The organism is Acinetobacter legionensis (assembly GCF_048552295.1).
Classification (GTDB): Bacteria; Pseudomonadota; Gammaproteobacteria; order Pseudomonadales; family Moraxellaceae; genus Acinetobacter.
The window spans coordinates 1-115,343 of the sequence record NZ_JBIMCW010000013.1 but is presented as its reverse complement, the minus strand read 5'-3'; the positions used below and the strand labels follow the sequence as shown (position 1 = coordinate 115,343).

General features: G+C 37.2%; 131 protein-coding genes, 2 pseudogenes and 1 riboswitch (1 of these 134 running past the window's edge). Of the genes and pseudogenes, 80 read left to right on the top strand and 53 right to left on the bottom strand.

Annotated features, from left to right (window positions below; genetic code table 11):
- The 8 genes from ACG916_RS12225 to ACG916_RS12190 all read left to right on the top strand — a co-directional run.
- A protein-coding gene (locus ACG916_RS12225) for a LysR family transcriptional regulator (RefSeq protein WP_336954055.1) crosses the window boundary here: on the top strand, positions 1–281 show its end. Its footprint begins 634 nt before the window's first position; 281 of the gene's 915 nt are visible here — the last part of the coding sequence; its start codon lies off the left edge, out of view; its stop codon occupies positions 279–281.
- A gap of 514 nt (positions 282–795) precedes the next feature.
- Positions 796–897, top strand: a riboswitch (guanidine-I (ykkC/yxkD leader).
- Positions 898–927: 30 nt separating this feature from the next.
- Positions 928–1,683, top strand: coding sequence for an urea amidolyase associated protein UAAP1 (locus ACG916_RS12220; protein ID WP_336954054.1), 756 nt, complete (start codon positions 928–930; stop codon positions 1,681–1,683).
- An 11-nt stretch (positions 1,684–1,694) separates the two neighbouring features.
- Entirely contained in the window at positions 1,695–2,363 is a 669-nt protein-coding gene (locus ACG916_RS12215) for an urea amidolyase associated protein UAAP2 (RefSeq protein ID WP_419312842.1), read from the top strand.
- A 2-nt stretch (positions 2,364–2,365) separates the two neighbouring features.
- On the top strand, positions 2,366–5,971 hold the full coding sequence (gene uca / locus ACG916_RS12210) for an urea carboxylase (protein ID WP_419330348.1): 3,606 nt from the start codon (positions 2,366–2,368) through the stop codon (positions 5,969–5,971).
- A gap of 320 nt (positions 5,972–6,291) precedes the next feature.
- On the top strand, positions 6,292–6,417 hold the full coding sequence (locus ACG916_RS12205; RefSeq protein ID WP_419327828.1) for a hypothetical protein: 126 nt from the start codon (positions 6,292–6,294) through the stop codon (positions 6,415–6,417).
- A gap of 4 nt (positions 6,418–6,421) precedes the next feature.
- Positions 6,422–6,856, top strand: a complete 435-nt coding sequence (locus ACG916_RS12200) for a CopG family ribbon-helix-helix protein (protein WP_336954051.1) — start codon at positions 6,422–6,424, stop codon at positions 6,854–6,856.
- A gap of 12 nt (positions 6,857–6,868) precedes the next feature.
- Positions 6,869–8,680 (top strand): allophanate hydrolase, encoded by a 1,812-nt coding sequence (atzF, locus tag ACG916_RS12195; RefSeq protein ID WP_419327829.1) that lies wholly within the window; start codon positions 6,869–6,871, stop codon positions 8,678–8,680.
- Complete coding sequence (locus tag ACG916_RS12190) at positions 8,677–9,699, top strand: ABC transporter substrate-binding protein (RefSeq protein ID WP_419327830.1); 1,023 nt, start codon at positions 8,677–8,679, stop codon at positions 9,697–9,699. The genes atzF and ACG916_RS12190 overlap by 4 nt, the downstream gene beginning before the upstream one ends.
- 610 nt (positions 9,700–10,309) lie before the next feature.
- Here ACG916_RS12190 and ACG916_RS12185 read toward each other — a convergent pair.
- The 6 genes from ACG916_RS12185 to ACG916_RS12160 form a co-directional block, all read right to left on the bottom strand.
- Positions 10,310–10,642 carry a DMT family transporter gene (locus ACG916_RS12185; protein WP_336954048.1) on the bottom strand — a complete coding sequence of 111 codons (333 nt, stop codon included), beginning with the start codon at positions 10,640–10,642 and terminating at the stop codon, positions 10,310–10,312.
- 16 nt (positions 10,643–10,658) lie between these two features.
- On the bottom strand, positions 10,659–11,546 hold the full coding sequence (locus ACG916_RS12180; protein WP_419327831.1) for a hypothetical protein: 888 nt from the start codon (positions 11,544–11,546) through the stop codon (positions 10,659–10,661).
- On the bottom strand, positions 11,543–12,547 hold the full coding sequence (locus tag ACG916_RS12175; protein ID WP_419327832.1) for an isopenicillin N synthase family dioxygenase: 1,005 nt from the start codon (positions 12,545–12,547) through the stop codon (positions 11,543–11,545). Before ACG916_RS12175 ends, ACG916_RS12180 begins: the two co-directional genes overlap by 4 nt.
- Before the next feature lie 78 nt (positions 12,548–12,625).
- On the bottom strand, positions 12,626–13,507 hold the full coding sequence (locus ACG916_RS12170) for an ABC transporter ATP-binding protein (RefSeq protein ID WP_419327833.1): 882 nt from the start codon (positions 13,505–13,507) through the stop codon (positions 12,626–12,628).
- Positions 13,507–14,451: an ABC transporter permease gene (locus ACG916_RS12165; RefSeq protein ID WP_336954044.1), complete on the bottom strand. Its 945-nt coding sequence runs from the start codon at positions 14,449–14,451 to the stop codon at positions 13,507–13,509. The genes ACG916_RS12170 and ACG916_RS12165 overlap by 1 nt, the downstream gene beginning before the upstream one ends.
- 444 nt (positions 14,452–14,895) lie before the next feature.
- On the bottom strand, positions 14,896–15,129 hold the full coding sequence (locus tag ACG916_RS12160) for a hypothetical protein (protein ID WP_004724652.1): 234 nt from the start codon (positions 15,127–15,129) through the stop codon (positions 14,896–14,898).
- A gap of 277 nt (positions 15,130–15,406) precedes the next feature.
- Here ACG916_RS12160 and ACG916_RS12155 point away from each other — a divergent pair, with 277 nt between their 5' ends.
- From ACG916_RS12155 to ACG916_RS12110, 10 genes and pseudogenes are all read left to right on the top strand, one after another.
- Positions 15,407–16,018, top strand: coding sequence for a LexA family protein (locus tag ACG916_RS12155; protein ID WP_336954043.1), 612 nt, complete (start codon positions 15,407–15,409; stop codon positions 16,016–16,018).
- A gap of 348 nt (positions 16,019–16,366) precedes the next feature.
- Entirely contained in the window at positions 16,367–17,167 is an 801-nt protein-coding gene (rutD, locus tag ACG916_RS12150) for a pyrimidine utilization protein D (protein ID WP_336954042.1), read from the top strand.
- Positions 17,164–17,750 (top strand): annotated as a pseudogene (locus ACG916_RS12145) (malonic semialdehyde reductase). The gene rutD and the pseudogene ACG916_RS12145 overlap by 4 nt, the downstream one beginning before the upstream one ends.
- A gap of 371 nt (positions 17,751–18,121) precedes the next feature.
- Positions 18,122–19,237 (top strand): pyrimidine utilization protein A, encoded by a 1,116-nt coding sequence (gene rutA, locus ACG916_RS12140; RefSeq protein WP_419327834.1) that lies wholly within the window; start codon positions 18,122–18,124, stop codon positions 19,235–19,237.
- 20 nt (positions 19,238–19,257) lie between these two features.
- On the top strand, positions 19,258–20,019 hold the full coding sequence (gene rutB, locus ACG916_RS12135) for a pyrimidine utilization protein B (RefSeq protein ID WP_419327956.1): 762 nt from the start codon (positions 19,258–19,260) through the stop codon (positions 20,017–20,019).
- A gap of 82 nt (positions 20,020–20,101) precedes the next feature.
- Positions 20,102–20,485, top strand: coding sequence for a pyrimidine utilization protein C (gene rutC / locus ACG916_RS12130; RefSeq protein ID WP_336954038.1), 384 nt, complete (start codon positions 20,102–20,104; stop codon positions 20,483–20,485).
- Positions 20,486–20,576: 91 nt separating this feature from the next.
- The gene (gene rutF / locus ACG916_RS12125) at positions 20,577–21,146 is read left to right on the top strand and encodes an NADH-dependent FMN reductase RutF (RefSeq protein WP_419327835.1); all 570 of its coding nucleotides are present in this window, start codon (positions 20,577–20,579) and stop codon (positions 21,144–21,146) included.
- Positions 21,147–21,170: 24 nt separating this feature from the next.
- Positions 21,171–22,529, top strand: coding sequence for a pyrimidine utilization transport protein G (gene rutG / locus ACG916_RS12120; RefSeq protein ID WP_336954035.1), 1,359 nt, complete (start codon positions 21,171–21,173; stop codon positions 22,527–22,529).
- A gap of 471 nt (positions 22,530–23,000) precedes the next feature.
- Positions 23,001–23,240 carry a hypothetical protein gene (locus tag ACG916_RS12115; RefSeq protein WP_336954034.1) on the top strand — a complete coding sequence of 80 codons (240 nt, stop codon included), beginning with the start codon at positions 23,001–23,003 and terminating at the stop codon, positions 23,238–23,240.
- Between the two features lie 340 nt (positions 23,241–23,580).
- A complete protein-coding gene (locus ACG916_RS12110; RefSeq protein WP_336954033.1) occupies positions 23,581–24,333 on the top strand; it encodes a class II aldolase/adducin family protein in 753 nt (250 codons plus the stop codon).
- An 80-nt stretch (positions 24,334–24,413) separates the two neighbouring features.
- On the opposite strand, the gene ACG916_RS12105 is transcribed toward ACG916_RS12110, so the two are convergent.
- Both ACG916_RS12105 and ACG916_RS12100 read right to left on the bottom strand, forming a co-directional pair.
- Positions 24,414–25,103 (bottom strand): pirin family protein, encoded by a 690-nt coding sequence (locus ACG916_RS12105; RefSeq protein ID WP_336954032.1) that lies wholly within the window; start codon positions 25,101–25,103, stop codon positions 24,414–24,416.
- A 172-nt stretch (positions 25,104–25,275) separates the two neighbouring features.
- The gene (locus ACG916_RS12100) at positions 25,276–26,505 is read right to left on the bottom strand and encodes a L,D-transpeptidase family protein (RefSeq protein ID WP_336954031.1); all 1,230 of its coding nucleotides are present in this window, start codon (positions 26,503–26,505) and stop codon (positions 25,276–25,278) included.
- Between the two features lie 609 nt (positions 26,506–27,114).
- Here ACG916_RS12100 and hemE point away from each other — a divergent pair.
- From hemE to ACG916_RS12080, 4 genes are all read left to right on the top strand, one after another.
- Complete coding sequence (gene hemE / locus ACG916_RS12095) at positions 27,115–28,188, top strand: uroporphyrinogen decarboxylase (RefSeq protein ID WP_336954030.1); 1,074 nt, start codon at positions 27,115–27,117, stop codon at positions 28,186–28,188.
- A gap of 21 nt (positions 28,189–28,209) precedes the next feature.
- Entirely contained in the window at positions 28,210–29,016 is an 807-nt protein-coding gene (locus ACG916_RS12090) for a DUF817 domain-containing protein (RefSeq protein WP_419327836.1), read from the top strand.
- A 143-nt stretch (positions 29,017–29,159) separates the two neighbouring features.
- Positions 29,160–29,630, top strand: coding sequence for a DUF3015 family protein (locus ACG916_RS12085; protein WP_336954027.1), 471 nt, complete (start codon positions 29,160–29,162; stop codon positions 29,628–29,630).
- Positions 29,631–29,797: 167 nt separating this feature from the next.
- Positions 29,798–31,714: an Lnb N-terminal periplasmic domain-containing protein gene (locus ACG916_RS12080; protein WP_419327837.1), complete on the top strand. Its 1,917-nt coding sequence runs from the start codon at positions 29,798–29,800 to the stop codon at positions 31,712–31,714.
- A gap of 74 nt (positions 31,715–31,788) precedes the next feature.
- Here the strand turns inward: ACG916_RS12080 and ACG916_RS12075 are convergent, their stop codons facing one another.
- Positions 31,789–32,265 (bottom strand): response regulator transcription factor family protein, encoded by a 477-nt coding sequence (locus ACG916_RS12075; RefSeq protein ID WP_419327838.1) that lies wholly within the window; start codon positions 32,263–32,265, stop codon positions 31,789–31,791.
- 88 nt (positions 32,266–32,353) lie between these two features.
- A complete protein-coding gene (locus tag ACG916_RS12070) occupies positions 32,354–32,623 on the bottom strand; it encodes a hypothetical protein (protein WP_336954023.1) in 270 nt (89 codons plus the stop codon).
- Between the two features lie 304 nt (positions 32,624–32,927).
- On the opposite strand from ACG916_RS12070, the gene eat reads away from it, so the two are divergent.
- The 4 genes from eat (at position 32,928) to ACG916_RS12050 (ending at position 37,917) form a co-directional block, all read left to right on the top strand.
- Positions 32,928–34,358, top strand: coding sequence for an ethanolamine permease (gene eat, locus ACG916_RS12065; protein ID WP_336954022.1), 1,431 nt, complete (start codon positions 32,928–32,930; stop codon positions 34,356–34,358).
- 2 nt (positions 34,359–34,360) lie between these two features.
- Positions 34,361–35,743: an ethanolamine ammonia-lyase subunit EutB gene (locus tag ACG916_RS12060; RefSeq protein WP_419327840.1), complete on the top strand. Its 1,383-nt coding sequence runs from the start codon at positions 34,361–34,363 to the stop codon at positions 35,741–35,743.
- 15 nt (positions 35,744–35,758) lie between these two features.
- Positions 35,759–36,574, top strand: coding sequence for an ethanolamine ammonia-lyase subunit EutC (eutC, locus tag ACG916_RS12055; RefSeq protein WP_336954019.1), 816 nt, complete (start codon positions 35,759–35,761; stop codon positions 36,572–36,574).
- Between the two features lie 473 nt (positions 36,575–37,047).
- Positions 37,048–37,917 (top strand): metal-dependent hydrolase, encoded by an 870-nt coding sequence (locus tag ACG916_RS12050; RefSeq protein WP_419327841.1) that lies wholly within the window; start codon positions 37,048–37,050, stop codon positions 37,915–37,917.
- A gap of 174 nt (positions 37,918–38,091) precedes the next feature.
- Here the strand turns inward: ACG916_RS12050 and ACG916_RS12045 are convergent, their stop codons facing one another.
- The 15 genes from ACG916_RS12045 to ACG916_RS11975 form a co-directional block, all read right to left on the bottom strand.
- Positions 38,092–38,838 carry a hypothetical protein gene (locus tag ACG916_RS12045; RefSeq protein ID WP_336954017.1) on the bottom strand — a complete coding sequence of 249 codons (747 nt, stop codon included), beginning with the start codon at positions 38,836–38,838 and terminating at the stop codon, positions 38,092–38,094.
- Between the two features lie 158 nt (positions 38,839–38,996).
- Positions 38,997–39,356 carry a cupin domain-containing protein gene (locus ACG916_RS12040; protein WP_336954016.1) on the bottom strand — a complete coding sequence of 120 codons (360 nt, stop codon included), beginning with the start codon at positions 39,354–39,356 and terminating at the stop codon, positions 38,997–38,999.
- 76 nt (positions 39,357–39,432) lie between these two features.
- On the bottom strand, positions 39,433–39,981 hold the full coding sequence (gene folE, locus ACG916_RS12035; RefSeq protein ID WP_171064926.1) for a GTP cyclohydrolase I FolE: 549 nt from the start codon (positions 39,979–39,981) through the stop codon (positions 39,433–39,435).
- Positions 39,982–40,107: 126 nt separating this feature from the next.
- Positions 40,108–40,809, bottom strand: coding sequence for a Smr/MutS family protein (locus tag ACG916_RS12030; protein ID WP_419327842.1), 702 nt, complete (start codon positions 40,807–40,809; stop codon positions 40,108–40,110).
- Between the two features lie 192 nt (positions 40,810–41,001).
- Positions 41,002–41,808: an indole-3-glycerol phosphate synthase TrpC gene (gene trpC, locus ACG916_RS12025; protein ID WP_336954013.1), complete on the bottom strand. Its 807-nt coding sequence runs from the start codon at positions 41,806–41,808 to the stop codon at positions 41,002–41,004.
- A gap of 18 nt (positions 41,809–41,826) precedes the next feature.
- Positions 41,827–42,873 carry an anthranilate phosphoribosyltransferase gene (trpD, locus tag ACG916_RS12020; protein ID WP_336954012.1) on the bottom strand — a complete coding sequence of 349 codons (1,047 nt, stop codon included), beginning with the start codon at positions 42,871–42,873 and terminating at the stop codon, positions 41,827–41,829.
- An 18-nt stretch (positions 42,874–42,891) separates the two neighbouring features.
- On the bottom strand, positions 42,892–43,476 hold the full coding sequence (locus ACG916_RS12015; protein WP_004724599.1) for an anthranilate synthase component II: 585 nt from the start codon (positions 43,474–43,476) through the stop codon (positions 42,892–42,894).
- Positions 43,477–43,589: 113 nt separating this feature from the next.
- A complete protein-coding gene (locus tag ACG916_RS12010) occupies positions 43,590–43,856 on the bottom strand; it encodes a hypothetical protein (RefSeq protein WP_419305833.1) in 267 nt (88 codons plus the stop codon).
- Between the two features lie 9 nt (positions 43,857–43,865).
- Complete coding sequence (locus ACG916_RS12005) at positions 43,866–44,129, bottom strand: hypothetical protein (protein ID WP_419305835.1); 264 nt, start codon at positions 44,127–44,129, stop codon at positions 43,866–43,868.
- 57 nt (positions 44,130–44,186) lie between these two features.
- Complete coding sequence (locus ACG916_RS12000; RefSeq protein WP_105712914.1) at positions 44,187–44,456, bottom strand: hypothetical protein; 270 nt, start codon at positions 44,454–44,456, stop codon at positions 44,187–44,189.
- Positions 44,453–45,541, bottom strand: a complete 1,089-nt coding sequence (locus ACG916_RS11995) for a hypothetical protein (protein ID WP_419305837.1) — start codon at positions 45,539–45,541, stop codon at positions 44,453–44,455. Before ACG916_RS11995 ends, ACG916_RS12000 begins: the two co-directional genes overlap by 4 nt.
- The gene (locus ACG916_RS11990; protein WP_314341410.1) at positions 45,541–46,227 is read right to left on the bottom strand and encodes a 3'-5' exonuclease; all 687 of its coding nucleotides are present in this window, start codon (positions 46,225–46,227) and stop codon (positions 45,541–45,543) included. Before ACG916_RS11990 ends, ACG916_RS11995 begins: the two co-directional genes overlap by 1 nt.
- Positions 46,224–47,342, bottom strand: a complete 1,119-nt coding sequence (locus tag ACG916_RS11985) for an ATP-binding protein (protein WP_419327843.1) — start codon at positions 47,340–47,342, stop codon at positions 46,224–46,226. Before ACG916_RS11985 ends, ACG916_RS11990 begins: the two co-directional genes overlap by 4 nt.
- Before the next feature lie 12 nt (positions 47,343–47,354).
- Positions 47,355–47,663, bottom strand: coding sequence for a hypothetical protein (locus tag ACG916_RS11980; RefSeq protein WP_004820819.1), 309 nt, complete (start codon positions 47,661–47,663; stop codon positions 47,355–47,357).
- Positions 47,663–48,130: a hypothetical protein gene (locus tag ACG916_RS11975; RefSeq protein WP_419327844.1), complete on the bottom strand. Its 468-nt coding sequence runs from the start codon at positions 48,128–48,130 to the stop codon at positions 47,663–47,665. Before ACG916_RS11975 ends, ACG916_RS11980 begins: the two co-directional genes overlap by 1 nt.
- A 197-nt stretch (positions 48,131–48,327) precedes the next feature.
- Here ACG916_RS11975 and ACG916_RS11970 point away from each other — a divergent pair, with 197 nt between their 5' ends.
- Positions 48,328–48,528, top strand: coding sequence for a hypothetical protein (locus ACG916_RS11970; RefSeq protein WP_419327845.1), 201 nt, complete (start codon positions 48,328–48,330; stop codon positions 48,526–48,528).
- Positions 48,529–48,539: 11 nt separating this feature from the next.
- Here ACG916_RS11970 and ACG916_RS11965 read toward each other — a convergent pair whose 3' ends face one another.
- From ACG916_RS11965 to ACG916_RS11955, 3 genes are all read right to left on the bottom strand, one after another.
- Positions 48,540–48,812, bottom strand: coding sequence for a hypothetical protein (locus tag ACG916_RS11965; RefSeq protein WP_419327846.1), 273 nt, complete (start codon positions 48,810–48,812; stop codon positions 48,540–48,542).
- Between the two features lie 163 nt (positions 48,813–48,975).
- Positions 48,976–49,278, bottom strand: a complete 303-nt coding sequence (locus ACG916_RS11960) for a hypothetical protein (protein ID WP_419327847.1) — start codon at positions 49,276–49,278, stop codon at positions 48,976–48,978.
- Positions 49,279–49,326: 48 nt separating this feature from the next.
- Complete coding sequence (locus tag ACG916_RS11955) at positions 49,327–50,085, bottom strand: LexA family transcriptional regulator (RefSeq protein ID WP_348961002.1); 759 nt, start codon at positions 50,083–50,085, stop codon at positions 49,327–49,329.
- Positions 50,086–50,201: 116 nt separating this feature from the next.
- Between ACG916_RS11955 and ACG916_RS11950 the strand changes: the two genes are divergently transcribed.
- The 45 genes from ACG916_RS11950 (at position 50,202) to ACG916_RS11730 (ending at position 84,993) form a co-directional block, all read left to right on the top strand.
- Entirely contained in the window at positions 50,202–50,390 is a 189-nt protein-coding gene (locus ACG916_RS11950; protein ID WP_234623921.1) for a Cro/CI family transcriptional regulator, read from the top strand.
- A 69-nt stretch (positions 50,391–50,459) separates the two neighbouring features.
- Positions 50,460–50,957 (top strand): phage regulatory CII family protein, encoded by a 498-nt coding sequence (locus tag ACG916_RS11945; protein ID WP_004720015.1) that lies wholly within the window; start codon positions 50,460–50,462, stop codon positions 50,955–50,957.
- A gap of 46 nt (positions 50,958–51,003) precedes the next feature.
- Positions 51,004–51,162: a hypothetical protein gene (locus tag ACG916_RS11940; protein WP_419327848.1), complete on the top strand. Its 159-nt coding sequence runs from the start codon at positions 51,004–51,006 to the stop codon at positions 51,160–51,162.
- Positions 51,159–51,590: an HNH endonuclease gene (locus ACG916_RS11935; protein WP_419327849.1), complete on the top strand. Its 432-nt coding sequence runs from the start codon at positions 51,159–51,161 to the stop codon at positions 51,588–51,590. Before ACG916_RS11940 ends, ACG916_RS11935 begins: the two co-directional genes overlap by 4 nt.
- Complete coding sequence (locus ACG916_RS11930) at positions 51,587–52,402, top strand: hypothetical protein (protein WP_419327850.1); 816 nt, start codon at positions 51,587–51,589, stop codon at positions 52,400–52,402. The genes ACG916_RS11935 and ACG916_RS11930 overlap by 4 nt, the downstream gene beginning before the upstream one ends.
- Positions 52,402–53,715: a replicative DNA helicase gene (locus tag ACG916_RS11925; protein WP_419327851.1), complete on the top strand. Its 1,314-nt coding sequence runs from the start codon at positions 52,402–52,404 to the stop codon at positions 53,713–53,715. The genes ACG916_RS11930 and ACG916_RS11925 overlap by 1 nt, the downstream gene beginning before the upstream one ends.
- A gap of 23 nt (positions 53,716–53,738) precedes the next feature.
- The gene (locus ACG916_RS11920; RefSeq protein WP_419330345.1) at positions 53,739–54,503 is read left to right on the top strand and encodes a DNA-methyltransferase; all 765 of its coding nucleotides are present in this window, start codon (positions 53,739–53,741) and stop codon (positions 54,501–54,503) included.
- The gene (locus ACG916_RS11915) at positions 54,500–55,174 is read left to right on the top strand and encodes a hypothetical protein (protein WP_419327852.1); all 675 of its coding nucleotides are present in this window, start codon (positions 54,500–54,502) and stop codon (positions 55,172–55,174) included. The genes ACG916_RS11920 and ACG916_RS11915 overlap by 4 nt, the downstream gene beginning before the upstream one ends.
- Entirely contained in the window at positions 55,171–55,743 is a 573-nt protein-coding gene (locus ACG916_RS11910; protein ID WP_419327853.1) for a hypothetical protein, read from the top strand. Before ACG916_RS11915 ends, ACG916_RS11910 begins: the two co-directional genes overlap by 4 nt.
- The gene (locus tag ACG916_RS11905; RefSeq protein ID WP_314339333.1) at positions 55,736–56,131 is read left to right on the top strand and encodes a hypothetical protein; all 396 of its coding nucleotides are present in this window, start codon (positions 55,736–55,738) and stop codon (positions 56,129–56,131) included. The genes ACG916_RS11910 and ACG916_RS11905 overlap by 8 nt, the downstream gene beginning before the upstream one ends.
- Before the next feature lie 87 nt (positions 56,132–56,218).
- Positions 56,219–56,656: a hypothetical protein gene (locus ACG916_RS11900; RefSeq protein WP_419327854.1), complete on the top strand. Its 438-nt coding sequence runs from the start codon at positions 56,219–56,221 to the stop codon at positions 56,654–56,656.
- 9 nt (positions 56,657–56,665) lie between these two features.
- Positions 56,666–57,217, top strand: coding sequence for a hypothetical protein (locus ACG916_RS11895; protein ID WP_419327855.1), 552 nt, complete (start codon positions 56,666–56,668; stop codon positions 57,215–57,217).
- Between the two features lie 1,078 nt (positions 57,218–58,295).
- The gene (locus ACG916_RS11890) at positions 58,296–58,682 is read left to right on the top strand and encodes a beta-sandwich lipoprotein (RefSeq protein ID WP_314339326.1); all 387 of its coding nucleotides are present in this window, start codon (positions 58,296–58,298) and stop codon (positions 58,680–58,682) included.
- Positions 58,683–58,685: 3 nt separating this feature from the next.
- Positions 58,686–58,856, top strand: a complete 171-nt coding sequence (locus tag ACG916_RS11885; RefSeq protein WP_419312747.1) for a hypothetical protein — start codon at positions 58,686–58,688, stop codon at positions 58,854–58,856.
- Between the two features lie 55 nt (positions 58,857–58,911).
- Positions 58,912–59,136, top strand: coding sequence for a hypothetical protein (locus tag ACG916_RS11880; RefSeq protein ID WP_004725001.1), 225 nt, complete (start codon positions 58,912–58,914; stop codon positions 59,134–59,136).
- 42 nt (positions 59,137–59,178) lie between these two features.
- The gene (locus ACG916_RS11875) at positions 59,179–59,568 is read left to right on the top strand and encodes a PDDEXK family nuclease (protein ID WP_244015459.1); all 390 of its coding nucleotides are present in this window, start codon (positions 59,179–59,181) and stop codon (positions 59,566–59,568) included.
- 159 nt (positions 59,569–59,727) lie between these two features.
- A complete protein-coding gene (locus ACG916_RS11870; protein WP_314341470.1) occupies positions 59,728–60,369 on the top strand; it encodes a putative metallopeptidase in 642 nt (213 codons plus the stop codon).
- A gap of 58 nt (positions 60,370–60,427) precedes the next feature.
- Positions 60,428–60,895 (top strand): DUF2280 domain-containing protein, encoded by a 468-nt coding sequence (locus ACG916_RS11865; RefSeq protein ID WP_314341471.1) that lies wholly within the window; start codon positions 60,428–60,430, stop codon positions 60,893–60,895.
- Positions 60,896–62,434: a phage terminase large subunit gene (gene terL / locus ACG916_RS11860; RefSeq protein ID WP_419327856.1), complete on the top strand. Its 1,539-nt coding sequence runs from the start codon at positions 60,896–60,898 to the stop codon at positions 62,432–62,434.
- Position 62,435: 1 nt separating this feature from the next.
- Positions 62,436–63,935: a phage portal protein family protein gene (locus ACG916_RS11855; RefSeq protein WP_419327857.1), complete on the top strand. Its 1,500-nt coding sequence runs from the start codon at positions 62,436–62,438 to the stop codon at positions 63,933–63,935.
- 2 nt (positions 63,936–63,937) lie between these two features.
- Entirely contained in the window at positions 63,938–65,197 is a 1,260-nt protein-coding gene (locus ACG916_RS11850) for a phage head morphogenesis protein (RefSeq protein WP_419327858.1), read from the top strand.
- Between the two features lie 54 nt (positions 65,198–65,251).
- Positions 65,252–66,211 (top strand): hypothetical protein, encoded by a 960-nt coding sequence (locus ACG916_RS11845; protein ID WP_244015465.1) that lies wholly within the window; start codon positions 65,252–65,254, stop codon positions 66,209–66,211.
- 3 nt (positions 66,212–66,214) lie between these two features.
- Positions 66,215–66,592 (top strand): hypothetical protein, encoded by a 378-nt coding sequence (locus ACG916_RS11840; RefSeq protein ID WP_314340980.1) that lies wholly within the window; start codon positions 66,215–66,217, stop codon positions 66,590–66,592.
- Between the two features lie 12 nt (positions 66,593–66,604).
- Entirely contained in the window at positions 66,605–67,681 is a 1,077-nt protein-coding gene (locus ACG916_RS11835; RefSeq protein ID WP_419327859.1) for a major capsid protein, read from the top strand.
- 10 nt (positions 67,682–67,691) lie between these two features.
- Entirely contained in the window at positions 67,692–68,009 is a 318-nt protein-coding gene (locus ACG916_RS11830) for a hypothetical protein (RefSeq protein WP_314340984.1), read from the top strand.
- Positions 68,010–68,017: 8 nt separating this feature from the next.
- Entirely contained in the window at positions 68,018–68,470 is a 453-nt protein-coding gene (locus tag ACG916_RS11825; RefSeq protein WP_314340986.1) for a gp436 family protein, read from the top strand.
- 7 nt (positions 68,471–68,477) lie between these two features.
- Entirely contained in the window at positions 68,478–68,978 is a 501-nt protein-coding gene (locus ACG916_RS11820) for a phage virion morphogenesis protein (RefSeq protein ID WP_314340988.1), read from the top strand.
- Positions 68,965–69,420, top strand: a complete 456-nt coding sequence (locus tag ACG916_RS11815; protein ID WP_314340990.1) for a phage tail terminator protein — start codon at positions 68,965–68,967, stop codon at positions 69,418–69,420. Before ACG916_RS11820 ends, ACG916_RS11815 begins: the two co-directional genes overlap by 14 nt.
- Positions 69,421–69,422: 2 nt before the next feature.
- Positions 69,423–69,590: a hypothetical protein gene (locus tag ACG916_RS11810; RefSeq protein WP_314341005.1), complete on the top strand. Its 168-nt coding sequence runs from the start codon at positions 69,423–69,425 to the stop codon at positions 69,588–69,590.
- Positions 69,583–70,317: a phage tail tube protein gene (locus ACG916_RS11805; RefSeq protein ID WP_314340992.1), complete on the top strand. Its 735-nt coding sequence runs from the start codon at positions 69,583–69,585 to the stop codon at positions 70,315–70,317. The genes ACG916_RS11810 and ACG916_RS11805 overlap by 8 nt, the downstream gene beginning before the upstream one ends.
- 63 nt (positions 70,318–70,380) lie before the next feature.
- Positions 70,381–70,935, top strand: a complete 555-nt coding sequence (locus ACG916_RS11800) for a hypothetical protein (protein WP_419327860.1) — start codon at positions 70,381–70,383, stop codon at positions 70,933–70,935.
- A gap of 60 nt (positions 70,936–70,995) precedes the next feature.
- Positions 70,996–71,280 carry a hypothetical protein gene (locus tag ACG916_RS11795; RefSeq protein WP_419327861.1) on the top strand — a complete coding sequence of 95 codons (285 nt, stop codon included), beginning with the start codon at positions 70,996–70,998 and terminating at the stop codon, positions 71,278–71,280.
- 2 nt (positions 71,281–71,282) lie between these two features.
- The gene (locus ACG916_RS11790) at positions 71,283–71,861 is read left to right on the top strand and encodes a hypothetical protein (protein WP_419327862.1); all 579 of its coding nucleotides are present in this window, start codon (positions 71,283–71,285) and stop codon (positions 71,859–71,861) included.
- Positions 71,862–72,132: 271 nt separating this feature from the next.
- Entirely contained in the window at positions 72,133–72,681 is a 549-nt protein-coding gene (locus tag ACG916_RS11785; RefSeq protein WP_419327863.1) for an antA/AntB antirepressor family protein, read from the top strand.
- Between the two features lie 70 nt (positions 72,682–72,751).
- Positions 72,752–75,865 carry a tape measure protein gene (locus ACG916_RS11780; protein ID WP_419327864.1) on the top strand — a complete coding sequence of 1,038 codons (3,114 nt, stop codon included), beginning with the start codon at positions 72,752–72,754 and terminating at the stop codon, positions 75,863–75,865.
- Positions 75,866–75,868: 3 nt separating this feature from the next.
- A complete protein-coding gene (locus tag ACG916_RS11775) occupies positions 75,869–76,282 on the top strand; it encodes a hypothetical protein (RefSeq protein WP_419327865.1) in 414 nt (137 codons plus the stop codon).
- Complete coding sequence (locus ACG916_RS11770) at positions 76,272–78,230, top strand: hypothetical protein (protein WP_419327866.1); 1,959 nt, start codon at positions 76,272–76,274, stop codon at positions 78,228–78,230. The genes ACG916_RS11775 and ACG916_RS11770 overlap by 11 nt, the downstream gene beginning before the upstream one ends.
- 2 nt (positions 78,231–78,232) lie before the next feature.
- Positions 78,233–79,849 carry a hypothetical protein gene (locus tag ACG916_RS11765; RefSeq protein ID WP_419327867.1) on the top strand — a complete coding sequence of 539 codons (1,617 nt, stop codon included), beginning with the start codon at positions 78,233–78,235 and terminating at the stop codon, positions 79,847–79,849.
- Positions 79,850–79,899: 50 nt separating this feature from the next.
- On the top strand, positions 79,900–81,138 hold the full coding sequence (locus ACG916_RS11760; protein ID WP_419327868.1) for a hypothetical protein: 1,239 nt from the start codon (positions 79,900–79,902) through the stop codon (positions 81,136–81,138).
- The gene (locus ACG916_RS11755) at positions 81,138–81,398 is read left to right on the top strand and encodes a hypothetical protein (RefSeq protein ID WP_419327869.1); all 261 of its coding nucleotides are present in this window, start codon (positions 81,138–81,140) and stop codon (positions 81,396–81,398) included. Before ACG916_RS11760 ends, ACG916_RS11755 begins: the two co-directional genes overlap by 1 nt.
- Complete coding sequence (locus tag ACG916_RS11750; RefSeq protein ID WP_419327870.1) at positions 81,395–81,796, top strand: hypothetical protein; 402 nt, start codon at positions 81,395–81,397, stop codon at positions 81,794–81,796. Before ACG916_RS11755 ends, ACG916_RS11750 begins: the two co-directional genes overlap by 4 nt.
- A gap of 12 nt (positions 81,797–81,808) precedes the next feature.
- Positions 81,809–83,824, top strand: coding sequence for a hypothetical protein (locus tag ACG916_RS11745; RefSeq protein WP_419327871.1), 2,016 nt, complete (start codon positions 81,809–81,811; stop codon positions 83,822–83,824).
- Complete coding sequence (locus ACG916_RS11740) at positions 83,817–84,047, top strand: hypothetical protein (protein WP_419327872.1); 231 nt, start codon at positions 83,817–83,819, stop codon at positions 84,045–84,047. The genes ACG916_RS11745 and ACG916_RS11740 overlap by 8 nt, the downstream gene beginning before the upstream one ends.
- Positions 84,048–84,109: 62 nt before the next feature.
- Positions 84,110–84,481, top strand: a complete 372-nt coding sequence (locus ACG916_RS11735; protein WP_004820924.1) for a hypothetical protein — start codon at positions 84,110–84,112, stop codon at positions 84,479–84,481.
- A complete protein-coding gene (locus ACG916_RS11730; RefSeq protein WP_419306813.1) occupies positions 84,478–84,993 on the top strand; it encodes a glycoside hydrolase family 108 protein in 516 nt (171 codons plus the stop codon). Before ACG916_RS11735 ends, ACG916_RS11730 begins: the two co-directional genes overlap by 4 nt.
- Before the next feature lie 133 nt (positions 84,994–85,126).
- Here the strand turns inward: ACG916_RS11730 and ACG916_RS11725 are convergent, their stop codons facing one another.
- From ACG916_RS11725 to ACG916_RS11680, 10 genes are all read right to left on the bottom strand, one after another.
- The gene (locus ACG916_RS11725; RefSeq protein ID WP_419306812.1) at positions 85,127–85,711 is read right to left on the bottom strand and encodes a cold shock domain-containing protein; all 585 of its coding nucleotides are present in this window, start codon (positions 85,709–85,711) and stop codon (positions 85,127–85,129) included.
- Positions 85,712–86,034: 323 nt separating this feature from the next.
- Positions 86,035–86,499 (bottom strand): hypothetical protein, encoded by a 465-nt coding sequence (locus tag ACG916_RS11720; RefSeq protein ID WP_419306811.1) that lies wholly within the window; start codon positions 86,497–86,499, stop codon positions 86,035–86,037.
- Positions 86,500–86,770: 271 nt separating this feature from the next.
- Positions 86,771–87,379, bottom strand: coding sequence for a hypothetical protein (locus ACG916_RS11715; protein ID WP_419306810.1), 609 nt, complete (start codon positions 87,377–87,379; stop codon positions 86,771–86,773).
- A 77-nt stretch (positions 87,380–87,456) separates the two neighbouring features.
- On the bottom strand, positions 87,457–88,752 hold the full coding sequence (locus ACG916_RS11710) for a Y-family DNA polymerase (protein WP_419306809.1): 1,296 nt from the start codon (positions 88,750–88,752) through the stop codon (positions 87,457–87,459).
- On the bottom strand, positions 88,749–89,366 hold the full coding sequence (locus ACG916_RS11705; protein WP_419327874.1) for a LexA family protein: 618 nt from the start codon (positions 89,364–89,366) through the stop codon (positions 88,749–88,751). Before ACG916_RS11705 ends, ACG916_RS11710 begins: the two co-directional genes overlap by 4 nt.
- 93 nt (positions 89,367–89,459) lie before the next feature.
- Positions 89,460–90,104 (bottom strand): SOS response-associated peptidase, encoded by a 645-nt coding sequence (locus ACG916_RS11700; protein ID WP_419327875.1) that lies wholly within the window; start codon positions 90,102–90,104, stop codon positions 89,460–89,462.
- Positions 90,105–90,140: 36 nt separating this feature from the next.
- On the bottom strand, positions 90,141–91,289 hold the full coding sequence (locus tag ACG916_RS11695; RefSeq protein ID WP_419327876.1) for a HEPN-associated N-terminal domain-containing protein: 1,149 nt from the start codon (positions 91,287–91,289) through the stop codon (positions 90,141–90,143).
- A 1-nt stretch (position 91,290) separates the two neighbouring features.
- On the bottom strand, positions 91,291–92,499 hold the full coding sequence (locus tag ACG916_RS11690; RefSeq protein WP_419327877.1) for a tyrosine-type recombinase/integrase: 1,209 nt from the start codon (positions 92,497–92,499) through the stop codon (positions 91,291–91,293).
- Positions 92,500–93,226: 727 nt separating this feature from the next.
- Positions 93,227–94,132 carry a DMT family transporter gene (locus ACG916_RS11685; RefSeq protein WP_336954011.1) on the bottom strand — a complete coding sequence of 302 codons (906 nt, stop codon included), beginning with the start codon at positions 94,130–94,132 and terminating at the stop codon, positions 93,227–93,229.
- Positions 94,129–94,707: a TetR/AcrR family transcriptional regulator gene (locus ACG916_RS11680; RefSeq protein ID WP_419327878.1), complete on the bottom strand. Its 579-nt coding sequence runs from the start codon at positions 94,705–94,707 to the stop codon at positions 94,129–94,131. The genes ACG916_RS11685 and ACG916_RS11680 overlap by 4 nt, the downstream gene beginning before the upstream one ends.
- Before the next feature lie 395 nt (positions 94,708–95,102).
- Here ACG916_RS11680 and ACG916_RS11675 point away from each other — a divergent pair, with 395 nt between their 5' ends.
- Positions 95,103–95,585 (top strand): hemerythrin domain-containing protein, encoded by a 483-nt coding sequence (locus ACG916_RS11675; protein ID WP_336954008.1) that lies wholly within the window; start codon positions 95,103–95,105, stop codon positions 95,583–95,585.
- 313 nt (positions 95,586–95,898) lie between these two features.
- On the opposite strand, the gene ACG916_RS11670 is transcribed toward ACG916_RS11675, so the two are convergent.
- Positions 95,899–96,282 (bottom strand): Imm41 family immunity protein, encoded by a 384-nt coding sequence (locus ACG916_RS11670; RefSeq protein WP_336954007.1) that lies wholly within the window; start codon positions 96,280–96,282, stop codon positions 95,899–95,901.
- Between the two features lie 169 nt (positions 96,283–96,451).
- Here ACG916_RS11670 and ACG916_RS11665 point away from each other — a divergent pair.
- The 4 genes and pseudogenes from ACG916_RS11665 to glnA all read left to right on the top strand — a co-directional run.
- Positions 96,452–96,587 (top strand): annotated as a pseudogene (locus tag ACG916_RS11665) (IS3 family transposase); the annotation flags it as partial.
- A 1,746-nt stretch (positions 96,588–98,333) separates the two neighbouring features.
- Positions 98,334–99,275, top strand: a complete 942-nt coding sequence (locus ACG916_RS11660; RefSeq protein WP_419327879.1) for a hypothetical protein — start codon at positions 98,334–98,336, stop codon at positions 99,273–99,275.
- A gap of 135 nt (positions 99,276–99,410) precedes the next feature.
- Entirely contained in the window at positions 99,411–99,944 is a 534-nt protein-coding gene (locus ACG916_RS11655) for a GTP-binding protein (protein ID WP_336954005.1), read from the top strand.
- A 433-nt stretch (positions 99,945–100,377) separates the two neighbouring features.
- Complete coding sequence (gene glnA / locus ACG916_RS11650) at positions 100,378–101,793, top strand: type I glutamate--ammonia ligase (protein WP_336954004.1); 1,416 nt, start codon at positions 100,378–100,380, stop codon at positions 101,791–101,793.
- A gap of 342 nt (positions 101,794–102,135) precedes the next feature.
- Here glnA and ACG916_RS11645 read toward each other — a convergent pair whose 3' ends face one another.
- The 5 genes from ACG916_RS11645 to ACG916_RS11625 form a co-directional block, all read right to left on the bottom strand.
- Positions 102,136–102,543 (bottom strand): DUF3106 domain-containing protein, encoded by a 408-nt coding sequence (locus ACG916_RS11645; protein WP_336954003.1) that lies wholly within the window; start codon positions 102,541–102,543, stop codon positions 102,136–102,138.
- Entirely contained in the window at positions 102,533–102,859 is a 327-nt protein-coding gene (locus ACG916_RS11640) for a hypothetical protein (protein ID WP_336954001.1), read from the bottom strand. Before ACG916_RS11640 ends, ACG916_RS11645 begins: the two co-directional genes overlap by 11 nt.
- Complete coding sequence (locus ACG916_RS11635; RefSeq protein ID WP_336954070.1) at positions 102,852–103,466, bottom strand: RNA polymerase sigma factor; 615 nt, start codon at positions 103,464–103,466, stop codon at positions 102,852–102,854. Before ACG916_RS11635 ends, ACG916_RS11640 begins: the two co-directional genes overlap by 8 nt.
- Positions 103,467–103,621: 155 nt before the next feature.
- On the bottom strand, positions 103,622–104,398 hold the full coding sequence (locus tag ACG916_RS11630; RefSeq protein ID WP_336954000.1) for a TrmH family RNA methyltransferase: 777 nt from the start codon (positions 104,396–104,398) through the stop codon (positions 103,622–103,624).
- Positions 104,399–104,513: 115 nt separating this feature from the next.
- The gene (locus tag ACG916_RS11625; protein ID WP_004724544.1) at positions 104,514–105,488 is read right to left on the bottom strand and encodes a class 1 fructose-bisphosphatase; all 975 of its coding nucleotides are present in this window, start codon (positions 105,486–105,488) and stop codon (positions 104,514–104,516) included.
- 175 nt (positions 105,489–105,663) lie between these two features.
- Here ACG916_RS11625 and ACG916_RS11620 point away from each other — a divergent pair, with 175 nt between their 5' ends.
- From ACG916_RS11620 to ACG916_RS11610, 3 genes are all read left to right on the top strand, one after another.
- A complete protein-coding gene (locus ACG916_RS11620) occupies positions 105,664–105,849 on the top strand; it encodes an NF038105 family protein (protein WP_004724542.1) in 186 nt (61 codons plus the stop codon).
- A 75-nt stretch (positions 105,850–105,924) separates the two neighbouring features.
- Positions 105,925–106,134 (top strand): SMI1/KNR4 family protein, encoded by a 210-nt coding sequence (locus ACG916_RS11615; RefSeq protein ID WP_419327880.1) that lies wholly within the window; start codon positions 105,925–105,927, stop codon positions 106,132–106,134.
- A gap of 30 nt (positions 106,135–106,164) precedes the next feature.
- Positions 106,165–106,530, top strand: a complete 366-nt coding sequence (locus tag ACG916_RS11610; protein ID WP_419327881.1) for a hypothetical protein — start codon at positions 106,165–106,167, stop codon at positions 106,528–106,530.
- A 163-nt stretch (positions 106,531–106,693) separates the two neighbouring features.
- Here the strand turns inward: ACG916_RS11610 and pal are convergent, their stop codons facing one another.
- The 9 genes from pal to ACG916_RS11565 form a co-directional block, all read right to left on the bottom strand.
- Complete coding sequence (gene pal, locus ACG916_RS11605; protein ID WP_004822680.1) at positions 106,694–107,263, bottom strand: peptidoglycan-associated lipoprotein Pal; 570 nt, start codon at positions 107,261–107,263, stop codon at positions 106,694–106,696.
- A gap of 51 nt (positions 107,264–107,314) precedes the next feature.
- Entirely contained in the window at positions 107,315–108,598 is a 1,284-nt protein-coding gene (gene tolB, locus ACG916_RS11600; RefSeq protein ID WP_419330343.1) for a Tol-Pal system beta propeller repeat protein TolB, read from the bottom strand.
- Positions 108,599–108,874: 276 nt separating this feature from the next.
- On the bottom strand, positions 108,875–109,141 hold the full coding sequence (locus tag ACG916_RS11595) for a hypothetical protein (RefSeq protein ID WP_419327882.1): 267 nt from the start codon (positions 109,139–109,141) through the stop codon (positions 108,875–108,877).
- A gap of 32 nt (positions 109,142–109,173) precedes the next feature.
- The gene (locus ACG916_RS11590; RefSeq protein WP_419327883.1) at positions 109,174–109,320 is read right to left on the bottom strand and encodes a hypothetical protein; all 147 of its coding nucleotides are present in this window, start codon (positions 109,318–109,320) and stop codon (positions 109,174–109,176) included.
- A gap of 68 nt (positions 109,321–109,388) precedes the next feature.
- Complete coding sequence (gene tolA, locus ACG916_RS11585; protein WP_419327884.1) at positions 109,389–110,825, bottom strand: cell envelope integrity protein TolA; 1,437 nt, start codon at positions 110,823–110,825, stop codon at positions 109,389–109,391.
- 3 nt (positions 110,826–110,828) lie between these two features.
- Positions 110,829–111,278, bottom strand: a complete 450-nt coding sequence (gene tolR, locus ACG916_RS11580; protein ID WP_419327885.1) for a protein TolR — start codon at positions 111,276–111,278, stop codon at positions 110,829–110,831.
- On the bottom strand, positions 111,278–111,976 hold the full coding sequence (gene tolQ, locus ACG916_RS11575; protein WP_336953995.1) for a protein TolQ: 699 nt from the start codon (positions 111,974–111,976) through the stop codon (positions 111,278–111,280). The genes tolR and tolQ overlap by 1 nt, the downstream gene beginning before the upstream one ends.
- 24 nt (positions 111,977–112,000) lie before the next feature.
- On the bottom strand, positions 112,001–112,408 hold the full coding sequence (gene ybgC, locus ACG916_RS11570) for a tol-pal system-associated acyl-CoA thioesterase (protein ID WP_004724526.1): 408 nt from the start codon (positions 112,406–112,408) through the stop codon (positions 112,001–112,003).
- Positions 112,409–113,261: 853 nt separating this feature from the next.
- Complete coding sequence (locus ACG916_RS11565; RefSeq protein ID WP_419330341.1) at positions 113,262–114,671, bottom strand: short-chain fatty acid transporter; 1,410 nt, start codon at positions 114,669–114,671, stop codon at positions 113,262–113,264.
- Positions 114,672–115,343: the final 672 nt, after the last annotated feature.

Sequence of the window (115,343 nt, the reverse complement as noted above, 5' to 3'; positions counted from 1 at the left end):
CCAATATTCAGCCAAAACATATTCGAACTACAGATTTAACTCAAATGTTGATTCAACTTGTGGCAAGTGGTCATGGTATCGCAGCACTGCCTGATTGGGTGGTCAATGAATATGAGCAAAAGGGCTGGGTGGTTTCTCGCCGTTTAGATTGTGTCGCGCCTGAAGGTTTACGTAGAACTTTATATGCAGGTTATCGTGTAGAAGAAAAAGAAAAAGATTATTTTGATGGTTTTCTTAAACAATTGGATAAATTCTCGAAAAAAAGAGCAACCTATTATTAAAATATATTATTAATTAATGAGCCATCGTATAGCACAATGCTTGCTGAATACGATGAATCATTTTAACACGCGCTTACTCAGGCTGGTTTTGGCCTGAATGAGCGTGTTTTTTATCGGATGTTTTTCCTATAGCCAGTTTGTCTATCGTGTGTTTTCGCTATATCCCTGAATTATCTTCTTAAGTAGAACATGAGCAAAAAGAAAGCATGGCTTTGTTTGCAGCGTAAGGTTTGCCATGCCCTAAGTCAACCTATCGACGAACCTAAATATTTTTGCGCCGTGTTGTTTCTATGACACGTTTTTTTAAAAAGGATTTTATTAGAGATGGCTTTCAATTAGAGACCGTTTTAATTTAGAACGGGTTTTTATTTAGCACATCGCCATTTTTTAGATCATTAATAACTCATTTTTGCTTTCTATGCCCTGAAATGCACTCTTATTGCACAAATTTGGTATTACTAAAGCCTAAAATCGTAATACCAAATTGGCACATCCTTTGCATCAAATAAAATTATAAAAAGTGATCTAGGGTTCCGATACTTGTCTAAAAGAGTATGTCTGGACCGAGAGTTCGCGGTTCGAAAGAACTACACGGAGGGATAAAAGCCCGGGAGGAAGTCAATAAACTATCCGAACAGGAGTGGCTATGCATACGACAAATTATCATGATCAACAGGTCATTTGGTCTGAAAAATTACCCGGTGGACATCACTGGTCAGGTCGCATTCCCAAAGGAAGCGTACTTCAATTTAAAGCTTTATCTGCCGATGCCAATGTCTCTTTATTTTGTGTGAATGCCCATGATCGACTTGAGCGTTTTAATATGCCAGATAGTTTAAAAGGGCAACATACTGCTTTTTTAACTCAAGGTCATGTGTTGTATTCCGATTTGGGACGGGTTATGGCCTCAATTATGTATGATGATCATGGCTGGAATGACGCTTTGTGTGGTCCAAGTCGTCCAGAACAAATCCAAGCTACTTTTGGAATAAAGACATTCCAAGATGCCCGAAATCAAATGATTCAAAATGGTTTAGATGGTTTGCTGGTTGAAATGAGTAAATATTCACTTGGGCAAATTGATCTCAGCGCAACAGTGAATTTATTTTCAAAAGTGACCCCAGATGATGTGGGTGCTTTGTCTTATATCCGCTCAGACAATACTGGGCAATTCATTGAGCTACGTTTTGAAATGGATTGCTTTGTATTCTTATCGGCTGCACCGCATGGCTTAGATCATTCAGCGCAATATTCCCCTGCTGATATAGAAATGAGACTCTTTACTGCATTGCCCTTAACGGAAAACGATATTTGTCGAGACTCATGTCCGCAAAATCAACGTGCATTTGACAATAACCAGCGTTATTACGCGCTGAGTTCATCTAATAACACACGCATTTAAGGACAATCATCATGAGCATTTTAACGTCAATCGAAAAACCTATTTTAGATCAAGCCTTGTTAAATGAAGTTTGTCCTGCGGGTGAAGCATGGATGGGCGAAGTAAAAAAAGGCCAATATTTCCGTATTGTTGATTTAGAAGGCAATCAAGCCGTCGATACCTTATTTATGTCAGCAGAAAACCCAGCAGAACGTTATAGCGCAACAGATACTTTGGCCATTAATCAGCATGTTTACCTTGAAAAAGGGACAACCTTATACAGTAATTTAGGCCGCCCAATTGCAGTGATTGTCGATGATAACTGCGGTCGTCATGACACCTTAGGCGGTGCTTGTTCATGTGAAAGTAATACGGTTCGCTATGCACATGACACCTATCCGATGCACAGTTGCCGTAATAATTTTATGTATGCATTAGCCAAACATCCCATTGCACAAAAACATCAGTTAAACGTTCGGCACATCGGCCCCAATATTAATTTCTTTATGAATGTGCCTGTCAGCTCGGACGGACATTTAACCTTTGCTGATGGTATCTCTGCCGCTGGTAAATATGTAGAAATTCAAGCTGAGATGGATTTAATCGTACTGATTTCAAATTGCCCACAATTAAATAATCCGTGTAATGGCTATAACCCAACGAAAATTCAATTGCTGATACATAATGGTATGGGAGCATAATTATGTTTAAAAAAGTTCTCATTGCCAATCGTGGTGCAATTGCATGTCGCGTGATTCGTACGCTAAAAAAACTTGGGATTGGTTCAGTTGCGGTTTATTCAGAAGCTGATCAAGATTCTTTACATGTGACTTTAGCCGACGAAGCATTTTGCATTGGTGCTGCACCAGCACAACAAAGTTATCTAAACATTGCAAAAATTCTTGAAATTGCCAAGCAAACAGGTGCTGAAGCAATCCATCCAGGTTATGGATTTTTATCTGAAAATGCGGAGTTTTGTGATCTCTGTGAAAATCAGGGTATTGCTTTTATTGGACCAACCTCTAGTCAAATGCTGGATTTTGGTCTAAAACATACTGCCCGTGAGCTGGCGATTAAAAGCCAAGTGCCGTTGTTGCCGGGGAGTTCTTTGCTTTCTGGTGAGCAAGAAGCAGTCACGGAAGCTGCACGTATTGGCTATCCTGTGATGTTAAAAAGTACTGCGGGTGGTGGTGGTATTGGTATGCGTTTAGTTTGGAACGAATCTGAACTCAAAGACGCTTATCAAACCGTTTCGTATTTGGCTCAAGCCAACTTTAAAGATGCAGGGTTATATTTAGAAAAATTTGTGCAGCATGCTCGACATATTGAAGTACAAATTTTTGGTGATGGAAAAGGGCAGGTGTTGGCTTTAGGGGAACGCGATTGTTCTGTACAACGTCGTAATCAAAAAGTCATAGAAGAAACACCCGCACCGCATATAACCGATGAGCAACGTGACTATATTCAAACTGTCGCAATTCAACTTATGCAATCTGTGAATTATCGTTCAGCAGGTACAGTTGAGTTTGTGATGGATACTGAAACTGAGCAATTCTATTTCTTGGAGGTGAATACCCGTCTGCAAGTTGAGCATGGTGTGACAGAACAAGTCTATGCCGTGGATCTGGTTGAATGGATGGTGACTTTGGCCAGTGGAGATTGGACAGCACCCATTGAAAAATTAGTGTCAAAAGGACATTCAATTCAAGTTCGTTTATATGCGGAAGATCCGATTAAACAATTTCAACCCAGCGCAGGCTTACTCACCTATGTGCAATTTGATCAAAATGCACGGGTCGAAACATGGGTCGAAACCGGTTCAAATGTGTCTTCATTTTATGATCCCATGCTTGCCAAAATCATCGTGACAGCATCTGATCGAGGTTCAGCAATTCAAGCCATGCAATCAAGTCTGGCAGATACACAGATTGCAGGCATCGAAACAAATTTGGAATATCTACAAAATATTATTGCGGGTGAGGTATTTAATTCAGGGATACAAACCACACGCTTCTTAAATACATTTGTATGGAAAACCCAAAAAATTGAGGTTTTACAATCGGGCATTCAAACCGCAATTCAGGATATTACAGGTCGTTTAGGTTACTGGGATGTAGGTGTTCCACCATCAGGAGCGATTGATCCTTTGAGTTTAAATGTCGCCAACCAACTTTTAGGTAATCCTTATAATACTTCTGGATTGGAATGTACGCTGCAAGGCCCGAGTTTAAAGTTTCATTGTGATAGTCAAATTGTGATTACCGGCGGCGATATGCCATCTAAGCTGGATGGCGTACTGGTTCCAATGTGGCAAACCGTGAATGTTAAAAAAGGTCAGGTGTTAAAGTGTGGAACAATGAGTACGGGATGTCGAAGCTATATTGGGATCAAAGGTGGCTTTCATGTTCCTGAATATTTAGGATCAAAAGCAACCTTTACTCTGGGGCAGTTTGGTGGGCATGCAGGGCGTAATTTATTAATTGGAGATATGCTTGCGATTACTGAATATTCATCTGATCAAAGCAAAAGTTTAGCCACAGATCAAATCCCTAAATTTGAGCGTCATTGGGAAATTGCGGTGATGTATGGTCCGCATGGCGCACCAGATTTCTTTACCAAAAACGATATAGATAACTTCTTTAGTAACCAGTTTGAGATTCACTATAATTCCAGTCGTACAGGCATTCGCTTGATTGGCCCAAAACCAGAGTGGGCACGTGAAGATGGCGGTGAAGCAGGTCTACATCCTTCAAATATTCATGACAATGCTTACGCAATTGGTGCGATTGATTTTACAGGCGACATGCCGATCATCTTAGGGCCTGATGGTCCAAGCTTAGGTGGCTTTGTTTGTCCAGCTGTGGTGATTCATTCAGAACTTTGGAAAATTGGTCAGCTTAAAGCAGGGGATAAAGTTAAATTTATTCCTGTGAGTTATGCCCAAGCAAAAGCCTTGGATCAAACATATCATCAAAGTATTATCGCTTCTGACACAGATGCGGTGAATTTTAATCCTGTATTCTACGCAGAAAATGACACATTAGAAAATGCTGTTTTAGCCACACGCGTAGGACAAGCACATTTACCCAGTGTGACTTACCGACCTGCGGGAAATAGCTATGTATTAGTTGAATATGGTGATCTGGTTTTAGACTTAAATCTACGTTTCCGTATTCATGCTTTAATGCAATGGGTAAAAGACCAGAATATCCACGGAATTATTGATCTCACACCTGGGATTCGTTCATTACAGATTCATTTTGATTCAATTCAAATTGATCAACTTGAGCTCTTGGAAAAACTTCAACACGCGGAAGCGGAACTGCTAGATATACACAATATGCAAGTCCCTTCAAGGACGGTGTATTTACCACTGGCATGGGAAGATTCACAAACCCAATTGGCGACTGAGCGCTATACGCAAATCGTCCGTCCTGATGCACCGTGGTGCCCTGATAATATCGAGTTTATTCGTCGTATCAATGGCCTAGCATCCAAGCAAGCGGTAAAAGATGTGGTTTATAGTGCCAATTATCTGGTCATGGGATTGGGTGATGTGTATTTAGGCGCACCCGTTGCCACACCACTTGATCCGCGTCAGCGTTTGGTCACAACAAAATATAACCCTGCACGGACTTGGACACCGGAAAATGCTGTTGGTATCGGTGGGGCATATATGTGTGTTTATGGTATGGAAGGTCCCGGGGGCTATCAATTTGTGGGCCGTACTACACAAATGTGGAGCCGTTATCGTAAAAATGCCAATTTTGAAGCTGGCAAGCCGTGGTTATTACGCTTCTTTGATCAGGTTAAATTCTATGAGGTTTCAGAAGCAGAATTGCTACAGATGCGCGAAGATTTTAAAGCAGGGCGGTTGCAACTACGTATTGAAGACGGGGTGCTTAATCTAAAAGAATACAATGATTTCCTTGCTGCAAATCAGGACAGTATTCATGCTTTTAAACAGAGGCAACAAGCCAATTTTGAAGCAGAGCGCCTTCGTTGGCATGCTGCAGGTTTACAAGAGTATGTCTCTGAAAGTTTAGATACTGTAGAGGATGGTGAAGCAGTCAGTATCCCAGAAGGTGGTTGTGCTGTTGAATCACATATGCCAGGTTCAATTTGGAAAATTGAATGTGCTTCTGGAGATATTGTTGAAGAAGGTGCAACCCTTGCAGTGATTGAAGCGATGAAAATTGAAATTCCGATTGTTGCACCTGAACGGATGAAGGTGGAAGCCATCTCCATTGAAAAAGGTCAGACCGTCAAGACCGGACAGGTATTGTTTACTTTGGCACCTGTAGCCTGATAAAAGTCAGCAAAGGAGCATCAATGATGATGCTCCTTTTTTTGTAAGTATGGTTTGTTTTATTTTATAAGCAGAACTCTATGGATTGTAATAATTTACAAATACTTAGCCAACTAAAATAAAATTAGTAAAAACTTTGGATTTTAAGCGCATATAACCCTACGCGCTATGCTTGTGCATTTACACTGTTTTTGCCCACAAATCGTCCATAAATACACGTTAAAACCAGCAAAAACTTGGTTAAAAACTGGCACATTTTCTGCATTGTTATATTGGTAATACAAAAACCTAATTTGGTAATACTGAGATGGAGTTGTGCTATGAATCAGGTCAAAACAACAGTCAAAAAAACACATTCGATTAAAAGATTTTTTGTTAATTTATTCACTGTACGAGCAGGTGTGTATATCAAACAAAACACTCCTGTAAATAAGATAAAAGGATAACTGTGTGGCTAAACAAAAGTTGGCTCGGATCAGCATTACTGTACCAGAAGCAACGTTGAATGCACTCGATCAGAAAATTGTCGATCAGCACTATGAAAGTCGATCTCAAGCCATTGTCGACATGATCAATAAACATCTGATTGCGGAACAGGCACAGGCCAATGAGGTTATGGTGGGTACTCTGACCCTACTTTATGATGCAGGACAAATGCCACTTCGAAACCAACTGATTGATTTGCAACAAAAGTTTTTAACTCAAGTGATTAGCTCACTGCATATCCAGCTAGATCAACAAAAAATATTACAAGTCATGCTGATGCAGGGCGCAAGTTCTGAGCTTCGACATATTAGCCAACAATTTACAGCACTCAAGGGTGTGATCAAAGGGCATCTAGAGCTGATGGATGCTGTAATGCCACCAATTCTGCAAAATGATTAAATCGGGAGTAGGGTGATGCAAGACTTATGGACAATTCAAGACTGGCGAGAGGCGTATACCAGCCAGAAAATCAAGATTGAGGGGTTAATCGATTATGTTAAAACCATTCACAATGATGATCATGCTTGGATTGAAATCGCATCTGAAACGCAAATTCAAGCCCAAATTGAAGCCTTAAAACTACAAGATAGAGATGATTTACCTTTATACGGTGTGCCATTTGCCGTCAAAGATAATATCGATGTCGCAGGGTTCCATACCACCGCTGCTTGTAAAGACGTTGAATATTTAGCAACCAATGATGCTGTGGTGATTGCCAAGTTAAAAAAAGCTGGTGCTGTGGTGATTGGAAAAACTAACCTTGATCAGTTTGCAACGGGATTGGTCGGGGTACGTTCACCTTATGGCGCGGTCAAAAATAGTTTTAATCCAGAATATATCAGCGGTGGTTCCAGCTCTGGTTCATCCGTTGCAGTTGCAAATGGTATGGTGCCCTTTAGCTTAGGGACCGATACAGCAGGTTCGGGTCGTGTGCCAGCAGGGCATAACAATATTGTTGGTCTTAAACCGACCAAAGGCTGGTTTTCAACCACAGGCTTGATGCCTGCTTGTAGAACGATTGATGTCATTTCTATCTTTGCATTGAGCAGTGACGATGCTTGGACGGTTGCCAGTGTTATGCAAGGCTATGATGAAAAAGATGAATATTCACGTATTCATCCAGCAAATGTTCCCTCTCAGTTTTCTAAAGGCAAAATTGCCATACCTGCACAGCTTGAGTTTTATGGTGACACAGAAACTGAAAAAGCTTTTGCGACCGCAGTAGAACGAGTCAAATTACTTGGTTATAAAGTTGAAAGTATTGATTTCACAGATTTTAATGAACTTGCCAAAGCCCTCTATAACGAGGCTTGGGTAGCGGAACGGACTGTTGCTGTGGAAAAAGTTGTAACACGTGACCAAGCGCATCCGGTCATTGCTGAAATCATAGCTCAAGCAGATAAATTTACAGCCACGGATGCACTTCAAGCTGAATATAAACGTGCTGTGCTGGCACGAAAAATTAATCTGGCTTTACAAGCCTATGATGCATTAATGGTACCGACTTCACCCACGATTTATCGTATTGTCGATGTTGAAGTAGATCCAATCGTAAAGAACTCACATATGGGAGCTTATACCAACTTTGTCAATTTTGCCGATTTAGCAGCCATAGCATTACCCAATACAATTCGCTCAGATGGGTTGCCGAGCGGAGTAACATTTATTGCACCTGCTTGGCATGATCAAGCTTTGGCAAATTTTGCTCAAAAATGGCAAACACTAACAGCCCTTACATTAGGCAAATCTCAGCAGCACTATCAAAAAATGCTTGAGATTGCTTCAAAAAATTCAGTCAAGTTGGCGGTTGTGGGAGCGCATTTAACAGCGATGCCACTTAATTTTCAGCTCACTACACGCCAAGGGACTTTATTAAAGAAAACCTATACCGCTAAAAATTACAAATTATTTGCTTTAAAAAATACCAGTCCACCAAAACCTGGTCTGCAATGTGATGCAACAGGAACGTCTATTGAAGTTGAAGTTTGGGAAATTCCATTGGCAAACTTTGGCGCAATCGTTGCTGAGGTTCCAGCACCGTTGGGAATCGGCAATTTACAACTTGAAGATGGCAGTTGGGTAAAAGGTTTTATTTGCGAAGCTTATGCAATTAAAGACGCTATAGATATCAGCCATTTAGGTGGTTGGCGTGCATATATACAGTCGCTGAATCAAACCAATACACAATTTAAAAGCGAGAAAATCGGGGGAGTTTCTGTATGATCTATAAATCTTTTTTATCCGTATCATTATTATCAGCAATGCTGTTATCTGGTTGTGACAACACGGCAAAAATTCCTCAAGCAAAAGAGGGTGCGCAAGCTTCAGCAGATGCTAAACCTATTACCATTGGCTATAGTGATTGGCCCGGATTTGTGGCATGGCAAGTTGCAATTGAAAAAGGTTGGCTAAAAGAAGCAGGTCTCAATGTTGATTTTAAATGGTTTGATTATTCAGCATCACTCTCAGCATTTTCTGCCAATCAATTAGATGCAGTATTTGTTACCAATGGTGATAACTTGGTGACGGCCTCGGGTGGTACTCAAGGCATGATGATCATGGCGACTGACTACTCTGCGGGCAATGATGTGATTATTGCCAAAGAGGGGATCAATCATATTGAAGATTTAAAAGGTAAATCTGTCGGCGTTGAAAAAGGTCTAGTCGATCATTTGCTTCTAGCAACGGCAATGTCAGATCAAAAGATTCCCATCAATGAAATAAAATTGGTTAATTCAGCTACCAATCAATTACCACAAGTATTCTCGAGCCCAGATGTTTCAGCTATTGCGGTATGGCAACCTGTTGCCAGTCAAGCATTGAAAACTGTTGCAGGGTCAAAAATCATTTATACCTCCAAGGATAAACCGGGGTTAATTTATGACACCTTAACTGTGAATATGAGTCATTTAACTGCCCATAAAGATGAATGGAAAAAGATCCTTCAAGTGTGGGACAAGACAGTGAAATATATTAATGATCCTGCAACACATGCAGATGCTGTAAAAATTATGGCAATCCGTTCAGGGGTAGATCCAAAACAATACGAAACGATGGTGAATGGCACCCATTTACTTGATCTAGACGCCAATCAAAAAGTCTTTAGTAAAGGCAATGGTTTTGATTCGATCTATGGCTCGTCCTATCACGTCAATAAATTTAACGTGGAAAATGGCATCTATAAAACTGAACAAAATGTCGATGGTCTGATTTATCCGACATTGTTGCAAGAGTTGAAATAGCGGTTTTAAAAGAATTAGATCGTTGGAAAAAATAGCCTAAGCATGTCTTGGGCTATTTTATTTTAGGTGCAAAAGCTTTATATAGAGCCTAGACGCAATTTTTGAACAGATTTGAATGCAGGAAAACTAACCAAATCAGTGAAATTTTTATAGTGGTAGATCTGTTTTAAAGATTAACAAATTAAATTTAAATTGATTACAAAGGCGTCACTTTAATCACATTAAAAGAGGATTTTCTATTCACTAGAGCTCTTGCCAAAATAAACTTAGAGATGATATTTAAATGTGGTTAAGCTTTATGAATCATGAAAATTTTACTATTACATAAAAATTAAGTGTATGAGGATCAAATTTGCAATGCCGCGCTTTACATTTAAAGTTTAAATCGCTTTGTGTAGGCGATGTATCACTTTTCATAGGGGATTCTAAACCCCGCGTTGCAATCAAAGCAGTACTTTGTTTTTGCTCATGTTGAGTGAGGGGCACGTTCTGTATCCCCACCCAATAAGGCGACATCCATGTCGCATCACGATAGAAACACCATCTATGTTTCATCAAAATTTAAAAGTTTACACGTATCGAGTGCTTATTTTTGACTAACACAAGAAGTCTATGATATTTCAGTGCTCGTTGAAAAAAGATGAATAATTAAAATCCCAATAATCATAAAAGCCAAACCGATGATTGCAGCTAAATCTAAGTGTTGTTTATAGTAAAAGAAGCCGACCAAGGACACCAAAATAATGCCTGCGCCAGACCAAAGCGCATAAGTAATACCGACAGGAATCGTTTTCATGGTCAGTGATAAAAAATAAATGGCAACCGCATATCCAATCACGGTAATAATCGATGCAAATAACTGGCTAAAACCATCTGAAGCCTTCATTGCAGAAGTCGCGATGACTTCTGCAACAATGGCAATCATTAAATATAAAAAAGACATTGATTGAGAATATCCCTTATAACGCTATTTTTGCATGATGAAAAAGATGATTTTCTTCATGATCAAACCAATTTTGACTTTCAGTTGAAGTGCCCGTAAGCGTTGTAAAGCAAAAATCTTTTTGAAATACATCAAGTGTAAAAAATAAACGACAATGTTCACCATTGATCAGTTGCTGTTGGACAAGTGTGTTGTGATCGAGTTGTTGGAAATTTTCAAGATCAATCATAGTTCCAACTTTGTTGCTGATGGTGCTAAGATCGATGATCTGCTTATCAAAACTGATCGAAACCTCATAGTCCTGAATTGCTTCTAGACTAATCTGTTGTTGAGAAATAGCATCTTTTAAAGCATTAGTGGAGTGAAAAGCCTGTTGTATATCTGGATGTCGAGACTTGGCAAAGGCAATAAAATGATCACAAAGGATGAAGCCACCATCTGCAGGATAACTGATACTTAAATCGATATTTTCAACTTTAAATAAACGTAGGCCAAGATATAGCCCACGGGTAGCTTGTTGCCGCCAATCTTCAACATAAGCATGGCTTGGTGAAAACTCTAATATTGCATTGCCAATTGAATACAATTTTGCTGGTTCGGGCCATTGCACATGATTTTGATAATTACTGCTGACATTCCATGAAAGTAATTGATTTTGAGCATCCCAAATTGTATCGCCAACCCAGCCCTGTCGTTCTAAAACGGGCGTTGAAAGGGGGTCTTTTAAGCGTAAATCAATGGTAAAGGTTTTAGATTGAAACCAATAGACCAGCGTATTTTCATCCGTTAAACCATTGGAAAAAGTAATACTCTTACGGCGAAAAGCACCCAATAAATACCGAGGTAATACGCAGGCTGAATCATCACTCGGTTTAAGTTGTGCACAGAGTTCTAATAAGTTCATAGTGACTCCTCGTTTTGACTTAAACCAAATGAATAAAGCGGGCGGGGATTTTCAAGTTGAATTTCACCCCGGGCTACTTTTTCTTTTAGATACTGGAAAGTTTGTGCGGTTTGATTAAAAAGGTGCTCACCGCCTTTTAAAGGGGAATATTTTGCAGGCTGATCTTTAAGCAAAGGTTGAATCAGATAGTCATAATCACAAGAGAAGAAGAAGGGAAATGAAAAACGTTCTTCGGAAACTTTTTTAACACGATGTTTGGTTGCCAAATATCGCCCATTAGACAGAATTTCCATCATATCGCCAATATTCATAACCAATGTATTTTCAAGCAGTGGAATATCGATCCATTGCCCTGTTTTATCGAGGACTTGTAATCCAGGTGCTGTGGGTAAGAGCAAAGTAAAACACTCATAATCGGTATGTGCACCAATACCATCTTTATCCTGAATTTCAGGATGATAAGGATAATGAATAAGGCGAAGTTGACTGGGTGCTTTGGAATTATATGCATCAAAATAATGCTCATCTAAGCCAAGTGCTAGCGCAAAACTTTGGAAAATTGTGTGCCCAATATTTTTAATATGTTGATAATAATCTGAAACATGCTGTTTAAAAATGGGGTCATCTGGCCACTGGGTTGGACCAATCAAAGGGCGGCGATCTGCGGGGCTTTGATGATCATAATTGACATCATAGGCCTCTTTAAGATCATAACTCGTTTCTACAAAACGTTCTTCACCGATCGGTACATAACCACTGTGATTTTCAGATAAGCCAATATAATTCCTCATCTTAATTGCAGTATCTTGGGCGAAGTATTGCTGTGCGGTTTGATAAAGATTGTTGAATAACGCAGGTTTAAATTGTTCTCCCTTTAGATATAAGAAACCCACATCTTTACATGCCTGATCTAAAGCGTGTGCCACGACTAGACGATCTTCGAGGTCAGGACTGGATAATAGGGAAATGTCCACAATTGGTAAAACATATGTGTTTGACATGAATATCACCAAGGTTGGCCGTCCAACAATGAACTAAGCGATTTGGGTCGTCCCAAAGGCTATAAGAAATCTGTTTGTTTATTTATCCGTGCTGACTTGGGTCATCCTCGGTATTTTGGGTAAGTCTTGAAGTGATGGATCAAGCTCATCTTCCTGAGCGTGTACCAACTGATCAACACGTGCCCTTAATTGTTGAAAAGCAGGAGTTGCCATGAGAGCTAATGAACGTGGGCGAGGTAAATCCACTTCAATAATTTCTTTAATTTCACCGGGATTGGCTTTTAGCGCAATAATACGATCAGCCAATAAAATGGCTTCATCCATATCATGGGTAACAAAAATAATGGTGATATCAATGTTTTGCCATAAATCCATTAAATGTTTTTGCATCTTTTGACGGGTATGAGGGTCGAGCGCGCCGAAAGGTTCATCCATCAGTAAAATTTTAGGTTCATTGACTAAAGCTCGAGCAATCGCAACACGCTGTTTCATTCCACCAGAAAGTTGATGTGGATATTGATTTTCATATTTGTCCAAGCCAATAATATTGATCCATTCTCGTGCATGGGCTTCCGCAGTCATTTGACTGGCACCTTTCATCCGTGGTCCGAACATGACATTTTCTTTAACCGTTTTCCATGGAAACAGGGTATACCCTTGGAACACCATGCCCCGTTCAGGGCTAGGTCCTGTGATGCGTTGGCCATCGACTAAGATTTCACCACTATGATAAGGATCTAAACCTGCAATTACGCGACTTAACGTTGATTTACCACAACCTGATGGGCCAATCACACAAATAAATTCACGCTTATGGATTTTAAGATCCAGTTGATTTAAAACAGTTCGTTCGTTTTTACCATGTTTAAATACTTGGCTCAGTTGTTTGGCTTCTAAGATGACAGGGCGTGCATAAATTTTTTGAAAATATTCATGTGAATTAAAAGTTGAGTCATTCATTATTTGGCCCCTGCTTTCCATGCGAACATACGCTCGCCTAATTTCATTAATAACACATCACAAACCAGTCCAATCACCCCGATAATCAAAATCGCAGCATAGACATTGTCAAAGTTTTGATAGCGTGCTTGTTGGGTAATAAACCATGTAATACCAGAAGTAGTACCAATTAATTCAGAGACAATTAAATAGGTCCAAGCCCAACCTAGTAGCACGCGTAAATCACGATAAATATCTGGAAAAGCAGCAGGAATAACCACATTGAATAGGCTTTTGAGCTTATTGGTTCCTAGGGTATAGCCGGCTTCAATTAAGCCTTTATCGACCATACGTGTTGTATTGGCAATTATTAGAATTTGTTGAAAAAGCGTACCAATCACAATAATTGCAATTTTAGGTGCATCATTGATTCCCAAAATGGCAACAGCAAGCGCGCCAAAAGCAGGGGCTGGTAAGTAACGGAAAAATTCAACAAAAGGTTCTGTGAGCAGTGATATTTTTTGTGAGAAACCACAGAGAATACCCAATGGAATACCAAAAATTGAAGAAATTAAAAAAGCTGAAAATACGATTTTAATACTGTGCCATAAGCTTTGATGAAACCATGGGGTATCTGGTTGTTCTGGCGGTGTGGTAAATGCAGTGACCAAGGCCTTAGCCACTTCATGTGGTGCAGGTAAGTAAATGGGATTGACTAAAATACCTTGTGGTGGTGCAGAATCATGAGCAACCGCATTTTGTGCCTCACTATAGAACACACTTTTTTCGATACGGCTACCGACTTGTAAATATGAGACACTGCCTGAATCTGTGATTTGGACTTGAGGATGCCAAATAAAAGGTAAATAACTGACAGCGCACCAGAGCAATATAGGGATCAGAAAAGAACACAAGCTCAGTAATAGCTTATTCTTTTGACCAATTTCCTTTACAACATAACCCATATTTACCGTCCTCATTTTAGCTTGAGTATTACGATTGTTGAAAAACGTAATATTTGTTAAGCAAAATAAGTGCCATGAATAAATATAATAAGGCGAGGCTAATTCGAATTTATCATTAACGCTCGAGTCGTCGGTGATAAATGATCTGCAGGAGCTCATCGCGCTAAAGCATGCTGAAAATACCCAAACAGGAAGAGAACTACAAGGAAATAAAAAATATGAAAGGAATAAAAGTAAAGTAATCATGCAAGATTAGGTGCTGATTTAATAAAATTCTGAATGCTTAGCTCTGCCATTCAAACCTATTGATCTGATGATTAATTGAAATTAAATCGTCGTTGTATCGAGGGGAATACAACGACATTTTAATTATTAAATACATATCAAATCATAAACTTCAGTTGAATATTTAAGCATATTCAATTTTATCAGGTGAGCATCTGTTTAAAGGGGAAGAGGTTCTAAACCTTTTACAATATCACTAAATTCAGAGCCATTTAGCCAAAATGATTTCTTTAAAAATAATGTAGTCATTATACTTTCAGCGATATCACTATTGGTATTTTCACAAAATAAACCATATTGGCTGCCTAACACATTATTGTCTTCAATCAAACGAATATAGTAAGCATGTTGTTCGTCTGCATAACCAAGAATTGCATCACGTTGAGTCGCCATTTTTATGTCTCCACATAGAAAATCAATCAATTAAGTGCTTAAGTGAGATCAGAGAACTTATTCAAAAGTATCAATAAATTAACAAGATATCTGTATTCTAAATTATTGATTTATGATAAGTATATTGATTATCTTTGTCGTCCTTGTTCAAATAGATGTATCAAAACTGATCGATAGAGTTATTGTTATTCAAAAAAAACTTGCCGTCAACTTGAATTTGTAACTTTTTCAAGCTATATTGATTTTACAGGCTTTTATGAAGCATATAGGATAAATAATGTCTAAGAAAGTAGAATTTGAACATGGAGGTGCTAGAGCAAATGCTGGGCGTAAGGCACAGTTTAGTGAGCCAACCAAAGTCATCCGTGTACCAGAGTCACAAGTCGATTTTATCAAAAACTGGTTACTGAAAAATTTCAAAAATGGTCAGCTCAGTGATTTAACAGCGAGCATGAAGATCCAGACCATACAGCCTAAGAATGATAAGGTCTATCAGATTCCACTTGCGACTGAAAGGGTCGCTGCTGGTGTACCATTTTCAGTTCAAGATAGTATAGAACAATCTTTAGATATGAATGAATATTTAATCAGAAATGAGAGTTCTACATTTATTGTTAAAGCAAATTCGCTTTCAATGCAAGATGTGGGGATTGATATCGAAGACCCTTTGATTGTAGATCGTAGCATTTCTGCAAAATCTGGTGATATTGTCATCGCCCGTATTGATAATGATTTTACGGTGAAACGCTTGATGATTGATAAACAGTTTGATCCACCGAAAGTCTGGTTAAAAGCTGAGAATCCAGAGTTTAAAAATATTTATATTGAAGAAGGGCAAGAATTCGAAATATGGGGAGTTGTGACTTATAACTTAAAGCGAATGCGTTGATTGATAGAGAAGATATTTGAGGATAACGCTTTAAGTCTGTCGTGTTTTTAAGCAACATTTTTGTTGCTTTTTTTATGATCAATTTAAGAATACTAAGGACACATCAAAATTTGAGCGTGTAGTTTTCTAGTTGTGAAATCAGATTATTTTGAATATAAACTCGCTTTATTACAAAAGCTCATTGTGTGTTTTATCAATAATAGACCTATAGCTACTGAGCAAGTAGCCAATAACATAACAATCCTCATATTCACATTCGCCATCAAAAACCCTTCAAAACTAAATATAAATATTATTCGGCATATTTTTTGCTGTCATCAAAGTGATTAATTTATCAAATGGTCAAAAATGAGCTATCAAATTTTCCCGTGTGTAGCGCAACCAGATGCTGAAACTGTAGTTCTATCTTCTGGTTTAGGTGGGCATGCATCTTTTTGGCAACCACAAATTAAAACTTTAACTCAATATTTTCAGGTGCTTGTTTATGACCAAGAAGGTTGTCATGCAGACTCTGAAGCATTACCCACAGCATATTCAATAAAGAATATGGCAAAGCAAGTATTAGACATACTTCAACAACAACAAATCAAACAATGCCATTTTATTGGGCATGCCTTAGGTGCGGTAATTGGAGCTGAATTGGCTGTTTTGATCTACAACACCGAAATTTCACTGTCGAGTCTAACCTTTATTAATGCCTGGGATGCTCTTGATCCACATACAGATAAATGTTTCAAAACCCGTATTGCCTTGTTAGAAAATGCTGGTGCTGAAGCTTATATACGTGCACAAGCTCTATTTCTATATCCACCTGCTTATATTTCAAAGCATATTCAACAAATTCAAGAGATCGAAAGCAAGGGATTTAAAGATTTCCCACCGATTAATAACGTGTTGCTACGCTTAAATGCATTGATGAATTTTAAAATTTTACCGCAACATATCGCTGCTTTGGCGAACACTGATGTGTATTACATTGCCAACAAAGATGATTTTTTAGTGCCTTATCAAAAGAGTATAGACCTTAAAGCAATATTGGGGCATGGCGAATTAACACTATTGGAAACCGGTGCGCATGCTTCATCTGTAACAGAAAGTAATACAGTCAATCAGATTTTAATTCAAAATTTAGTAGAAGAAACCCTATGAACCAGAGCCTCAACATAGATTTAAACCAATTGTTTCCAGATGCCAGAACGCACAATACTTGGTTGGATAAGGCAGTCAGCACTGAATAGATTCAGCAAATTTATGATTTAGTGAGAATGGGACTTACCTCTGCCAATTGTTGCCCTGCTCGATTTATATTTTTAATGACATCTGAGTCGAAAGAACAACTAAAGCCTGCGCTATCCTCGGGAAATATAGAGAAAACCATGACAGCGCCTTTGACAGTGTTGGTAGCAACGGATCAGAAATTTTATAATCAATTTGCTAAACTTTTTCCGCATACAGACGCTAAATCTTGGTTTACCTCAAATCCCAAACTTGCCAATGAAACAGCTTTAAGAAATAGCTCGATGCAAGCGCGTATTTAATTATGGCATGTCGAAGTTTAGGTTTGGACACAGAGCCAATGTCTGGATTTGATGATATGCAAGTGAATGAGACTTTCTTTAAAGAAACTGATTATTCGATTAATATGATTGTCAACATAGGATATGGGGATCATACAAAAATATATACAAGATTACCAAGATTAGATTTTGATGATGCTTGTAAAATATTATAAAGATTTATTTTAATAACTATTTTATTAGATTACTAATTTTATTGAACCAGTGTTGTATTTCGTCAGAATTTTATCTTATTGAACCACATACCATATGCGGTTTTTTATTTATAGTGTCGGTTAATTTTAAAATTATAAATGATCTAAAATGACGCATTTATGCACTATTTTAGTTTATTTTTCATGACTTAAAAATTCATATATTTTACCAAAAGGTAAAATAAAAAATAAACATAAAAAAATTAATAATAAAAACAACTAATTAAATTTAGTGGCATGTTGTATGCATTATTTATAATTACAAGGTGGTTTTGGTTTTTAGTTTTATATTAAATATTTTTAGAATATTTTTTGTACAGTGAGGTTTAGCTATGAAAATTGGTGTATTTTGTCCGATTGGAAATAATGGCTGGTTGCTTTCAGAAAATGCACCGCAATATAAGCCAACATTTGAATTGAATAAACAGATTGTACAACGTGCAGAACATTATGGTTTTGATTTTGCATTGTCGATGATTAAACTGCGTGGTTTTGGGGGTAAAACTGAATTCTGGGATTATAACTTAGAAAGCTTTACATTAATGGCGGGTTTAGCGGCAGTGACCAGTAAAATAAAAATTTTTGCTACGGCAGCGACTTTGGTGATGCCACCAGCCATTGTGGCACGTATGACATCAACGATTGACTCGATTTCAAATGGACGTTTTGGGCTAAATGTTGTGACTGGATGGCAACCACCAGAATATACCCAAATGGGGTTGTGGCCAGGGGATGATTATTTCTCTAAACGTTATGATTACTTATCTGAATATGTCGAAATTTTACGTGAGCTTTGGGCAACGGGAACATCTGATTTCAAAGGTGATTTCTTCCAAATGGATGATTGCCAAGTAAAGCCAATACCACAATCCGACATGAAAATTATTTGTGCTGGTCAATCTGATGCGGGCTTAGCATTCTCTGCAAAATATGCAGATTATAATTTTGTTTTTGGAAAAGGTTTCAATACACCAACGGCCTATGCTGAAATCAACGAACGTCTAAAAGTACATACTGATCAGACAGGAAGAGATGTTCAAACCTATATTTTGTTTATGGTGATTGCAGCTGAAACAGATCAAGAAGCAATGGCGAAATGGGAGAACTATAACCAAGGCGCAGACCTAGCAGCAATTAACTGGTTAATGAATCAAGGCGGTAAAGATCAAACATCAGGTACAGATACCAATATTCGTCAAATGGCATCTAGTGTTTCACCCGTCAATATTAATATGGGCACAATCGTCGGTTCTTATGAAAATGTTGCCATGATGCTGGATGAAATTTCTACCATTAAAGGCACTGAAGGAATTCTTTTAACATTTGATGATTTTATCCAAGGGGTTGAGGATTTTGGACAGCGCGTCCAACCGTTGATGGCTTGTCGTGAGGAGGTTGTTGCAAGTTATCAACAGCTAGCTCAACCCGTTTTGGAGAAAAGCGCATGAGTATAGTTGAAAACTCGAAAATGATAGAAAATCTGGTTTGTACAGATTTCACGACTCATGCAGGAACAGGCAAAATTTTAAAAGCGGAGCCAGAATCGATTCAGCTCGCACCTGAACAAACGGCGCTTATCGTCATTGATATGCAAAATGCCTATACCTCAATTGGTGGCTATTTGGATTTGGCTGGTTTTGATGTTTCCACTACTCAACCTGTGGTTGCTAATATTAAAAAAAGCATTGATGCAGCACATATAGCCGGTATCCAAGTGATCTATTTTCAAAATGGATGGGATGAACAATATGTAGAAGCCGGTGGCATAGGTTCTCCTAACTTTCATAAATCCAATGCTTTAAAAACCATGCGTAAAAATCCTGATTTACAAGGCAAATTATTGGCAAAAGGTGGTTGGGATTTTGCATTAATTGATGAACTAAAGCCTCAACCTCAAGACATTGTGATCGAGAAATCACGCTATAGCGGTTTTTTTAATACAGCATTGGACAGTAGTTTACGTACTCGTGGCATCCGAAATTTAGTTTTCGTTGGGATTGCCACCAATGTTTGTGTGGAATCAACCCTTAGAGATGGTTTTTTCTTGGAATATTTTGGTATAGCGCTAAAAGATGCATGTTATCAAGCTGGCCCTCAATCAGCACAAGAGGCAGCCTTATATAATATTAAAACCTTTTTTGGATGGGTATCTGATACGGAATCATTTGTACAGACATTCAAAACCCAACAAGAGCAGCCAAATTCAGTCACTTTTAGTAAATCAGCTTAATGCTTTTAACCAGATCAAGTGTCTTTTCTAGAGTTTAAGTCTATGGCGAAGATGCTTTAAGGAAAAAATAAAGGAATTTAAAATGTCCAAACAAGTTGTGATCCCAGTAGGTACAGCTAAACCCCTTGCACCTTATGTGCCTGCAACCAAAGCAGACAATATTGTCTATGTTTCTGGGACTTTAGCATTTGATGAAAATAATGAGGTGGTCTGTGTCGGTGATGCCGCAGGCCAAACCCGACATATTTTAGAAACCATTAAAAACGTCATCGAAACTGCAGGTGGCACGATGGATGATGTGACGTTTAACTCAATATTCGTCAAACATTGGGCAGATTATGCCGCAATAAATGTGGTCTATGCTGAATATTTTCCCAATGACAAACCCGCTCGTTATTGTGTACAGGTCGGACTGGTTAAACCTGAAGCCCTTGTTGAAATTGCATCAATAGCACATGTGGGATAATGCATGTCTAAATTTGTCTATGTGTTTTAGTCATTTTTTTAAAAATGAATTTTAACCTCGATGAACATTTGCGCATTGGGGTGGGAGAGTTATGATGCAAATGGTCAAACAGGAAAGTACAGTTAGTGGTGAAATTATTGAATTTACCAATCCTTGTGAAACTAAAGTCCATTTAGAAATTGATCAAGCTATCTTTAGACAAGGTATGTCTAATTTGGGTGCAGCAGTCAATGTGATCACTACTAAAGGTGATGCAGGACAGGCAGGTTTTACCGCATCTGCAGTGTGTAGTGTAACGGATTCACCTCCAACCTTATTGGTATGCCTTAATCGCGCCGCATCGGTATATCGCGTTTTTTCTGAAAATAAAGTTTTGTGTGTCAATACATTAGGTTCAAATCAAGCCGCATTGTCTAATTTATTTGGTGGCAAAACACCCATGCAACACAGATTTGCACAAGGTGAATGGAGTGAACTCGTGACAGGTTCTCCGGTGTTAGATAACGCCCTAATTTCATTTGATTGTGAAGTGGTATCAAGTCAGGTGGTCGGTAGTCATGATGTATTGTTTTGTCGGGTCAAAGCAATTCGTCACAACCCAAGTTTAAATGCGCTTCTATATTTCAAACGCAGTTATTGTGAACCTCAAAATGTATGTTGATCTCTAAATATGGGGAATTAGAAAATGGCGACAAAAGAACCATGGTTTACATCATTTAAACCATACACAGGTAATTTAGATCAAAACCCTGTGCAAATTGATGAATATTTACCTGTTGGAAAAAGTATCGTTTTGGGCTTGCAACATGCATTTGCAATGTTTGGTGCAACGGTTCTCGCACCTTTGCTGATGGGCTTTGATCCCAATTTGACTATATTTATCACGGGTATCGGCACGATTTTATTTTTCCTGATGACGGGTGGAAGAATGCCGAGTTACCTCGGATCTAGTTTTGCATTTATTGGCGCTGTCGCTGCTGCAACGGGCTATGCAGGTGTGGGGTCAAATCCAAATATTGCCTTGGCTTTAGGGGGGACCATCGCTTGTGGTTTGGTGTATGCAGGAATTGGTTTAATTGTCATGAAGACGGGAACTGGTTGGATTGAAAAGTTGATGCCACCGATTGTTACGGGTGCAATCGTGATGATTATTGGTCTAAACTTAGCACCTGTCACCATTAAAAGTGTTTCTGCAAACCCATTTGATACTTGGATGGCAATTCTGACAATCCTTTGTATCAGTGCGATTGCTGTATTTACCCGAGGCATGATGCGTCGCTTATTGCTCTTACTGGGGTTGGTGTGTGCATATGTTCTATATTTTATCCTTGCCAATTTAATGGGCTTTGGCAAAGCGATCGATTTTGCAGTCATTAGCAATGCGGCGTGGTTTGGTCTCCCGCATTTTGTTGCACCCTCGTTTAATGCAAACGCCATGTTGTTAATTGCGCCAGTAGCAATAATTCTGGTCGCTGAAAACTTAGGTCACTTTAAAGCTGTATCTGCAATGACGGGTCGTGATTTATCACCTTATATGGGTCGTGCATTTTTTGCAGATGGGGTATGTACCAGCTTGTCGGCTTCTGTTGGGGGAACAGGTATGACCACATATGCTGAAAATATTGGGGTTATGGCCGTCACTAAAATTTATTCAACCACAGTTTTCGTAATCGCTGGGATCTTTGCAATTTTGTTGGGCTTATCACCTAAATTCGGTGCTGTGATTAGTACTATTCCTATTGCTCTTTTAGGTGGTGCCTCAATTGTGGTGTTTGGTTTAATCACAGTGGCTGGTGCAAAGATTTGGATTGATAATAAAATTGATTTCACTAAAAACAGTAGCTTAATTATTGCTGCGGTCAGCTTGATCATGGGCGCAGGTAATTTTAGTGTACATATTGGTTCATTTGATCTTGGTGGAATTGGTACAGCAACTTTGGCTGCAATTTTATTGAATCTAGTTTTAAATCGTAGAGAAAAACAGCCCGATGAGATCAAGCTAGAATCAAGTGATGCTGCAAAGTCCTTATCGCAGTCCTCTTAAGCTAAAGGCGCAGATTGAGATTTTAAGTGATTGAACAGTAGATTTTATAGTGAACGGTGTGGCATTTAGTAGGTTAGGGACAATGAGATGATATACGGCATGTCCTTGAGCAAAGTTTGTACCTGAGTGAAAGTATGGAATCAAGATTTTGCAAAGATTAATCACATGCACAAAAATTTGCGACGCTTGCAGTGAGTTTGTAAAAAGCGTTACAGCATAGGTGATTTTTCCTTGTTTGACTATAAGCAAGAGAATTGAATATAGGGTATGAATTCAAGCTTTAGTATTGCAATTTTAAAGCGATTATCGGGGAAATTCGTATCCATATTGGTGGCTGAAATTTTTACAGATATTTGGTTTTTTAGGGTGCTGCCCTGTGCGACAAATTTTGTCGCACAGGGCATTTCTCTATCTAGTATTTAATTCTCCAATAAATATAATAGAACCTGTAAGCACGATGAGATTTAAAATATGAAAGACTGGATTAAGATACGCGAAATTTTAAAAAATATTCAAAATCGGCAAAATAAAAAACAGACTATTTACTTAGTCGGTATGGTTGATTTAAATGAATTGGATATTTCATGGTTGATTGATGAAGACTACATTGAAATTGATGATGCTATTTCTTACTTAGATAATAGAGATATTGTTTTTATTAAGAATTTAACTTTTAAAGGAAAGAAATTACTTTATCAGTTAAGTATTTAAATCTACTTTTTATAATAGATAATGAGGGTGTTTTATAATAATAATGAAGAATTAAAATAAATAATAATTTAATTTTTATTTTAATAAAAATAAACAAAAAATAAAAACTTATTATAATAATTTAATAAATATAAATAATAATATGATAATTAATAATTAATAATTAATAATTAATAATTTAAATCCAAATCAATATTCAATTATTGGTTTGGATTTTTTATATTATGCAACCCAAAAAATAATTTTTTAGTCTTCATTCACGAATTAAGACTTGTTTATTTGCTGAACTCTCGCTAAAACTATGGATGTTTTATACATAGGCAATAAAAAGGATTTTATGATGAAACGCCCAAAGTATATTGATAAGACTGAATGGGAAGCGCGTTGCCAGTTGGCAGCACTCTATCGTTTAATTGCACATTATAGAATGACTGATTTGATAGATACCCATATCAGTTTACGTGTCCCGCATGAGCCTGATCATTTTCTGATTAACCGCTATGGTGTAACATTTGATCAGATGAAAGCTTCAGATTTGGTGAAAATTGATCATGAAGGGAATATTGTGGCAGATTATGATCAAGGCAAAATGGTCAATGTTGCAGGCTTCGTCATTCATTCTGCCTTACATCATGCTAAAGATGATATTCACTGTGTCATTCATACCCATACGGCGGATGGCATAGCTGTTTCTGCACAAGAAAAAGGTTTATTGCCTTTGTCACAACATGCGCTGAAATTTTATAACAATATTGCTTATCATGAATATGAGGGTATCGCTTTTTCTACAGCTGAAAGAGAACGTTTGGTTCAGGATTTGGGAAATTATCGTTGCATGATTTTACGCAATCATGGTTTGTTAGCCACTGGAAACAGTATTGCAAGAGCATTTCATGAAATTTATTTTTTAGAGCGAGCTTGTCAGGTTCAGATTAAAGCCATGAGCAGCTCAAAACTTCATTATCCGAGTAAGCAAATATGCGAATATACGGTGAAGCAATTTGAAAGTGATGCTGCTGAACCGATTGTTCAGGCTGCTTGGAATGCTGCTTTATCATTGATTAAAGATCAGAAAAAAGATTTTTGTGCTTAAACACGGCTTCTAACTTGTTCAATAAGCTCGACATAAAAAACCTCCATCTATACATGCGGAGGTTTTTTATTGCATATGAATTAGCTGTTTAAATCAAACCAAATAAATTGGCTATCTTCATGTGCAGTGAGTGTCGAATCTTCGTCAAATAAATAACCATCACCTGCTTTAACGACTTGACCCGCAATATCAATCTCACCATCGATTACATGTACATAGTTAAATTTTTGGGTTGCTTTAACTTCAAGGGTATGACCTTTTTCCAGATATGCCGCTTTAATTTCAGCATCTTGACGAATATGCATTGGCGCATTGTTATTTGGGCCAACAATCAATTGCCATTCATTGGGTGATTTTTTAGGATCACGTTCAATTTGTTGATAATTCGGTTCGGCATCTTGAACATTTGGAATTACCCAAATTTGTAGCATATGAACTGCTTCATCACCTTGGTTGATTTCACTGTGTTGTACACCTGTACCCGCACTCATCAATTGCCATTCACCCGCATGGATATGACGTTCATTTCCCATGCTGTCTTTGTGTGAGATAGTACCTTTAAGCACACAAGTCAAAATTTCCATGTTGTCATGTGGGTGAGTACCAAAACCTTTATGTGCTGCAATGGTATCGTCATTGATTACACGTAAAGAACCAACACCCATATATTTAGGGTCATACCAACTACCAAAAGAGAAACTATGTTTGGTATCTAACCACCCCATTTTTACATGACCACGGTTTTCACTGTGATGTAAAAAAGTATTCATCTCAAATCTCCAATTCTTTATTTTTTAACATGAATGAATTTTAATATTTAAGTAATTGGGATGAAATAGCAAATAAGCAACATATTGTTTTATTTTTGGAACGATAAATTTTTATCTTTGCAATAAAAAACCAGTGTATGCACACTGGTTTTTTATTTTATCAAGTATAAGATTATTCTAAGAATTTAACCGTTACACCTGATTTAACTTTTTTACCTAAGTCATTGGCATCCCAGTTGGTCAAACGAATACAACCATGTGAAGCTGTTTTCGAAATTGCAGATGGATTTGGTGTACCATGAATACCAAATGATTTTTTGCTCAATCCAATCCAGATATTCCCTACAGGAGCATTTGGACCAGGTGGTAATGATAATGGTTTTAAGTTTTTACCTTGTACAAAGTTACTAGGTGAATAGCTATACCATGGGTTTCGTGCAACTCCAGTAACTTTATAAGTTCCTTTTGGAGATGGTGTATCAGAACTACCAATTGTTGCAGGGAAAGAGCCAACCATTTGGTTTTGTGCATTAAACAAATATAATTGCTTCGCACCTTTGTGCGCGACAATCAAATGAATATTTTCAGGTAATTCATTGCGAATATTCGTCACAACGATTTTTTCACCAACTTTATTAAATGTCGCTTTAGGATTCAGTTTCTTTAAAAACTCTTCGTCCATGTGAAATTTTTCACCTAGCATTTCTGTTACACGAGTGTAATACAGGCCTGGCATTTTTGCTTGTAATGCATAATCATGAGGAATCGATTTTGCATAAGGACCTTTTAGGTCTTCAGCTGTTATCGTATATTCCACAAAAGCAGGCTTATTGCCTTGTTGAGAAACTAAAGCATCCCAAGTTTCTTGAGTCAATTCACCAGTAGGTTTAATACCATTCATTTGTTGGAATGAAGCGATTGCTTTAAGCGTATTCATACCGCTTGAACCATCAATGGCACCAGGTGAAGCATGGGCATTATTTAACATGACATGGGCACGGGCATAGACAGGGAATTGACCCTTACCAATATTTTCGTACCATTGTGCATTGTTTATTCCATCTAAAGTCCATGACGCTTTAGGTGCATTAGGATTGCTTGCCGTTTTTGCAGTCGTGGTCTGTGGTGAAGATGGAGAGATAGCGGTACCTGAGTTTTTATCCTCAGTTTTTTCTAAATTTTGTAGCGTATTTGCAGCTTTGTCTAAGTCTTGTTGCTCTTGCTGACTTATCTGTGTTTCTACACTTGAAGCAGAATCATCAATAGCAAGTGGATCAATAGGATCTTCAACAGGAGCAGCAACTTTTTTAGGCGTTAGAGGTTGCTCAGCTGTAGATGCAGCAAAAGCTGTACCTGTTAATAAACAGCTTAAACTCAAAGCAAGAATTGAGCGAACGAACATGTAGATCAACCTTAAGAATTATTCATAATTTATAACTAAAAATCTGTGTAAGTATTGCAGAAATTATAAGGTGTTGCAGTATTTGTTTTGTGTTAATCATTTTTTTCTATAGACATTTTCCTAGTCTGCAAGTTTTGTTTTATTTTCGTATACCCGTGGGAATTTAAATCTAAGTAATCAAATCGGGTCAGTTGACAATTCGTCTACGTTTGCGACTACGTGTATTTTTTAGGCGATACTAGGAGCGGAGTATGAAATTTAGTCATTCTAAGTGATGAGGAACATTGTTTCGCAAGGTAACGACGTAGCGTCAAAAAACACGCTAGCCCTCTGCTGCGCCTTGCGCTGCAAACAAAGCAGTGCTTTGTTCTTGCTTAGGGTAGTGGCTAAATTTATCTCAGCCTTCGTTATGAAACTCGAAAATAGTCTCGCTATTCTCTTCATGCTTTACGACGTATACGTCTCATGCTCAATTTTAATCTACAACGCAAGCCATTTATGAAATATCAACAGACCCTAAACTTTGTTGAGAAAAATTTTCTAGAAATGGTTATGGAGCAAACCTTTTTGCTATGATGGGGCGAATTTAATTTTTGATTGGGAAAGTAAATGACGACCTTAAAAAATGATCGTTTTCTACGTGCCTTATTGCGTGAACCTGTAGATACGACTCCAGTTTGGATGATGCGTCAGGCTGGGCGTTATTTACCAGAATATCGTGAAACACGTGCGAAAGCAGGTGATTTTCTTTCTCTTTGTAAAAATACAGAATTTGCTTGTGAAGTGACTTTACAACCTTTGCGCCGTTATGAGCTTGATGCTGCAATTCTATTTTCAGACATTTTGACTGTTCCCGATGCTTTAGGTTTAGGACTTTATTTTGAAACTGGAGAAGGTCCTAAATTCCATAAAACAGTTCGTACAGAACAAGATGTGGCTAATTTACCGAAATTCAATGCCAAATCTGATCTGGCTTATGTAATGAACGCTGTTTCAACCATTCGTTCAGCTTTGGCTGGTCAAGTGCCTTTGATTGGTTTTTCAGGTAGTCCATGGACCTTGGCAACATACATGGTGGAAGGCGGTTCAAGCAAAGACTTCCGTTTTACGAAACACATGATGTATGCACAACCTGAAGTTTTACATGCTTTATTAGATCGTTTAGCCGATGCTGTAATTGACTATTTAAATGCCCAAATTGAGGCGGGTGCTCAAGCCGTACAAATTTTCGATAGTTGGGGTGGCGCATTGGCGCACCGTGAATATCTAGAATTTTCGCTCAAATATATGCAGAAAATTGTTGCTGGGTTAAAACGAGAGCATGAAGGACGTAAAGTGCCTGTGATCTTATTTACCAAAGGTGGTGGTCAATGGTTAGAGCCAATGATTGCAACTGGTGCAGATGGATTTGGCTTAGATTGGACTACGCCAATAAACGTGGCTCGTCAAACAGTTAATGGACGTGCAGCATTACAAGGGAACTTAGATCCAGCAACCTTGTATGGTTCAGCTGATTCTATTGAAAAAGCAACCAAAGCTATGCTTGATGATGCTTATGCTAATGGAGAGAAAACAGGTTATATTGCCAACTTAGGTCATGGAATTACGCAGTGGGTTGATCCTGAAAAACCCAAAGCATTTATTGATACTGTACACCAATACAGTGCCAAATATTTAGGTTAACTTATTGTTGTAAATGTATTTATGATCTATTTTAAATCATTATTTGAATTTCTACTTAAGGCAGCATCGGCTGCCTTATTTGGTATTTTATTGTTGATTGCATTTATTACTACGGCGAATATGGGCAGCCATGAATTTTATGGTTTATTCCGTTATGACTATTTATTATTATATGCGCTGATCATTCAAGCCTGTTTATTGTTTTTAAAACTTGAATCTTGGGCAGAAGCCAAAGTCATTGCTTTATTTCATATTATGGCTATGGGTATGGAAATTTTTTTAACCCACCCACAGATTGCTTCTTGGCAATATCCACAACCTGCCGTTTTTAAACTTTTGACTGTGCCTTTATTTGCAGGATTCATGTATTCTGCAGTTGGCAGTTTTTTTGCCCGTTCTTTACGTTTGTATCAGGTTTCTTTTTTAAATTTGCCCAATTTTGCCAATATGTTGTGTCTAGCAGTTTTGTCTTATCTCAATTTTATGAGCAAATTTTTTATTCCAGATTTTCGAAATGCACTATTTATTTGGAGTGTGGTAATTTTTTGGAAAACAAAAGTTCGTTTTAAGTTACAGCAACATGAATTTCAGCTTCCGATGTTACCAGTACTGGTCGTTTTGGCATTTTTAATTTGGGTTGCTGAAAATATTAGCACTTTTAATAAAATTTGGTTGTACCCAAGTCAAGTAGATGCATGGCATATGGTGGGATGGGGGAAGCTAGGCTCTTGGTATTTACTCTTACTTTTAAGTCTAGTTTTGGTCCTTAAAATTCTTGGAGTACGTAATAAAGAAGGTGAATGGTCACTAAAAAAGTACAATAAATAATTTCGTAATTGTCACATTTAGATTTGCATATCTGAATTTATGTGATAAATCTAAATAGGTGTAATCAAACTTACACATAATGGAAAATAACAATTTACATATGTTGAATTAAAACAATGCATATGAAAATTCTGGAGAATTATATGTTAAAAAAAATCGCTTTAGCTGCTGTATTGGCTGCGGGTTCAAGTGTTGCTATGGCTGATCCAGATGTGGGTTGTGGTGTCGGCTCGCAAGTTTGGGCTGGTCAGTCTGGAAAAGTACCTAAGATTTTAGCGGCAACCACTAATGGTCTTTTCACTAACCAATTATTAGGTATTACATTTGGTACTTTAGGATGTAATGGTAATGGCAAAGTAACTGCTCAAGTCGTGACATTTACCAATGAAAACTCAGAATCTCTTGCACGTGATATGGCTGTAGGACAAGGTGAAAGCCTAAATGTACTTGCTTCATTATTAAATGTTAAAGATGCAGATAAAGCACGTTTCAATGCTGTGGCGAAGTCAAACTTTGCCAGTATCTATTCAGCAGAAAATCAAAATTCTCTACAAGTATTAGCATCACTTCAGCAAGTGATGGCAAAAGACGAAGTGTTAAAAGCATACGTTTAATGCGCCAAAACCCTGCCTTGTTGCAGGGTTTTTTTATTTAAATTTTATCGAATACCCATTATTGAGAAATGAATTTTGCATGAGTAAATCTTAAGTTAACTCCTGTATTGAACCGACATTTTTTAATTGCACAGTTTTATAATATATCTATATAAATTGATGATTGAATGAAATATTTAGTATTTAGCTTAAGCTTACTCAGTTCATTTTTTACAACTCATTTGCATGCAGAATCATCTTTAGAGAAATCGCATGTATTAGAAAATGCATTAAAACTGGCACAACAAAAACGACTAGCCAGCAATATCACATGGAAACGTTTACTTTATGCAGAAGATGCCTCTGTCAAAAATGTAAATCAAAGTGAAGTTAGTTATTCGGGTTATTTTTTTGCTCAAGATGGCCGTCAGAATATTCAAAATGAAATGAATGCGGATATCACTGCACTGTTTCAACTCGCCGATGTCAATCAATCTATTCGTTGTAAATTTCCTGCGCGTAGCCAATGGCTGATGCAACAATTGAATATTTCACAACAACAATTACCAGTTGTATCTTGTCCTGAATTTGATCAATGGTATGCACAGATCAAACCTTATCAAGTGACGTTGATTTATGCGACTGATTTTATGGGTAATCCAAGCTCAATGTTTGGGCATACTTTGCTACGTCTTGATCCTAAAGATCAAAAGCAGCTCAATTTAGTCTCTTATGCAGTGAATTACGCAGCCACAGTAAACAGTGATGATAATTGGTCTTATGCATGGAAAGGGGTGGTTGGCAAATATCCTGGTGAATACTCTTTAATGCCTTATTATCGCAAAGTGAAAGAGTATGGTGATTTTGAAAGCCGTGATCTTTGGGAGTATGAACTGAATTTAGATCCTGAAGAGACTGCATTTTTGGTAAAACACATTTGGGAAATGCAAAAAGTCAGTTTTCCTTATTATTTTGTCAGTGATAATTGTGCCTATCGTTTATTGGGATTGATTGATTTAGTCCGCCCAAGCTCGAATTTACGCAAGCAATTTACGTATGCAGCGATCCCGATTGAAACCATTAAAGCCGTAGAGCAACAGGGATTAGTACGAGAAGCGGTATATCGTCCAGCGTTAGAAACACAATTAAATTCGCAGGCCAAACAACATGGTCATGCTTTGGCAAAAAAAGCCCATGCAATTACGGTGTTAGAACCGCAGCAGATGCAAGAGGCTTTAATTAATTACGATGATCAAGATCGCGCAAAAATATTAGAAATGGCCTATGACGATTTATATTTACAATTTGTTGCTCGTCAGGTCGATGCAAGTTTTACCCAACCGCGCTTTAGACAACTCTTAGGCTTACGTAGTCAAATTCCTATAGAGAAACAACGTTTAGCACCTGTACGTCCGAAAGTTGATCCAGTCAATGGACATGATTCGCGTAAGTGGTCCATGGAAGCGGGTGAGGTTCAAGGTGAAAAATATGTACAAATTGGTCATCGTCAGGCCTATCACGAACTAAAAGATCCGCAGGGCGGCTTCCGTACAGGCACACAATTGATGTTTCTAGATGGTGCCGCGCAATGGCGTGATGATCGACTGAAATTGGAACATCTTGATTTATTAACGGTAAACTCTTATAACCCCATCACCCCATTTAAAATGCCAATCACCTGGGGTTTTACTTTGGGCTGGCAGCAGGAAGCCATTCAAAATGGACAATTCAGCGATCAGCAACAACATGGGGTGGTCAGTGCAAAAGCCCAATCTGGTTATACTCTTGCAGATGATGATCGTAAGCATCTTTGTTATGCAGAGCTGCAAACACAGCTTCAAGCAGGTACTTCATTGGATAAAGGCTGGCGTGTTGGTCTAGGACCAACACTGGGCTGTCAAAATGTATGGTCAGATCGTTTAAACAGTATTGTTCAAGTTGAATTACCTTATTGGCAAGATTCAAGTAAGTGGAATTTACGGATCCAGAGCACACTGCAATATTCACTCAATCGTCAAAATTCATTAAACGTCAATTGGGAATACCAACAACAAAACCAACTCGATTGGCAAAAAATTGGTTTAGGCTTTGTACATTATTTTTAAAGAGGGATCTGACAAATCGGATTTTGAGAATGACATACTGCGATAAGTATTAATCAATCGCAAGCCAAGGTTCTTTATATAAGTAGATTATTGATTCTCAAACTTAGAATTTGTTGCCAATTGTTTAGTAAAGGACTTTTGGTTTTAATGAATGAACCACCTTGATACAATTGTTTCACTGTATCAAGATAATCCGCATCGACAGCTTCTTCCAACTCTTTAAAATCTGCGTGAATTTCTGCCTGTATCTGATAGGTCCTTGCACAAATTAATTCGCCCACCTTATTTTTTAAATATGAAATCTCAGATTTAAGTGTATTTAAGCTGATTTGTTCATCACTATAGAGATAAATATGTAGTAGCTTTAGGGTCAAGCCCATAGGATTCAGAATCAAAATACATATGATTTCAAACTGCCGAGGTGTTAAAAGAATTGATTGATCATTGATTATTATTTTCTGTGGTACTGAAAATGCATGGATGGTTAAATGATTGAAGGGTTGTGCATATAATTTTTGTGCAATGATCTCAGCGCATTGTGTAACGGCCAATTGTCCAAAAATATTTGCTTGATTTAAGCTGTGAAATAAAACTACTTCACCACATGCTTCCCCTGATGTTAAATCAAGAATAGGTGCACTATAAATATACTGATCTGGCTTTGTTTTTAAATCTTGATCTTGCTGGAATCCTGCGAATTGATCTGTATTGGCTGAACACCAGAGTTGATTTTTTTTGCATATCCTTGATCTGTACCACGACAGATGCTAGGTGGGCCGTGTTGAGTAAATCCTGCTGACATTGAATCAGTGCGGATTGTAAAGCTTGTTGGAAAATTGAGTTTGGTTGAGTGGAGTTTAATTTTTCTTTTTTGATTCTTGTTTTTTTAGCATGTGGTTTTGAATGCATCACATAATCCATTTATGCATATATACTAAATAATATCTTAAATTAAACAAACAAATAACAAAGTAAAAAAATATATTAATTTCATTACTTTTCTTTTAATTATTCATTTTTCATAAATTTTTCGATTTCCTATTATAAGCTATTCAACTTTTCTCCTACCTTTGTTTGATAGATTTATCTAAAAGCAGTTTTATACGACTAAGAAGGCGTTATGTTCATAGGATTGAACAAAAAATATTGACGTCATCCAAGGAAAGGCACTTTTTTTGCTTATACAAAAAAAGGCAAATTTAAAGGTACGATGATGGACGCTCGAAATGAACAATCAACTATCGTAAAAACAGAAGATTCCAAAGAATATTTTGCTCAACGAGAATTAAAAAAGGGCGCAGTTGGCTGGCTACTATTGGTCGGTTTAGGGGTTGCCTATGTGATTTCAGGTGACTTTGCTGGATGGAACTTTGGTATTGCACAAGGTGGTTGGGGCGGTATGTTTGTCGCTGTCATTTTTGCTGCGATTATGTATCTATGTTTATGCCTTTCAATGTCAGAAATGTCGACTATGCTTCCTACAGCAGGCGGTGGATACAGTTTTGCGCGTATGGCTTTTGGACCATTTGGAGGCTATTTAACAGGAACAGCGATTCTGATCGAATACGCCATCGCTCCGGCAGCAATCGCGACCTTTATTGGTGCATATTGCGAATCATTATTTGGAGTGGGCGGATGGCTAATTTATTTAATCTGTTATTTGGTCTTTATGGGAATTCACTTAAAAGGTGCAGGTGAAGCACTTAAAATCATGTTTGTGATCACAGCTATTGCTGTTGTTGCAGTTGTGGTTTTCCTTGTCGCGATGGTTCCTCACTTTAACAGCGCCAATTTATTTGATATTGCACCAGATTTAGCTAAAGCAGGCGCGAGTAGTTTTTTACCACAAGGTTATATAGGAATCTGGGCAGCAGTTCCGTACGCAATTTGGTTCTTCCTTGCAGTGGAAGGCGTTCCTTTGGCCGCGGAAGAGGCAAAAGATCCAGCACAATCTTTACCACGCGGTTTGATGGGTGCAATGTTGATTTTGGCTGCTTTCGCCATTTTAATTTTAATACTGAGTGCGGGTGCCGCAGGTGCAAGTGTACTCAAAGATTCAGGTGCCCCTTTGGTGGATGCCTTGGTTAAAGTATATGGGCATGGCATGTTAGCAAACTTTGTAAATTTTGTTGGTTTGGCAGGCTTAATCGCAAGTTTCTTCTCGATTATCTATGCATATTCGCGTCAAATTTTTGCCCTCTCTCGTGCGGGTTATTTGCCAACATCATTGTCGCTGACCAACAAAAATAAATCGCCGTATTTAGCCGTGATTATTCCAGGGATTATTGGCTTCATATTATCATTGACTAAACAGGGTGACTTACTGATTTTGATTGCGGTATTTGGTGCGACGATTTCTTATGTTTTAATGATGATGGCACATATCAAATTACGTATTTCACAGCCTGATGTATATCGTCCATATCGAACACCAGGTGGTATTTTTACCTCAAGTATTGCGTTGATCTTATCAATTGTCGCGGTGGTTGCAGGTTTTCTTGTCGATCCTAAAGTCTGGTTTATTGCTTTGGGTATTTATGTGGTCTTCATTGTTTATTTTCTTGTTTATAGTCGTCATCATCTGATTTCAGGTACACCTGAAGCAGAATTTGCCAGCATTAAGGCAGCAGAACAGGAATTATAATTATGAGTTATCGTTATAGCGTTGCTCAGCAACAATATATTTTCCAAGATTTAAAAACCCTAATGGCAAAGGCAACGCCATTACGTTCTGGAGATGAATTGGCTGGTGTTGCTGCCAGTAATGCAACAGAACGTGTGGCAGCGCAGATGGCCTTGGCAGAAGTCCCTTTAAAAAATTTTTTAAATGAAACGGTTATTGACTATGACAAAGATGATATTACGCGTTTAATTATTGATGAACATTGTGATGATTTATTTGCACCGATTTCACACTTTACTGTGGGTGATTTTCGAAATTGGTTGCTGAGTGAAGATGCAACTTCCGAAAAATTGACCAATTTAGCTAAGGGTTTAACCCCTGAAATGGTTGCTGCTGTGAGTAAAATTATGCGTAATCAAGATTTAATTCTGGTTGCGAGTAAATGCGAAGTGGTCACCCAATTTCGTAATACAATTGGTTTAAAAGGTCATTTATCTACTCGTTTGCAACCGAATCATCCAACGGATGATATATTGGGTATTTCAGCCAGCTTATTGGATGGTCTGATGTATGGCAATGGTGATGCTGTCATTGGGATTAATCCTGCCACAGACAATCTCCATAATTTGTCAGAGTTGTTAAAGTTACTTGACCATATTATTCAAGAATATGAAATTCCGACGCAATCTTGCGTGTTAACCCATATCAGTTCAGGGATTCAACTTGCAGAACGTAATATTCCAATTGATTTGATGTTCCAATCTATTGCGGGTACGCAACTGGCTAATGAAGGTTTTGGAGTTACTTTAGATTTACTTCAGGAAGGTTATGAGGCCACTTTAGCACTCAATCGAGGCACAATTGGTCAAAATGTGATGTACTTTGAGACTGGACAAGGCAGTGCTTTATCCAGTAACGCACATCATGGTGTTGACCAGCAAACTATCGAAGCGCGAGCCTATGCAGTCGCACGTAAATACAATCCATTATTGGTTAATACTGTGGTCGGGTTTATTGGACCAGAGTATTTGTATGATGGTAAGCAGATTATTCGTGCTGGATTAGAAGATCACTTCTGTGGCAAATTACTGGGTGTACCTATGGGTTGTGATATTTGTTATACCAACCATGCTGATGCAGATCAAAATGACATGGACGTACTACTCACCTTGTTTGGCGCTGCGGGAATTAACTTTATCATGGGAATTCCAGGTTCGGATGATGTGATGTTGAATTATCAAACCACATCTTTTCATGATGCATTATATTTACGTCAGTTAATGGGATTAAAACCTGCCCCTGAGTTTTCGGCTTGGTTAGATCAGCAAGGAATTTTGCACCAAGAACAACGGCAAATTCATTGGCCTAGTAGCATGCCAAAAAACTTTGCTAAATTATTATCATAAAAAGGAGAGTAAATCATGAAGCTCTCAAAACTTGAAACTTTTCCAAATGGTTTTCACGAAGATCCTTGGCATAAGTTAAAACAATATACTGATGCCCGAATTGCGATGGGAAGAGTAGGATGTAGCATTCCAACCCAAGAATTGCTTAAGTTTCAACTCTCTCACGCACAGGCCAAAGATGCTGTTTTTCACCAATTAGATACTGAAAACATGCAAGCTCGGCTTAGAGATTTAAAATTTGAAAGTCTCATTGTGGAAAGTAAAGCAACTGACAAAGAAGTATATTTAAAACGTCCCGATTTGGGACGTGAGTTATCGGAACAGGCTCAAACTCAGCTCAAGACTTATGTGCAGCAGCACCCACAGCAATGTGATGTATGTATCGTGGTTGGTGATGGCTTATCTGCGCGAGCAATAGAGGAGAATGCGATTGCTTATATCAATTCTTTACGTGAACATATTGATACTGAGGGTTGGAAACTTGCCCCTATTGTGATTGCGACAGGTAGCCGTGTGGCATTAGGTGATGAAGTGGCACAAAGTTTTAATGCGCCGTTGCTAATTATGTTAATTGGTGAACGGCCTGGTTTAAGTTCACCTGATAGTATGGGTATCTATTATACGTGGAAAGCGAGAAAAGGTTGTTTGGATTCCAGCCGAAACTGTATTTCCAATGTAAGACCTGCGGGGCTGAGTATTCAAATTGCCACACAGCGTTTAATGGCATTGATGCGTAATTCATTCAAATTACAACTTTCGGGTGTAGATTTAAAAGATGACCATGTGGTTCCATTACAAAGCGATGAGCATCTAAAAAAATTATTATTTTAATTGTTAAATTCTTTATACCTTCAGGAAAGCAATGTTTTAGTTTTATAAGGCATGGCTTTCTTAATGCACAAATTTATTCAAGAGTGAGCTTCTTGGACATGGCCAAATTTAGAAAAATAAACTGAATAATGGCAAGCATCTCACTTAAATGTTGCATAACTAATCCACGTTATAACTCAGTATTTTTATTAAATATGCTTGATGTGGCATTTTAGCAAAGTCTATTTTTGAACAGAAAAAGGCATTTGGACGATCAACTTTTTACACAATTTAGATCATGCTGTTGATGGTATCGCAAGCATATATCGACATACTTCGAGAGACTTATTCGATCGAAATATCAGAAAAAAAGAGATGCAATGACATGTAAATGAGTCGAAATGACCTATGGAATTATACCCAGTTAAGTAAAATTCTAATAAGCGCACCAGCTAAATTAAAAAAATGATAATCAGCCAGAGGCAGGATCAACCATGGGCATTTTAAAAAAATTTATTAAATCGAGTGTATATCATGAGCCATTACCTATTCGCCGTGATGTCAGATTTAACTTACCTGCGGAGCGAATCGCAGATTGGCATACCGCCGCAGGTCCAATTTTTACCGCATTGCTAAATACGTTTTCTATCGTCTTGCCGATTGGAGAGCGTTTCTTTATTGATGCGGTAAGGGCACATCGTGATTTAGTCCAAGACCCTGAATTACAAAAAGCAGTGACTGCATTTATTGGTCAAGAAGCGATGCATGGACGTGAGCATGAAGAATATAACCAAGCCTTATTTGCACGCTCACCGATTGCACCAAAATTTGAAGCATTGGTTTTAGAGATTTTTGGTCTGCTTAAACAGCATTTACCTGCATATTTTTGGCTCAGTGGAACAATTGCATTAGAACATTTTACCGCTTTATTGGCAGATTCTGTATTACGCACACCTGAGTTATTTGAAGGCGCTGAAGAACATTATGCCAATATTTGGCGTTGGCATGCTTTTGAAGAAACCGAACATAAAGCTGTAGCTTTTGATGTATGGAATACTGCAATGGGGCATGGTTCTTATGCCTATGCTGTTCGTAGTTTTGGATTGGTGGTCGCAACGATTGTGTTCTGGGGCTTAGTGATTCCTGTATTTTTAACCATTGTTAAAGGAGAAGGGAAGTTAAGCGATTTATCCAGCTGGAAAAAGACCTATCATTATACCTTTGGCGGTATAGGCGTATTAAGAAAGCAATTGGGAAATTATATCGATTATTTCCGTCCAAACTTCCATCCGTGGGACCATGAGAATCGTCAATACATGCAACAAATGGAGCAATTGATTTATCAATTGGCTGAAAAAAAATAATCAAATATCATATTTAAAGGATTGGCTGTGTGTTTGTGATATATCGCACAGCAAATGATTTTGAACAGCTTATCGAGCAGTTCATTTCATTATGGTGATTTGCTCGATAAGCTTTAAATCTGTATGAATTAAAAAAACTTGAGAAAAATGATTCAGCTCAATCATTGATACAAACTATTTAAATAATTTGCCTGCTTGAGAAAGGATCTTTTTGCCTTTTTGAGTGACTTCTAATGTGACATCTGGTGTTTCACTTGTACCTAAAACATTACGATAAACTACATATTGATATGTACCACTGTTAAAAATGTAGTGATGATCGCCGCCTGAACCATCCATTTCAACACGACCTTGATTTAAAATCAGATCAGGTTTTGTCGCTTGCGACTGTTTTGTTCCCCAAGATGCATAACGGTATTTACCATTGGGCATGGCATCTATACGCACTTGAAATTTGGCTGTTTTAAACTGTAATTCAGGTGTTTTAAAATTTTTAAGTGATGAATGTAATTGATTTTTTTGTTGTGAAATCAGCTGTGCTTTATATTTTTGTTCAGCATCACTACTGTAGTTAATGGCTTTAATTTTATGACCATCTAACCATAGTGTGCCACCATTGAGCATCACACCACGCCAACCCATACTTTCCCATTGTGATGGTTTTGAGTTGGCGATCTCTTGAATAAGTTGAGTATCAAACACTTGGTTAAAGCGTTGTTTCATCTGAGTTGCATTGGCAATACTTGGGATGGGTTCTTCACGATGTAAGGGATAGGTAATGTTATTTGAAATCGCGGTGATATTTTTATTTTTAAATAATTTAATGACACTTTGCACATCTTTTAATTCGTTGGCATTTAGATTGTCGGCAAAGGCGCTAGTGGCAGTTAACGCTGAAATAAAGATCAGTAAATTTTTCATTTAAAATATGGCATAAGGCTAAGATAATTTAAATCATATAGTTTTAAGTGGACAATAAGCGAATGTTTTACAAATATAAGTTATAGGAAAGCAAAAAATATAAAAAAGCTTATATTTGAACGCACTGATCATCAAAAAAAGTCACCAGTTTTACTGACTCAAACTTCAACCACAACAAAATATTTTTTAACTACCTCAATAACTTCAAATGTACCGATAAATGAAGGCGGGATAATTCCTGCTTCACCAGCTTTAATTTCTACAAATGATGAGGTGTTTTTATCGTGCAAACGAACAATACCTTCAATTAGCTGAAAAAATTCCTGTTTATTGTCTGCAAATTGAATATCCCATGCACCAACCTCGCATTGCCAAATACCACAATTCATATTGGGATGTTCATACAAACTTTGCGTGAGTCGTTTGGGATTTCCTTTAACCAACCGTTCTGCACGAGGATAGTCGATACTGGTTTCACTGTGAGTTAAACCATGACCTGCCAACCAAATTAAAGACATTGTAAAACCCTATCGTAAAATAAAGCCTCAATAAAATGAGGCTTTGATATTTATATTGCTTACTGAATGATCCGTCTTAGTGTGCTTCAGGCACGGCAGATAAAAATTCACGACGTGCTTCTTTATCTGTTTTAAAATCACCAACAAATGACACAGTACGTGTGGTCGATTCTTGTTTACTGACACCACGCATCATCATACACATGTGCGCTGAATCAATGACCACAGCAACACCACGTGCTTGGGTAACTTCAGCCACGGCATCTGCGATTTGTTTGGTCAACTGTTCTTGAATTTGTAAACGGCGAGCAAACATTTCTGTGATACGGGCAAATTTAGACAGTCCTAAAACATTGCCAGAAGGGAGATAGGCAATATGTACACGACCATGAAAAGGCAATAAATGATGCTCACATAAAGAATAAAATTCAATATTCTTTACCAAGACCATTTCATCATTATCAGAAGGGAAGACCGCATTATTGGTCACTTCTTCTAGCGTTTTGCTATAGCCAGACGTCAAGTACGAAAAAGCTTTAGCCGCACGCATAGGCGTATCTTTCAGACCAGGACGGTCTAAGTCCTCGCCAACGGCAGTTAAAATATTCGCGTAGGATTGCTGCATAGACATAAAACGTGTTCACTTATACGGTTTGAACAAGGACGGCATTGTATCAGAAAAATGAATAATATTTTCTAATTACAAGATAAACCGACACTTATGAGAGTTTTGATCATTTAAAACGAATGATCATGGATTTCCATTTAATTTTGGATTTCTTTCAGCACGTTTCAGTAAAACTAAAACTGCGCCTGTGCCACCTTGTTTTTCAGGAGCACTTACAAAAGCTAAAACATCACGATGTTGACGAAGCCAGCCGTTCACATAAGTTTTGAGTATGGCTTCTGGGCCTTTGCCATGGACAATTTTAATGACATTTTGGTTTTCATCTTTTGCCATTTGTATGATTTGCAATACAGCAGAGCGCGCTTCTTCAACAGTACAACCATGTAAATCAACAGCTTCAAACCAGCGTAGATTACCAGCTTTTAAGTCTTCAAAAACTTTATGTTGTAGTGTTGCGATGCGATAGCTTAAAGCCGCCTGACTTGCAACAGGATTTAAAATCGCTTGAGTATCTGACAATTCTGCATCATTAATTTCAAATGCACCTTCAGCCGCCGCGCGTTTGGCAAGGGTTTTTGCATCAGGTTTTTTGCGCAAATCACTACGCTCGATTTTGGCAATATTGCCGTTATCAAGTTTGGTTACACCGCCAAGTGCGGTTTTAAACAAATCAGCATCATCTAACTCCTCAGGTACTGTTACTTGGGCATTCTTACTTTCAGGTTGCACTGCAACTTTTGAAGAGTGAGGAGGAGTGATTTGTTTTTTGAATTGTTTTAATAAATCAAGCTGTGATTTAGAGAATGTGGAATCAGATTTACTCATAATTGCAAAAAACAGTAAATGGACGGTATTAGGCGCTCAGTATAGTCTGAATCTTGTCAAATTTGAACTGAATTGAATTCACACAGTTATATCTGCTTTGATCATGACCTGAATGTTGGGAGTTGAAAAATTTATAGGGGGAGTGGGAGAAATATGAAAACAGGGTGAGCGAACTCACCCTTTGACTTTTAATTACACTGTTTCAGGCAGACCAAACAAAGCATTAAATGCATGATCAGGGCGTGGTTGTTTCATAAAGCTTTCACCCACAAGGAACGAATGAATATCGTGTTCTTGCATCATGCGCACATCATCTGGTGTTGCAATACCACTTTCAGTAATCAGTAAACGTGAAGGTGGTAGTAACTTCTTCAAGCGCAATGAGGTATTTAAATCGACATCAAAGGTCTTTAAATTACGGTTATTTACACCCAGTAAACAATGCTCTGAAAGTTGCAATGCACGTTCTAGTTCTGCTTCATCATGAACTTCGACCAAAACATCAAGGTTCTGCTCAAATGCGGTCTTTGACATTTCTTCAAGTTGTTGATCTGACAAACAAGCCACAATCAATAAAATACAGTCGGCATGTAAAGCACGCGCTTCGATAACGCCGTAAGGATTAATCAGAAAATCTTTACGTAGCGCAGGTAATTCACAGTGACTACGTGCGATCTGAATATTTTCATCAGCACCTTGAAAGAAATCTAAATCTGTTAAAACAGATAAGCAGGCTGCACCAGCTTGCTGGTATTGTTGAGCAATTTCAGCAGGGTTAAAATTTTCACGAATTATTCCTTTTGATGGTGAGGCTTTCTTAATTTCAGCAATCACACCTGGGCGTTTACTGTATAAAGATTTCGCAAAACCTCGCACAGGTGTTGCAGCTTGGGCAAGCACTTCTACATCGTTTAAACTACGTTGCTTTAAACGTTGAGCAAATTCTTCGTATTTACGATCAACAATTTTACCCAACATTGTATTGGCAATATCCACCATGGTAACGTCCTCTAATCCTTAAGCTTCATACTCTTTGAGTGTTTTGGTAAATTCAGACAAAATGCCCATTTTTTCTAAAGCTTGCCCACCATAGATAATATCATGCGCTAAAGCGACACCTTGTTTATAACTCTTGGTCAGACCTGAAACATAGATTCCAGCACCTGCATTTAATGCCAGCATACTGGCTGCTTTTTCACCTTTTGCTGATTTCTTCTTACCGAGCGCATCTTTGATTAATGCTAGGCTCTCAGCAGCACTATCAACAGAAAGACCAGTTAAGGTCTGAGACTCAATATCTACATCTTCAGGTTGAATCATCCATTCCGTGATTTCATCATTTTTTAGTTCGGCAACATAGGTTGATGAAGCTAAACTGATTTCATCTAATCCATCTTTTGAATGAACCACCATGACATGTTCAGCACCCAATTGTTTTAGAACTTCCGCTAAAGGACGGCACAATTCTGTAGAAAATACACCAATCACATAGCGTCGTACCCCAGCCGGATTCGTAAGCGGGCCAAGGAGATTAAAAATACTGCGGAATCCCAATTCTTTACGTGGACCAGCAGCATATTTCATTGCTTTGTGATGATTTGGGGCAAATAAGAAACCAACCCCCATTTCGCGGATGCATCGTTCTGTCTGGTGCATATTTAAATCAAGGTTAATCCCGGCCTGTTCTAAAAGATCAGACGAGCCTGATTTAGAGGAAACACCACGATTTCCATGTTTTGCAATAGTTGCACCTGCTGCCGCAATAACAAATGAAGAGGCAGTAGAGACGTTAAATAGGTTCTGTCCATCACCACCCGTACCAACAATATCAATTAAATGCGGGATATCACCCACATCAATTTTAATTGCAAACTCACGCATTACACGTGCTGCAGCGGTGATTTCGTCAATACTTTCACCTTTTAAACGAAGTCCCATCATAAATGCACCAATTTGGGCATCTGTGGCTTCACCACGCATGATGGTCCGCATCACTTCTTCCATTTGAGGTTGAGTGAGTTCGATATTTTTAGTGATGTTATTTAAAGCTTGTTGAATATTCATTATCTTGTACTACACACATTAAGCATAAATTTCTAAAAAGTTTTTAAAGATCTGATGACCATGTTGACTCAGAATGGATTCTGGATGGAACTGCACGCCTTCAATTGGCAATGTCTTATGTTTGACACCCATAATTTCTTCAATAGAGCCATCTGCTTCATTGGTCCAGCAAGTGACTTCAAGACATTCAGGCACACTGGCTTGATCAATCACAAGTGAATGATAACGTGTTGCTGAAAATGGAGAAGGTAAGTTGCTGAAGATCCCTTGGTCACTATGGTACATGTCAGATAAACGACCATGCATCACTGTTTTGGCACGCACAATTTCGCCGCCAAAAGCCTGACCAATCGCTTGGTGACCTAGGCATACACCGAGTGTTGGAATTTTTCCTGCAAAATGCTGAATTGCAGGGATAGAAATTCCTGCTTCAGATGGTGAGCAAGGACCGGGACCAATCACTAAGTACTTTGGTTGCCATCGTTCGATATCCTCTAAGGTCACGGCATCATTGCGAACAACTTTAACGTCTTGGTTTAACTCGCCAAAATATTGGACAATGTTATACGTAAAGCTATCGTAATTATCGATCATTAGAAGCATATCAAACTTAACCTTCTGAATTTTAAAACTAATTTTAAACTAGTGCTAAATCGTACTCAATTCTGTACTCAATGTGCTTAAGGTAACTTATTATTGGATATTAAAAAGCCACCTTAATTGGTGGCTATATTAGCACTGTTTGTCGTATCTTTTACAATGGTTTGAACATAACTCAAGAACCAATAACTCTTACGACCATCCTTAAAAGGGCGGGTAATAAAACCCTCCCTGATTTTACGGTCTAAGGTTTCAGGCTCTATATTTAGTAAGTGGGCGAATTCGGCTCGCCCAATTCTACGTTCCTCTTTTTGGTTTACTAGTTGCTCCACAAGATTGGTTAAATGCTGAAGAGACTCTGATTCAATTTTTAGCGCACCCATTTCATTACCTCAACAAGCTTTCTTTCTAGAGCGTTTAATATCATTAGCCATAGAAAGAGTAGATTTTATAATTAACCTTTCAGCTTGATTAACATCATCAAGACTGTTCATATAACTAGCGATCGCATTACCAGCTATGCAAAATCCAAATTCAATTGCCATTTGTGGATCTGTCTTTTTTAGATGCTCAAACATAGGCCCAATCATTTGCTGGAACAGTTGTTCTGCAACTTCAGCAGGTGTTCCTTCAAGTTTTAAACTTGCTATATCCATTACATCCACCATAAATCTAATTTAATAATTACGAACCCATTTAATAAAATCATCACTTCAAGCAACATTAGAAACCCTTCCATGTTTAGTCCTCAAAGTTATATCTGGTGAAGATAAGTGCTCTTCAAATTCCTTACCTAATTCAAAAGCTGCTGTATTCCCATTTAAGCCATCAGTTACCAATACATAGTGATGTTTCTTTTTGATTCCACGGTCGCTAATGCGCGCCGTGAAACCTTTAAATTTGAGATTTTTGACTTCATATCCAAGCTTTTCCAACCAAATTTGAAAAGCTCTTAAGTTTTTGGTTTTAACTACAGTTTTCAATTTTTAGCTTCCCATGGAATGTCTGTTTTCATCATGAGGTCTGAACGCCGTTGACTTACATAGCTCATTAAACGTTCCTGAATTTGAGGATCACATTCGCTTATTTCATCTTCAAGTTTTGTAAGTTCAATCAAAGTTTTTGCTTCTTGAATCCTTACCATCAATGATGATTGTGATTTTTCTGGTGGATTGAATTCAGCCAAACGTTTATGAATAGCATCCATAACTGGCTTACGTTCCTCTTCGGTCCAGTGCATGGTGTACTTATAAAGGGCATTTGCTTCTTTAGGAGTGTTAACTATCTTTAAACGCTCCAATAGCTCATCAAGAACTGACTGATATGGATGTAATGCAAGTGAGTTATCATCGGAAAGGAGTGGATCTTCTGAAATGGTTACATTTTCTTGAGACACGATTTCGATAGGCTGGCTAAATTCAGCTAATTTGCTTTCTTTGGCCATCGTAATTTCAAGTATTTGTTCTGCTGAAAAATCCACCTTATCAACATTCAATAAAGTGCTTTCAACCTCAGTAGCAGTAGAGCAAGCACGTAAGCCATCTAGGTAAAGCTGCAATTCGGTTTCTATAGATATAACAGGCTTTGTCTCCACTACTTGTGGCGATTCTTGTTCAACATTCTTCTTGGTGTTTCTAGCTTTTTTAGGCTTTTCACTGAAACCGTCTTTAACTTCAATTTCTGTGATCATATTGCCAAAAGACTTACCAAACGCCTGAAGCTGCAGCTGTGCATTCTCAGCATCTAATTGAGCAAATCCATTTGCCACACTCAAACTTATATCTCCATGTTCTGGATCGTATTTAGTACGCAAGATACATGTTGGCATCACAATAAAAATTTCTTGGCCAGATTCCAAGTCATGCGGCTGAACAGGTTTTGTAAACTGAATATCTGCCAAAGTTAAAGTTTCGCGTTTTATACAGAATTCATGATCATTTGTAAAAAATACTGTAGCAGGGAATTGATTTAGCTCATCAAAATCGAGCAATCCACCAATATGACGACATAAAACTGTTTTACCTGATTGCAATGCGGAAATTGCTTCAACACCATTAAAAGTATGCATTATTTTTGTCCTTTTAAAGCTTTGATTAAATAGGGATCTAGTTCGGGTTGTTTGAGTAGCCAGTCGATATATGAATCTGGTAACTCATCGATGAGCTCACCTCTGTGTTTACCAAAGTTAATACGCTTAGGAATGCGGGCAATTTCAGACATTTGATAAAGTGAATTCATGTCTTTAATTGCAAGCTTTTCGACGATTGCTTGTAGAACCACACCAGTGAAATAAATATCCCAGCGAGCGTTATGCGCATTTCGCAAATGTTTACGAGCTTTTTCTAAATCAGTACTCATAACGTGGTAATACATTGCTGTAAGGTTATGAGTTTCTAATTCATCCCAAACCATACGTGCCAAAGCTAAAGTGCATATGCCTTTTACATTAATTGATGAATCACAAAGCTTGATTGCCTTAAGGTCGTAATCGATATTGTGGCCAATCAAGTACTCTGTATTCTCTGGCAAGCGAAATACTTCATAACTTGGTTTGTCCGCTATGTCGCTTTCTAGTATGTGATGCACAGCCATGGCACCAAGTTCGATAGGCTCAGGGCAAGAAAAATACTCATCAAAGGCCGAATTACCATCGATCCGCAATATCCCTTGTTCAAAAGAACAGGAGATATGTGCAATTTCAATTGGATAGCCATTTAAGCTATTGGTTTCAGTATCTAAAATTAATGCGCTCATGCAGACATACTCGTTTTAGCCATTTGATCGATTTCAGCTTTAACAGCTTCCAGTTTGCTTGCTTCAATTTGGGTGAGTGCATCTAAGCCAAAATGCTCACAGATATCTTTAATATCTAAACCACGTTCAGATATAAATGTTTGAAGCTCATCGCGCTGTGTATCTGAAATGATTGAAGGTAAAACTTCCAACTCCAGCCATTTTTTCTTTTCTTTGTTGTAGGTTAGGCCTATTTGATAAGCAAAATGCTTCATACATTCCCACATATCTTTAAAGAATGGGTGTTGCTGATCCAAACCCTCTAAAAGAACATTAAATTCAGAAGGGTACTGAGCCTCGCTACAAGATTTCTGCCATTGCTCCCATTCCATTTGAAGCTTCATGGTTTGTTGTTGTTCAGGTGTTAAGGTATTTAGATGATCTTTGGTTGCTTGAATAAGATTAGCCATAAATTGAGAATTTTCAGGTTTACGTAAATCAGGAACAATCACATTCCCCAAATTTCCTGAATCCTTTGTATGAAAGCCTTCACCACCTTTGAACTTAAGAACTCTATTGGAATTACCACGGCTATCTGTTTCCTCTGCCAAGTAAGCCATAGCATCAGCAAGGCGATAAATTTCCTGACGGTTCTTACCACCTAAATCGGGACGTACAAGAGTTAAAGTGTCGTTTTTATCCTCTGTTGCATGGGCAATAAAAATTACATCTTTGCCAAAACCAATAAGCTTATTTACAAATAAACTAAACATGTTATTTGCTACACCCTGAACATTTAGCTTTAACGAACCATCGCTTTTAGTGTTTTTATTGTTATTTGCAAGATGTGATTTAATTAAATCAAGTACACGACCTATGGTGTCAAATACCACTGTATTGTATGGTGCTAAATCAACCTCAGTAATATTTGCAATATCCATCCAGCTTTCAGCTACGACAACATCACCGCGTCGATTTGCACCAGTACGATAAGCACCTTTATCTGCGTCAATAACTAAAGGTTTATTTGCAGTCATACCCAGTGTTGTTTTGTACATACCAGGATCACCATAGAAGTAAACCTTGATTGCATTTACTACTATAGGTTGAGCGGGTGTAATAATATTTAGAGCCATGGTGTTAACCCCTTAATTATATTTCGTATTGTTATAAGCAATACGTTGATTTGGAGAATAGGGAGTGCGCTTAAAGCAAGGTTGGTTGAATAATTCAGCTTTAGCTTTACGCTTTTGGAATTTGCGCTCACGTTCAAAGTTTTCTCGAATCCACGGCTTTGTTGCATGTGTTTCTTCTGAAACGAGAACCAAAACACCAGACCGATTAATCCAGTAAACATCATTGCCTTTTTGCACATAGACAGAGTGACCAAGGCGCATACGGAATTGACCATTTTCACTACTTTGGAATTCAGCGAATTTTTGTGTAGGAGTATTCATTAGATAGCCTCCACCAAACGGTTACGCTCGATATAACCGATAATTATCTGATTGATATTTCGGTGATCGTTATAATCTGTGAAGTCGTTCCAGTCTTTACCGTTCACATCTGTGATTTTTTCAATTGCCAAGTTTGTAATATCAACTGCAGTGAATTCAGAACCAGGTACACCGTAACCATCTTGATGAGATTCAAAATCAAAACTGACTAAAACTAGGAAGCTATCAAGTTTGATAACTGCTTTCCCAGAAGACTCAGAGGTAAGCTTTAGAGCACTAACGCTATAAATTGATGGCGTTACATTAGGAGTAGAGATAGGTGGCTTGTATTCAGAGGCCTTTTGATCATATGTAAGACCAATAGCACCTGCTGTGAATAAACCACTTACTGCAGCGACTTTAAGAAAACCCATAGGCTGTACACGATGTGTAACAATGGGATTGATTGAATTTGGTTTTGTGTTCATAATTCACCTGTTGTTTGGAAAAGCGCACATGATGGTCAAAGGTCAGTGCGCTTTTTTATTAGCTGATGAAAATAAGCATACTTAACAAGTAAAATAAAGTAAAGTGCAATTAACAATTAAATTGTAAAGTGTATTTAATTTTATGCTTTAATAGACAAAAGAAAACCCACGCTGGGTGGGTTAGATGGAGTTTCATCATGTTAGATCACAATGAAAAACTAAAGCTTGTGATTGAATTTATTCAATCAGGCGCTAAAGATGCTGAAGATATTATTCACAGCATTAAAGCTATTGAAAAAAAACTATTCAAGAATAATGAGTTGCGATCACTAAAAAAAACCAAGATAACAGGAAATAAAGAAACAGGAACTTATGCATTAAGTAAGAATATGCATTAAGTAAGAATTAGTTACTTCTTCTTGGGGTTAAATATTTGTTTTACAAGCTTAGGTAATTTAACAATATTATTATCTATGTTTGCAGCAATAGCCTCTACACTTTCAATCCTTTTTCTAAGTTGAGAGAAAAGCCATTCTGAGTTTTTCTCCTCAAGAACCCCAACTACAGCACCACAAGAAGAACATTGAATAAATGCAACTGGATACGCAGAGCCCTTAATATCACTTTTTTCCAGCAATTCAAATGATGTTGAATTACATGAACCACATTTTGATTTAGCCATTTTTTTTCATCCACCCGATCACTTCTAAAGGACTGCGTCGGGTTCGCAGTTTAAAAAACGATTGAAACCCAACAGAGGGCAACAGCAATAAGAATTATCCCTAGTTTCATGTAGTCAAATTTATTCATCTTAGATTCTTCTTATAAAAATTGCTTTTGGCTTATTAAGCTTCTGAATAATTTTCCAAAAACTCATCAATCCATCCTTGTGCAACCTCAAGATTGGTTATATCTGCCAGCTTTAGATTGGTTTCTTCAGCTTCGTTAAAGCCTTCAATGATTGCTTCAAAGATATTTGCCTCACTAATGACTTCTTGTGCAATTTCAGCAGGATCATAGCTTTGTTTAGCTTTTTTAAGAGAGGCTATTTGTTTATCAATTCCTGCGCCAATTTTAGCTAATGCCAATTTAAATTCTTGACGATTGATTGTTAGTGCAGTTTTGGATTTATTAAGTGTTGCGATCATAATGTTCTCTTTTATTTGTGAATTTTAGTTGATTCCACACAAAACCATTCAGATATCACCATCATATGTATGGGAAACATACTTCCCTATAACACTAATATGCTCAAGCTGATCTGGTTCAACGATCTCACGCCGATATTGTGGGTTATCACTATCAATAATTAATGCACCATCAAATCGACGAGAGAGTCTCTTAATCTTCAATTCATTTCCATATCGAATTGCATATACTTTTCCAGATTGGATTTGATCAAGTGTATTGACTGACTTATCAAGCATCACCACACTACCACTTTTAATGTTTGGCTCCATGCTGTCTCCATCAATATCAACAGTCATTAGATTCTTTGGTGAAATCTTTTTCTTGTGAACCCAACTTAACAAATGCGCAGATCCCATATCTCTTTGACTGGGTTCGTAGGCAGCCAAATGACCGTTACCAGCTGAAAACTTCACTTCGACATGAGGAATAATTACATACTTATTAGGGTCTAAATCATCAGGGGATTCCCATGTGATAACAGGTACACCTTCATCCTGCTGTGTACTTTCGGAACTAGAACTTTCAACATCCTCTAACATTTTTGAGCTCAACCCATTTAACCATCTATGGTTTACACCCAAAAATTTAGCCGCTTTCTCAGCATTATCTTGTCCAAGTGTTTGAACATTCTTGTCAATCCATTCAGAAACAGCTGGTCTGCTCACACCACAATAATCCGCTAAATGGGCCTTAACGAATCTTTTACCTTTAGATTCTTCATAGTGCTTTATAGCTAAAGCAAATCTTTCCTGAAGGGTGCTCATAGTAACTCTACCTTACAAAGTAAAGCTAGCTTAACTTTTTCATAATTAAGTGTGCTTGATAATTTAAATAAAGTATGGTTAACTTTGCTTAACATTTTATTTGTTTGGATTATGCCATGGAAGTAATCATCAAAACCGCAGATGCCATTGCTGCATATGCAGACGCTGCAAATCTTGCTCGATGTCTTGGTGTATCTAGAGCTGCAATCAGCCAATGGGGTGAATACGTTCCTGAAATTTCTGCTCGAGGTCTTTTGATTCTTAAACCAGATATTCCTCATGTTGTAAACAAGCCTATTTCTTAGAATTGGATTGTTGAAGTATCAATTTTTAACTATCAAAAATAAACGTGAATAAATACAAAGGATTCACATATGGAAATTAATTTAAGCCGAGAAGCCCAAAACGCAATTTGGCAAATGATAAGTAATACACCAGGCTTTACGCCTAAGGATATTGCGCAGGTACTTGGAGATTCACATAACACAATTTGCAATTACGCAAATATCAATATGCCGAACCATTTACCCAGTATTAAAAAGTTAGAAGCAATTCTGTATTACACCCAAAATCCAGCCTTATTAAAAATTTGGGCGCATGAACTTGGTTTTGCATTAGTCCCAGTGACTTGTGACCGCAGCAAACATCATGAGTTGTCCATCTTTGAAGCAATGATGCAGCATAACATTAAGTCAGGAAAGACTAACAAAGCTGTCTATGAAGCGTATGAGGATGGTGTAGTAACACCCCAAGAATATGAAGAGATCCATCAATTGACATTGCATCTGATTGAATTGGCGACCGCTGTAGATCAAGCAGCATTAAAGCAAATGAAGAAGTACACATCAGGTACAGAAATAGAAAAAGCCTGATGGTTGAGATCAGGCTTCATATATTCAAAACGAGATGGAAATGAATATGCATAAAATTCTAACAGACATTGAGCTACAGCGAAAGATTTATTTATTTCAAAAGGCAGTGGAAGAACACGCTGAAAAGCGCTCACTTCCGACTGCTCAGTCTGTGGCGAAAGCTAAAACCGAGTTGGCACTTTTTGTAATGCGAGGTGGTGTATGAATCATCCGTCTTTTGCAAGAAATAACGATCTTTTGGAAGTATTTCTAGAAAAGATTAAACCACAAAAAAGTAGTGGGTTTACACAACTGTTTAGAGAAAAGCTTTGGCTAGCTAGTGATAAACGCTGTGCTTATTGCGGAAAGGTTTTAGATTGTTTTACAAAAGTTCGTGTAGATCATTTTGAACCTAGAAGCAAGATGTGGTTTGAGCATGTTGAAAACTATGTCTGCTCTTGCCATCAGTGCAACTCAATGAAATGCAATGCAGATATTGAAGAATTGCGCTTTAGGTCTGCTGTTTACAACTCACCAATCAAGGGAATAATTTCGCCTTCACAAGCTAAACAACTTATGAATATTGGGATCGAGTTACCTATCCAGTTAAAACAGTTTTATTTTGAAAAATGTTTAGCTAAGGGGGTTGTATGAACGCACTTCTAAAGTTCCCACGACCAGAACCTCAAATCGAGATTGAAAAGCCTATGTTTAGCGATAAATTCGACAATGGCTACATAATGTCGAGTCGCTTGTATCGCAAAGAGGTCATGCCTTTTTTGAGCGATGCCGCGCGTAATGTGTATGCAGAACTCGAAACAAAAATTAATGGTTATCAAAAAGAAACTGATTACATCAGTTATTCTCAATTGCAGGGCGATAAAGATCTGATTGGGTCTCGTTTACTAAGTCGCCCAACAGTATCAAATGGCTTAAAAGAGCTAATTTCATTGGGTGTAATTTCAGTAGTTGGTACTGGAAAACAAGGTACAAAATCGTATAAATTAAATGAAATTTCACTTAAAGATCGGTTTACTAATGAAACTAGTGTAGAAACTAAACCAGTTCAGTTAGTAAACCAAACTAGTGTAGAAACTAAACCGAAACTAGTGTCGTTACTAAACTCACAATATATATATAAAGAGAATAATAAAGAGAGTGATCAAAATTCAAAAAATCCAGTCGATGAAGTTTTAGAAATCTGGACACCTGATTTAACTTCTTTGAATTTTTGGTTGCAAAGATCTGGTGAAATGCCAATGACTCAAGAATTGGTTAATCAAATTTTACTTGAAGTAAATCCGCACTACGAAAATCGAATCAAATCCGGTCACCTTACTGATAACCAAATGTATTCAAACTTTGTGAAATGGGTTAAGCGAGATTTAAATATTCGTGATCGGTTTGTTGGTCAACAAGAAATACAAATCCCTCAAAACTTTACTGAAGACAAAGGGGATTGGTAATGTCGAATATTCACAATATCCCGATGGAACAAGCCGTACTGACTGCTTTGATGACGGTTTCAGAGTCTTTTGAGATTGTTGCAAATGACATTGACGTGGATGGTTTCTTTCCTGAACGACACAAGCAAATATTCAATGCGATTCAAGAATTAGCACATGAAAACAAACCGTATGACTTGGTGATGGTTGAACAACAACTCAATCAAAAAAATGTACTTCACTTGATCGGTGGTACAGCCTACTTGCAACAAATGACCACTGAAGCACCTTCAAGTTTCTACAACCTTGAAACCTATGTTGCTGAACTAAATAAATTCAAAGCGCACCGTGAAGTTGAAAAAATCGGCTATAGCATTTCTGAAATTGCAAAAGATTTAACAATCCCCGATGTTCACATTGCTGCTGAAACCATTTTGGATGGATCTACAGGAAGCGACAAGGCTGAAAAAACAAGTTTTACGTTCGAGGAAGCTTTGGTTTTATCGGGCAAGCAACTGATGGCAAAAGCTGAAGCGAAAGTAAATAAAACGTTTTCAGGTGTTCAGTTCAATTTAAAAACTGTTGATGACTTGATTGGCACAATTCAAAAAGGTCACTTCTGTGTTGTTGGTGGTCGCCCTGGATCGGGTAAGTCAACACTGGCTCAAATGGTAACGATTCAGACGGCTTTACGTTTTGATGAATCTGTGTTGGTGGTATCAGCGGAAATGGATGTTGAGACGTTCACAAATCGCTGTATTTCGGCTTTAACGAGTATTCCATACGACAACATCCACAATGCTGAACTTTATGACGGCATGCTCAAAGACTTTGCTGAAGCACAGCATAAATTTAGCAAGTTGAAGATTCACATTGAAGACAAGCAGAAGCCGACGATTGCCGAAATTCACTCATACGCACGGAAAGCGCGTCGTAAGTATAAAAAATTGGGTTGTATCGTTATTGATTACTTACAGCTTGTTCGTGATCCAAGTAAGAAAGATCGCTATCAAGAAGTGAGTTCAATCAGTCGTGACCTCAAAGCATTAGCGAAAGAATTCAATTGTCCTGTGATTGCATTGGCTCAGCTGAATCGTGAATCAGAGAAGGGCAAACGTCCTAAAGCATCTGATTTAAAAGAATCAGGGCAGATCGAACAGGATGCAGATCAAATTATTTTAGTACATCCAATCAATGGGGAAGATGAGCTACCTACTGGTGTGACTGAAATTATTGTTGCTAAAAATCGACATGGCAAGCGTGGAGTGACCAGAGTTAAAGACCGCTTAGATATTTGTCGCTTTGTGTCAATTGTAGAGGGTGGTGTGCTATGAAAAATGATGCAAGGGGAGCTGGTATGAAAGACTTCAATCTAATGCTTGGTGATTGTCTCGAGCGAATGAAAGAAATCGAGAGCGGTACTGTAGACATGATTCTTTGCGATTTGCCTTATGGCACAACTTGCTGCAGTTGGGATGCTGTTATCCCATTTGAGCCACTTTGGGCTGAATATGAGAGAGTAATCAAACCTAATGGGGCAATTGTTCTATTTGGCGCTCAACCATTCACAGCAGTACTTGCTTGCTCAAATCTTAAATTGTTTAAGTATGAATGGATTTGGGAAAAGCCAGCTGCGACAGGTTTCTTGAATGCTAAGTTGCAACCACTTCGAGCGCATGAAAATGCATTGGTTTTTTATAAATCACAACCAACGTATAACGCTCAAAAAACTTATGGTTATGAGCGAAAAACAGCAAAAAGAAAGGATATTGGTTCAGAACATTATGGTAAGCAATTAAATATCAAATCATATGATTCTACTGAGCGGTACCCACGTTCAGTACAAGTTTTTAGCAGTGATAAGCAGAAATCAAACTTTCATCCAACACAAAAGCCAGTTGCCCTTTGTGAATTCTTAATTCGCACATACACAAATGACGGTGAGACTGTTTTAGACAACACAATGGGGAGCGGTACCACTGGCGTAGCTTGCGTAAATACTGGTCGTCACTTTATTGGAATTGAGAAAGAAGAAAAGTATTTCGAAATTGCTAAAGAGCGTATTGCATCGGCTGGAATTGAGAAAGAAAGACAGCCTGACTTATTCGAGGTGGCGGTATGAGAACGGGAACCAATAGCGAATCCCTTTACATCAAAGATCGTTCAGCTTGGGATTTGTCAGAATTCTTAAGCAGTGGTGGTCAGATCGAACATGTGCCTTATGGTGTTTCAAAAGAGGTTAAGCAGGAGTTCAATAAATCAAATGCTCAATCGCACATGAAACAGATTATGGGCGCAGCAATTGTAGAGGCTAAGGCTAAGAAAGAATTAAAACCTAAGCGAACTAAAACTGAAGCTGAGATTGAAGCAAAAAGACAGAGTGATAAAGAGCGTAAACGTATCAAAGACGCTCAATCACAGGCTGTAAAAAGAAAGGCTAAAGCTGATTTAAGCGCCGAACAGATTTCAATATTCAAAGAGTTTCATTCCAAGGCATCACATGGCGATATTGCGTTGCTTGCAAGGTTGACAGGTGTTTCAGCAACAACATTGAAGTCAACCATGTATGGCGAAACTGTGATGAAGAAAGATCGATGGGATGGAGTTAAAAAGCATTTGCTGAGTTTCGACTATTCAATCAACGAAAGCGCAATCAAAGGAAGATTGAAGAAAGAAATCAATGAATTGGATCAAAAAGCATATCGAAAAGCTTATAGGGCTGAATGGCAAAAGGTACAGAGAGCTAAGCTTAAACAGATTACAGAAAAGTATTGTGGAGTGGTGGCACTATGACAACTATAAACAACTCTGAAAACTTGATTGAGAAAGTGGGTGGGATTGAGAAGGCGAGGGAGATTGTGGATGGTGCGCCTGAGGGTTGTGATGCTTATGAGACAGATACACATGTATTTGATTTGGATGATCTGAGAGCTGCCATAGCTGACCATGACCGAGAGTTCAAAATTGGCGACCATATTCGCTATATGGGAATTGATAGAAAATCACCACATCCAGAGATATTTGAAGTAGTTGGCTTTGATTCAATGCCAGTTGGTGGCAATGGCTACAAGATTAAAAATAGGTTAGGACAAATTGATTTTTGTTATGGCGACAATTACGCACTTGTTGATTGCGACAACACAGACAACGCCACAGACATCCGCAATCATGTTAGTCCGAGTACGAAGTTGGTGGATTTGGTGGTTTTAGATCACCCACTAACTAGAGATAGATTGATTCAATTCCCTCCAGACGGCTCTCTATTGTCTTTAGCTATAAAAAATGGGGATTGGAGTTGCAGACACGCTGACCCCGAAGAAATTAAAGCAGGTCATCGTTTGGAGGCAGAACGTCATGGATAAGTTAATCATTGAGTTTAATAAAAAGTTCGATAAACAAAAACAAGAACTTATTGATGGATTTAAAGCATTAGGGGAGGAAAAAAGACTTCCTAAAGCTTTGGCAACAATTGAGGGCGAACAACCAACATATAAGAATTATTTTAAAGCGGGTTGGCAATCCCGACAGGCTGAATTCGACGCAATGGCCGAAGCTCTCTTAAATCAAACGCAATTGCTTGCTAAGCAAAAGGTGGAGGTTGAAGAGAAAGACAAGCGGATTGAAAACTTTACCTCAAATTGGAGAAAGCAAGCTAAAGAAACTTTTCAAGATGATCAAAGGTGGATAGGTGGCTTGTTCTTATCCTGTATTGATGAATTAGAAAAGACCCTGCGAGGTGAGCATGAATAGCGAATCAATTTCATACATCTGCTTGACCATCTTGCTTTTAGCTTGGTGGTTCAAAGAGCCATTAACCAAATTGATTGGGGGCTAACAATGCAAATTCCTAAACCCCTCATCATCGGCATTGATCCAGACCTAGAAAAATCAGGGGTGGCTGTCTTGAAAGACGGCTCACTTCGACTGGATAACATGCGGTTTTATGATCTAACTAAATACTTTGAAGTCAATAAAGATCAGATTAAGAAAGTTGTGATCGAGGCAGGTTGGATGAATAAAAAATCAAATCTACATAATCGTATTGGTCAATCTAAGCGCGCAGGTGAGCGAATTGCTAAGAATGTAGGTGAGAACCATGCGACAGGCAAATTACTTGTAGAAATGGCTGAATCATTGGGCTTGGCGGTGGTGTTGGTCAGACCCACTAAAACCAAAAAGAATTCAGAAGAATTTAATCGCATTACTGGCTGGCAAGGTCGAACGAATCAAGAGCAGCGTGATGCAGGTATGTTGATATTCGGAATGAAAGTTTAAGGGGCAATTATGAACGCAGTAGCAGAGAAGTTTGAACAATTCGAGTGGTTGACTCATGGCATCACTGCTAAGTCACCGCAATTCAATGATGAGACGAAAGGCACAGGAGAGAAACCTTTGGACTATCAAGATCGCTTGGGTGCTATTGCGTCAATGGAAACCCAGTTGGAGAAATCGATTACATCGGTAATTATATTTGGTCAGAACAGTAAGAGTGATTTTGAGTTTGTGCAGAATCATTTAGCAAAGATCATGATTGCAAATGCATTGAGTGATAAGCGTCGAGAGCCAGAAGGGATTCAATTAGATTATTTGGCAGTGTTGATTGCTCGAATGGTAATTGATTTCTCGATAGATCCGGAGCTTGAGAATAACTTTACTGCTCAAGGACGATTGTATTATGCAGGGATTCGTACACATCAAATGAAAGTGGATGCTTATCGCATGACTTGGAAACAATACGAAAACATGATGATTATCGCTTTAGAAACATCAATCAAATGCGCCTCAGATGCGATTGAAAAATATCGTAAAAATACTTACAAAGAATTTAATGCTTAACCATTTCATTTAAACGAAGAGTAAGGTATAGTTTTAATATACTGGTCGTATTACGGTTTGTACAAGACCAAACAGTTTTGATTTCCATACCCATCTATTCCAATACGTGGGTATTTTTTTACCATTTTTTTGAAATATTATAGATAATCATTTATTATTAGATAGCAACTCAAAAAGTTGTAGATGCAAATGTTGACAGCTCGGAAAGACGAGTAGCTCACAGAAATGTGGGCTTTTTTGTTGTCTGCAAAAAGGCAACCAATATATCCAATGTGATTTCGTCACACATTGAGTTAGCCTCAGAGCCTCAAATTGTGGGTGACTCCCCGACCAATGGAATTGAAAGACACAGAACAGATCAATAGCTAACTTTGAGATGTTTGTCGTGTTGAGTAGCGGTAGATCAGTTGCCGAGCTGATCAATATCGTAATCTAAGGCAAGGATGTGGCAGATCACCACGTCCTTTTTAATTCCAAGGAGAACAGCATGCTCCGAATCAAACAAATCTTCTGCCATCACATTTGGGAATATTCAGATTTCTTTACAGTGAGAGAGTGTCGGAAGTGTGGGAAAATTAAACCGTTATAGATTTTAAAGAGAAGTGAATAAAAAAGCAGTAGGCTAGCAGTATTACGTCAGTACCACTGTTCAAAGCGTGGTGGCTTAATTTGAGTTGATGAGATATGACGACACGCATTCAACCGCCACATGTGAGAATTAAGTTAGCTATTCACTTCATTTTTAAGATTACACCCCTCCCGAGGGGTTTTTTAATGCCTAGAGGAAAGTGGGATGATTAAAAGACTAATAAGAATGATCTTCTGCAAACATGATTATAGGTTTAAAAGAACGATTCATGGAGATGAAATCATTTATTTGGGCTATGTAAGAAGTGAATGGGTTTGTAATAAATGTGAAAAGCGTGAATACAGTAAGGCGCTGGATAAGCTGGAGTGATATTCAAATAGGCATTATGGTTCTTGTTCGTGCTGTAGCACAACCGACAACTTTCTAGCCTTTCGCTACGTTTCCTTTGCCCGGAAGGGGTTTTATTTTGTCTTTTAAAAGGTATTGATCATGAAGATGCGTTTTTTAGCTGTTGGTTTGATGTGTGCCATGGCAATGGTTGGTTGTTCTCGTGATGCTCAAGTGGCATCTAAAAACCTATCTTATGCTGCAGATAATTTTGAATTAGATCGTCGAGTGGTTTTCTACAATGGAATTACTGGCGAATACATTCTAACAATTGAAGGTAAGTGTTCTTTCGATGCTGTTAGTGAACGTAAGGTTGATGTGACCTGTAAGACTGGTGCATCTGAATTTAAAAAGCATTCGTTGGGTATCTCTGACAATGTGACTTACTTTTCAGAGCAATTATCTAGTAAAGGTGTGAGTGCTTATCACTACAAAGTTGCATTCAAACCACAGTCGATTATTCCAGATGTTGATTTGAAAGTGAATTAGCGTATGGATAAAACCGAAGCACTAAGCAATCTCAAGCGATATGAATCTGAGATCAATAAATATCAAAGCTTATCTCGTGGTCTTATGACTCGTGATGAAATGATTGTTATCGATCGAAAGATTAGTCAGTTAAAAGAAAGAACTAAAGCAATTAGAAGTATGTTGAGTGATTGATCTTACTTGGATAATTTGATAATTTATTGTTTCTAAATTAATTATAGAGATAATAATGAAATCAAAACAATATATCTTAGTAAATATTTGTGGAGATAAATTTGGATTCTCAGATATAAGTAATAGCGGGAATCTAGAACTTTATCTATCTGGTCAAGAATATGATAAGTCGTCTTTTGAATTTGAATCTGCAAGTATTATTCTTATATTTGAAGCCAACTTAGAAGATGACATAAAAGAGATGATCCATAAATCCTTTCGTAAGCAGTTAGTTGGTTAATAACTAAACCTCCTTCGGGAGGTTTTTTATTGGGTGCAATTTATGGAAATTAACCAATATACCAGCTTTACTAAAAAACCGCCCATTAAAACTAAACCAAGAACAAAACCATTACCCAAAGCAACACAAAAATATTTAGAAGCTGAAGAAACCTTATTTCAAGAATTAGAAGAATGCTTAATAGGGTATCGCCGTAAATTCCAATTTGAATCAACAAGAAATTGGCGATTTGATTTTTATATTGTGAAGCTAAATCTTCTTATTGAAATTGTAGGAAGTCCTTGGTCTGTTGGGCGCGGTGGCAAGAAAGCAGCAAATGCATTTAGTAAATATGATTTAGCTGAAGAGATGGGTTATAAAATTGAGCGCTTTCATCCTGATCAAATCCTATCTGGTTACGTTATAAAATTTGTCAGTAATAAATTTGATTAATATTTTATATCCTTTGTTAAATTTTATTACATGATTTAATTTGCTATTTCAAGTGCGTTTAATTCCTAGTAGTATAGTTGGTGTAGGTAATTCCCCAATTGCCTATGTAATTTGATACCCATATTTTCTCCAAAATGTGGGTTTTTTTATGGGTGAATGATGGAACAGATCAGACCATTTCCACCAACAGATCTAATTGACCAAGCAGAGGAAGAGGAAGCGATTCGCTTGGCACCTGCAGCAGATCTAAAAGAATGGGTGTTAACCAACTTTCTCACGCTTGGCGGTGTACTTCATAATCCCGACCATGACCACATAGCAGAGCTATTACACGACGATGAAACATTCTTAGCATTTGCATGGGCTTCATCTGCCGCCGTTGCTAAAAAGAGAATGGTATTAGGGCAGTGTGAAAAGGTCATGTTTAATCAAGGTGGTTGGCGTAAAGCTCGGCAAGAGCAGCAAATGCGCGACTGGTTTGGATTTGTACCTATATATCTCATTACTGTAGATGCAAGCTTTTGCGAAAGTGCAAATGATCGTGAATTTTGCGCTTTGATTGAGCATGAGCTATATCACATTGGTGTAGAACGTGATGAAGATGGAGAAATCCTCTATAGCGATCATACAGGCTTACCTAAGCATTATTTAGCTGGCCATGATGTAGAAGAGTTTATCGGGGTCGTCAAACGATGGGGAGCAAGCGAGAACGTCAAGCGAATGGTAGAAGTCGCTCAAAACCCGCCGTTTGTATCAGATTTAAATATTTCCAAGTGCTGCGGAACGTGTCTAATTAATTAAGCCGAATGGCTCTTTTTTTTGGCTATTTAGGTGGACGTAGGTGGACGGATGACGATTTATGGCAGCTCTAAAAAAAGAGGTCAAACTCTTTATAGTTCGGTCACTTGCTGTATTTAACACACCGTCAGAAACAGTGGAGCTCGTCCACCAAGATTACGGGATAAAAGTTACTAAGCAGCAATGTGAAAAATATGATCCTACAAAACGATCAGGTGAGAATCTCAGTGAAGAATTGAGGCTAGATTTTGAAAAGACGCGTGAAATGTTTTTAAGTAAACCTGAAAGTATTCCTATCGCAAATTTAGCTGTGCGACTTCAACGATTAGAGAATCAATATCAGAAGCACTCAAAGAATCGAGTAGCTGCTTTAAATATTCTCAAGCAAGCAGCTGAGGACGCTGGTGGTAAATATACCAATCGTCAAGAAATCACTGGCAAGGGAGGTGAACCACTGCAAACCTCTTTAGTGCAAGCTACCCAAGAACAAGTAAATGAAGCGGTTAGGAGGGCACAAGAGGAGTATTAAATGAATCTGCAAACACATGTAGAAAAGACTTTGTGCGAGCAAGAACATTTGTATTTCACACGCCGTTTTTTCAAACCAAGAATGGGGTTTAAATTCATTGTGAATTGGCACCATGAATATGTTGCTTGGCTTATAGATGAGGTAGTTAAGGGTAACATTGCAAACCTTGTGATTAACGTTCCACCAGGTGCTGGTAAAACTGAATTAACCACCAATCTAATTGCACGGGGTATTGGTTTAAATCCACGCTCAAGGTTCTTGTATTTATCTTATTCTCAGTCACTGGTGGAGGATGTGTCATCCACAGCTCGAAATATAGTGAAATCAGATGATTTCCAGCAAATGTGGAAGACAAATATATCGACAAGCACAGATGCTAAGGCAAGCTGGAAAACCACTGTAGATGGTTATGAAGCAGGACATATTTATGCTGCTTCAATGGGTGGTCAGGTAACAGGTCGCCGTGCTGGGAGCTTAGCTGATGATGGTTTTACTGGCTGCATCATCCTAGATGATCCGTTAAAGCCTGAAGACGCATTTAGTAAGCCTGCAAGAGATAAGGCTAATCGAAAAATTCTTAACACCGTCAATTCACGAAAAGCAAAGTCAGATACTCCAATCATTATGATCATGCAGCGTCTTCACTCAGAAGATCCTACAAATTTTGTTATGTCTGGAAATGTACCAGGGGATTGGGCTCAAGTTTCGATTCCTGCTTTGATTGATGATGAATACATTCAGTCACTGCCTAATCATATTCAAATGCTTGTGCCTAGAAATGTTGAAAGGGATGAAAAGGGCCGACAAAGTTACTGGCCACAAAAAGAATCATTAAATTCCTTACTGCAACTTGAGAAAGGTGGCAAGGATAAAGATGGTGCAATCGTTTCTAGATATACATTTGGCAGTCAATACCAGCAACAACCTAAGAAATTAGGTGGTGATTTAATCAAAGCAGAATGGTTTGGATATTACAAAGAATTACCGCCCTTACAGTGGCGTGCAATCTATGTCGACACAGCTCAAAAAACTAAAGAACATAACGACTATACCGTCTTTCTACTGGTTGGGCTTGGCATTGATGGGAAGCTCTATTTGATTGATCTTTTACGTGGTAAATGGGAAGCCCCTGAAATGAACCGTCAGGCGCAGAAGTTTATCGATAAACACAAAGATTATACCTATGAGTTAAGACCAATCCGCTGGATGAAAGTCGAAGATAAAGCCCATGGAACTCAACTTATTCAAAATCTAGGAACTTATTCAGGTGTTCCAGTATTACCTGTGCAGCGCGGTACGGATAAATTGACACGCTTTATGGATATTCAGGTACCACTTGAACATGACTATGCAAATAAACCAGAAGACCGGTTCGTAATGCTACCAATGAACTCTAAATGGATCGCTGATTTCACTGAAGAGTGTGAGGCATTCAATGCTGCGATGACTCACGATCATGATGACCAAGTTGACACCTTAATCGATGCAGTCGAAGAGGCAACGGTCATGCTGAATTATCAACCTCCAATGGCAGGCTAAAATGGCTAAGAAAAGTAAGAAAAAGGAAGTAGATAGCCCTCTATCTGTTGGTGGGCATTTATACACTCAACAAGCGGAAACAGCATTTTTAAACTTCTTAACACGTATGCCAGATGTTGATGAAGTATTAAGAAAGGCTGGCGTATCTCGTCATCGCTTATCTGTGTTGATGTACGATGATGAAATTTATCAGTGTGTAGAAAAGCGCCAGGATAAACTTGAGAGTTCGCCGTTTAGACTAGACCCTGAAAGCGGTGAAAAAGACGGTATTCAAACCAAAATTCTGATTCAACAAATGACCAGATGGTGGTCTGAGTTAGTGTTAGGTACTCAGAATGCGCGTTGGTTCGGTTTTTCGGTAATTGAAGCGGTATATGACAAGGATATGCTACATGTTGAAGGTGATGTGATTACGCCTTTCGTTGGATGGAAATGGATAGGTGTAAAGCCTATGCAATGGTTTGAACCTAAAAACGATGGGCGATTAATGTTATTGCAAAATTACAATAATCAAAATCGAGATATAGAGTGTGATCAGCAACTCAAACATTTTTTAACTCAGTGTAAACCAACATATGAGAACCCTTACGGAGAAGCGCTTTTCAGTCGTTTGTACTGGTTATGGTTTTTTAAAAACGGAACGACTAAGTTTTGGGCTAAATTCGTTGAGCGCTTTGGTAATCCATTGCTATTGGGTAAATCAGCACAAGTCAAAGAAATGATGTCAGCATTATTAAATGCTCATGCAAGCTCTGTTTTATCGATAAACAACAATGAATCCGTTGAGTTACTTTCATCTGCTTCAAGTGGTAATGGTGGATCTGCGGCCTTTGAATCATTTGATAAGAAGATTGAGAGAAGCATTCAAAAAGTTGTATTGGGACAAACTCTTACGAGTGGTACAGATGGTGCAGGATCTAGAGCACTAGGAGAGGTCCACTTAGAAGTCCAAAACAATAAAGTCAATGCTGACATTCGAATGATTACATCGACGATTCAAGCAATTATAGATGCACTATGTGCATTGAATGGATGGGAACGTCATACAGTAGTAATTGGTGATGAAAAATCATTAAAAGCAGATCAAGCAGAGCGTGATGTAAAACTTAAAAATGCTGGTGCAAATTTAACCAATCAGTATTTCCAACGTGAATATGATCTGATTGACGGTGATGTGGCTGTTGCAAGTGAAACCAACACTTTGCCTTCTCATCAATTTCATGCACTCCCTAAAACTTTATTCAATTTTAAAGCTCATAGTCAAAACTTAAAGCCTGAACAGATTGAACTTGAGGAGGTTGCTAAAAATCAGCCTAAGGTTCTTTTATCAGAATCAGAACTTGAAGTGATCGTATCTGAATCAGCGGACACAAGCGAATTGATATCTAAGTTGTATTCAGCAACTAAAGGTTCATCAGTGGATGATTTTGAACTCACAATGTCGAGAGCGTTGTTTATGTCCGATGTGATGGGATATGTACATGCAAGGCAAGGAAAATAGACATGACTGATTATGTAGAAGCCTTGAAATATGCGCGTAGTCGCAATGTCGTTTTACCTGAAGAGTTTTACTTGCTTGATCTTAAAACAAGGCATTACTCCGCTACAGTAAGTCGATTGGCCTCTATCGATCAAATCAAGACTGTTTTGGAGCTGGTAAATAAATCAACTGAAGATGGTTCAACTTTTGATGAGTTTAAGAAACTTATAGCTAAGGAGGGCATTGATCTCTCAGATCATCATCTAGCAAATATCTATCGTACTAACATGCAGATGGCCTATGCACATGGGAGATGGACACAGCAACAGGCTAACAAGGAATCACGACCATATTTGATGTATGTTGCGATTAATGATAGTCGGGTAAGACCAACTCACCTTAAGTTAAACAACATCATTAGGCACATAGATGATCCATTTTGGACGTTGTATTACCCGCCGTGGGATTTTATGTGTCGTTGCCATGTGATTGCTTTAACTAAGAAGCAAGCTGAGAAATACGGTATTACTTCAGATGAAGATCTACCAGAGGTTGCACGTAATTTAGGTTGGAGTTTTAACCCTGCGACTTGGGGCTCGAATTTAAATGAAGTGCTTGATCAAAAAATAGCAGACAATCTTTTAGATCTTCCATACTCATCTGAAATTCTTGATATTAAGAATACTGCTTTGCTTGAGCAAGATGTTGAAAATGCAATTGTTGATGCTTTTAAACCACTTGAAAAATCAAACCGAAAAATCTTAGATGATTTTTTAGATACTGTGATTGATAGTGGCAAAGATATAGCACCATCAGCACCGCGCTTTGTTGTAGAGCTTGCAGCTGAAGATGAGAAGCTGACCGAACTTTTGAAAGATGCCGTAACCAATAAAGGTATTGATAGAAAATCTAAGTCTATTTGGGATTGGATGAATGATTCATTCCAATCAATGCTTGGATTTGCAAAAAACCTTAAAAATAAGCTCACTGGAAACAATATCAAAGGTTTGGATTTATTCAACTTGGAAAAGGGAAATGTAATCGGTATTCAAACACCTACTTTGTTTAAAACAGCTGAAAATGCAGGTAAAACAATCACTATCTTAGATATGAAAGGCCATGCAATTGATCTTTCGAAAATTCAAGGCTTGGATGGTGCTCTATTGGCATCTGATTTAAACCTACAAGTGGTTGATGTGACCAGTGAATCAATCATACTCAAGCGCACTGAAGAGAAAGCTACTCGGTTATTTATAGCCCGAAATACAATTTACAGTGTTTAAATAATTGAAAATTCAAGACCACCTTAATAGGTGGTTTTTTAATGGAGCATCAAAATGCCAGAAGCTGAAAAGCCTAATCAGTATTGTTTCCAGCTCGGGCAACTGAGTGTTGATAGTGCTGAGGATGGCAAAAAGAAAAGAACATTTTCGGGAATCGCTTATAGCGGTGAAGTCATTACTGACCATTGGTTTTGGGATCGAATTATCTTTGATCTCGATTCAATGAAGTTAAAAGGTCGAATTCCCGCATTACTGGAACACCGATCAAGTCAAAGGGCGGGTGCAATCAATACACATTCCATTAATCATCAAACAGGCTTAACGGTTACAGGTGATTTGATGAGTAATGAGTTTGGTACTCAGGTTGCTCAAGACTCAGACGATGGTTTTCCATGGCAAATGTCTGTTCGTATCGAGCCTTCTGCAATAGAAGAAATTCAAGCGGGTGCATCGGTCACTGTGAATGGAAAGATTCATCAAGGGCCAATTACTGTTTTTCGTGGCGGTCGCATTCGTGAAGTATCGTTCTGTGCATTAGGTGCCGATGATAATACCAACGCCGTGGCAGCAAACCACAACCCAAAGTCTAAAACTTTCAACAAAGAGGACACTAACGTGACTGAACTCGAACAGGCGAAAGCCGCTCAAAAGAAAGCTGAAGAAGAACGTGACGCAGCACAAACCGAACTTAAAAAGTTTAAAGCTGAAAAACGTACTGAAGACATTGCAGCACTTCAAACTGAATTAAACACTCAATTCAGTGCTGATGACACTAAGTCTTATACAGATATGGATGATGTTGCTTTTAGTTTTATGGCTAAACAACTTCGTCAGTTCTCATCAAAACAACCACCAGCTGGACAACAGCAACCTATTCCTGCAGTTAATCCAGCGCTGCAACACTTATTCAATCACCAAGCGACTGGGGGTCAAGGTGGTACACCTAATCAAGATCAACCTCACAAGTTTACTTCTGGTGCGCAAGCATTCGCTGGCCAGAATAAAGGGGCTTAATAAATGAGCAATAAAACCTACTTAGCAAACGTGACCCGTGAATCACGCCCACTCAATCTAGATGTTGAAAAACTTCGTCGTGCAAATGCCAAGGTGACTACTGCAACGGCTTACAAAGCTGGGGATCTGTTGATTTTATCTGATTCCAATGTGGTCACTCATGCAACAGATGAAAAAACTTGGAATGTTGTATGTGGCCAAGATGTAACTACTCAACAAGCAACCCAAATGGCAGCTGATGGAATTGAAATTCCAATTTATTTTGGTGGTGTATTCAGTATCGAAGCAGTGCGAATTGCTGGGGAATATTTAGAGCCATCTAAATATGATGCAGCACGAGCAAAAGCAACTCTAAACAAAATCGAATTTTCAAAAGTATAAGGATTTTAAACAATGCCTCAGTCTTTTACAGTCAATGGCGCACCACTTGAATTACTTGATGTGGGTGAGCTTGCAATTATTCACACAAACTATAAGCCAATGGATACTTGGCTGTTAGATAAGCTGTTCCCAAATCGCCCATCATTTGACCGTGATGAGGTTCCACTTGCAGAAATCAATACAGTGCATGATCTTGCACCCTTAGTATCACCGCATCAACCTGGTAAGCCTTTTGATACTAAACGTGCAGCAAAGGTCGAATTTGTTCAACCTGCGTATTACAAGCCTAAAAACATGGTGACGCCTGCAACCTCATTTGATGAAGCCTTAATGGAACGTTTACGTACCGCGGGTATCATCTCTACAGGAAGTCAGCAATTATCTGATCAGGAAAAAATGGTCATTGCTCAAATTGCAGTTATGAAGCGAAATCATGATGCGATTGATAACTCTGTTTTATTGATGGCAACGGAGTTATTGCTCAAAGGGAAGTATTTACTTCAATCTGATGACTATGAATACAACATGGTTGATTATGAACGTGATGCGTCTCTGAACTTTACACCATTAACTCCTTGGAATCAGGCAGGTGCTAAACCTGTAACCGATATCGAAGCTATTGAAAAGCTTCTGCTTGATGCAAATAGTGGTGCTTCTAAACTCTACCTTATGTCAGGAAAGGTTTGGGCGGCTTTATCAAATAATGAAGAATTCAAAGAACGCTTTGTGAAGCCTTATGCTGGAATTGCGGTACCTTATAAGCCGAGTTTGAATGTTCAAGAAGGTGCCTCATTTAAAGGCTATTTAGATGAAAAAGAATTGTGGGTTTATGATGCCACTTACCGTTTAAAAAATGGTTTAAAACGCTTCATCCCTGATGATTATTTTGGTGCTATCTCAGACACCCAAGGCTCTATTGCACAATGTAAAATTAAAAATATGTTAGCAAATGGGGCAGTGGCTAAATACTTTGATCGTCAGTGGTATAACGAAGATCCAAGCGGAATTTTCTTGATGACTGAATCAGCACCACTTGCAGTGCCATCTAACAAAAATGGCGTGTGTGGCGGTACTGGTTTTATTTCTTAAGGAGGCTCAAATGCCTAAATACATAGCAAAACAATCCATTGGTCACTTTCGACCGGGTGATGAAATCAAAGGGCTTGAAGCTAAACAACTTCAGGCCCTTTTAGCATCTGGGGCTATTGAAGAACCAGAAGAACCTAAAGTCATTAGCAAATCTAACGATGAAGTTGATGCCTTGAAAGCCGAAATCACTGATCTGAAAGCGAAAAACAAAGCGCTTGAGGATGAAAAAGCAGTTTCGGATAAAGAAATCACTGATCTGAAAGCAAGAGTGATTGAATTAGAAAAAACTATTGCAAAAGCAACGCAGAAACCTGTAGCTGAAAAATAGGTGGTTCTATGTCGAAGTATGCCAGTCGTGAAGATATGGTGATTCGTTATAGCAAGATAACTATTGAGCAATTAGAGCGCGGATTAACTGCAGATCTCTCTGTAGAGTCTTTTATTGAAGATGCTTCAGATATTGCGGATGGATACATTGGCAAAGAGTATTCAATCCCTTTACCTGAAGTCCCCAAAAATTTAAAGATTATGATTTGTGAAATTGCACGATATTTGCTGCATCGAAATAAAGCACCTGATGAAGTTCGTGATCGTTATGAAGATGCGATTTCATTTTTGAAGCGTGTCTCTGAAGGAAAAGCTGTTCTTACTATAGCTAAGAAAAACGAAGATGGTAGCGAAGATGTTGTTGTAGCGGACACATCACCAAAGACATTGCCTATTGGTACCACCTACAAAGGAGGTGTCTTTGCTGACAGTGTTCTAGACATGATGCCTAGCGTCAAGTGAGGTGGTTGTGACTGATACTATACAAATGCATGGCCAAGAAAAGTTGCAGGAATTTATGCGACGTGTGATAGAGCGAGTGAAAGATCCATCTGAACTATGGCATGACATTTCTGACATCCTAATTGTAAATACACAACGACGTATACAGACAGGAATTGGTACGGATGATAAAGCGTGGAAAAAATCATGGAGAGCGAAAGTTCAGGGTGGGCAGACGCTTAGAGATACAGGACGTTTGCATAATTCGATATTTGCAAAAGTTCAGGGCAATAAAATCTCAGTTGGCACCAATGTTGTTTATGCGCCAATCCTCCATTTTGGTGGGTGGGTCAAACCTAAGTCTGGCAAGTATTTAACTTTCAAAACACCACTTGGCGGATGGGTAATGGTTAAAGCTGTATACATTCCACCTCGTCCATATTTAGGTATTTCCGTAGATGATTCCCAAGAGATTCTTTTCGAAATCGAAGAGTATTTATACAAGGTTTTAACTGATGCAAAACATTGAAAATTATTTCGCACTCGAAGATGACATATTAAAGCGAATTAAAGCTGAAATTCCGGAAGTTGAAGAAGTGGTTACGCCGTTTGATGTGGATGATCTATTCCAAGCCGTGGTTGGTGATATTGGCATAGGTATCATCTATGTCGGTGATCGAATAGCAGATACAACAGGTGATGGAAAAGCTAATGCGGTCTATCAGCAATGGTTGATTGCTCTAACAGTCGCAGATGCTTCAGCACAATTAACTGAAACAGCTTCAATTCGCCAATTGGCAGATCCAATAATTCGGAAGATTCTTTCTGTGATGCAGGGTTATCAACCACAAATTACTGGATTTAAGCGATTTAAACGTGTTGATGCAGGCATTCCAGTTGGCAAGGCTGTCAGCACTGGGCGGGCGTATTTCCCATTCTTATTTGAATCACAAATGATTAAATCATGGTGACTATGAAAACATATAAAGCATTACAGCCTGTGGGTCGTTTTGAAAAAGGCGATTTTGTGGGTGGTCTATCAGATGACCAAATTAAACGATTAGAAGCAGATAAGATCATTGAAGAAGTGAAGCCATCTGCACAACCAAAACCAACTAAAGAGGTTAAAACGGATGGCTAACAAGTATATTTCTTTACAAGGCAAGTTTTTCTTATCTGAAATTTCTAATAGTGTAGCTGGCGCAATGCGTTATATCGGTAACGTACCAGAGTTTGAGCTTGAAATCACAACAGATCAGGTTGAGCATCAAGAAAGCACATCAGGACAACGTACAACAGATTTTGTATTAACTAAGACTACAGGAGTTAATTTTAAGGGACAGCTTGAAGAAATTGATGATGAAAATCTCCAGTATATTTTATCTGGTATGAAGTCCGAGATTCCAAGCACTACTATCACGGATCAGTCACTTGGTGTAATTAAAGTAGGTCAAGAAATCAAGCTAGATGGCTACAACCTATCCCTGGTTTCATTTAAAGCAGGTTCAACCGCGGTTGCTACTGACAAATATAAGCTTGATCCAGTATTTGGAACAGTTATTTTTAATGAAGCGATTGCGGACCCAGTAACAGCCAGCTTCACCACTGGTGTAGTTAGTCATACAACAATTGCCAGCAATTTTAATAAAGAATATGAATTGTTTTTTAAAGGGCTAAATGTTGCGACTGGTGAGCGTGTGGCTGTACGTTTGTGGCGAACTAAAAAATCACCTGAAACAACTTTCCCATTGATCCATGAAGAACTAGGTCAATATGAAATCTCAGGTCAAGCACTCTCGGATACTGAAAAAGGCTTAGATTCTACACTTGGTTTATATGGCCATGTTGTGACAATTCCAGTAGCATAATTAAGACAACAGGCACAGGGGCGCATGAGCGTCTTTTTTTGTGCCTGTTTTCGGGTAATCAACATGAATGAGTTTTTTTTAGCTTCGAATAGATCTGCATTTAAAGATGAAATTGAAATCCGACAAGTTCTGATGAAAGATTTTGATCAGTGGTCCGAATTTGCTGAGCCAATTAGAATTATGTTCAATAATAATTTTAGTGATGAAGTATTTGTTGATGTTTTTGAAAAACTTAAATTTCAAGTAATCATGGTTGCGTCTTTAGTAACAAATGTCCCAGACTTAGATCCTAAATTATTGGAAAATGACGGTGAATTACTTGAGCTTTTTAAGAATCTAGTCGAAGTAAATCAAGCATATTTCAATCAAGAAAATAATAAGAAAACCGATTCTAAAGAGAAGTACACCTGGTTTGATTCATTTCAGTACTTAATAAGTAAAGGGCATAGACATTTAGATATTTTAAATTATAGCTTTGGAACTTTTAAAGAGTACCTAAAGGCAGCACATCGAAATGAAAGAAATACATTGTTAAGCATGGGGAATAGCTTGCGTGTTGCATATCATGCTGATAAAAATGGATATAACAAATATATCGATAGTATGAATAAAGGGTAATTTTCACATTGCACAACCTCTAGGCAATATATATTCTGTTCAAATAATGAGGGGAATATCATGAAAAAATTATTTTTAGCTTTTTTATTTTTTGCTTCTACCAATATATATGCTGCTACTGAAGCACAAAGTGTTAGATCATCAAATAGTTTTGTGAGTAAAGGTGATTCTCAAGGCAATATGATTCAAACATTAGGTAATCCTGAATCTTCTTATGAATATAAAACAAGGGATGCAAACGGGCGTTTAGCTTTTGCTACAGATTACCGCTACACGATTGATGGCGTAAGGTACACACTAACAGTTATTGGTGGGGTAATAACTAGAATTGTTTGGGAGCGTTAATTGTGAAATATATTGTGGGTGCTCTCCTTATTATTGTTTTATTGGTAGGTTATTTTATAAACAAAAGTAATAAAGAGGATATGGTGAGATTGAAGCAGGCCGAGGTCGAGCAAAAGCAAAAGTTAATTGATGCTCAAGCAATTGCAAATCAAGAGTTTGCTAAAAAAGAATTAAAAGAAGCAACGGACATTAGGATCAAAGAGCTTCAAAGCAAATACATGATGGACTACCAGGAGGCTAAAAAAGTTGTCGAATCTCCAAAAATAACTATAGCTGAAAAGAAATTCTATGTTGATTTGGCTGGACGATGGAGTGATGCGTTTACTGTGGCTGGATCTACATCTAGGGTCGCTTTATCTCAGCCGGTTAAAGATATGCAACAAATTAAACGGGATTTGGAAGGCCATGTAACTAAATCTGATTGTGAAGCAAAGATGAAGCAAGAGTTATTAAAATCCTATAATTTTTCAATCAATGGATTTTTACAATTTATGCAGAAGAATGAAGATGTTTCTAATCTTTTTATAAGTATGGGGTCTGATCACCAAAGGAATGCGACAGCATTAATTGATTATTGTTGAGATTAATAAAAAAGCACCCTAGGGTGCTTTTTTATTCTCTAAAACTTAAAAGTTGTAAACCGCACTATTACAACTAAAACAATTATAAAAACCCATTGACAAGATTTAAGATTTAACCAAGCGAAGCCGACCCAAAAAGTCGGCTTTTTTAATGCCTGAAATATGGCATCCAAGCCGACTAGGGTAGCTCCTGAAAGGAAGATGGTCGTTTCGACTACTCATTGCATCTTCTTGTTGGCTTTTTTTCTTTATGAGTAGTCGGAGCGTATCAATGAATGCAATCGTAAAAATTGAAAATCAAACCCCATTTATCGAAGTGGAATTAAATGGAAAAGTTCAGCTCGGCGTGAATGCTCGTGGCTTGCACCGCTGGTTTGAAAGTAAGCAGGACTTCTCAAAGTGGATTAAGCGACGTATTTCTAAGTATGAATTTGTCGAGAACCGTGATTACTTGACCGTCCAAGCGGTGGAGCAAGTCCCTCATCAGGGTGGTACGCGCTCTATTACAATTTTAGAGTATATGCTGACAGTAGATATGGCAAAAGAACTTTCAATGGTCGAGTGTACTGATCGTGGACGTGAAGTTCGCCTGTATTACATCGAACAAGAAGATATTGCCCGAAATCTTAAAGATGGAATGCAAGTGCGGATCGGTAAGCTTTCAGCACAGCTTGAGTTAATTACACAAGGTCTATCTGAGGCAGGTCGTTTTCTTGTTGTCCATGGAAAGCAGACTAAGCCAGCCATGATTAAAGAGCTAGATGACCTAATAAACGAAACACAGCAATCATTAGATTTAGAAAATAAAGATGATGTTTGAATAAACAGTTTACAAACCAACACCTCCTTAACGGAGGTTTTTTATTGCCTGCTAAAAAGTTGAGGAATGTATGGCTTCAGGATCAATGGATTTTCGCTTAAACCTGTTAGCTAATACCGCAGGCTTGCAGCAAGGAATGAATGGCGCTAAATTTGCAGTAAATGCATTGGTTGCCGCAATGGCAGCTGTTGGTGTTGGTTTAAGTGTTCAAGGTTTGGCACAAGCAGCGGACTCATATACAAATCTTTCGGCACGAATTAATATAGCCACCAAAGATGGTGGCAACTTCAATCAGGCAATGGCAGGTGTTCACCAAGTTGCGCTTGCTACAAACTCCAATCTAACCACTACTGCTGATTTATTCACACGTTTAAACACTGTGGGTAAAGATATGGGGATGACGCAACAACAAGCGTTAGAACTAACAAAGACGGTTACCCAGGCGATTAAGATTGGTGGTGGCACAGCAGAAGCTGCAGATGGAGCAGTTACCCAATTTATTCAAGCCATGCAAGGTGGAGTTCTTCGCGGAGAAGAATTTAATAGCATCATGGAAGGTGGTTACGGTTTAGCCGAAGCTTTGGCAAGAGGTTTAGGAGTTACCACTGGCGAACTTCGTAAAATGGCTGAGGCTGGTGAGCTTTCTTCTGAACGTGTGGTCAAAGCCCTTCAAAGTCAATCTGCATCAGTGCAAGCGACTTACGATAAGTTCCCTACAACAATTAGTAATGCTTTACAACGTATATCGACAAGCTGGGAAATATTGATTGGTAAGATGGACCAGTCAAATGGTGCATCTGCAACTGTAGCTCAATGGCTTGTGCTTCTTGCTGATAATATTTCGGAACTTGATTTTGTTTTAAAAGATATTGGTGATGGATTTATTTGGGTTGGGGATCAGCTTAAAAAGATTGATCCAGCAACAATTGAGGCATTAAAGACTGCCTTAATGAGTGCTTATGACGCACTTAAATCCATGGCAAGCACCCTTGGGAATAGTCTCGAAATTGCAGGCGATCAATTAAACTCCCTATTAAGCCATATATTTAATTTTAATAGTGGGGTAGATCAAGCGTCCGATAAAACCAATGGTTTAACAAAGTTTTTGCAAGCGTTAAACGTGGCAATTGGTTTCATCAATGATGGTTTTAATGGTTTGAAAATTGGGGCAAGCCTACTTGCTGGTGTTATTTATGATGTTGCAGCAGCATTTACATATTGGAAGTCAAAGCTTTTATTTGGTGAATATAAAGATGCCGCACTAAAAGAATATGAGGAGCTTTCGTTAAAAGCGAAAAGTTATTATGAGCAATCATCAAATCAGGCAATGGAATTTAAATCCAAAGGCATTGAAGCCATTCAGGAGATATCAAAAACACAAAAAGAAAAAGATGCTGAAGCTGTTGCTTCTTCAAAAGCTAAACTTGATCAGATAATTGCAGATCAAAACTCGGAAGTCGCAGGGAAAAAATCAAGTGAGGAGGAAAAGTTAAAAGCTGTTCAATCCTATGCCGAAGCTGCCATTACCGCCAATAAGGGTCTGATGGATGGAAAGATTCAAGCTGATCTGATTGAAAAAGGCTACATGGTAACGCTTGACCAATCCGGCAAGGTAGCGGTTGCATCACTCAATGAAGCCAAAGTTGCTACCGAGGAAAAAACCAAAGCCACTGAACTTGCAAAAGAGCGCGAGAAGAAAGCCGAGGCAGATTTTCAAGCTTATTTAAAAACGAGTGCAGTTGAGAAAATTACCCTTACCAAGCAGATTGAAGAAGCTAGAAAAACTGGTGATTTGAATGCCTTAAAATCTGCGCAAGATGCATTGGTAGCTATAAACACAAAGGAAGAAGAATTAAATATAGCTCGAAAATCGCGATCAGCCGAGGTTGCATCAGGTTTGAAATCTTCCGCTGATGTTGCAAGGAAAGCAGCAACTGCTTTAGATCTAGACTTAGATATTCTATTAAGTAGAATTTCAGAAAAGTTCAAAGCTGGGGGAGTAAATGTTGTTAACTTCTCAAAAAATCTCACAGCCTTGGGAGTTCAGGGCAAACAAGCTGGTGAAGTCACATATCAAGCGTGGGTAAAATGGCTTGAAACAGCAAAGTCCCAAGCTGAAATAGACTTTGCAATGTCAAAGTTAAAAGAGTTTGAGACACAAGGTGTTATATCTACAAAACAGGTTGAACTAGGTGTTCAAGCAATTCGTCAGGTGATGCAAAAGCTTCCTGATGACATGAATCCTGTTGAGCAAGCATTTGAACGTCTGGGGATCAAAACCAAAGATCAGTTAAAGCTTGCAGCCCAATCAGCTTTGGCAGATTTTAATACTATTCAAAGTAGTGGCCAAGCAACTGCTGAAAGTTTGAGACAAGCTTATGAAAGAACCATTCAAGCAGCGATTGCTTCAGGTGATCAAGCTGTAATTGCTCATACTCAAGCAAAAGCTGCATCACTTGGTTTATCTGTTCAAATTGATGATACAGGAAAGGCAGTTGTACGGTCTTATGATGAAATGAATAAAGCTGCTTCGTCTCATGCTTCAACTGTTTCAAGCGGTGTAACAAGTGCCTATCGTGAAATGGGTGCGGTTGCAAGAGAAGAGGCTCAAAATTCAATTGATGCATGGAATGAGGCTTTAAGTGCAAAATCTGAGGCAGAAGTGAAAACGAGAGAGGAAAAATCCAAAAAATCCAATGCTGTTTCAAGTACATCCTATACGAAGAGTTATGTCCGGGATGAGCTTAAAAAAATGGGTTATGACGATGCTCAAGCTGAGTCAATAGCTCAAAATATTTTTGGTACCGCACTCGCAAAAGACCAAGACGTTCTGCAAAAGAATCGAAGTCTTGGCGGGCTTACGGATATTTCAGGTATGTTGTATCAAGAGCTAAGAAAGAAAGGATTAGCAGGCTATGATGGCTCAAGATACATAGAACAGGCATTACAGCGTTACTCGGACGGAAATGGGCAATCTACAATGCAAGCATTGGCGCCAAATGTTTATGCAGATACTCAAAAGAATACCTCAGCTGCGCTTTCAAGCAATTCTGATCCAAGTAAGACAGTTAAATACAGTTTTAATTTTAATGGACAGGATGTTTCCTTGATGGGGAATGCGAGTCAAGAAGGCACATTGAATGAACTGTTTAGACAGCTTGAAACACTTAAAAAGAGTGGTTAAAACATGAAATTAAAACGTATCTCAACTTCAGAAACCGTCACTTTGTCTGACGGTTTTTTATGGTCTGATGAATTTGACTGGAATCCTATTGAGCAAAAACAAGATCGCGCAGTAGACGGAGCTTTGATTATTCAGGAGGGTAAAATGAAATCGGGTCGTCCAGTTACTTTGATAGCTGATAAAAACATGGCATGGCTTAAACGACATATTGTTAGCAAGTTAAAAGACTGGTCAATTCTTCAAGAAAAATTTGAACTTCAATTTAACTATTTTCATGACAAGCGCACGTTTAACGTAGTTTTTAATCATCAAGATAAAGCAATAGAAGCAAATCCTGTGCTTGAGCATCCGACTGTTTCTGACGATGACGAATATAACGTGACACTAAGATTTTTGGAGATAAACGATGCCGATTGAAACTAAAGATTTAGTTTTATATGAATCTGAGCGCTTAAGTGATAATGATGACGGGGGTGGTAAATACAATGGGCAAGTCATCATTGATGGACAGAGTAACAACTTGTTTAATGATATTTCAGAATTAGATCGAAGCCTTGGCGATGTATCAATGCGAAAGATATTTCCTGCGGTAACAACTATTGATACTGATTTATTGATGGGATCAACCGTGTTTATATCTGAGAATCCTAAAGATCCTGCTGTTTCTGCACTTTTATTTAGCACTGGAAGTTATACGGATCAACGTAAATCTGCGCAAAATCGAGTTGAGTCATATTTATCAAAGGGCACTCAAATTGCAGGAACGCCACTAGATACACTTTGGCAGGGTATGAAACAGATTCAGGTCTGTATGTTTACCAGTGAAATAGAAAGTAATGTGGGTGATGCGATCGTATTGGTTTCAAATGGTGGGCTTATAAATAGCCATGAGCAATATGTTCGAATACTAAAAGTTGAAACCCGTATTTCAAAAATCGTTATTGATCAAAAAGAAATTGAATACAAGATTGCCACATATAGTATCAGTGATCCATTAGAAATTGACTTTGTAGGCTTATCAGCAAAAAGTTGGTACGCAGGAGAAAAGCCAACAACTATCATTCGTGAAACTTTGGTTGCAGATACAGGGAAATATTATTCATCAACTCAAGCTACTGAAGATGCTCAACTGGGCGAGTTTACAGTCAATGTAAAAGATGTTTTTACTCAGATTATCCCTAGCGCTCAAAGTGAAACAGCGATCATTGATGTAAATGCTGCAGGTGAAAAGACGACTTTAGTTCCAGGTAATGATGGTGTTGTATCGACAAGCTATCAAGTTGTTATTTCAACATCTCAAAATTTTTACTTAGGCTCAAGTGTCATGCCTTCTAGTCTCAGTTTCGCTTTGTTTAATCAACAAGTCAATGATAGTGGGGGATTGTTGAAAACAAATGCTGGCACTCAAGTGGGAACGATCGATTATCAAAAAGGATTGATTCAATGGACTACAGCTGCAGGTTCGGGGAATACGACTTTAAACATTGCATTTAAACCAGCTTCGACACCTTTACAAAATACCCAAAGCCAATCGATTCAAGTGACACAAAATAATCAAGGATCAAATTGGACGGGAGTTTTAATTCCTCCACCTGCACCGGGCAGTGTTTCTGTGTCATTCATGGTGAAAGGTAAGTTTTATGAACTTAAAGATGATGGTTCAGGCCAACTCAAAGCAGGTTCAACATCTATCGGCTCAGGTTCAATAAATTACGAAACTGGATCTTGGCTTTTGACAACAGGTGAATTAGCCGATGTTGGAAGCAACATTCTCGTTTTGTGGTGTACGCCAATCTCAACTTTTGTTCGTTCAAATCTAACTCTTGAAAGCCCTTCGTTCGAGTTACAGTTGGGAGAGGCTGTTGCAGCAAATAGTGTTGTCGTGAAGTGGAATGTCGGTGACATTGAGAAAACTGCTACAAGCAATGCTCAAGGAAAGTTTAATGGAGATGCAACAGGCTCAATAAACTATGCAACTGGGGTTGGTAAGTTTATACCAAAAATTTTACCCCAAAAAGGCACGGTTTTTACGATTAACTACAACACGGGTTTTCCATTAAATCAAAGCGCAATAATCACACCTACAGTTGAGCAAGAGTTAAGTTTTAATGTGGGAACGGGTAATGCACTTCAACCAGGTAGTATTGAATTAAAAATGGAATTACAAGATCAGCTTAACCAGAATTTAACTGAATTGGTCCTGACAGATTCTAAGGTTGACAACACCGTTGGTAACTTATACGACAAGTTAGGCAATATTCACGGAACAATTAATTACAGCTCAGGTGCTGTCGTGATAAAGCCATATTTAGAAGTTATGGTGTATCAAAAAAATTATACACCTCAAGTATTTGTGAGTAATTAATCATGAGTTTTTATTCACCGCAGACTGAATCAATAGCTTCTGAAAAGAAGAAATTAAGACCTTATTTCCCAACTAACATTAATATTAAATATCGTGATTCTCCCGATATAAGTCCGAATGTCAAACAGGTGACTGCGGATAAACTTAAAATTGACTTAACACCTCAGTTTAGCGAACTAGTACTGACTAATTCAGTGCGATTTAAGCTAGGAAGTGATGTTTATCTTGATCGTAATGGAATAATCTATAGAAATATCAATAACTCTACAAATACTGGCATTACTGCAGGTTCTGTGAATTATGGAACGGGTATGGTTGAGATTGATTCATGGGCACCTTTAACTGAAAGCACGGTTTCTCTACAGTCTTTAGCAACTACTACAGATGCAATTGAAATCAATCACATCAGCTTTAGAATTCCAGTTATCCCTGTTCGACCATCTTCAGTTACTGTGGTTTTGAGCACCGTTGAATTTGGTGCTTTAAATTTGCAGTTTGATGAGCAAGGAAAAGTTGAAACATCAAAAGCACACGGTTCTGTGAATTATGAAACTGGATTTGTAGATATATACTTTTATACAAAAACAGAAATTACTGAGACAAATAGGCTAGAAATTGAAGCAAAAGATTGGTATGACGTCCTTTTAGAATATGATGAGTCAAATAAAAAATATATCAACATACCCGTGTGGGTTGTTCCCAATACTGTTAAATATAATGCCATCTCCTATACTTACATTCCGCTTGATGCTTCGATTTTAGGATTGTCTGCAACACGCTTACCGCCGAATGGTCGTGTGCCTATTTTCCGCGTTGGTGATATTGGAATTGTCAGTGCAGCCAAATCTATAGTGATGCCTGATCATATTGCGGGCAAAACCTATATTTTAGATGACAAGCGTATTTCTTGGTGTGAACTTCAAGATAGTAAAGGCGTGAAGGTTCCTTTTGATATGTATGTGGTTAATTACGACTATGGTGAGGTCACTTTAAGCGGTGATTTCGCCCTAAACTCGCTAATACCACCTTTAAATATTAAATATCGCTATCAAGACATGGGGTTAATTAGAGATGTACAGATCAGTGGACAAGTAACTTTCACCAAGCCATTAACTCACAATTACAGCGCTGAAAATACAATCGTTGGTTCTGCATTGGTTATTGGTGACATGCAAGCACGTTATTCAAATATGTTTTCGCAGGGAACGTGGGGTAATGTGTGGGTAGAAGAGCCTACAGGTGCGCCGATTTCAGCTCGTTATAACGATGCGCTTTACCCTATTGCCATAACCAATAAGGGAGCTATACAAGAGCGTTGGGCATTGGTATTTACAGACAATACGAATTTCCGAATTATTGGGCAGTATTCAGGACAAATTGGCACAGCAAATATTAATACAGACTGTGAGCCAATCAATCCAATTACAGGTGTTCCATACTTCAAAATCAAAAAAGAAGGGTGGGGCTCAGGCTGGGTTAATAACAATGTGGTGTTTTTTGATACCCATGCTGCAATGTTTCCAGTTTGGGTGATACGTACAGTGAAGCAATCAGAACCTACTGAATTAACAGATCAGTTTCAGATCATGTTACGTGGTGATATTGATCGAGTGATCTAAGCATATTTTACAAAGACCGCAAAAGCGGTCTTTTTTATGGACTCAATATAATGGCAAATACAGATGTTAAATGGTTTAGTTTTGATAATACAAACGCCCCGCAATTAACAAATACTTGGGGCTGTTTAATTGATGTACTTGATGCCTGTCTTGTTACAGGGTTTGGAACGCAACTTGTTTCAAATTTGACAATTCTTGATGGTGTTGGGACCGCAACATTCGGCTCAAATCATAATTTTAAGCAATTTCAGGTTATCGAATTTAGCGGCTCATCAATTCCAGAGTTAAATAAAGAATTCAAAGTTCTTGGAATAACTAACAATAAAATTGAGTTTGTTGTTGATTTGCCAGATCAGTCAGTCACAGGAACAGTTTCAGCAAAATTAGCATCATTGGGTTGGACTAAAGCATTTGCTGGAACACAGAAGGGTGTATATCAAGCAAAAGACAAAACTGTAAATCCGTATTTCTTGCGTGTAGATAATAGTCGAGATCCAGTTTATACAGATTCTTATGCCAAGTTTGCAAAAGTTGGCATACTCGATTCATGTAGTGGGATAGATGATTTTAGCGGGAATCAAGCGCCATTCAACTCTGCAAATCCGACAAAAAACTGGGTTGGAACAGGAAGCGGATCAAGTGCAAGTGTTGGTTGGTTTAAATGGCATTATGCGCGTGGCACGAGTGCCTCTAGCTTTAGCACTGAATTGACCACACCCAGTGACGGCAATAGATCTTGGGTACTTGTAGGGGATAAGACATCATTCTTTATATTGCCTGCACTAACTCCGACATCAACTGCTAGTTTTAACAAAATACCATACGGATTCGCTCTATTTCGTAAAAAAGATATATGCATACCCGTACTTGTAGCTAACAATAATGGCGGTGGTGTATCTACAGGGCAACATCATGACAATCCATTGTTAAATTCAACATACGCAGGATTTGCGTTTCTAAAAAACATTAAAAACTCTATTTCCAACACAGTTCTAACTACTCAAATAGGAGGGTTTTCCACCTTTAGTGGTTATTCTGGAGCTGTAACGCAAGACACGCTTGATGGGGATGTTTTTATGGATATATTTGCTAAGGACGGTTCAGGATATTTATGTGGTGTTGTTGATTTAGCAAAGTCAGTTTTACATGACTCAAGTAATGATCAAGAAATAAAATTAGTAACTGACACTAACACACCTTATCTTTTTGTTAGAACTGCAACAAACGTAGTTGGAGGGGCTTCAGCAATCCTTAAAACTGCGCTTGCATTCAATCTAGGGGGTTATTAATGATAATTAATAGGGCAATTAGATATTGCACCTCTAAGGGTGGTGAATTATTAATTAAAGGGGTAGTGACAAAAAAAGGGGTGCCAATCATCTGTACTGTTAGAGCATATTCAAGAGATTATGGAGATATGCTAAGTCAATCAACCTCTAAAAATGATGGTTCATATATTCTTTTTGGATCAATTAATTCTGCAAATTATGTAGTAGCTATTGATCCTGAAGAGGAATTTAACTTAGCAGCAGAGGATAATATTCAATGAATTTTACATCGATTGAAGTTGGGTTAATTCAGCTTAAAGCCATTGCTGAATATTTAGATCAAGGTAGCGCATTTGCAACCTTTGTTTTTTATAGTGATGCAAAACCAGTGAACGTTTCAATAGCTGCTGATGAAAGTAAAAGGCTTGTTACTCTGTCACTTCCAAAGCCATGCTTTAAAAAGATAAATGCAGATAGCATAGAGTTAAATCAGACCGATGCGGCACTTGTGGTAAAAAATGGAACAGCAATATGGGCTAGACTTTATAACGGTGCTGGTGTTGCAGTTACGGACTTTTCAGTGGGAGCAGATATAACGATAGCGGAACCGAATTTAATTGAGGGATCAACACTGATGTTAAATTCTATAGTTTTAAAGCCAATGCCATTACCTGCATAAAGAGGTGGACATGTGTCTAAGTACCAACCGCCAAGAAAAACCAATGTCGCACTGGGTTTCTCAAAGCAAAAGACTGGGACAAATAATTTAAACTTTGGAGAAAATGAACTTAAAAAGGCTGAATTAAATGCAGTTATTAATAATTCGTTTTCATCAATTTTATTCACCCATGTAGATACTTTTAATCAATTAAAATCTGTTTTAAGAACCAGCTTAGATGCTGAAATATTGGCTCAAAATGGTCAGTTCGCTCAACTGAATTCATTAATTTTTACTTCATTTTCTTCGAATGTTGAAGCTGTAAAAATAAGTCAGTTTTGCAGTATAAATTCAGAAATCAATACTCATTTTAATGCAAATGTTTCAGCTCGCTTTGATATTAATTTTAATGTTGGTGTCTTTAGAGAGCTTAAAACCGATTATTTTGCTGCTTCAGCGATCTTACTTAATGAAAAGGTTAGGTTCTCAAAACCAGTATTAAAGGCATTAAGTTCAGCATTTTCTTATGATTCAAGTATTGAGATAAGTTCTTCAAGAAATTTTAATTTTGAGCGTGGTATTTCGATAAATACTGCACTTAAGACCAAATTTAACGAAACCTATAAAATACTTAATTCATTAAATACAGCTTGGGATGAAACAGAAAAAAGACATCACAATCTTAGTTTTTTCCAAGAACAAGCTATTAGTTTAAAAGTAAATATTGATGAGCAATGGGTAGATCTTGTTAGAAAGCGTAAAAATCTAACATTCTCTCATGAGGTTGCACAAAAAATTGCTTCTGTATATCGCTTTCATTGGGATGATGGCTTAGAGATTATTTCTCAATACGCATTGAATTGGGAGATTGCAAGTTCTATTTACTATCGAAAATCTAAAATTGATCCTTGGCCAAAACCTGAAAATCCTGATACGAAGAGCAAAAAGTTTAATCTAAACTTTTGTTGCAAAAGATCAAATGTGAGGCGAAGCAATCTACTACTCAATTTTGATGTTGATCATTGCAAACTCAAACCTTCACTTCCTCAAGTTGAAAATAAAAAATGGTGGTACATCGTGAACAATATATCTGTATTCAATCTTCGAACTGGGGAAGAAATCAAAGTTATTAGTGGCAGTTATAGTACTGATCGAAGCCAATGGTGTTGGTCCTATAGCTTGTCCGTTCCTCAAACTGAAATCTCGAAAATTGAAAAATTTGATATCTTAGAGATTAAGGTCAATGGTTCGGTGCATCACATGATGTATGAGGAATATTCTCGCAGTCGCCAATTTCCAACGATTACATTTACCTTGACTGGTCGAAGTCAGACCGCATTGCTTGAATCAAAATATTCACCTGTTCGATCTTATCTACAAGAAAATGAGCGATCTTCAGTTCAACTTGTTCAAGCGGAATTAGATCGAGTAAACAGTGATGCTGTTTTAGATTGGCAGCTTATTGATGATCTTGGTTGGATTGTTGAAACTGAGAGTCTGAGTTATACAAATCTTTCTCCAATAGATGCGATTAAGCTTATTGCTGAAGCTGGGGGAGGATTTATTTATAGCGAAAAGAAAGACAATAGACTTTCAATTCGCCCACTATATAAAAAAGCATTTTGGGAGAAACTTAAGACATTAGATTACGATCGCTTGTTGCCCGAAAGTTTGGTTTTAAAACATTCTGACAGTTATGAGGAGTTGCTCAATTTCAATGCAATTACTTTAACCAATCCAAGAAATGGAAATGTTGGGCAAGTTAAAAGACGAGATTCGGCAGGAGACGTCTTGTTGGAGCCTGTTAGTAATCCGCTTTTTAACACTGTCAGTATGGGCGGTTTTGGAAAAGCTAAATTAGCGAAGTCAGCTCAAGTTCAAAGTCATGATTTTGAATTACCAATGGTTGAAGAAATAGGTGAATGTGTACCAGGTGAAGTTATTGTATTTAACGGTGAATGGTGGGGGATTGTTGACTCAGTAAGTGTTTCTTTTACTTATTCAACAGTCACCCAAACCATTAATGTTGAAAGGACGTTGAATGAGTAATATTTACACAAGATTTTTAGCATTATTGCCACAAAATCCCGAATTTGTAGGTGTGATTACCTCAGCAAATCATCCAAATTACAAAGTCTTGGTTTCGGATAATTCAGGCTTAGTTATGTGCACCAGTTCAGTTGAATACAAAACTGGTGACCGAGTATTTATCTCAAATAATGAAATCAAAAGATCTGCACCAGAGGGCACTGTGGTTCAGATAGAAGTATGAAATTAACCAAATACAGGCACCTAACTGGGTGCTTTTTTATTGCCAAAAATCAGGGGAACACTGTGAACGATCCAATTTCTATCAAAGGCTTACCATGGCTTTTTAAAATTATGGCTGCGGTAATTGGGGCTATTTTTGCACTGACATTATCAGGGGATATCGACACACAAGGGCGTATCAAAATCACCATGGGCGTCATTATGAAGTTCACTTTTAGTGTGGCCATTAGCTTATATGGTGGATCTGCATTTATTGAATATTACGACTTAACCCACTACACACACATGGCACAGGGATTTGTCATGTTGATTTTTGCCATTTTTGGAATGCTTTGTATTGGTATTGCTTACCAGTCAGTGCAGCTACTTAAAGGCAAATCTTTTAATGAAATTATCTCGGAAGTTAAAGAGGCATTTGGAGCAATATTTAAATGAATTTTGAAAAAGCATTTGAGCGTTTAATTGGTCATGAAGGTGGTTATTCTACAGATCAAAATGATCCTGGTAATTGGACGGGTGGAAAAGTTGGAAAGGGGATTTTTAAAGGCACTAAATATGGTATTGCTGCCAATACATACCCAAATTTAGACATTAAGAATTTAACATTAACACAAGCAAAAGAAATTTATCGAAATGATTGGTGGGATAAATTAGGGGCTGATCAATTACACCCAGCGATTGTTTTTCAATTGTGGGACTTTGCTGTAAATGCTGGGAAAAGTCGAGCAATTAAAGAGCTACAACAAGCTGTTGGTGTTTCCGATGATGGAATTATTGGACCTAAAACAATTGCTGCAGTAAAAGCCAAAGATGTGAATGACGTGTTATTGCTGTTGGCTTCTGAGCGTTTAAGTTTTTATACATCCTTAAAAACTTGGGTAACCTACGGCAAAGGGTGGACTAACCGAGTCGCCGAGAATCTAAAATATGCAGCTCAAGATAATTAGTTTATTGATCTGTTTGTTAATCTCAAGTTGTACAGCCCAAACGATAAATACAAATGTTAGTGTGGGTATTTGCGTAAAAGCCCTTTAAAGGGCTTTTTACAACGTTACTATAATTAAATTTTATGGTGATTCATCAGAATTGACTTTCGCATGGGATACCATCACCATCACCATCCATTTTTGTTCCTGGGCAATTATTAATAAAAAATACTGCCTCATCATATGATTTCATTTCACTACAGTGTACGCGGCCATCACAATAATATTGTTGAACTGAATTAGTTGTAGTAGATGAGGTTCTTTCAATAAGTTCAACGGGTTGTCTTTTTAAGGTCTCTCTTTTATATATTCCAGATAAAAAGGGTATTAAAACAGCTAGAAATACGGAAAATATAAATACACCAATAAAAATTTCAAGTAAATTGAAACTCTTTTTTTGTGGTTTTCTCTTATTATATTGTGAGCTAGTTTGACGTTTACTAAAGTTTGGACTTTGTTTATCTTCGATCTTAAAATCTAAACGTATAATATTGTCTGCTTTTACTCTTCCATTTTCACTAACAATACGAAATTTTATCCTTTCTCCGATTCTTGGCGGGAATTGCTTGTTTGGAAAATCACTGATATGAAAAAATAAATCTTTCTCATGATCTTCAAGTTGGATGAAACCGTAACCTTTATTTTCATTATAGGTCGTAATTTTTCCTTCTTTAAACATATGATTCTGCAACATTGATTTTTAAGTAGATATTGGGAACAAAGATATCATTTTTAAATGATAAATTGAATGTTTGAATTTTTTAACAAATATTATAAATTTATTTAAGTAGGCACTTACTGATTCAACACTTTTATCTACCATAATTATTCCTTGTCCCAAACTCCTGTTAAGATTTGAAAAATACCAGCCTTGAATACACCAATACCAACATTGGCATACTGAAAAAGTGCATCACTGAATATCGAACAGTGGCAAAAGCAGCAGATGGACACACAGCTGATGCAGGAAGATTGAGAGATGCGTGGATGAGGTAAAACTATTTACTGCTGAATGCTATTTTCGGATAAATACCATCCTCTAAATCCAATAAAAGCAGCAATACTACAGATTATAAAAGATAAAGCTGTGATAACAATCCAAATGTACTTTAGCTGCTGATAAAGTTTAGCCTTATATCCAATTTCTAAAAGCTCAATTGATGCTTTATCCATCATTGCGGTCATTTCGGTTGCTTTCTGGGATTCTGATAACATTAATTTTTTATCATCTTCAGATATAGAGGTTTTGGCTTTTATTGAATTATTATAAATTTCATTACTGTGATTAACATGATCTGCAAACTTCTTATAATCGCGCTGAAATTCACTTGCTTTAACAAAAGCAGAAATATATGAAAGTTCAGCTTTTTCATAATTCTTTAGACATAAATCCATTAGAAGAACCATGGAGATGATACTGCCAATTGCTAAAAACTTATTTAAAGAATCTGTTGGTATTGTGAGCAAGTATTCACCACTTAAGGAGTTGGTTTAGAAATTTCTTATATAATCTTAATTTAAATTCTCTTAGTCAAGAATTTATCACTTAAGAGGTTCTAAGCCATAGATTTTTTGCTAGATGGGCTACTTAAAGAATTGTAAATCCCTTGCTCCAAACTCCTTAAACTGGAATCAGGGCAGGGTAAAGAAATCACACTTTGGATCATTGATACAGTTGCTAAATACGATGAGTGTAGCGCTTTGAATGATGTGAAAGTCGATGCAATGAGTTGATTAACTACGCAAAGATGTAGGTTTTTAACTCCTGAAGAACATCACTGTTTAAATTTTCTGATTTACTTATTGTGTTCATCAAATGAATAAAAACTGTTTGATCCACTCCAAGGTCCCGAAATCTAATGTTTTGAAAATTTTCAAGATAACTGGAATATTCTAAAATATCTCGTTGGAGTTTTGAACCTTCAATCAAATTGATAAACTCACTTATGGCACCTTTATTATTATTGTGTAATTCTTCAAGTTTTTTTACATCTGAAAGAAATGTATGAATATATGCGATCCTCTCAGAGTCATAAATTTCATAAATTTTATTCAAATTGAATTTCATTGAGTGAATAATATTTCTTTCATTATGAATTTTATTGAATGCAAGTTTTGCCTCGTTTGATACGATAGATTTATTATGCTGCTTCTTCCATCCATAAAATATAGTTAATGCAATTAAACCACTGAAAATTGCACCAACACCACCAAGAATAGAACCAAAGGCAGAAATATTGTTGGGATCTGCATTTTTAAAAATTGATAAAGTAGCATATATAAGCATACTTATAGAGTAAAGAACTACAGCCATTAAGGCTAAAAAATATGGTGATGTTATTTTCATAATATTCTGGAATTGATGAAGTTTTTTGAATAATGCAAAATTAATCACTCACAGTCAACAACCCATCCCAACTAAAATCACTTAACTTTAATCATCCCATTCTTCGTAAAATAATTCTTAGACAACATATCTCGACTCATAGACCACTTACGATCTTTAAAGTAACACGGACCTACAGAGATCTTAGCTTTGCCAAATTTACTTTGAATATCTTCATAAGTCTGCATCAAACTTTCATTTTGTATTCGTTGTTCATGATCTGAAAGCAGATCGGGAATATGGTTTGTTTTCTGAATTAACTCTGAATAAAACACACCGCATTTCTTATATTTGACGTCTGGTTTATAAATTCTTTCCAGTAGTAAGTAAGCAACCTCAACAAGATCAAGAACGCAATCGGTGGGTTCTGCAAACTTATAAGTTTGAGCTTTGCTGTAATACGGCACGGATGCATCAAATGGATTTGATTGAACAAAAGCAGTAATAACACCACATAGTAGTTTTTCTTTTCTCAAACGCCCAACTGCATCTTGTACATACTTCGACATTGCTTCTTTTAAGTCTTGTAGCTCTGTGATTTTCACACCAAAAGAACGACTGGCCACAATTTGTTGTTTAGGCTTTGGCTGATCATTGATTGGCATACATGAGATGCCTTGAAGCTCAAGTACAGTTCTTTGCATGCAGACAGTGAACATTTTCCCCATTATGGGTGGATTAGCTTTCGATAGATCTAAAACAGTTTTAATCCCCATTTCATTAAGTTTCTTGTTCTGCTTTCTCCCTACACCCCATACTTCGCCCACCTCAACCAGCGACCAAAAATAATCACGATATTTGGGATCCATAGTTGCCAAGTCACACACCCCATTAAATCTTTTTCCTTTCTTAGCCATATGGTTACCGATTTTAGCCTCCGTTTTACTGCGACCGATTCCAATGGAGACTGGCAATCCGATCCATTCTTGGATGCGTGATCGCATTCCTTGACAATACTCGACAAGATCATAGTTATTCTTAAAGCTTGTCAAATCTAGAAAGCATTCATCTATGCTGTAAATCTCTTGTTCATGTGGTGCGACATAACCTGCAAGTATCGAATGAAATCTACGTGACATTTCAGCGTAAATTGCATAATTGCTTGAAAGAACCTGTACATGATTTTTCTGAACTACATCTTTGATCTGAAAGAGAGGAACACCCATCTTGATGCCCATTGCTTTAGCTTCATTTGATCTAGCAACAGCGCAACCATCATTGTTTGATAGTACGATGACAGGGACATTGTTTAACTTGGGGTTAAAGAAACGCTCACACGAGACATAGCAATTATTGATATCAATAAGAGCAAATATCTTTTCTTCATGTTTCATTTGAAGTTCTTAATAACTTTTGTGACAACACCCCAAATTACTAATTCTTGCTCATTGCGGGGGAGAATTGGTTTGTATTCGATGTTTTCAGGTTTGAGCCAAACAGCTGGTAAATTTCTAAGATCATTTTCATTATGAAAAATATCAAACAATTCTTGATGAGACATTCTTTGTGTAATCATCATTCTTTTTACTGTGAAATCATTGTCAATGAATGCGATAACGATGTCTTGGTGCTGTGAGCGTATGCTTCTATCAACGATCAAATAGTCATTTATATCTATGCCTACGTCTTTCATTGAAAGCGATTCAACTTGAACAATGAATGTCGCTTCTTTATTTGAAATAAGAAGGTCATTCATGTCGACAGTTTTATCTATATAGTCTTCTGCCGGGGAGGGGAAACCTGCAGCAATTTTGTTTAAAACAAGTGGGATAGAATACTTCGTGATTGCCTGAAATGACGATATTCTTGATATGTCAGATAAACATCTCTCTTTAGATGAATATGATTTAATATCAATAACTTTAGAGTTTTTCAAGTGATCTAGATTTGCATCTTTAAGCTTTTGAAGTTTAGCTTTTGAGAAGCTTGAATTTAATTTAATATTCATAAAAAATACCACTTGAATAAGTTACGTATTCAAGATTTTAAATGTAATAGTTTTTAAATTCAAATTTAAAACATGTGGATAAACAGTCTTAATTTAAAAAAGGTCATTTTGTTTGGCTACTTCTGATGAGTGGTCACGCGGGAAAGTGACAAACTCATCACGCATTTCAAAGAAATATTCATGTGCATTTTCTTTATCAACATTCAGCCAGTCTTTCCGATATTCTTCAGGTATGACTATGATCGATCTTTTCTCATCATTTGGTGCATGAAATTGCTTCATAAAAGGGTGGTTATCAGAATTAATCGTAAGCATTGAAAACGATCTGACTTTAGAGTCTTTAATTACTGCATCATCATAAATCGCGGCTACAGTGAAAGGCTGGCCATCTTTACGTTTTATTGTGTACCAATGAGATTTACCGTCTATGTATTTCGGCTCATAGAATTCTTGAACAGGGACGAGACAAAATTTGCTGTACTTCCATGCGTGTCTAAAACTAGGTTTCTCTGCAACAGTTTCTGTTCGAGCATTGTAAGTATAATTACTAAACTTAAAATCCTTCGCCCAAGTGGGTAAAAGTCCAAATTTGCCATAATCTAAGTCATAGCCTTTCATAATAATGGGGGCATGATAACCAGGATAAATGTGTGATTTTAGATCAAGCTCTAACTGATCAACTTCGACATCAAGTAAGGCGAGGGCATCTCTGGTGGGAATTTCATAGTTTGAGCACATGAGCATAATCCTTTAAATTTATTATATAAAGTGATGTCAATTTCTTTCAATATTTAATAACTCAAAATAATCTTTGATTTTTTCATTGTCAGACTCGAAAAAAGCAATATTAATTCCTTCTTTATTCTTTACACTTTTATATCTAATACCTTTAACTTTTGGATTGAATCTATACCTAAAGAATTCTGAAACTACTTGTGTAGGAATGTACTCAATGTGGTCTTTTATATTTGGACCAACTGGTTTTGACATATCAGAAACTAAATCGTATAAGAAAATTAATTTTTGTCTACTGCTGAATTCATTTACATCAAAGATACTGGGAATTTTAGGCAAATTACTAAAATCTATAACTTCAATATCTTTTTTTAATTTGAAAGTTGCATAACTCCAATATTCTTGATCCTTAATAACTTCCAATTTAGCTGTAAGAGCTGAATCCGCAATATAAAAATATGGTATTCCACCTGGATTCATTCTCCCAGCGCTTGCAATTTTTTGAGGAGCAACACCCATATGGTTGAATTCAGAAAAGGATTCATCTTTAAGTTGACTTCTAACCCTATAAAATAATGATTTTTTTCTTATTTTTTTTACCAAATTAAATTCAATACATAAATCTTCTAAAGCATTCAGCATTTGGCTAACTGGTATGATTTGTTCATCATTAATTTCATCAATAGGCTCATTTAAAAATAAATACCGTGTTTTATATAAAACCTGATCCTTGAAAGAGTCCCAACTATACATAAGCACTTCACTTTCTGGTAACTCGAGCCAACTGTTATTTGTATGTGGAACTAAATGATGAAATGGATCTGCACTATTTTCTAAATCATAAGAAAATTCTTCACACCATCCAGGATTAAATTTAAATATAATATCCTCAATATAATCAGCTTCAAATAACCATTCACCTTCAGAATATGGTAAATGAACTTCTTGAGCATCACCATAATATTTATAAATTACATCATAAATAGCATGCATAACAATATTATATGAAGCGGCTTTAAGTGATCTAAATTTTTTATTACAGTATGAACACCTATTAGAGATCGCGTTATTTAAAACGATTGTTTCTAAAAATGGATCCTTCACACATTCAACACAAATTGTTTTATCAAGTTCAGAAAGATTACTCTTTTCATATTGCTCAATTGCTTTGTCTGAAAAATAACCCATATTAATTACTCCAACTATCCACAATATTCGCCCAATCTTGCAACATACTTCTTCTTTCCTCTAAATATCTTGCATGATTATATGAAGCTCTGGTTTTATTATCGTCAGCATGCGCTAACTGCTTTTCAATCCAATCCTCATCATATCCTTTTTCATTCAATAGAGTTGATGCTGTTGCTCTAAAGTCATGCGCCGTCACTTCACCAAGCCCTATATATTCAAGCATTCTATTTAATGTTGTTGAGGCAATCATCCCAGTTTTATAGACTGAAGAGAAAACATATTCTTGGTTGCCAGTTACGACATACTGATCTTTCAAAATATTAAAAATTTGATCAGACATTGGAACAATGTGAATTCTATTTTTCTTAGTTGTGCGAGTTTGCCCGGTACGTTTTGAAGCAATTGGGAATGTAATAGTTCTTGCTTCAAAGTCCACAAAATCCCACTGCATGCGCCGTATTTCAATTGTTCTTAACATAGAGTACAACATCGTCAGCCCTGCATTTTTTACGGTTGTAGATCCTCTATAGCTCGCTAACTTACTTCTTAAATTTTTAGCTTCTTCTTTCGTCAAAGGACGGGCATGTTCTACATCTGGTCGTTGAACTGCACCTACAACTGCAAGGGTAGGGTCGTACTCTGCGCGTAAACTAGTAATTGCATAACGCATAACAGCGCCTATAAATTTCCGATTTTGGATTGCAGTAACTTCACCTGAACCGAAGTTTTTTTGTTTTTTAATACGCTTAATCGTATTTTTCATGATTGTCAGAATATCAGCAGATGAAACTTCTTTAATGTCTTTGTGACCAATTACGTTGTAGACATCTTTCTTCATAGAGGTGTCAAATTGATTTACATATCGTTCAGATTTTGATTTTAGATATTCATTTTTATATTCTTCAGCAATTTCTTTAAAAGTATGCGATGCAGCTACAACTTGGTTATTAGCCTTTTTTTCTTCAGCTGGATTTTTACCATTTCCTAATAGTGCTTTAGCTTCATCTCTTTTTTTTCTAGCTTCTGCAAGTTGAACCATTGGATATTCACCAACACCAACCATTGTAGTCTTTTTATGCCATTGATAACGATAACGCCAATACTTTCGGCCATTTGGACGAACTTCGATATAAAGACCTAATGAATCTATAACTCTATAAATTTTGTCAGTTGGTTTTAGTGACTTTATTTTTGTATCGCTTAACATTGAGTACACTTTGGGAAAAAATTAGGTGTACTCAATAATGTACTCAATGTGATCTGTTTTGTATAGTTTTAAAAGGTTTTTTATAATTTGCTATCATATTGATTTTTATTATTTTGAATATTTTAAAGTTTGTTATAGTTTGCTGTGATTTTGCCAATGTCAATTTTCGATCATTAGAAGCATATTGATATTAACCTATAGAAATTTATCAATTTATTTTGTTTGATGAATTTGGATACCCATTAGGTTACCCATTTTGAAAAAAGTACCTAGTTACAGCACAAAATAAAAAAAGCCTGCTAGGTGCAGGCTATGATATCAGATTCTTGTTTAAATTCTTCCACTTTTTACTTTGCATAGGAGTCATATCCGAACACATCTTTTCCGAAATTCGATTGGGTTGTTTGATATTTACTTGCTTAATTTCAGAGTAGAACTTTTTGCGACCATATCCAAGTAATCAATAAAAACCTTTTCTCGGACACAACGATCAATTTCCATTAACCTTCCTTCTTTACCATCCAGATATTCAGTCCATATACATTGTTTAGTTTGATTTACACCACTTCTCCCAAACTATTAACCACTTCACTTGGCAAATCATTCGATTCAGCTGGCTGATCACTGATTACATAAAGAGATATACAAAAGTGGCAGAACGAAACGAGCTGATACAGAGCGAATTGATAAAGAAAAATTAGATGAAGCATGGCTCTTAGATTGAGGGCTACTTAGTTTTAGAAAGAAGCGCTAAGCACAATGAAATAAAAATCATGCCAATCCAACCAATGGGTGCCAATTTTTCCCCAACTAAAACAATAGCTAATATGGCAGCAACTAATGGCTCAAATAACGTTAAGGTAATCGCTTTACTTGCTGGGACAGTTTTTAATCCATATCCGAATAAGACATAACCTAAAAACATTGGAATGAGCATCATATAGCCAACCACATAAATATTTATATTTTCCTCAAACAAATTTGCACCAGTAAAAAATAATGTTGGCAGTAAAAATAGAGATCCAATACCAAATATTAGGCCCATAGAGGCTTTTGAATCTATACCTCTATCTATCAGTTTTTTGGCAATCCAAGAATATAACGCATAGGTAAGTCCTGCCAGAGCTCCTAAAAATATTCCTAGAATTTGTCTATCATTTGTAATCTGTTTTGACGAAATCGATGAATGACTTTCTCCAATTGATAATAAAATTACACCACTAATACCCAACACAAAACAAATAAACCACTTAATAGAAAGCTTTTTATGATCAAAAAATCTTTCTAAAAGAGCTGTAAATAGTGGTGCTGTGCCAATCGAAACGACTGTCCCGACTGTAATTCCCGCTAGATGCATTGAAGAATAAAATGCTAATGGGTAAATGAAAACAGAAATGACACCTATGGAAAGAATGATTAAATTAGAATTTATCTGAGTTATGTTATTTTTAATGTTCTTTCGAGCTAAAATTGCCTGTAAAAGGCCACCACCGCCCATTGCTGCTGCACCAATAGCAAGAGGACTAAGATTTGGGGCAAAAGTAGCTATTGTACCTGTAGTTCCCCAAAGAAATGCCGCTAAAAGAACTGCAATAAAACCATAACTAGAAGAATTCGAAATTGAATGATTCATTGAATGGCCTCTTGTTCTAGAATGCTAATTACAATTTTTTTGGCTGCTTTAATTTTTTGACTAGAACCTTCCAAACCAGCTCTCGCAATTGAACCCTCTAAAATAAAAGAAAACATTAATGCTATTTCATGAGCTTTTTCGTGATTTGAAATAAGCAGTGAGAGTTGATTTAAAATAATATTTTCAATTTCATCTTTATGTGATTTTATTGCCTTTCTTTCAACACTATTAGCAGGAAATTCAGCAGCTGCATTCAGTAATCCACATCCTCTAAATCCTTTTTCATAAGCAAACTCAGCATGATCTTGATATGCATCGAAAACAGCTAAAATACTTTCGAGGGGAGATTTAACTTGAGCATTCCTTTTCTGATACAGATCCAGCCATTCTTGATGCCTAAATTCAACGTATGAAGAGATTAGAGCGGATTTAGTTGGGAAGTTGTTATACAGTGACATTTTCGCAACACCAGCCCTATCAGTAATTGTATTTATTCCTGTGTTAGCAATTCCATCGTTATAAAACAATGTAGCTGCAGCTTCTAAGATTTTTTCTTTAGCAGATTTAGTTTTCATATTAAAAAATTAGGTAGACCGATATACCTAATATAAACTTGTCGCAATTAATTTCAACATTTTTATTTTGGGAATATGACCTAGGGAGCAGAGCGAAGCGGTTTTTAAGGCAGGCTTGCTCTAAACTCTTAAAATTAGAATTAGGGTAGGGTAACGAAATCACGCTATGGCTCATTGATACTGTTTGAACATACAATGAGTGTAGTACTTTGAATGATGAGCAGAATAAAGCCTTAAGTCGATGTTTTTTTAATTGATTTTTAAATTTTATAGATCATACTATATAATTAGTAATTACAATTAAAATACTATTGAAACAAGAATCAAATAATAAATATAAGTTTATCCATTAAGATTGAATATGAGATTAATTTTTCCATCAATAGGATAAAAGTATGAGCCATAGTAAGCAACTCACCATATTTGATGTCTTAAAATTTAGTCATGAAAAACAAAGAGAGTTATCTGATAAGTTAATTGAAACCACTGGTAACTCAGAAGAAAGAAAACATTATTTTTCATTATTAAAAAATGAATTATTTGCACATGCTGTGGCTGAAGACAGGTATTTTTACATACCTCTTATGATGACAGATGCAGGTTTAAATATAACAAGGCATGCTTTGTCTGAGCATCATGAAATAGATGAGCTACTTGAACAACTGACTGAAAATGAATTCAATAACCCCAGTTGGTTACGTATAGCAAAACAGCTACGTAAGCTGGTACATCATCATTTAGATGAAGAAGAGCATAAATTTTTCCAGCAATCTGGCAAAATTTTAAAAGATGATGATAAAGTAAGCTTAGCGAAAAAGTATCAACATGAATACGATAAATATATTGATAAAGACAAAATGAGTTTAGTAAACCAATGATTTGAACGTATTAAATTTAGATAGGGCAGATTTGAAAATGAAAAATCAAATTAATTGGTTTAGCTCTTTTCTCAGTTGCTTCGGTTCACGGGTACATAGGCAGTTTAGAAATAGATTTAATAAACTTTAATCGTCCAATTTTTAGTAAATTAATTTCTTAGACAGCTTATCTCGGCTCATAGATCACTTTCGATCTTTGAAATCACTTGGATTTACATAAATTTTTGATTTACAACTTATGAACATGTACCTGATCTTGAAAGATTGAGTAAAGCATGATCCTTTAAGTGAGGGACGTTTCATTTAACACTGATTATGTTGAAGTAAAAGCAAGTAAAGGATTAGTTTTTTCAAAAATGCTTTGCCTTGGCATTATTTGGGAGAAATAACCCTCAAATACTAGTTGAATTCTTTCCCTAAATTCATAAATTAATGCTAGTTCCAAACTCCTTATTTTAAAGGAGTCATTCTTATCTAAATGAGAGCTTAGGGAAAGCATAATAAAGCTATAAATCCTAAAAACTTCCCAATCTAATTTTTCAGATGAATTTTTTTTAAGATTATAAATCCCCCATTCTAAAAGCCAATATTCCTCCATATCCCATATTTTTTCTTCATGCAACATTCCTATAAATGATAATTTATCATAAAAGTCATTATTAGGAAAATTGCGCAGTATAATTATTTTTACATTCATAATTTATGTTCTTTAAACTTTTTCTAAAATTAATATAATATGATTTATGCGAATCTATAAAATAATGATGTGTTTTGTTAAAAAATAAAGACTTTAACTTGATAAGCTAAACACACTTATCAGGAGTTTACCATAAGCAAAACAAAAGTTTTATACAGCGGAGTTTAAGCTGAAACCATAAAATTAATCGAAAAAATGAGGGCAATGCTTCAGGAATAGCAAAACAGCTTGGTATATTCATGCAAACTCTTTCAAATTGGTACAATAAAGCCAAATATGTAACACTGGTTGCCGCATATCAGTACTGGGAATGTGTCACCTCTCAATTATACAAGATTAAATGAATCCAAACAGATTTAATGTTTCATAAGTGCAGTGAACAATTTCATTGAGTGTTTTTTTGTCTATTTTTCTTTTCTTAAGCTTTTTTGATTCAGTCATCTATGTAGTATTTTATTAAATTCTTATGGGAAATGACGAATGTTAAATTATCTTAAGAGCTTTAATACTATTAATACCTATTTGATTCTCTCTTCTATTTTATTGGTCATCGTGTTAGGTTTAGATTATTTCTGATCAGTTCTCTCGATTGGTCGAATCATTATTTATCAGCAATTATAGTTTCGCATTTACAGAGACTCTGAATTAATTTTAGGGAATTATTTTGTTACGTTATAACGTATTTGTTTTTGATTTCTACCTATGAAATTCAGCTATAGTATATATGTGTATGACTCACACACTTCATGCTTTATCTCCGAGAACCCACTGAAAGGTGGGTTTTTTATATCAGCCTATGACAATTCATAAATGTTAAATTGTTGTTGAAGATTAGGAAAGATGAACAGTTAGTGCTTGAAAATTCGGTCAACTTATAGAAAAAAGCCCACGTGATGGCTATTTTTCGCATTCAATCTTAATTAATGTAAAGACGCATAAATTTTAGCTTTCAGGACGTATAGGGTAAGGTTGATACGCTGACAAGTTAAAAAGAAAATAGTTTTAAAGGGTGATTAGACATCTTTTTACTACTAAATTTTAAAGGTGCTCGTTATAATTAGTATATGAAAATCGATAAAGTTCAATATATAAGATTTACTGATTAGCTATATACTTTTTTATAACTATGCTTAAAACCTATTTCTTAAATTTGATTAAGTTTATTTTACTCATTTTAATACTTAAAAATTTGAAAACTCTCTGTTTGTCATATATTGTTAAATTATAGAAAATTTTTAATTGATTGAAGAAGATTTAATTGATATTTTCTAAAGTTGAAATATTCAAACATATTATTTTCAATTATTTATTAAAAATAAGGTAAGAGCAAAATTATAAAAAGGTAAATAAGTGAAAATATAACAGGTGCTTTAATGTTGTTATTTGTATCTAATCAAATTCATGCAGCCATAACTGCATCGTCACATTCAAATCTTAACAGTATTTATAAATCTAGTATTTACACGCTTCCAATCCGACTAACACTGATTATATTTCTGATCAATCTGATATTAAAAATAATAATAATCATGATTATATTGAAAATCTAGCAATTCAAGCAATTACAACGACTGAAGCCCTAACGAGTCTAGGCTTTATTCACCCGTTAAATAGTGTGAGATATGTTGGTGCTGCTGAATGCATTGATATTCATTTAACTGCTCTTTTTGGAAATGGGGTAGCTTAAGAAATAAGGTTAACTTATTAAAACACAATTTATGCATGAGTCCGATATTAATATACAAATGTAATTAATATTTTTAAATAAAATTTTAAGTTTTATTAAAAATGATCGGAATTTTTTCTAACCCGTGACGTCAATTTTTTAGCTATTTTTAAATTAAGTTGTTGAAATTTAATACTATATATTATCTTGACTGCTTGAGTTTCGTGATTACTGCAAATGTTTTTAATAACTATTCTTGTAATTTATACGCTTAATAGTATATTAAATTTGTAGATATTTTTTACCGCATCTATAGTGTTTTATATTTTATTTTTTAATAAAAATGATAAACTGTTCACACTTTATATGAGGCCGTGAGGGCTAAATGAAAGAAGAAGTAAAAATCGCTATATTCGGTTTAAGTTTAAATGTGCTTGATGCAATTAAGCAAAAGATACGATCTATGTATGATGACTCACTTCAAGTAAGTTGGGCGAATATTGCTGATCCTCATTTAGATATTCTTCTTGTGAATGATATGTTTTTTAGTTCGCCAACAATTCAGAATTTGATTGGTGTTAAGAAAGTCCCATACTTGCGTCTGATTAATAAGAACGAAAAATCAGGGCAAATCGAAGGAGATAAACTATATCTACCTTTTTCAGCTTCAGATGACATTCGAAAATGGTTTAAAGACCGTAATTTACACGTACCTGTCAGTGAAAAAACCGTCAAAATTGTCAATCAAATTTCAAAAAAAGCTGATTTAAACAAGGTGGTAGCTGAGCTTTCTAATGAACGGAATGGTAACGTTCAAGTATTCGACTCAAAAGGCAACATCGCATTAGTCAATATTCGTACACAACAAGTTTGGGTAGACGCGCTACGAAAAGTTCAAGGGACGGATGTTTCTTTAAATTTTACTTATGCCACTATGCAAATGGCGCAGTCTGTCAGTATTTTCCAAGGGGTAGAGCTAAAATCATGGTTATGGAATTTATTGTGGTATTCAGATGATGTAAATATTCAAATCAGTTCTAGTGATTATTATAAACTCGTAGATTGGCCACAACCGAATCATCAAAATGAACGCCAAATGGTTTTTAAAATTGCAGCGTGTTTTGAATTGGGGGCAAGTATTGCTCAGGTGGCTCAGAAAACAGGCTATAGCAAAGCGCAATTAGCTAAATTTGTTTCAATTGGCATAATGACCAATGCGTTGAAAAAAATAGCAGTGGAAGATGCAAAATTACTTACTGAAGAAAAACCATCTTCAGGCATTTTAGGTGGCTTTTTTGGTAAGTTAAGAAAAAAATTAGGGCTTTAACTGTGTAAAGAGTATGCGAACCCAATAAGGCTTCTAAAAATTAACCTTTTAATCAAGTTTGTTTATACTGACACGATAAGTAAATGTATAACCAGTTTATATGATGCCGTGATCAGTTTAAAAATAGGTGATGATGTGATCTTACAAAAGTATAAAATTGTTTTTGGCGGTAAAATGGGCGCAGGTAAAACAGAAGCAATAAAATCATTATCTGAAATTTCAGTCTTATCTACAGAAGCACAAAATACAGATGAGCAAGCACATAATAAGGCATTGACCACTGTCGGGATTGACTATGGTGAAATTAAATTAGATGAAGGCGTTATTGTTGGATTATATGGAACGCCAGGGCAGAATCGCTTTGATTTTGTTTGGTCAGTGATATGTAAAGGTGCAATCGGAGCAGTTGTGCTGATTGACCATACGCAAAAAGATGCACTTGAAGATTTAAAATTTTATTTTCAAAGTTTTAAGGAACATTTAAACAATATTGTGGTTGGTATAACCCATATAGATGAAAATCCTCAATATCTGTTAAAACCTTATAAAGATTGGATGCAATTAAATCAATTAACCATGCCAATTTTTGCGGTGGATGCCAGAAAAAAAGATGATGTATTGGTAATGGTTGAAGCACTCATTGCAAGAGCTGAAGTAGAATTTGGCTAATTGTAGATCGTAGGTAATATAATTACATCGCTGTATAGAGGGAGATATAGATAAATGTTAAAAGCGTATTGCTACCTTATATGCCTTATTTTAATGCTTTTGAAATAAAAAATTGTCATCATCTTAAAAAATAGTCGATAAAAAGCGTTGTTCGCGCAATATAAGCACCAAGATAAAACATTTTATTTAGTTTGCACGAAAATAGTGCGTTTAAATTGTGCGTAATAATTTTAAAATGAGAAGTATGTTTGAATATGGTGCAATTCTATTTGCACTCAGTATAATAGACGGAATTTAAGTATTGCTAAGCTTATTTTCTGATAAGAAATTCAATATTTTAGCAATTATTTTAAAAGTTGGTATGCTACTTGCTATATAAATACCAACTACTAACACGCACTTCACAAGTGCAACAAAAATTCATTGGAGCAAAATGAGCATGGCGAACAAGGTCCTTCAACTCATACAAGAAAGTGGCGCAAAATGGGTCGATTTTCGCTTTACTGATACTAAGGGTAAAGAGCAGCACGTAAGCTACCCATCAGATACTATCGATGAAGATACTTTTGAAGATGGTAAAATGTTTGATGGTTCTTCAATTGCTGGTTGGAAAGGCATTGAAGCATCTGACATGATTTTACGTCCAGATCCTGAAACTGCTTTCCTTGATCCGTTCTTTGCTGAAGCAACCATCGTCGTTACTTGTGATGTTATTGAACCGTCTACTGGTCAAGGTTATGACCGTGATCCACGTTCGATTGCTCGTCGTGCGGAAGAATACCTAAAATCAACAGGTATTGGTGATACTGCATTCTTTGGTCCAGAGCCAGAATTCTTCGTTTTTGATGAAGTTAAATGGGACATCGATATGTCTGGCGCTCGCCATACATTAATCGCTGAAGAGGCTGCTTGGTCTACAGGTAAAGACTACGAAGCAGGTAACTCAGGTCACCGTCCTCGTGTTAAAGGTGGTTACTTCCCAGTTCCTCCAGTAGATTCTTCACAAGATATGCGTGCAGAAATGTGTGCTCGTATTGAAGATATCATGGGCCCTGGCCGTGTAGAAGTACACCATCACGAAGTTGCATCTTGCCAATTAGAAATTGGTGTAAGCTTCAATACTATGGTGCGTAAAGCTGACGAAGTTCAACAGTTCAAATATGCTGTTTGGAACGTTGCGCATCAATATGCAAAAACTGCGACGTTTATGCCTAAACCAATGGTTGGTGATAACGGTTCAGGTATGCATGTTCATATGTCTATCTCTAAAGATGGCAAGAACTTGTTTGCTGGTGATGAATATGCTGGTCTTTCAGAAATGGCGCTTTACTTTATCGGTGGTATCATCAAGCATGCTCGTGCATTGAATGCGATCACAAACCCTTCTACTAACTCGTATAAGCGTTTGGTTCCTCACTTCGAAGCTCCAATTATGCTTGCTTATTCTGCACGTAACCGTTCTGCTTCGATTCGTATTCCATACGTTTCTAGCCCTAAAGGTAAACGTATTGAAGCACGTTTCCCAGATCCAATGATGAACCCATACTTAGGTTTTGCGGCATTATTGATGGCTGGTCTTGATGGTATTCAAAACAAGATCCACCCAGGGGAAGCAGCTGATAAAAACTTATATGATCTTCCTCCTGAAGAAGAAGCTAAAATCCCAACAGTTGCACATAGTCTTGATATGGCCCTTGAAGCACTTCAAGCGGATCATGAGTTCCTTCTTAAAGGTGGTGTATTCACAAAAGAAATGTTGGATGCATACATCGAACTTAAAACTGAAGATGTACGTCGTTTAAATACAACGACTCACCCAGTTGAATTTGATATGTACTATAGCTTGTAATTCGTTTTCGAATTTAAGTGATGAAAAACCTGCCTTGTGCAGGTTTTTTTATGCCTGAAAATTAGAAATAGGAGTGTTTTTAGTAAACAGATAATAGTCAACCTGTTAAAAAACACATACATAAGAATATAATTTCTCTTAATGAATATTTTTTTAATTAAATCAATTGGTGAAGAAATTAAATTATTTGATTATAAAAAGTTTGCAATGCCATATTTGCTTAGAAAGTTTGAATAAATTTGCGAAGGTGATGCCTCTCTTTTCAGAGATTGAGGAGGATTTTAAAGGGTAAAAAGCCAGTTAAACTTTAACTGGCGATGAATAAAATATAAAAAAGAATGCTTAATGTGAACCCGTTATACTTTGTTGATACTTCACCATATATTGTTCACGAATTTCATTGCGCTCATCAGTGGTCGATGCTTTTTGCATTTTTTTGCGCATCTCATTACGTTCAGATGTACTCATTTGCTGCCATACTTCACGCATTTTTTGTTTTTCTTGTTCAGGAAGCTGAGTAAACCAATCCATGCGCTGTTGCAGTGCTGCACTTTGATCAGTGGGAATTTCTTTTAAATTTTGATAGCGCTTAATCAATGCCTTTTGTTCTTCCTCAGAAAGGGCATCCCATGTTTCGTTAACTTGACTAGTTGCATCTTTAGAAAATATCCAAAAACGTTCAAATCCAGCAAAACTTGTTTGTAGAAAACCAATAGCACAAAATGCCAAAGCTAATTTTCTAGCTGCCATGAGAATTTTTATCCTCACCAAATACAGACAACATATCTAAATCTTCCATCATTTGGGGTGAAAGTTTAGGACTAATAACCACTTGTTGTGGGGCTTGCGATTCTGGTGATATATCAAAAGCGTTTGGAATCACAACAAAACCAGTAATAGCTGCAGCAAGTGCAAAGCCTGTCATTTTCCAGTGACCAAAACGTGACGTTTGCTTGTCTTGAATATGGTCAAGCACATTATTCATCACCACTGCTTTATTGCGGTGATTACGTGCAACCTCATCCAATTTTGCCGTCACTTGTTTGGTGAAATCATCATTATTCATGTGATGAACCTCCATACGGATTTAAATGTGAGAGCGAAGTTCTTAGTCCTTGAATAGCTCTGTGATAATGAGTTTTTACACTACCTTCTGTACAGTTCATAATAGATGCAGTGGTTTGAGTATCAAATCCTTCCCAAGCGCGTAACATAAATGCTTGTTGCTGGCGTACCGGGAGGCGGCTAATGGCTTCTTGAATTTCCTCAACGGTGACATCTTGATCTAGAAATTGAAGTGGATTGGGTGTGGATTCATCCACAATTTCCATTGCCTCTTCATCATCAGAATCTAAATCAATTTTTCGAAATAACGAAAATGGAGAAGCACGTCGTGCTTCCTTACGTCGCCAATCTTGTAATTTGTTATTTAAAATTGTATAGAACAGTGGATACCATTCTTCAGTAGATTTATCTGCATAAGCTTTATGTAAGGAAATAAACGCTTCCTGGACCAAATCCATCGCAATCCCATTGTGACCTTGGGTTGCATTTTCCATCATCACTAAGGCACGACCCGTCACGTCCTGCATGAAAAAACGCAGGCGCTGTTCACTCGTACTCGTTTGAGCACTTGCTGTTTCAGACTGTGACTTCTTTGGTGCTAAGTCCATAGAGATGGAAAATCCCGTCATGGGTACCCACCATTATTTTAACTTCATACCTATATAACGTTAAAAAAATGGTTTGGGTTGACATGTAAATCAATTATTTTTTTCAGTTTAAATGATTTTTTCCAATAACGGGCAATATTTAAAATAAATTAACCTTATAGTCGTTGTCTAACCATTTCAAAGAAACAAATCGATCCAGCAACGGCAACATTGAGTGATTCTTGACCACCAGGTTGTGGAATAGATACGGCTTCTGCGCGTTTAAGGGCGAAATCTGAAACGCCTTGACCTTCGTTACCTAAAATCCAAACACATTGTTTGCGTAGGTTTTTAGTGTAAAGACTCTCTGCCTGATGTGAACTGGTGACATACACAGGAATTTTAAATTGCTTGAGTAAGTCTTCAAGGATCACGTTTTCATAAGTTTGTAATGAAAAATGAGCCCCCATACCAGCACGTAATACCCGTGGTGACCATAATGATGCGGAACCTTTGGTACAGACAATTTGTTCAATACCCGCAGCGGCCGCTGATCTGAGTAATGTACCTACATTGCCTGGGTCTTGGACATTTTCAAGAATTAGCGTGTCTTCAGTAAAGTTCAGTGCCTGAGTTGAACTCGGTAAATCCACAATGGCTAGACATGCAAGGCTGGTTCCAAGGGTACTTAAATCCTTGTATAAAGATTCACCGACCACAAACACAATACCTTGATATTGGTCAAGGATACTACCTAAATCTTCATGATCTAAGGCATGTTCAGTGGTGAAAATTGAATTAATTTTTCGACCTTTTTCTAACCATGCAAGCGTAAGGTGCGTTCCCTCAAGTACAGTTTGTCCTTGTTTTTTACGGTAAGTATTTTGTTCAATTAAACCTCTGAGATGTTTAATTTTGGGATTATCTTTTGATTCAAGGAAAATTGTAGGCATGGGAGAGTACGTCCAAAAAATTAAGTAGGGTCTGTGATCATTCTATAAAGAAATTGCAACAGACCCTAGCTGGCGTTACTCCCTAAATAGAGAGTAAGAAAAGAAAAGAGAAGAATTAGTTGTGGTAGCTGGTAACAAGCTCAACTTCATTCTTAGAACCAATGATAACAGGAACACGTTGATGTAACTCAGTCGGTTGAATCTCTAAAATACGTGTACGACCAGTAGTCGATGCGCCGCCAGCTTGTTCCATTAACATACTCATTGGGTTGGCTTCATACATTAAACGTAGACGACCTGCTTTTTTAGGATCTTTAGTATCGTATGGATATAAGAAAATACCGCTACGACATAAAATACGATGAATATCACCCACCATACACGCCACCCAACGCATATTGAAATCTTTTTCACGTATAGATGTTTTACCCGCTTGTAGTTCATCGATATAACGTTTTACAGGCGCTTCCCAATGACGTTGGTTTGATGAGTTAATCGCAAACTCTTTGGTATCTGCAGCAACTTGAATATTTTCAGAAGTGAGCAAGAATTGCTTTTCTTCAGGGTCGTAAGTAAAAAATACAACACCCGCGCCAACGGTCAAAGCCATCATTGTCGATGGGCCATAAAGCACATAACCTGCTGAAACTTGTTGAATACCTGCTTGCATGAAGTCTTCAGCTTGCGTTACGGCATTTTGAGCAGGAAGGATAGAAAAAATTGTTCCTACACACATATTAATGTCAATATTGCTTGAACCATCTAATGGATCAAATAAAACCAAATATTTGCCATTTTCTTGAGCTGGGGTAAATTCATCTAATTCTTCAGATGCGAGTCCACCTACATTTGGATTGGCTTTTAAAGCATCAATCAAATAATCATTTGAAATCACATCAAGTTTTTTTTGCTCTTCACCTTGTACATTTTCATGTTGTGCACTCCCCAAGACACCAGCTAAAGCACCTTTCTGTAAAGCCTGATCAATGGTTTTGCAGGTATTGGCAATTGTTTCAATTACATTGGCAAGTTCAGATGTTAAGTTCCCTTGTTGTTGTTCTAAATATTGGGATAGGGTGCGATATGACATATCAGAGGTGCTCCAAAAGCGATAAATTTTTACAAACCAAATAATGGAGGCTATTTTAGATGAGTTCAGCACAAAATAGAAATTATCCTGTGTTATTTGTCGTGAAATTACCCTTGAAAGTATTTTAGAAAGTGTTATGTTGAATATACGTACAATAGCGTAAAGGAGCACTGACATGACAACGACAAAGTTTGAAGCGACTCCGACTCCAAATGAAAGCATTGATTTAAAAGATATTAGTGCTGAAAAAGTGAAAGAAGCATGGAAGAATTACGAAGCTAAGCCTGAATTCAAAGAATTCAATAAGCATGACATGATTGAATCTATGCAAAGCCCCAAGCCAGATGAGTCAAAGGCTTAATCAATAAAAAGCGTTCATTGCGATATGAGCGCTTTTTTCTATTTATTTCATATTCATTCCGAACAATAAATCTTCATGATAGAGATTGATCACAAAACAGACATTATCATTCCGTTTAATAAAATTGGTGAACCGGGGTGGGATGTTAAAACTCACCTAATTTTAGAATCTCTTGCTGATTTAAATAATGATGAGATTGCACCTGCAATTGATGATGAGAAAATTTTAAAACTTGAACAGCGTTTAAATTGTCGCTTACCTGAATCTTTAAAGATCTTCTATTAACACTTTGGGATTGCTGATATTGGTGAACAATTGCAGCAATTTGATGATATTGGCTACTTAAAAGATATTTGGGCAAATGCGCCGCAATATGTGCCTGAATTTAGTCAGGTTGATTTAGCAGTTTTACCTCATCTGATTACATTTAGTGATTATCTTGGTAATGACAATATGTTTTGCTTTCATGATATCAGCAAAGAAATCTATTACTTTGATCATGATGACATGCCTTATTTAAGTAGAATACTGGACTGTGTGGATGACTATATTAAAGGTTGTTTGATTTTAGTGCAGTCTGAGTTTTTTGCTGAAGCGCATCCAGATGAAGTGGATGAATGGGTAGAGGAACGGTTTATTGCGTTATTTAATGAGCAAATACTCAAGAAATGGCGTTATTAATATAAATTACCATTGAACATGCTAAGCAGTTTCTTATTTTACTTTACTAAATCAAGACTTTATCTTGAAATGGGAAAGCGCTGAATAAGAAGAACTTATAATAAAAAATGCCCAATTGAATTAGGCATTTTTTATGGGCTATTTTAATAATGCAACTTTGGCATTATTTTAAAAGAGGAGGAACGGCTTCGTAGTTGATTTCAACACGGCGGTTTTCTTTCCAAGCAGCTTCATCATGACCAGCATTGATTGGCATTTCTTTACCGTAGCTTACCGCTTCTAATTGGTTTGCTTTAACACCATTGGTGATCAGGTAGCTTTCAACGGCTTTAGCACGACGCTCACCTAAAGCCATGTTGTACTCACGCGTACCACGTTCATCTGTATGACCTGTTAATGCCACTTTAGAGTTGGCATTGGCAATCAAGAACTGCGCATGTGCTTGTAGTGTTTGGTAGTCATCATTGGAAAGATCACTACTGTCATAATCAAAATGTACCACACGTTTCGCTAAAAATGCTTTATTGGCTTCAGTCACGCCTTTAGATGAAGCACCATTTAAGTTTTGTGCATTTAAAGCAGCATCTTCACTTAAACCACTAGTATTTACTGTAGTCGCACTATTTGGATTAGTTCCTGATTCTACAGTGGCAGCAGGTTTACGGCTTGCACAACCTGTCATCACCAAGCTTGCTGCTAATAAGGGTAAAGCTAGATATTGAATTGACTTCATGTTGATCTCCGATATTTCAATTTTAAATAAGTGATTTACATCTTGATTAAATTATTTAGGTGCCCAAGCAGGTTCACGTACTTCACCTTGTTCGCTTGGTAAGTTCATGCGGAAGCGACCATCTGTAGACATGATTGCCAATAAGCCACGATTACCCTCACGTGTTGCATAAACCACCATTTGCCCATTTGGAGAAAAGCTTGGTGATTCATCTAAACTTGTTGGTGTCAAAATATTGGTGATACCTGTAGAAATTTCCTGAATGGCAACTTTGTAATTACTACCAGAAGGGCGGTGTACCAATGCCACATATTTACCATCGGCACTTAATGTACCGCGTGCATTAAATGCACCACGGAAAGTTAAACGCTTGGTTGAGCCATCATCAAAACTATAACGGTAAATTTGTGCTGATCCACCACGGTCAGATGTGAAAATAAATGATTTTCCATCTGGAGCATAACGTGCTTCAGTGTCAATTGCGCTATCGTTGGTCATGCGCTTCACTTGACGTGAATCTAAATCCATTTGATAAACTTCAGGATTTCCATGCATAGATGCAGTAAACAGCATTGATTTCCCATCAGGAGAGAAACTTGGTGCACCATTTAAACCGCTAAATGCAGCGAGTTTTTCTCGTGCACCAGTGGCTAAATCTTGGATATAAATAGCAGGGCGCTTGGTTTCAAATGAAACATATGCAATTTTTTTCGCATCTGGCGTCCAAGCAGGTGAGAGAATCGGGTCTCTTGAACTTAATACTGTTTTAGGTTGCTCACCATCAGTATCTGCAATTTGTAAGGTATAACGAGTCTCTGGTGTTGCAGGGTTACGTAACACATAAGCAATACGTCCTGTGAAGTCACCTTGAATCCCTGTAAGCGCTTGATAAATTGCGTCACTGATCATATGTGCCGCAGAACGTACACGTGATGCTGGGATTGAGAGCAATTCATTTAATAGGAATTTCTGCTTTTCAACATCATAGAGTTGGTAATGTACTGCCAATGAACCATCTGCATTGGTTTTAGAGTCACCTAAAACCACATAAGGAACCCCAGCCGCTTTCCATGCTTCTGCATTTATATTGTTTATGTTTGCAGTTGCAGGAAGATTTTTTGATGAACTGGTAAAGCGCCCAGAGCGATTTAAATCTTGTTCAACAATAGGGTAGATAGATTGATCATTACTAAATGGAATGATGGCAATTTTAGGTGCAGATTCAGGTGCTTTGGCAATTTCTAATTGCAATTGTGCATATGATGTTGTGATCAATGCTGGACTAAATGCAACAATAATTGCGAATCCTAATAGATGTTTAGGCATGATTTTCATTGGACTTCATGTACTCAAATATCAATTTTTAACTATGCTTAGCTTTGTAGCACAAAGACATGATTTTAATCTATATAAAGCATGTAATTGTGAACAAAAGATTATCATTGAACAGATTTACTAAAAAATTAAATTCAAATTTATTACACTAATGAATTTCAGCTTGATCTTTGGGCATTGTAAATGTTGCAGCTTTAAAAATTACTTTTTTATAGATTTGACAACAATGTCATTGTTGCTGCCATTAAAATATATTATCTCGTGTTGAATAGAGACTTATTCAACACGGAATTTGATGCGAATCACTTTTAATAATTGATTGAGCGATGACTGTTTAGACACTTCAAAAGGTGCTGTTTGCTGAATCGCCGTTTTGATTGCGTTTGAAAACGTTTCGCTGTCCTGTTCTGTGATTAAAATATCTTTTACATTCCCACTGTCATCTAAGTAAATAATAACATCGGCATTTTCTTGGATGATTGTTAAATTTCTCAACTTTTTAACAATACGATTGACTCTAGCGGTATTTATCCGCTGAGCCATTTGACTTTGTAGAAGTAATGCTTCCGTTGTTGCTACAGACGGGTTTTTTCGTATGACGCAGAAGGTGGGTATTGTTGCGTATTTACTTCAAGTATTTTTTGTTGTTCTATTTTATTTGCAAATAAAAATGCAGTTGGAACAAATAACGAAATTGCTAGAAATATGGATTTAACTCGCATTTGATTTTTTCCAAGTGATTATTCTTGCATTAAATTACACCCTGCCAATACAAGGTGTAATTTTAAGATTATTTCACTGTAAAATTTGCACTAAAACTTCGAGCTTCGCGTCTTGCATCTGGATCAGATGGCATTGGGAAAGGTGCAGCATTACGAACTGCTTGTTCCACACTTGCTTTTACATCTGGGTCTGATGCATTGACAATAATCGAGGCCACAGAACCGCTATCCGTTAGTGTGACACGAGCTGTTGCCTTTTGACCTGTTGAGCCAGCCGGCATACGCCAAGCATTCCGAACTTTACTTTCGAAGTCCTTTTTCGCAGAAGATGCAACTTTTCTCGCTTCTGCCTTTTTATTCGCAGCAGCTTCTTTTGCTTTTTCAGCAGCCGAGGCTTTTTCTTCATCTAATTCGCGTGCTAGATCAGCTTTACGTTTTGCGTCCGCATCCGCTTTGGCTTTTGCAGCAGCATCTGCTTTAGCCTTTGCAGCAGCGTCCGCTTTGGCTTTTGCATTAGCATCTGCCTTGGCTTTTTCAGCAGCGTCTGCCTTGGCTTTTGCAGCGGCATCTGCCTTGGCTTTTTCAGCAGCATCTGCCTTGGCTTTTGCATTAGCCTCCGCTTTAGCCTTTGCAGCAGCGTCCGCTTTGGCTTTTGCATTGGCATCCGCTTTAGCCTTTGCAGCAGCGTCCGCTTTGGCTTTTGCATTAGCATCCGCTTTAGCCTTTGCAGCAGCGTCTGCTTTAGCTTTTGCATTAGCATCCGCTCTGGTTTTTTCAGCAGCATCTGCCTTGGCTTTTGCAGCAGCATCGACTTTAGCCTGTTGGGCCTTATCTGCGGCTTCTTTTCTGACTTTTTCAGCGGCTTCTGCTTTGCTTTTTGCTTCGGCATTGAGTCTTGCGAGTCTGGCTTTTTCAGCAGCATCGGCTTTGGCTTTTTGAAGCGCCTCTTGCTTGGCCTTAGCTGCTGCATCTGCTTTAGATCTTGCTTCAGCCTCAGCCTTAGCTTTCTCAGCAGCATTTTTAGCCTGCTTTACTTTTTCAGCTGCCTCATGTTTGGCTTTTTCCGCAGCATCTGCTTTAGCTTGAGAAAGTTTTAAGGCTTTTTCTTGTGCTGCTTTAGCCGCTACCATAGCCAATTGCTGTTCTAATGCAGCTGCCTTGGCCTGTTCGGCAGCTTTTTGTGCTTCTATAGCCTTTGTATCAGGGGGATTATTTGCTTCAGTTGGAATTTCTGGTGCTGTTTGATCAGGTTCTGCTGTTTGCTGAGTATTTTCTGCAACCTTGCTATCTGCCGTTTCAGTGGCATCAGTTTCGACTAAGGGCTTGGGCTCAGGTGGTGGTAAATCTTCAGGCTTAATTAAAATGGTTTTAATTTGCTTGGGTGGCTCAGGTGGTTGACTTAAACCGAGAAAAAGTAAGCCAGTAATCGCCACCACATGAATACCTAGGGTAAATCCAAGTGCAATCGCTTTTTCTTTAGATTGTGGCTTTTGAATATTTTTCATAACTTACTTTACAGACTCTGTCAGTAAACCCACTTGGCTTAAACCACCATCTTGCAGTGTAGACATGAGTTTCATGACTTCACCATAAGGGCGTGATTCACTACCATTGATCAAGACACTCAATTGCTTGTTATTTGCTTGAGCTTGTTGCTGATTTTCTGTAAGTACGGTTTTCAACTCATCTAAAGTTAAAACCTCATTTTTATGGTTTTTGTCTTCAAGTTTAATCGAACCATCTGCTTCTAAAGTTACGATGGCTGGTCGGTCTTCAGATTGAATCGGATTATTGTTTGCTTGAGGTAGGTCAACTTTAACACCCGTGGTAATCATGGGTGCTGTCACCATAAAAATAACCAATAAAACCAACATGACATCGATATATGGAACGACATTCATATCACTTTTTAAAGGTTTTTTGACGCGTTCAAAACGCCCAGAACGTTGGATTGTCATTATTCATCTTCCTGTGTAGTTCCCACAGACTGACGTTGTAATAGCGCCACCATTTCTTCTGCAAATAATGCTCGATCTGAATAAATTTCTTCGCCTTTTGCTGTGTAATGGTTAAATGCTAATACCGCTGGTATTGCAGCGAATAAACCAATCGCAGTTGCAATTAATGCTTCAGCAATACCTGGTGCAACAGTGGCTAAGGTAACTTGTTCAACCTGAGCTAAGCCAATGAATGCACTCATAATGCCCCAAACAGTACCAAATAAACCAATATAAGGTGCGACAGAGCCGATACTGGCGAGAGAGCTTAAGCCTTGCTCTAAACGGCCTTGATCACGACTGAGTCCTACACGCAAGATACGTTCAGTACCTTCAATCATCGATGCAGTTTCTGCATGGCGTTTTTTAAGTTTTAAAAACTCACTTAAACCTTGATAGAAAATATCTTCTAAACCGTTTCGCTTAGAATTAAGCTGAGCATTGTTATATAAGGTATTGAGTTCAGCACCAGACCAGAAGATTTTTTGGAAATGCTCATCGCCTTGATGTGCTTTCTTATAGCCCATATGCAACTTGGCAATCAAATACCAACTAAAAACGGATGCGAGTACTAAGATTAGCATCACCAATTGAACCACAGGGCTCGCTTGTAAAATTAAATCAGAGATGTGTAAAGAAGATTCTAGTTGTGTTGCCATAGTTACATGTGCCAAAAGTATTTTTTATTCGTGAGCTAATTCTCGAAGAATTAAATCACGGATTTCGTCAGGAATTCTACGAGGTTTCATATCTGTACTTAAACATGCCAACTCTACCTCGCCAGAAGCAAGCATGATTTCACCACGATATATATTCTGTTGCAACACAAATGACGAAGCTTTACATGAAACTACACTTGCTGTAACAGTAATAAGATCGTCCATGAGTATAGGGCGAGAATATTTCAATGCAATTTTATGCACGACAAAATTGTAATCTTTTTGATGCCAATAGTGGTCAATACCAGATGCACGTAGCCATTCTGTCCGTGCACGTTCCATAAAGCGGATATGATTGGCATGGTATACGATACCGCCAGCATCTGTATCTTCGATATATACACGGATTTGGAATTCGAATTTATTACTCATGTTGCTATGCATTCCTGTGTTGTTTATTGCATATCTATCAATTGCTTGCCAGTATTCACTTGTGCTGTTTCAATTTAAAATGATTCAGTTGGAAGAAGATGAGCTTTATATCGCTGATCTGATTGCTTCATTGAATTTTACAATACTTATAAGGGAACCTATCAACTATGCCAAAAGCATCTGTGAGATCTTTTGAGAGAAACGGAAATCTACATGAACAGAGGCCTGGTTGATTAAACAGTACGTGTATATAGCCTTTAGAGGCTATATAGTAGAAAAATTAAATCGATTTGACCCACTTATAAATTTGCACAAGAGTTTAACACTGACTTTGGCGCGAATTTTAGCACAAGGCATGCTTTCTCAAATGGCACAAGATTACAATCCGAATGTGCTAAGAAGGGCTGACAGAGATTAGCTTGAGGATTCTTTGAATGAAGTGGCATCAGTGAGTACTGTATTACCCTCACTGTCATACTCAAAAGTTAAATTATAGAATATCACGCAATGATAAAGTAGTTGATGCAGAAAGATTGAGTGAGAAGTATTTCATATAATGACCATTATATTAAATCGAATAGAGAGAACTTTAGTGTTTTAGCTCATCTAAATAAAATTTATATTAAATAAGAGAGCGATACGAAATTATCCATTATAATTTGGAGCTTAAATCTAAACATGAATAATAAATATAGAGGGCAAATTTATGAAAATAATAAGTAATCTATAATATTCCCTGAAATTAACATACTACAACTATACGCAATTTTAGATTATTTATATCAATAGCTTAGTGATATCCTTGCCCTAAACGCTTAAAGTTAGAAGGAGGGCAAGGAAAAGATATTACATTCTAAAAAGTAGGTGGCATATAGGTTAAAGTACGACCAAGAATCCACAATAAGAATAAAACTAAGGGTAAATGGAAGACAAGCTGAGTAACTGTAAATCCAATAACATCTTTGGCTTTTAATTTTAAAATTCCCAGCATGGGTAACATAAAAAAGGGATTAATTAAGTTAGGTAAAGCTTCTGCTGCATTATAAATCTGAACAGACCAGCCCAAATGTACTTTCAGATCGTGTGCAGCCTGCATGACATAAGGTGCTTCAATAATCCACTTACCACCACCAGACGGAATGAAGAAACCTAAAATAGCTGAATACAGCCCCATGACAATTGCGAAAGTTTCCTTAGATGCAATTGATACAAAAAATTCAGCAATATAATGAGATAGAGATAAATCTTGTGCGTTCATTGCACTTGTCATAATAAAAGCAATACTTCCATAGAGTGGAAACTGAATCAGTACGCCAGAAACCGCAGGGACAGCTTTAGATACTGCATTTAAAAAATTTCGAGGAGTTCCGTGTAAAGCAATACCCAGCATTAAGAAGATAAAGTAATAAGTATTTAAACTGGAAATCGCAATAATCGGATTGCTTTTTGTAAACTCATTAAACATCCAGATCAGGCCTAAAACTACAATTAAGATACTGAGAATTGGAGAGTTTTCCAGCCAGTCACCTGGGCGTTTTTTGCTTTGAACTTCGGTCTCTTTATCTTCAAAATGAATATCAAATTCATCAATGGTTTTTATACTATTGCCTTTAGGTGCAGACCAGAATGCAATGGCAATTGACACAATAATCAATACTGCAGTCATAATCATAGACTGTGGTAAAAAGATCGTTTCAGTAAAAGGAATAATACCAGTTAAGTTATAAAGTGGTTCTGGTAAGCTCGCTTTGTTTGCCTGTAACTGAGCAGCGGAAGAACTAATGCCAAGTGCCCAAGTTGCTCCCATACCAATAATAGCGGCTGCGGCAGCTGCACGATAATCCATATTCAGCTCTTTACGCTTGGATAGTGCAATCACCAAAAGGGCAGTTAAAACTGTACTCATGGCCCAATTAACCAGTGAAATAAAGAGGCTGACCGTCGCTACAAAAACAATAGCATTCCTTCCAGATGTTGGAATCTGAGCCATTTTTTGAATGAGCATTTCGACGGGTTTAGATACTGAAACCACATAACCAACGACAATCAACATACACATTTGCATCGTAAATGGAATCAAGCTCCAGAAACCATTGCCAAATGAAATTGCGACATCTTGAACAGATGCTCCTATTCCAATCGCAGCTATGGCGACAATGATGACACCTAACAGGGCAAAGATATAGGAATCAGGAAACCATTTTTCTGACCAATCACTGACTTTTATTGCAAATTTTTGTAATATATTCTGGGTGTTATCCATATTTAAATATCCTATTTATTTGATTATGAAACGAGCACATCCATGTTGAAAATATTGATTTTCGGGCGATAACCATCACTATCAGTGAGTTTGAATATTTGTATAAAAGACTCTCGGATGAGCTTTAGATATATGCACTGTTAAAATTTTTCTAAACTTACATTCCATGCAAGTTCACTTAATTTGATTCCCTTTTTGTGTTACTCAGTCAAAATCTTCAACTATCCTTTTATTAAATTATTAACATTGAATTAGCTTTTTTATAAATTTAAAGTTTTAAACATACAATAAGAAAAACTCATTAATCAAAATGGCTTGCTTATATTTATTTGTAATAGCGGGTTATAGGCAGTAACGTTTGAGCACCTAATGTATATGCCATATTTTCCAACTATCAACACTGTCAGCTCATTCCTGAAATATTTTTTCTGATTGTTTAAAAAAAGTTATATATATGATCCTTTATTTTTGCCTACTTATAAGTGCCTAATATTAAGATACACTATATTTTTCTAAAAATATTAATAAGAAATTCTTTAAAATAACCAATAAGTATATATTTAAATCATTAAAGTTTAGAGGTGGTCCCACATGTTTGAACAACTAAAAGCTTATTTATAAGTGATACTCTGCTCTAGTTAAGCTACCTTATTTTGTTGTGGTAGCTGGTCA

Excerpts from the sequence above, each read along its gene's own strand:
- ACG916_RS12220 (WP_336954054.1), top strand. The coding sequence starts at position 928 with ATGCATACGACAAATTATCATGATCAACAGGTCATTTGGTCTGAAAAA.
- ACG916_RS12215 (WP_419312842.1), top strand. The coding sequence starts at position 1,695 with ATGAGCATTTTAACGTCAATCGAAAAACCTATTTTAGATCAAGCCTTG.
- uca (WP_419330348.1), top strand. The coding sequence starts at position 2,366 with ATGTTTAAAAAAGTTCTCATTGCCAATCGTGGTGCAATTGCATGTCGC.
- ACG916_RS12205 (WP_419327828.1), top strand. The coding sequence starts at position 6,292 with ATGAATCAGGTCAAAACAACAGTCAAAAAAACACATTCGATTAAAAGA.
- ACG916_RS12190 (WP_419327830.1), top strand. The coding sequence starts at position 8,677 with ATGATCTATAAATCTTTTTTATCCGTATCATTATTATCAGCAATGCTG.
- ACG916_RS12185 (WP_336954048.1), bottom strand. The coding sequence starts at position 10,642 with ATGTCTTTTTTATATTTAATGATTGCCATTGTTGCAGAAGTCATCGCG.
- ACG916_RS12180 (WP_419327831.1), bottom strand. The coding sequence starts at position 11,546 with ATGAACTTATTAGAACTCTGTGCACAACTTAAACCGAGTGATGATTCA.
- ACG916_RS12175 (WP_419327832.1), bottom strand. The coding sequence starts at position 12,547 with ATGTCAAACACATATGTTTTACCAATTGTGGACATTTCCCTATTATCC.
- ACG916_RS12170 (WP_419327833.1), bottom strand. The coding sequence starts at position 13,507 with ATGAATGACTCAACTTTTAATTCACATGAATATTTTCAAAAAATTTAT.
- ACG916_RS12165 (WP_336954044.1), bottom strand. The coding sequence starts at position 14,451 with ATGGGTTATGTTGTAAAGGAAATTGGTCAAAAGAATAAGCTATTACTG.
- ACG916_RS12160 (WP_004724652.1), bottom strand. The coding sequence starts at position 15,129 with ATGGCGACTCAACGTGATGCAATTCTTGGTTATGCAGACGAACAACAT.
- ACG916_RS12155 (WP_336954043.1), top strand. The coding sequence starts at position 15,407 with ATGTCTAAGAAAGTAGAATTTGAACATGGAGGTGCTAGAGCAAATGCT.
- rutD (WP_336954042.1), top strand. The coding sequence starts at position 16,367 with ATGAGCTATCAAATTTTCCCGTGTGTAGCGCAACCAGATGCTGAAACT.
- rutA (WP_419327834.1), top strand. The coding sequence starts at position 18,122 with ATGAAAATTGGTGTATTTTGTCCGATTGGAAATAATGGCTGGTTGCTT.
- rutB (WP_419327956.1), top strand. The coding sequence starts at position 19,258 with ATGATAGAAAATCTGGTTTGTACAGATTTCACGACTCATGCAGGAACA.
- rutC (WP_336954038.1), top strand. The coding sequence starts at position 20,102 with ATGTCCAAACAAGTTGTGATCCCAGTAGGTACAGCTAAACCCCTTGCA.
- rutF (WP_419327835.1), top strand. The coding sequence starts at position 20,577 with ATGATGCAAATGGTCAAACAGGAAAGTACAGTTAGTGGTGAAATTATT.
- rutG (WP_336954035.1), top strand. The coding sequence starts at position 21,171 with ATGGCGACAAAAGAACCATGGTTTACATCATTTAAACCATACACAGGT.
- ACG916_RS12115 (WP_336954034.1), top strand. The coding sequence starts at position 23,001 with ATGAAAGACTGGATTAAGATACGCGAAATTTTAAAAAATATTCAAAAT.
- ACG916_RS12110 (WP_336954033.1), top strand. The coding sequence starts at position 23,581 with ATGAAACGCCCAAAGTATATTGATAAGACTGAATGGGAAGCGCGTTGC.
- ACG916_RS12105 (WP_336954032.1), bottom strand. The coding sequence starts at position 25,103 with ATGAATACTTTTTTACATCACAGTGAAAACCGTGGTCATGTAAAAATG.
- ACG916_RS12100 (WP_336954031.1), bottom strand. The coding sequence starts at position 26,505 with ATGTTCGTTCGCTCAATTCTTGCTTTGAGTTTAAGCTGTTTATTAACA.
- hemE (WP_336954030.1), top strand. The coding sequence starts at position 27,115 with ATGACGACCTTAAAAAATGATCGTTTTCTACGTGCCTTATTGCGTGAA.
- ACG916_RS12090 (WP_419327836.1), top strand. The coding sequence starts at position 28,210 with ATGATCTATTTTAAATCATTATTTGAATTTCTACTTAAGGCAGCATCG.
- ACG916_RS12085 (WP_336954027.1), top strand. The coding sequence starts at position 29,160 with ATGTTAAAAAAAATCGCTTTAGCTGCTGTATTGGCTGCGGGTTCAAGT.
- ACG916_RS12080 (WP_419327837.1), top strand. The coding sequence starts at position 29,798 with ATGAAATATTTAGTATTTAGCTTAAGCTTACTCAGTTCATTTTTTACA.
- ACG916_RS12070 (WP_336954023.1), bottom strand. The coding sequence starts at position 32,623 with ATGCATTCAAAACCACATGCTAAAAAAACAAGAATCAAAAAAGAAAAA.
- eat (WP_336954022.1), top strand. The coding sequence starts at position 32,928 with ATGGACGCTCGAAATGAACAATCAACTATCGTAAAAACAGAAGATTCC.
- ACG916_RS12060 (WP_419327840.1), top strand. The coding sequence starts at position 34,361 with ATGAGTTATCGTTATAGCGTTGCTCAGCAACAATATATTTTCCAAGAT.
- eutC (WP_336954019.1), top strand. The coding sequence starts at position 35,759 with ATGAAGCTCTCAAAACTTGAAACTTTTCCAAATGGTTTTCACGAAGAT.
- ACG916_RS12050 (WP_419327841.1), top strand. The coding sequence starts at position 37,048 with ATGGGCATTTTAAAAAAATTTATTAAATCGAGTGTATATCATGAGCCA.
- ACG916_RS12045 (WP_336954017.1), bottom strand. The coding sequence starts at position 38,838 with ATGAAAAATTTACTGATCTTTATTTCAGCGTTAACTGCCACTAGCGCC.
- ACG916_RS12040 (WP_336954016.1), bottom strand. The coding sequence starts at position 39,356 with ATGTCTTTAATTTGGTTGGCAGGTCATGGTTTAACTCACAGTGAAACC.
- folE (WP_171064926.1), bottom strand. The coding sequence starts at position 39,981 with ATGCAGCAATCCTACGCGAATATTTTAACTGCCGTTGGCGAGGACTTA.
- ACG916_RS12030 (WP_419327842.1), bottom strand. The coding sequence starts at position 40,809 with ATGAGTAAATCTGATTCCACATTCTCTAAATCACAGCTTGATTTATTA.
- trpC (WP_336954013.1), bottom strand. The coding sequence starts at position 41,808 with ATGGTGGATATTGCCAATACAATGTTGGGTAAAATTGTTGATCGTAAA.
- trpD (WP_336954012.1), bottom strand. The coding sequence starts at position 42,873 with ATGAATATTCAACAAGCTTTAAATAACATCACTAAAAATATCGAACTC.
- ACG916_RS12015 (WP_004724599.1), bottom strand. The coding sequence starts at position 43,476 with ATGCTTCTAATGATCGATAATTACGATAGCTTTACGTATAACATTGTC.
- ACG916_RS12010 (WP_419305833.1), bottom strand. The coding sequence starts at position 43,856 with ATGGGTGCGCTAAAAATTGAATCAGAGTCTCTTCAGCATTTAACCAAT.
- ACG916_RS12005 (WP_419305835.1), bottom strand. The coding sequence starts at position 44,129 with ATGGATATAGCAAGTTTAAAACTTGAAGGAACACCTGCTGAAGTTGCA.
- ACG916_RS11995 (WP_419305837.1), bottom strand. The coding sequence starts at position 45,541 with ATGCATACTTTTAATGGTGTTGAAGCAATTTCCGCATTGCAATCAGGT.
- ACG916_RS11990 (WP_314341410.1), bottom strand. The coding sequence starts at position 46,227 with ATGAGCGCATTAATTTTAGATACTGAAACCAATAGCTTAAATGGCTAT.
- ACG916_RS11985 (WP_419327843.1), bottom strand. The coding sequence starts at position 47,342 with ATGGCTCTAAATATTATTACACCCGCTCAACCTATAGTAGTAAATGCA.
- ACG916_RS11980 (WP_004820819.1), bottom strand. The coding sequence starts at position 47,663 with ATGAATACTCCTACACAAAAATTCGCTGAATTCCAAAGTAGTGAAAAT.
- ACG916_RS11975 (WP_419327844.1), bottom strand. The coding sequence starts at position 48,130 with ATGAACACAAAACCAAATTCAATCAATCCCATTGTTACACATCGTGTA.
- ACG916_RS11970 (WP_419327845.1), top strand. The coding sequence starts at position 48,328 with ATGTTAGATCACAATGAAAAACTAAAGCTTGTGATTGAATTTATTCAA.
- ACG916_RS11965 (WP_419327846.1), bottom strand. The coding sequence starts at position 48,812 with ATGGCTAAATCAAAATGTGGTTCATGTAATTCAACATCATTTGAATTG.
- ACG916_RS11960 (WP_419327847.1), bottom strand. The coding sequence starts at position 49,278 with ATGATCGCAACACTTAATAAATCCAAAACTGCACTAACAATCAATCGT.
- ACG916_RS11955 (WP_348961002.1), bottom strand. The coding sequence starts at position 50,085 with ATGAGCACCCTTCAGGAAAGATTTGCTTTAGCTATAAAGCACTATGAA.
- ACG916_RS11950 (WP_234623921.1), top strand. The coding sequence starts at position 50,202 with ATGGAAGTAATCATCAAAACCGCAGATGCCATTGCTGCATATGCAGAC.
- ACG916_RS11945 (WP_004720015.1), top strand. The coding sequence starts at position 50,460 with ATGGAAATTAATTTAAGCCGAGAAGCCCAAAACGCAATTTGGCAAATG.
- ACG916_RS11940 (WP_419327848.1), top strand. The coding sequence starts at position 51,004 with ATGCATAAAATTCTAACAGACATTGAGCTACAGCGAAAGATTTATTTA.
- ACG916_RS11935 (WP_419327849.1), top strand. The coding sequence starts at position 51,159 with ATGAATCATCCGTCTTTTGCAAGAAATAACGATCTTTTGGAAGTATTT.
- ACG916_RS11930 (WP_419327850.1), top strand. The coding sequence starts at position 51,587 with ATGAACGCACTTCTAAAGTTCCCACGACCAGAACCTCAAATCGAGATT.
- ACG916_RS11925 (WP_419327851.1), top strand. The coding sequence starts at position 52,402 with ATGTCGAATATTCACAATATCCCGATGGAACAAGCCGTACTGACTGCT.
- ACG916_RS11920 (WP_419330345.1), top strand. The coding sequence starts at position 53,739 with ATGAAAGACTTCAATCTAATGCTTGGTGATTGTCTCGAGCGAATGAAA.
- ACG916_RS11915 (WP_419327852.1), top strand. The coding sequence starts at position 54,500 with ATGAGAACGGGAACCAATAGCGAATCCCTTTACATCAAAGATCGTTCA.
- ACG916_RS11910 (WP_419327853.1), top strand. The coding sequence starts at position 55,171 with ATGACAACTATAAACAACTCTGAAAACTTGATTGAGAAAGTGGGTGGG.
- ACG916_RS11905 (WP_314339333.1), top strand. The coding sequence starts at position 55,736 with ATGGATAAGTTAATCATTGAGTTTAATAAAAAGTTCGATAAACAAAAA.
- ACG916_RS11900 (WP_419327854.1), top strand. The coding sequence starts at position 56,219 with ATGCAAATTCCTAAACCCCTCATCATCGGCATTGATCCAGACCTAGAA.
- ACG916_RS11895 (WP_419327855.1), top strand. The coding sequence starts at position 56,666 with ATGAACGCAGTAGCAGAGAAGTTTGAACAATTCGAGTGGTTGACTCAT.
- ACG916_RS11890 (WP_314339326.1), top strand. The coding sequence starts at position 58,296 with ATGAAGATGCGTTTTTTAGCTGTTGGTTTGATGTGTGCCATGGCAATG.
- ACG916_RS11885 (WP_419312747.1), top strand. The coding sequence starts at position 58,686 with ATGGATAAAACCGAAGCACTAAGCAATCTCAAGCGATATGAATCTGAG.
- ACG916_RS11880 (WP_004725001.1), top strand. The coding sequence starts at position 58,912 with ATGAAATCAAAACAATATATCTTAGTAAATATTTGTGGAGATAAATTT.
- ACG916_RS11875 (WP_244015459.1), top strand. The coding sequence starts at position 59,179 with ATGGAAATTAACCAATATACCAGCTTTACTAAAAAACCGCCCATTAAA.
- ACG916_RS11870 (WP_314341470.1), top strand. The coding sequence starts at position 59,728 with ATGGAACAGATCAGACCATTTCCACCAACAGATCTAATTGACCAAGCA.
- ACG916_RS11865 (WP_314341471.1), top strand. The coding sequence starts at position 60,428 with ATGGCAGCTCTAAAAAAAGAGGTCAAACTCTTTATAGTTCGGTCACTT.
- terL (WP_419327856.1), top strand. The coding sequence starts at position 60,896 with ATGAATCTGCAAACACATGTAGAAAAGACTTTGTGCGAGCAAGAACAT.
- ACG916_RS11855 (WP_419327857.1), top strand. The coding sequence starts at position 62,436 with ATGGCTAAGAAAAGTAAGAAAAAGGAAGTAGATAGCCCTCTATCTGTT.
- ACG916_RS11850 (WP_419327858.1), top strand. The coding sequence starts at position 63,938 with ATGACTGATTATGTAGAAGCCTTGAAATATGCGCGTAGTCGCAATGTC.
- ACG916_RS11845 (WP_244015465.1), top strand. The coding sequence starts at position 65,252 with ATGCCAGAAGCTGAAAAGCCTAATCAGTATTGTTTCCAGCTCGGGCAA.
- ACG916_RS11840 (WP_314340980.1), top strand. The coding sequence starts at position 66,215 with ATGAGCAATAAAACCTACTTAGCAAACGTGACCCGTGAATCACGCCCA.
- ACG916_RS11835 (WP_419327859.1), top strand. The coding sequence starts at position 66,605 with ATGCCTCAGTCTTTTACAGTCAATGGCGCACCACTTGAATTACTTGAT.
- ACG916_RS11830 (WP_314340984.1), top strand. The coding sequence starts at position 67,692 with ATGCCTAAATACATAGCAAAACAATCCATTGGTCACTTTCGACCGGGT.
- ACG916_RS11825 (WP_314340986.1), top strand. The coding sequence starts at position 68,018 with ATGTCGAAGTATGCCAGTCGTGAAGATATGGTGATTCGTTATAGCAAG.
- ACG916_RS11815 (WP_314340990.1), top strand. The coding sequence starts at position 68,965 with ATGCAAAACATTGAAAATTATTTCGCACTCGAAGATGACATATTAAAG.
- ACG916_RS11810 (WP_314341005.1), top strand. The coding sequence starts at position 69,423 with ATGAAAACATATAAAGCATTACAGCCTGTGGGTCGTTTTGAAAAAGGC.
- ACG916_RS11805 (WP_314340992.1), top strand. The coding sequence starts at position 69,583 with ATGGCTAACAAGTATATTTCTTTACAAGGCAAGTTTTTCTTATCTGAA.
- ACG916_RS11800 (WP_419327860.1), top strand. The coding sequence starts at position 70,381 with ATGAATGAGTTTTTTTTAGCTTCGAATAGATCTGCATTTAAAGATGAA.
- ACG916_RS11795 (WP_419327861.1), top strand. The coding sequence starts at position 70,996 with ATGAAAAAATTATTTTTAGCTTTTTTATTTTTTGCTTCTACCAATATA.
- ACG916_RS11785 (WP_419327863.1), top strand. The coding sequence starts at position 72,133 with ATGAATGCAATCGTAAAAATTGAAAATCAAACCCCATTTATCGAAGTG.
- ACG916_RS11780 (WP_419327864.1), top strand. The coding sequence starts at position 72,752 with ATGGCTTCAGGATCAATGGATTTTCGCTTAAACCTGTTAGCTAATACC.
- ACG916_RS11775 (WP_419327865.1), top strand. The coding sequence starts at position 75,869 with ATGAAATTAAAACGTATCTCAACTTCAGAAACCGTCACTTTGTCTGAC.
- ACG916_RS11770 (WP_419327866.1), top strand. The coding sequence starts at position 76,272 with ATGCCGATTGAAACTAAAGATTTAGTTTTATATGAATCTGAGCGCTTA.
- ACG916_RS11765 (WP_419327867.1), top strand. The coding sequence starts at position 78,233 with ATGAGTTTTTATTCACCGCAGACTGAATCAATAGCTTCTGAAAAGAAG.
- ACG916_RS11760 (WP_419327868.1), top strand. The coding sequence starts at position 79,900 with ATGGCAAATACAGATGTTAAATGGTTTAGTTTTGATAATACAAACGCC.
- ACG916_RS11755 (WP_419327869.1), top strand. The coding sequence starts at position 81,138 with ATGATAATTAATAGGGCAATTAGATATTGCACCTCTAAGGGTGGTGAA.
- ACG916_RS11750 (WP_419327870.1), top strand. The coding sequence starts at position 81,395 with ATGAATTTTACATCGATTGAAGTTGGGTTAATTCAGCTTAAAGCCATT.
- ACG916_RS11740 (WP_419327872.1), top strand. The coding sequence starts at position 83,817 with ATGAGTAATATTTACACAAGATTTTTAGCATTATTGCCACAAAATCCC.
- ACG916_RS11730 (WP_419306813.1), top strand. The coding sequence starts at position 84,478 with ATGAATTTTGAAAAAGCATTTGAGCGTTTAATTGGTCATGAAGGTGGT.
- ACG916_RS11725 (WP_419306812.1), bottom strand. The coding sequence starts at position 85,711 with ATGTTTAAAGAAGGAAAAATTACGACCTATAATGAAAATAAAGGTTAC.
- ACG916_RS11715 (WP_419306810.1), bottom strand. The coding sequence starts at position 87,379 with ATGAAAATAACATCACCATATTTTTTAGCCTTAATGGCTGTAGTTCTT.
- ACG916_RS11710 (WP_419306809.1), bottom strand. The coding sequence starts at position 88,752 with ATGAAACATGAAGAAAAGATATTTGCTCTTATTGATATCAATAATTGC.
- ACG916_RS11705 (WP_419327874.1), bottom strand. The coding sequence starts at position 89,366 with ATGAATATTAAATTAAATTCAAGCTTCTCAAAAGCTAAACTTCAAAAG.
- ACG916_RS11700 (WP_419327875.1), bottom strand. The coding sequence starts at position 90,104 with ATGTGCTCAAACTATGAAATTCCCACCAGAGATGCCCTCGCCTTACTT.
- ACG916_RS11695 (WP_419327876.1), bottom strand. The coding sequence starts at position 91,289 with ATGGGTTATTTTTCAGACAAAGCAATTGAGCAATATGAAAAGAGTAAT.
- ACG916_RS11690 (WP_419327877.1), bottom strand. The coding sequence starts at position 92,499 with ATGTTAAGCGATACAAAAATAAAGTCACTAAAACCAACTGACAAAATT.
- ACG916_RS11685 (WP_336954011.1), bottom strand. The coding sequence starts at position 94,132 with ATGAATCATTCAATTTCGAATTCTTCTAGTTATGGTTTTATTGCAGTT.
- ACG916_RS11680 (WP_419327878.1), bottom strand. The coding sequence starts at position 94,707 with ATGAAAACTAAATCTGCTAAAGAAAAAATCTTAGAAGCTGCAGCTACA.
- ACG916_RS11675 (WP_336954008.1), top strand. The coding sequence starts at position 95,103 with ATGAGCCATAGTAAGCAACTCACCATATTTGATGTCTTAAAATTTAGT.
- ACG916_RS11670 (WP_336954007.1), bottom strand. The coding sequence starts at position 96,282 with ATGAATGTAAAAATAATTATACTGCGCAATTTTCCTAATAATGACTTT.
- ACG916_RS11660 (WP_419327879.1), top strand. The coding sequence starts at position 98,334 with ATGAAAGAAGAAGTAAAAATCGCTATATTCGGTTTAAGTTTAAATGTG.
- glnA (WP_336954004.1), top strand. The coding sequence starts at position 100,378 with ATGAGCATGGCGAACAAGGTCCTTCAACTCATACAAGAAAGTGGCGCA.
- ACG916_RS11645 (WP_336954003.1), bottom strand. The coding sequence starts at position 102,543 with ATGGCAGCTAGAAAATTAGCTTTGGCATTTTGTGCTATTGGTTTTCTA.
- ACG916_RS11640 (WP_336954001.1), bottom strand. The coding sequence starts at position 102,859 with ATGAATAATGATGATTTCACCAAACAAGTGACGGCAAAATTGGATGAG.
- ACG916_RS11635 (WP_336954070.1), bottom strand. The coding sequence starts at position 103,466 with ATGGACTTAGCACCAAAGAAGTCACAGTCTGAAACAGCAAGTGCTCAA.
- ACG916_RS11630 (WP_336954000.1), bottom strand. The coding sequence starts at position 104,398 with ATGCCTACAATTTTCCTTGAATCAAAAGATAATCCCAAAATTAAACAT.
- ACG916_RS11625 (WP_004724544.1), bottom strand. The coding sequence starts at position 105,488 with ATGTCATATCGCACCCTATCCCAATATTTAGAACAACAACAAGGGAAC.
- ACG916_RS11620 (WP_004724542.1), top strand. The coding sequence starts at position 105,664 with ATGACAACGACAAAGTTTGAAGCGACTCCGACTCCAAATGAAAGCATT.
- ACG916_RS11615 (WP_419327880.1), top strand. The coding sequence starts at position 105,925 with ATGATAGAGATTGATCACAAAACAGACATTATCATTCCGTTTAATAAA.
- pal (WP_004822680.1), bottom strand. The coding sequence starts at position 107,263 with ATGAAGTCAATTCAATATCTAGCTTTACCCTTATTAGCAGCAAGCTTG.
- tolB (WP_419330343.1), bottom strand. The coding sequence starts at position 108,598 with ATGAAAATCATGCCTAAACATCTATTAGGATTCGCAATTATTGTTGCA.
- ACG916_RS11595 (WP_419327882.1), bottom strand. The coding sequence starts at position 109,141 with ATGGCTCAGCGGATAAATACCGCTAGAGTCAATCGTATTGTTAAAAAG.
- ACG916_RS11590 (WP_419327883.1), bottom strand. The coding sequence starts at position 109,320 with ATGCGAGTTAAATCCATATTTCTAGCAATTTCGTTATTTGTTCCAACT.
- tolA (WP_419327884.1), bottom strand. The coding sequence starts at position 110,825 with ATGAAAAATATTCAAAAGCCACAATCTAAAGAAAAAGCGATTGCACTT.
- tolR (WP_419327885.1), bottom strand. The coding sequence starts at position 111,278 with ATGACAATCCAACGTTCTGGGCGTTTTGAACGCGTCAAAAAACCTTTA.
- tolQ (WP_336953995.1), bottom strand. The coding sequence starts at position 111,976 with ATGGCAACACAACTAGAATCTTCTTTACACATCTCTGATTTAATTTTA.
- ybgC (WP_004724526.1), bottom strand. The coding sequence starts at position 112,408 with ATGAGTAATAAATTCGAATTCCAAATCCGTGTATATATCGAAGATACA.
- ACG916_RS11565 (WP_419330341.1), bottom strand. The coding sequence starts at position 114,671 with ATGGATAACACCCAGAATATATTACAAAAATTTGCAATAAAAGTCAGT.